The following is a 115,343-nucleotide window of genomic DNA, read 5'->3' as shown; positions in this document are numbered from 1 at the left end:
AGCCAGAAAGATCATCGAGGGACTGGGGCTCCAGATAGAGAACGCCATTGGTTTTGCCAGATGGATCGTAGATGATGAAGCCACCCGGAAAGCCGGACTGGCCCAGTTACAACAGGAAATGGAGCAGCTGGCGAAAATTGGCTGTAAAAGGATCGCGGCGCCGCCCATGGGTGCTAATAACGCCCACACGCCTGTAATAGATCTCAACGTTGTTACTGAAAGATACCTGGCTATCCTGGAGATGGGGGAGAAAACCGGTGTGCTGCCCATCCTCGAAATGTGGGGCGGATCTCCCAACCTGAAAAAAATAAGTCAGGTGTTGTATGTGGTAACGGAAAGTGGTCATAAAAATGCGCGGGTACTGCTCGACTCCTTCCATATCTTCAAAGGCGGTTCCAGCTTCGACAGTACTGCTTTTGTGGGTAAGCCGGCGATTGATATTTTTCATGTAAACGACTACCCGGCAGGCATCTCCCCGGAAAAAATATCAGAACCAGACCGCATTTACCCGGGTGACGGCATTGCACCACTCCGCCAACTGATGCAATGTATCAGAAATCCGGAGAAACCGGTGATCATCTCCCTGGAAGTGTTCAATAACAGCTACTATCAACAGGATGCATTGCTGGTAGCCAAAACAGGACTGGCGAAGATGAAAGCTATCACAGCCGGTTTATAATCAGGAAGATGGATAACGGAAACGGGTATATTCTTATCAAGTGAGAAATGCCCGCGCCGCACAGATCAATAAATACCTATTTTAGCCGCATTTTAATATGTGTTCATGAACGAGGAAAAGGAAAAAAACTCATTCGGGATCTTAAAAAGCTTGAAGAAACTCATCTTTGAAGATGGCCCTGAACCGGAAGCCGTTACCCCTGCGAAACCTGTAGCCGCCGCCCCGGAAGTAAAAGTAGCTGTAGCAGATAGAACGACCCCGCCACCACTTCCTCCGGAAGCCACCGGCAATGCTCCCGTAATGGATGTGAAGCAGATGAAGGTGAAAGTGCTGGAAATGCTGGAGAAGCTGAACGAACCTGGCGTCGATTTTTTCGAGGTCTGGAATGCCGCTGCTGAAATGGGTAACGTAAACGAAGGTACGCTGAAAGCCGCTTTTACGTCGCTGAAGTATGTCGACAAAACCCTCACAAAGGAAAAGCTCAGTACCTCCGGTGAACGCTATGCCACCGAGCTACAGAAAGTGATCGACCGTGAAAGCAGCCAGAAGGAACAGCAGAAACAAACCATCGAACAGAACCTGGTAAAAGAGAAAGCAAATCTTACAGAGGAAATCAGTCAGCTGGAACGCCAGCTGGCACAACTGCAGCAACAACTCGGTGAAAAACAGATCTATCTCAAAGAAATCAATAGCAAATACGAACCGCAACTGCGTGATATCGACAGCAAAATAGCTGTTGGTAAAACGGCAGTAGCAGAAGTCATCTCCGATATCCGGAATGCACTTAATCTGATTGATAGCAACATTATCTAACAACATCATATCCCTATGGTCAATAACAACCAACAAGTCAACATCCCGGCTGAATTGAAGAGTCAACTTCCGATTTTCCAGGTACTGGGCGATCACTTGCCTCAGCAAATGCAGACACCCGAGGCAAAGAAAACCATGTCCAGTATTTTCTTCTGGGCACTCATTCTCGGTGGCGCCTATGCGTTCTTCAAATTCCTGCCCATCATGCTGGAGTATGCGGCTAAAAGCATCCTGCTGGTTATTTTCAGTATCATCCTGATTGTACTGCTGCTGCTGGCGCCGAAAATTATTGCCATGCTGCACCGCCTGGGCACCATCCTGATTTTTAAAGGGGAAAAGGCGATCATCCGCAACAACCCGGTGGAAACACTGCAATTGTTATCCAAAGACGCCAGAGATACCCTCAAAAGAGTAAAAGAGAAAATTGCGAACGTGGATGGTGTACGCATCGATATGATCCAGAGTGGCGAAACATCACAAAAAACAGCGGAAGAGAAATATGGCTACGCCAAACGCTTTACTGTAGATGCTGCCAGCATGGAAGAAAAGAGCAAACAGGAAGCCGCCAATAACAATACAGAAAAAGCCAACAGCTACGCCCGCGATGCGAAAGAAACGCGCACCAAGGCTTTCCTGCTGGGTAAAGAAGGCGAAGCGGAAGAACAGAATGCCAGAAGCTACGTGCAATACGCCAACCAGTTTGCCAAAGTGCTGGAAGTGCTGAAAGACAACGAAAGCGCTGCCCGCATTTATGTGAGTACCCTCGATAGCAGCATCTCCATCATCTCTAAAAAATTAGAGGCCACCCAAAAGATGAAGAATGCTACAGAAGGACTGGCAGAAGTATTTAATATCAAAGATGGCTGGGTATTCCAGGAAGCGATGAATGCCGCTACCGGCGCCATCAGCCAGAATATTGCCTCTATCCGCTCCAACCTCGATTTCCTGGATCAGAACAATAATATCACTGTAGGCGGCGCACCTTCACAGGGTGAACTGGAAGAGTTTATCCGCAAAGTGGATGAACGTAACCTGAAAATGCTGAACGTCAGCAAAATGGCCGATTCCTATTATGAACTGAAACCGGAAGAGAAAGTTGACAAAGGCTTCTCCCTGTTAGATTAATTAAACGAACCCAAATACTAATATCACATATCACATGGAAGAAAAATCAACCTGGGGCCGGCTCCGCTGGCCAGTTAAAGCGTTTATCATTGCTATCCCGATCATCGGTATCGGTTACTGGGCCTTTGAAAGCGGCAAGTTTGATGCCGGTGCTGCTGGCAGCAAACCTAAAACAGAAGATAGCGCCAAAGCATCCGGATGGTCTTCATCAGCACCTAAGTCGGCCAAGGCTCCCAAAGCGGAAGACAGACGCACCTTCAACTATGTACCGGAAAAACCGGTAAATGGCGAAATGAAAGGCGTGGTGGAAGTAGGCGCCTCCGGCTTTAACTCTTTTGTGGTGAACATCGACAAAGACAAACACTGGGAAATAGTGTCCAAAGACTTCGGTAAATCTTTTGTTTACGAAGGCATGGCAACTACTGCTGATATCCGCATGGGGCTGAAAGACTATATCGGCGCTATGTTCGACAAAGGTGTTAAATCTAAGAATGTGCATTTCGTGATTAGTTCCGGTGCCCAGAAAGATCCTAAAACAGCAACCATCACTGCTGAATTAAGAAAGATGGGCTACATCGTAAACCTGGTAACTGCAGAACAGGAAGGTAAACTTGCCCTGAAATGCGTATTGCCTCCAGGTTACTACGATAACTCTTACGTAGTGGACATCGGTTCCGGTAATACCAAGATCTCCTGGATGGAAAACGGTACTATCAAATCGGTAGAAGGTCCCGGCGCCAAATACTATGAGAAGGAAATCAAAGATGAAGTAGTGTACACACAGATCAGGGGACTGGCACAACGTATTCCTGAAGGCAAACGCGATATCTGTTTCATCATTGGCGGCGTGCCTTTTGAGCTGGCCAAAGAAATCCGCGATGGAGAAGAAAGATTCACTGTTCTCAACGATCCTGCGCAATACAAAAGCGATAAGATCAAGATCAAAAGTGGTCTGAATATCTACAAAGCCATCAAAGACGTTACCAACTGCGATACTTTTGTGTTCGACTGGGATGCCAACTTTACCATTGGCTTCCTGTTGTCACTGGGCAAGTAGTTCATGATAAAATAAGAAGGCCCGGCTGATAGCCGGGCCTTCTTATTTTATTTCAGATCTATGGTTACCTTCTCAATTTTACCGCTGAATTTGAAAGGAAGCTTATAGGTCCAGTCAATCGCAGAGCCGCCATCTTTGCCTATATCCAGCCCTTCTACAATCGAGAACTGAACAGGTATCGTTTTTTCCAGCCGTCCTTCTGCTACCTTTTTACCGTTGGCCGTCATTGTTAATGTTCCTCCTTTTCCAAGTCCGCCGCCGTCATATTTAAAGTCAACCACCAGTGTTGTTTTTCCCGCAGGCAGTGGTTCGGGTGCAATGATGTTGATCCGGTCCAGTGCCAGGTAATTGTAAACAAATACCGGTTTGCCTTCCCGTAAATACAAACCATAGCCCCCCTGCATGCCGCCATGGGTAATGATAATGCCGCTATCCCTGGTGTCGGAGAGGTCAATGTAAGCGGTGATCGTCCAGGATTTGCTGAGCATAGGGGGCGCAGCGGCATCGGGAAGACCATTGGTACCATCATAATAAGTCATGGATTTTCGTTTGCCGATCAGTGAGGGTCTGCCCATGAGTTCTGCATTCATCCTGGGATAAGATCCCCGCCAGTCCAGTGGCAATACGTTGTATTTAGCAGCTTCCACCCACCACATATCCTGCATCTGCCGCAATTTTTCGGGGTATTTCTGTGCGAGATCATTCGCCTGTGAAAAATCTTCATCGATGTTATAGAGTTCCCATTTTTGTTTATCCGGATCAAATGCCCCCCGGGTGGCTTCCCAAGGTGGAAAGGAGAGGGCAGAGGCCATCCAGCCGTTGTCATAAAGCCCTCTGTTTACACCAAGTTCAAAATACTGGGTATTATGACGGCCCTTTGCCTGTGCGCTGTCAAAAGTATAGGCGAAACTGATCCCCTCAATCGGTTTTTGTTGGATGCCATTCAGCTCCCTGGGCGCCGTAATGCCGCATATTTCGTAAATGGTAGGTACAATATCGATCACATGTGTAAACTGGCTCCTGAGGCCTCCTTTATCCTTGATGCGTGCGGGCCAGTCGATGATCAGCGGATTGCGTGTGCCTCCAAAATGACTGGCCACCTGTTTAGTCCATTGAAAAGGCGCATCCATGGCCCATGCCCAGGCAGAAGGAAAGTGGTTGTAGTGTTTGGGGCCACCCAGTTCATCCATCACTTTTAAGTTGTCCTGCCATTTTTCCGGGAACCCGTTAAAGAAAAGCATTTCATTGATGGAGCCTTCCAGCCCTCCTTCGGCACTGGAACCATTGTCGCCGGCAATGTAGATGATCACGGTATTGTCGGCATCCGGTAATTGTTTGACGGCATCGATCACCCTTCCCATCTGGTCATCACAAAAAGCACCGTAGGCGGCAAATACTTCCATCATGTGTGCATATAATCTTTTTTGATCGGCATTGAGGGAAGACCAGGCGGGCAAACTCGCCGGACGTGGCGTGAGCTTAGCGGTGGCCGGCACAACGCCTAGTTTTTTCTGGCGTGCGAATGCGTCCTCGCGGTAAGCATCCCAGCCCATATCATACCTACCCTTGAATTTTTTTATCCAATCCTCCGGTGCATGATGTGGCGCATGTGTGGCGCCCGGCGCCACATACAAAAAGATCGGTTTATCGGGCGCTATACTTTTCGTTTTTTGTACCCAGTTGATCGCCTTATCCGCCAGGTCGGTAGTCAGGTAATAGTTGGGGTCTGCAGAAGCAGGCACCAGGTTCCTGTTTTCATATAATACCGGGTTCCAGTGGTTCATATCTCCACCGTTAAATCCATAAAAATAATCGAATCCAAGCCCGTTGGCCCAATGGTCGAAAGGCCCTACATCACTGGTTTCCCAGGTAGGGGTGTTGTGATTTTTGCCTATCCACGCCGTGGCATAACCGTTTTGCCTTAACACTTCTCCTACAGTACCGCAACTCTTTGGAAGTATGCAGGTATACCCTTCGTAGCCGGTTGCCAGTTCGGTAATGCCCGCAAATGCTGCTGAGTGGTGATTCCTGCCGGTGATCAATGCGGCTCTCGTCGGACTGCACAGCGCTGTTGTATGAAAACGGTTATATCGCAAACCTTCTGCGGCGAGGCGGTCCATAGTAGGAGAGGGAACGCCGCCGCCGAATGTACTGAATTGCCCAAAGCCTGCATCATCCAATAAGATGAGTACAATATTTGGTGCCCCCTTTGGCGGTTTTACCGGTTGCGGAAATTGCGCCGGATCAGACTCCAGGTAAGTACGTCCTACATGCCCGTTGTAGTGAAAGTCTGGTCGGGGAAGTACATGCGGCGTACCGTTTTCAGGAGTAGTATTATTTTTTACCTGTGCATCGGCAGACAGGAAAAGGAAGATAGCAAGTGCCGGGTAAAGGCAGGTAACCAGCGTCTTATTCATATTTAAGGATTGTAGTGATCATGATCATCGTAAACGACCGTGGCCGGATACAACAATGAACTTAAAAATGAGATGAGCTAATGTAAATGCCTGGAAACGAGAGGAAATGTAAGGTGGGGTGTGTCAATATTAAAATAAACGTCCTCACTCGAATATACCAACACTCAAAAAGAAGATATTGTTTTTGGATTTTAATTAAATGATTTCCGGTACTCCAACGGAGATACCTTCGTTTTACTCTTAAACAGTTTGTTGAACGATTGGGGATATTCAAAACCCAGCTGATGGGCAATCTCACTCACGGATAAATTTGTGGTGGTAAGGATCTCTTTGGCCTTTTCAATCACTTTATGCTGGATATGCTGCTGCGTACTTTGCCCGGTGATGGTGCGCAGCATATCGCTCAGGTAATTGGGCGACATATGCAGTTGCGCTGCAATGGCCTGTACCGTAGGCAAGCCTTTTTCAGATACTGCACTGCTGTTGAAATAATCCGATAAAATATGCTCCAGCTTTATCAACAGGTCATGCGTAGCCGGTTTCCGGGTAATAAACTGCCGGTGATAAAAACGGTTGGAATAATGAAGCAACAGTTCAATCTGTGTAATAATCACATCTGCACTGAAATGATCAATACTGGAATGATATTCCGTTTCGATATTATACAGGATGTTTTCAATCATTTTTTCTTCCTGTTCCGAGAGATATAACGCCTCATTCAGCTCATAGGAAAAGAAACCATACGTGCTGATCTTACTGGCCAAAGCATGCCCCACCAGGAAATCAGGGTGGAACATCAGGCAGATACCTTCGGGGGGCACCGGGTCGCCCGTGGTATGTGACAGGAGTTGATGGGGGGAGATAAAAGACAGGATGCCTTCATCGAAATCGTAATACTGCTGACCGTACTTTAACTTCCCGCTGAAATTTTTCTTAATAGCAATACAGTAAAAGTTCAGCGTAAAATTTTGCATCGCTTCGTATTCCGTGAGTATATTTTCAAAACGGAATACGCTCACCATTGGATGCTTCGGTTTGGGTAAGCCTAAGTAACGGTGCTGCTCCGAAATGGAATTGATCACATGTGGACTGTTCTTACTCTTCATGACGATATAAAGATAAACAATAAGAGGGGAGTGCCCCTCTTATCGGAATGTTAAAGCGTGGCCATATCAATCACAAACCGGTACCGGACATCTCCTTTTTCCATGCGCTCGTAGGCGGCGTGAATGTTTTTCATATCGATCAGTTCTATATCTGACACAATGTTATGCGTGGCACAGAAATCCAGCATTTCCTGGGTTTCCGGTAAGCCGCCGGCACCGGAGCCAGCCACCACCTTATTGCCAACGGCCAGCGTAAAGGAAGAAACTTCCCAGGGTTTGGCAGGCATGCCTACGTTGATGTAAACGCCATTGGTTTTCAGCAAAGCCAGGTAAGGATTGATATCATGATCGTTTGCTACGGTATCTATAATAAAATCGAAGGACTTATAAGCCGCTGCCATCTGCTGCGCATCTTTCGATACCACAAAATGATGCGCGCCCAGTGTTTTTGCCGCTGCTTCCTTATTCGGTGACGTGCTCAGTACTGTCACTTCCGCACCAAAGGCTACACCGAACTTCACCGCCATATGACCCAGGCCGCCTAATCCAACCACGGCCAGTTTGTGGCCTTTGCGTACACCCCAGCGCCGCAATGGCGAGTAGGTGGTAATCCCGGCGCAAAGCAACGGTGCTACTGCTGCCAGGTCCAGCTTTTCAGAGATGGTATATACAAAATCCTCCTTTACAACAATCGTGTCTGAATAGCCACCATAAGTAGGCTGACCGTCAATGCCTTTGTTATTATACGTTTGTACCGGGCTAACCTGGCAGAACTGCTCCTGTCCGTTGTTGCAGTCTTCACAATGCTGGCAGGAATCTACCATGACGCCCACACCCGCGCGGTCGCCTACTTTGAACTTTTTTACATGACTTCCCACCGCTGTAATATGTCCCACAATTTCATGGCCCGGCACCATCGGGAATATCCCCTCGAACCAATGATTGCGGATCTGGTGCAGATCGGTATGGCATACGCCGCAATAGGCAATGCTGATCTGTACGTCGTGCGGACCAGGGGTCCTGCGTTCAAACTGCCACGGCGCCAGATCGCTCTCGGGGCTTTGCGCTGCATATCCTTTTGTTTGTATCATCGTCTTGTTTTTATGAATACAAAAGTCGGCCACCCATAGTTCGGAAAAGTAGCCCAATCCCGGATTGTTGTATCCGGATAAGGGCTACATAAAAAGAGCTGCCCCCAACGTATGGAGACAGCCCTGTATTGCTGACTGTTCATTATCTGATGAGTACTTCCGCTACCACGGGTAAATGATCCGAAGGATACGGTTCGTTGATCACTTTGCTGGTGGCCGCACGGAAACGTTTGGCATTGGTCCACAGAATATGATCGATCACGCGGTTGGGATGATTCACCGGTATGGTAAAGGCGCAATCGGTGCAGGAAGGCGTAAACCTTTGCAGTAGTATCTGGTAGGAAGCACTTTCCGGCTTGCAGTTCAGATCACCTGCCAGTATAAAAGGCAGCTTATTGCCGGCCGCAATTTTGTTGATCTCTGTGGCTTGTTCATCCCTCACCGCTGCGTTGCTCACATCGAGGTGGGTGCTCGCAAAAATGATGTTCTTACCGCCGCGTAGTGTCACTTTCGCAATAGCTATTACCCGGTCTTCACTACCCGGATTCGCCGTTTCCGGCAAATGGATCGTTTGCATATCGCTTAATGGTAGCCGCGACAAAATAGCCACTCCGTAATCGCCGCCATCATGGTCAATGGCTTTGGCAAAATATACCTGCATACCGGTTTGTGAAGCCAGCATCGCTGCCTGGTCCACACCGCCGGCACGCCCGGTGCGCACGTCTACTTCCTGCAAGGCCACCAGGTCGGGCTTTTGTGCGTTGATCACGCGGGCGATTGCCTCCACTTCTATCTCCCCCGACTTACTTTTCGTAGGGGGATTACAGTGATGAATGTTGTATGTCATGATCCGCAGTGTATCGCGGTTGCCTGCGCTGGCAGTATAAGCACCCGCACACAGCAGCAGTAATGAAATGAATGGTTTTATCATATCAGGTTATTTATTCCCAGCCGGGGTTTTGAGGTCCCAGTGCAGGATTGCGTTGTATTTGTGTCAGTGGAACGGGAAACAGGTAATGCTTGGGATCAACAAACTGCCGGCCGGTCATTACAATGATGTAACCATTGGCATCAGCGGCCATATTGCTTACCTGTGCAGGCACGGCGGCCAGCGATTTCTTCATGCCTTTTACATCGGCTGCCAGGAGGTTACCCTGTTTCCAGCGGATAATGTCGTACCAGCGTTGTCCTTCCCGCGCCAGTTCCACGCGGCGTTCGCGACGGATCTCTGTACGAAGGTCCTGGCCGTTGGCAGTAATATCCGCCAGTGTCATGCGTTTCATGCCCACGCGGTCGCGCAGTTTGTTGATGGTGAGGTCGATATCTGCCTGCGATAATTTACCCTGTTCCATCCTTGCTTCCGCATAGGTAAGCAATACTTCTGCGAGTCGCATAACGTGAATATCGTTCTGGTCCTTGCTTACCTGCGATACGGTACTGACTTCCACATACTTCGTATAGTAGTAACCGGTAATGGTCACGCAACCGAGTTTATCCGATACAAATTTGGGTGCAGTAAAGATGGCCGTATTCGTATTGGCGGGATTACCATCTTTCTTTCCTCCCCAGGCGGCACCGGGAGCCAGGATGGTTTGCTTCATCCGGGGATCCCTGTTTTCAAACAGGTTGGCATAGGTATCTTCCTTGTACAGCGGCGATTTATCAATAGTGAGGCCGTCGCTGCACAGATACGCATCTACCAGTGCTTTGGTGGGATTGTACCGCGATGCCTGATCTGGTACCTGCGACTCCCGGCTGATATTGTGCATACTTACATCTGTAAGGTTGATCCGAGCGGCGATCGTTTCCTTATTCACGCCTGCACTGAGTTTGCCTTTGTAGGTAAACAGGTCGTAGTAGTCCTGTGCGGGTTTGCCGGTGCTGTAAAGAGAATATACGTTGAGATCCATCACGTCCTTTGCCGCTTTTTCCGCCACTTCCCAGCGACTGTCGTATAATGCCATGCGAGCCTTGAAGGCAAGGGCGGTGCCTTTGCTGAAACGTCCCAGCGTGGCGCCGGTCTGACGTTCTTTTTTCATCATTCCTGCGGCTTCTTCCAGCTCCGACAGGATAAAGTCGATGATCTCTTTGCGCTTGTTACGCGGACCATACAGCTCGTCGATATTCAGGGGCTTTGTCACCAGCGGCAGATCACCAAAGTAGGACACGAGGTTCATGTACATATACGCCCGGATGGTTTTTGCTTCTCCTGCCATCTGGTCTTTTATCACCTGTGATACAGTGGTGGCACGCTGGTAGTTGGCCAGGAAAACGTTACACTGGCGGATGCCGCTGTATTGACTCTGCCATTCTGCATTTACTGCCGACAGGTCCGGATCGAAGTTACCGCTGCCAAAAATGCGATAGGTATCTGTTGTAGAGGAGTTGATACTGTTATCACCCATCTGATCCATCGCAATGGTATTGTTATTTTTCACATTGGCATATAGTCCGTTTAAGGCCAGTGTCAGTTGCTCTTCTGTTGTCCAGTAGGTTTCATCGGAGATGGCATCCAGCGGCGTGCGGTCCAGGAATCCTTTGCGGCAGCCGGTAAAGGACACTGCTAAGGACAGGCCTGTATATAGCAATATCTTTTTCATAGTTATCTAAAGTTGATGTTTAAACCAAATACAAATGTTTTTACCTGTGGATAGAAACCACCACTGCTCACGGGTGTTTCCGGGTCATAACCATAGAAGAAATCGGTTTTGGTGAGCAGGTTATCAGCCGAGCAATACAAGCGCAGGCGGTCTATCCGGTATTTTTGTGTCAGGCTTTGCGGAAGGGTATAACCTACCTGGATATTCTTCAGACGCAGGTACGATGCGTTTTCCAGCCAGAAGGTAGATAGCCGTTGATTATAGGAGTAGCCATAGGCCAGTCTTGGATACGTAGCATCCGGGTTATCGGGTGTCCAGCGGTCCAGGTGTATGGGCTGCGGGTTAGAGCCGTCATTGATAAAGGCATGACGCGCGGCATTGGCCATCAGGCCGTCTGCTTTACCAACGCCCTGTAAAAAGAAGCTGAAATCAACGCCTTTCCAGGCAAGGTTTCCGCGCAAACCGTATGTATACCTCGGAATGGCGCTGCCAATAACCTGGCGGTCATCTGCGGCAGTAATTCTTTTATCACCGTTCAGGTCTTTGTAAATGATATCGCCCGGTTGCATCGGGTAGCTGGCGTCATAAGGGAACAGTGGCGTATATTTATTGGTAGCGGCGTCATAGCTATAATCGGATATCTGGGAGATGCGATCCGCCACGAAGCCATAGAATGCATCAATCGGTTGACCTACTGTTCTGATCTGGTCGGCAATCGTAGCAGGGGCATTTCCCAGGCTGATCACTTCATTTTTTACATCTGATAAATTAGCGGTAACGCCGTAGGTAAACTCGTTCACCCTGTCCTGCCAGCCTATCATCAGCTCCCATCCTTTATTGCGAACTTTACCTGCATTCTGATAAGGATAAGTACCGCTCATACCGATTACATCAGGCAATGGTACTCTCAGCAGGATGTCATTGGTGTTATTGATATAATAATCTGCAGTGACATTCAAACGCCTGTTCAGGAACGCCAGATCCAGCCCTATATCCTGTTTGGTCATAGATTCCCAGGTCAGCAGCGGGTTAGGAATGCCTGTTTGCCGGTAACCTACCGTCAATACGTTACCAATGGGCATCGTTCCTACAGAACTGATCGAAGAGAGATAACCGAAATCATCTTTTACTTTATCATTGCCCTGTGTACCATAAGAGGCGCGTACTTTACCAAAATTGATTACATGCTCCAGGGAACGGAAGAAAGATTCTTTGGAGAATACCCATCCTGCCGATCCGGAGAAGAACCAGTTCCAGCGCAGGTCTTTAGCGAACCGGGTGGATCCGTCGTAACGGAAGTCGCCTTCCAGCAAATACTTTTCATCATAACCGTAGTTCAGGCGGCCAAAGAGCGACTGCAACGCATTCTGACTGGCATCTGATCCGTTCAGCTGGTTCAGGGTGCCGAGGTTGATACTGCCGAGATCCTGTGTGGGGAGGTTGGTTCTGCTGGCGCTGAAATTACGCCCGATCGTTTCTTCTGAAGACGCGGCCACCATCGCTTTTACGTAATGCTTTTGAGCAAAGGTTTTTTCGTATTCGGCCATACCGATCACGGTCTGGTATAAATTGGTGTAATCCCGGTTGTCAATTTTGTTGGGATTATTGGTCTGATAAATCAGCGAATTGTCGTCCGGGTTATAGTAGTTAATAGTTTTGGTAAAAATCTGCCGGAAGGAATTACTTTTTACAATACCATACTGGCCTCTCAGGCGGAAGTCCTTGCTGATATTCAGTGTAGCCTGTATATTTCCTGTGATTTCCTGGGAAGAGAAGTCATTGGTCCCGCCATCCGTTACCAACGCTACGGGGTTCAGTGATCCGCCAAGATAGCCCCAGCCACCGGTGGTAAACCGTACCGGCACTAATGGAGAAATCTGGTGAGCAGACTGAATAGGACCGCCGGTACCACTTACATCCGCGCTGGAACCGCTCTGGTTACGGTCTATATAGCCCAGGTTGGCATCCAGTTGAAGGATGTCGAACAAGGTGGTATTTACCCTGAGGCGTACATTGTGTCTTCTGGCGTTATAGTTATCACCGGTAATGAGGCCGCCTTGTTTCAGGAAGCCGTAAGACAGGTAATAGTTGATATTATTGGCGCCTCCGGAGAGATTTAAAGTATGGTTCTGCTGTGGCGCGCTCGTTTTATACATTTCCTTCAACCAGTTCGTATTGGCGTAGTAGTTAGGGTCGCTGCCATTTTTGGCAATATCGATCTGTTCCTGCGTGTAAGTGGGATTATTACCTGCATTTACTTTTGCCTCGTTCAGCAGGGTCATATAATCTACAGAGCCGAGAAAAGTAGGCAGGGCAGTAGGTGTTTGCAGCCCGAAGTAATTGGTATAAGCGAGGGTAGGTTTACCTCCTTTTCCTTTTTTGGTGGTTACCAGGATGACGCCATTGGCGCCGCGTACCCCGTAAATAGAAGAGGAGGCAGCATCTTTTAGTACAGAAATGGTTTCAATATCATCCGGGTTGAGGATGCTCAGGTTTCCACCGGGAATACCATCCACTACTACCAGGGGTGCGGCATCATTAAGCGTACCGATACCACGGATACGGATCGTATTTTCATCTGATCCTCCGGGGATGGCGGTGGCATTGATCACAGTTACACCGGTCATCTGTCCCTGCAGGGCAGATACCACCGACGTAGCCGGCCGGCCCTTAAAATCTTCGCTGGTTACTGTACTCACAGCGCCGGTGAGATTCGCTTTTTTCTGCGTGCCGTAGCCTACTACCACTACCGCATCGAGGCCAACGGTAGAAGGTTTGAGGCGTATGGAATAGTCGGTTTTACGATCTGCCGTGATTATTATTTCTTCATAACCCAGCATCCGGACAGACAGCTTTTCGCCAGCATTCGCAGCAATCCGGAAGATTCCTTTGTCATCGGTGATAGCACCTTTGCCGGTAGCCAGATTCATGATCCGGGCGCCGGGAACAGGGGCGCCTTTTTCATCGGTGACGGTACCGGTTACCTCTACGGCTACACGCACTTCTGCGGGTTTGCTTTTTACGATGATGGTGTTGTTGTTGATGGTGTAGGTGAAAGGTTGCCCTTCGAAACACTTGTTCAGCGCTTCTTCCAGTGTTGCGTTCACCAGTGTGAATGTGACCGGCCTGGCATCTGCCAGCATTTCTGTGTTGAGCAGGAAATTGTAACCGGTCTGTTGTTTGATCTCTTTAAAAACATCTCTCAGAGATGCCTGTTTCTCTGTAAGATTAATCCTTTGTGCATAGGTAACTGCGCTTACCTGCACAGATAGAAAAAGGATAGCGGCAAAGGCGAGTTTGCACACGCGTAGTGCCTTCCATGAAAGTGTACCTGCCTTTTTCAAGGCATAAGCATTGCGCTTCATAAATCAATTTTAGTTTACGAATGTTGGACCTGACCGATATGTGTAGTGGACGAAAGGTTAATTGATGACCCTGATTTTTTCTCCGTTGATTTTAAATTGTACGGTTCCTGTTAATGCCAGCATGTTTAATACTTCTGTCACATTGGTGAAACGGGAGATACTGCCCGCATAAGATAATTTTTTATTGTCACTGCTATATTCGATATCTACATTATACCAACGGGAAATTTTGCGCATAATGGAAGTGAGATCTTCATCGTTAAAAATGAAGTAACCATTTTTCCATGACATCGCCTGCTCTATGTCTGCTTTTACTACTTTGAAACCTTTGCTGCCGCTGAATACGCCCTCCTGGCCGGGTTGCAGCACCACTGCTTCCTGCCGGTCATTTTGCAGTTTTACTTTTCCTTCCAGCAAAGTGGTGTTCACTGTTGCTTCATCCGTATAGGCCATCACGTTAAAATGGGTTCCTAATACCTGTACCTGCATTCCTTTTACTTTTACGATAAAAGGTTGCTGTTTGTTTTGAGCAATTTCAAAATAGGCTTCTCCTTCCAGTTCCACGGTTCTGTCTTTGCCGGTAAACCGGGTCGGGTAACGCAGTCTGCTGGCGGCATTCAGCCAGATTCTACTGCCATCGGGCAGTGTAAGACTATATTGTCCGCCACGGGGAATAGCCAGGGTATTATATAAAGGCGTGGTTTCAGTTGGTGCATTGGTTGCCAGCTGATAACTCAGTTGACCGCTATCGGATTTATTGATAGTGGTATTGCCTTGTGCAGCTAATTGCCCTGTTGCTCTGTCGTTCAATGCGATCTCTGTACCGTCTGCCAGGATCAGCACGGCTTTGTTGCTGGCGGGTTGTATGCCTTGCCGCTGTGTAGTGCCCGGCTTTTTGGCGGCCAACACCGGTGAGTGCCGCAGGCCCCTGTTAAAATAAAAGAAACCGGATACTGCCATCAATAATACGGCTGCCGCTGCCGCTGCTGCCTTCCAGGGGAAGAGGCGTTTTACTTTTTCTTCACGTGCAATACTGGTGTCAATACGCTGCCGGATCCTTTCTTTTAGTATATCATCATCACTGCTGTTGTCGCTAAAACAAAAGTCATCCTCATACTGCTGGAGCCGGGTAAGCTCGTCAGCACTGCATTCCCCGCGAAGGGAGCGCTCATAGAGGTCGAGGTATTCTTCTTTTGTCATAGTGAGCAGTACGTTTATAGCTATAGAGACAAATATTTTATCAAACACACACACTTTTTAAAAAAAAGAGTATTTTGTCAATAACGGAAAACACATACATGTGTTTTCGTGATCATCAACCAGGATCAATTCCTATGTATATTTCATGTTAATTTAACACACGCGTAATTTTATTTTCTCAATTTTTGTGGCATGATCAGGTGGGATGCTAACACGGCAGATGCTGACTTATGGCTTGCAGTCAGAGACGGTGAAAAAACAGCTTACAACCTGTTATTTAACCGCTATTGGGGAAAGATGTATCAAACCGCCAATCACCTGCTGAACGATGGCGCCGCCAGTGAAACCATTGTGCATGATGTATTCCTCACGCTCTGGCTGAAAAGAGAAGAACTGGAGATCGGCCATTTCCGCAATTATATTATCAGCGCTACCAGATACCATGTATATCGTGTGCTGAAAACAAGAAAGGCTTTCCCTTTAGTGGAAGCGGAAGAAGATATGGCTGCTATTCAGAATGCGGCCGAAGCAAAGATCCAGGAACAATCTTTCCGCCAGCAATTACACGCCTCCTTAAACAATCTTCCGAAAAGATGCCAGGAAATATTCCTGCTCAGCCGGGAAGAACAACTCAGCAACCAGGAAATCGCAGAACGGTTAAATATCTCCAAAAGAAGCGTCGAAAACCAGATCACTTTCGCGCTGCAAAAGCTGCGGATCTATTTCAAGCATCTGATGATGCTGGGAATGCTGATCATCCCGATGATGTGAAAACTCATTCCCACTTACCTAAATTTGCCTATCTTTGCGGCGCATTTCCGGTTTTTACCAAAACACGCCGGGAATAGCAGTAACAATGTACAGTCATGTGGATGAGGACACGCTATTTTGTCCTTTTGTGGAATCGGAAGAAGTAAATGCGCTCGCACAAGGGCTTACTTTTTCATTGGAGAAAACACCACATCCGTTGGCGCTTATCGCCGCCACGTCTTTACAACAGCATTTACGGTATCAGCAAAACTGGCAACATAACTTTGGCCTTACCGCCGGGGAAGAAGGACCGGCTATCGGAAAGATGTTTGGCGTACTGGTAGTACGTACCAAAGAAGGGGAACTGGGCTACCTGTCGGCTTTTTCGGGTAAACTGGCCGGGGGCAATCACCATGCGGGGTTTGTGCCGCCCGTATTCGATACGTTGGTGCCCGGCGATTTCCTGAATGTAGGTCTGATAGAAGTAACAGCAATCAACAAAGAGATCAGCTTCCTGGAGTCTGTTGGAGCAGCGGAAAACGCCGCTCAGATCCATCTCCTGAAAACAACAAGAAAAGAACGGTCTGTTGGCTTGCAGCAGAAAATTTTTGAACAATATCATTTTTTGAATGCTGCAGGGGAGTCCAAAAGCCTGATAGCCATTTTTGAAGAAACGCCTGCGGGTAAGCCTGCCGCCGGAGCAGGGGAGTGCGCCGCCCCTAAATTGTTGCAATATGCGTTCCTGCAGGGAATGGAGCCACTGGCGCTGGCGGAATTCTGGTGGGGCTTATCTCCCAAATCGGTCAATTGGAAACATGGCCACTTTTATCCTCCCTGTCGTGAAAAATGTGCACCTATCCTCGCACATATGCTGGCTTCCTGATTTTTGAGAAAGATAAATCCGCAAAGGATAGTAAGAACATGCGCCAAATTTATATCTTTATAGCTTTCTTCAACAAACATGGACATGGACATGAATAAAAAATGTATTATCGCAGGTCTGGTATGCTGTATGGGCCTGGGTTTGGCGAGTACTTCCACAGTAGTGGCGCAGGTGGCTGCCATTAAAACTGACGCTGTTGACGGAGGTGCCCTGATTGGTCGCTGGGATATCAAAGTCAATGAAAATGGCGCAGAAAAGCCATCCTGGCTGGAAGTGGAGCTTTCCGGATTTAGTACGCTGGTAGGCCGCTTTGTTAGTACCGGCGGTAGTGCCAGACCCATCTCGAAAGTACACTTCGACAAAGGAAAATTCAGTTTCTCCATTCCGCCTCAATGGGAGAGGGAAGACCGTGACCTGTCGCTGGAAGGAACCGTTACTGCCAGTGGTATCAGCGGTACTATCCATACCAGCGGCGGCGAATCTTACACTTTTACCGGCGTGAAAGCACCGGATATGAAGAGAACAGCTGCACCGGTATGGGGCAAAGCCATCAAATTATTCAACGGAAAAGACCTTAACGGCTGGAAAGCAGTAGGCGCACAAAACCAGTGGATCGTGAAAGACGGTATCCTTACCAGTCCTCACTCCGGCGCTAACCTGATTTCCGATCAGAAATTCAGTGACTTCAAACTGCACGTGGAGTTCAGATACCAGAAAGGTAGCAACAGTGGTGTGTATTTAAGAGGCCGCTATGAAACACAGATCATCGACAATCCTAAAACAGATCATCCCAACAGTCACCTGTTTGGCGGTATATATGGCTTCCTGGTGCCCAGCGAAATGGCACTGATAGGCCCCGGCGAATGGCAAACTTACGACATCACCCTGGTGGGTCGTATGGTAACCATCGTTGCCAACGGTAAAACCATCATCAGCAACCAGGAGATTCCGGGTATCACCGGCGGCGCGCTGGATAGCAATGAAGGCGAACCCGGACCTATCTATTTCCAGGGCGATCATGGTCCTATCGAATTTAAAAGTGTAGTAATTACGCCTGCAAAGTAAATCACTCCGCAGGAAGGATATAGTTTAAAACGTGGTACTTTTCGAAAGAGAAGTGCCACATTTTTTTTAGATATTTCTGTAGAAAAAGATGTTGTCACTTGCTTCGTGAATGTCACAAAGCACCCCTTTATTGTCTCAATTCACCCCGCTCTTTTATACAGGAGTCAGTAATTTTGACCGCGCTTATTTTACCGGTACAATCGTGGGTTTTACCGGGAAAAGCAGGAGTCTTGCGGGAAAGTTTTTTTGTATAACAATACCCCGGATTATCTTTGCAAAGCCCAAAATCAGGTGAGGAAAAGAGAACCCTCTATCCAATTTTTTATACACGTTTCCAAAACAACACCATGCACACATCCAACAAGGCCGCTATTAGTTTCATCTTCGTTACGTTGCTGATCGACGTAATGGGATTTGGGCTGATCCTTCCAGTGATGGCGGATCTTATTTCACAGTTAAAGCATATCCCGGTTAATGAAGCCGCCACTTATGGTGCGTTACTCTTATCCGTGTTTGCGGTTACACAGTTTTTGTTTGCCCCCGTTATCGGAAATCTCAGTGATAAGTATGGTCGCCGGCCGATCTTACTATTATCATTATTCGGTTTCGGCATCGATTACATCATCCTGGCGCTGGCGCCGGCTTATGGCTGGTTGTTTGTCGGCCGTGTGATTGCCGGTGTCACAGGTGCCAGCTTTACTACTGCCACCGCTTATATCGCGGATGTAAGTACCGATGAAACTTCCCGGGCGAAGAACTTTGGTATGATCGGCGCTGCCTTTGGTCTGGGCTTTGTACTCGGTCCTGCACTCGGCGGATTGCTGGCACACTGGGGCCTTCGCGCGCCATTTTATGCTGCTGCCGCGCTCTGCCTGCTGAATTGTTTATACGGCTATTTCTTCCTGCCGGAGTCGCTCAGTAAAGAAAACCGCCGCCCGTTTGAATGGAAAAGGGCCAATCCGTTCGGATCGCTGAAATTCCTGACGAGCCATCCCGAAATAGGCGGCCTGGCACTCAGTTTTTTCCTGATCTACCTCGGTAGCCAGTCTGTCAACAGTAACTGGAATTTCTTCACCATTTACCGGTTTGGCTGGACAGAAAAAATGGTAGGTATTTCCCTTGCGGTAGTAGGTGTGCTCGTAGGCGCTGTGCAGGCGGGATTAACAAGGGTCATTAATCCAAAGATAGGTAATGAGAAAAGTATTTACCTGGGGTTATCACTGTATACACTGGGATTAATCCTCTTTGCTTTTGCCACACAGGGCTGGATGATGTTTGTTTTCCTGGTACCATACTGCCTTGGTGGTATTTGTGGCCCCTCCCTGCAATCCGTGATCTCCGTTCATGTACCGCGTAATCAGCAGGGCGAACTGCAAGGCGCACTCACCAGCCTGATGAGTCTTACTACTATCATCGGCCCGCTGATGATGAGCGGCACCTTTGCTTATTTTACATCATCTAAAGCACCTTTTCATCTGCCGGGTGCCCATTTCCTGATAGGCGCATTGTGTACACTGCTCAGTATTATCATCGCCTATAAGGTGCTGAGCCGGGAAAAGAAAGAAGCACCGCAATTAGTGGAAGCCCTTCCTGGTACAGAGGTATAGCGAGATAAATGACGCATAGGTCTTATTTTTATCGGAACATCAGGTCAAAAATTTGTATTTTGAAGAAGTGCTGAAAAAATAAGACTTATGCGTATATCCTTACTGGTAGCCTGCTTGTTGCTCTCCCACGGTTTGTTGGCACAAGATAAATTTGAACTGACAGGAAAAGTAGATGCCCTGAAAAATGGAGATAGAATCTACCTGGTATACCAGGTAGAAGATAAACAGATCACAGATTCTGCCAGGGTTGAAAAAGGTCGTTTTATTTTTAAACACCAACTGGCCTATCCTGTATACGCTGCGCTTTATCTCAACAAAAATCCCTACATAAACAAGCTGGCCCCGCATGAAACTGTTGACTACGCCCGGTTATACCTGGAGCCTGCCCACATAAAAGTGTCGGCGTCTGACTCTCTGAAAAATATCCGCATCAGTGGATCTCCCATCAACGATAAATTCCATGAGCTTCAACAGATGCTCAAGCCCAACGATGAGCAATTTACGGCCCTGCGCCTGGAATTTGAGGCATTGCCGGAAGCACAACAGAAGGATAAGGCGGTTTATAACGCTTTTGTAGAAAGAGAAAAGGCGATCCTGCACCAGTCCTTTCTGATACATCTCGACTTTGCAAAGAAAAATCCGGACTCGTACCTCAGTGTGATCAGCCTGGCACATATTGCTGCGCAGCCAGGCATTACTGCTGCAGCCAGGGAAGCATATGACCGGTTGTCGCCCCGCCTGAAAAAAGCACCGCTGGCGCAGGGGATCCTGGTTTCGCTGGAGGCGCAAACCAATACGCAGACCGGTAAGGTCGCGGTTGACTTTAGTCAGCCCTCCGCCAAGGATGGCACTACTATCAGGTTATCAGACTTTAGAGGAAAGTATGTGTTGCTCGATTTCTGGGCCAGCTGGTGTGGCCCCTGCCGCCAGGAAAATCCGAATGTGGTAAAAGCATATCAGCAATATAAAGACAAAGGATTTACGGTACTGGGTGTATCCCTGGATATGCCCGGCCAGAAAGGCGCGTGGCTTAAAGCGATCGAGAGCGACCAGCTGCATTGGCCACAGGTGTCTGATCTGAAAGGATGGGAAAACAGCGCCGCAAAAATATACGGTATCCGGTCTATACCTGCCAATTTTCTCATTGGCCCGGATGGAAAGATACTTGCGCGCGACTTGCGGGAAGAGCACCTGCAGGAAGAACTGGCCAGGATTTTTAGAAAAGAGTAGTAGAAATGATCGCCAAAATAATACTTTTGTTGTCAAATCCTATCTACCTATGAAAACCGGAATTGATGTGAAATTTGTTCAGGAGCGGTATGCAAAAATGTCTGACAATGAATTGGTTTACCTGGTTACGCAGAACGCCAATGGCCTTACTCCTGAAGCATTGGAAGTGGCAAAGAACGAAATAAAAAAACGGGGATTTAACCCCCGTCTATCCAATGCGCTGGATGCCCAGAATAAAACAGATTATACTGTTGAGGAAATTGATAACTATTGCCAGCTGATCAACCGGCTGAATTGCCCTATTTGCGACAGCGCGGAAGATACCCTGAATGCTACGCAGACCATGGAAGTGATGAGTTTTGTGATCCTGACCCAATGGAAAAAGAAGGTGCATGTTGGGTGCCCGGATTGCCTGGACGAGTTAAATAACAACGCACTCGGTAAAAGCATCGCTTTAGGCTGGTGGGGATTCCCCTGGGGGATGATCCGTACCATCGAGGCCATTATCCTGAACATAAAAAATAAACGCAGCAATCACCTGGACACTCCCAACGAATTTCTGAGAAGCTTTGTCGTAACCAATATCGGGCAACTGGAAGCTCACAAAGCTGACCGGAGCCGGTTGCGTCATGTCATCTCAGAAACATTGGAGTAGCCGTTGCGGTTATACCGGCGGCCTATTTCGCCAGGAACTCCAGGATGATGGCGGTGGTAACCTCCGGCATGATGCTTTTTTTGTCGGGGGCGCAAACTTCTCCGATGTACTCACCATGTCCGCCGGGAAGAATGGCCAGCCGTGCATGTGGCAGCAGGTGCGATAAAGCCATGGCATGTGCGGCCAGGATCACTTCCGCATCGCCGTTTATCACCAGCGCAGGCGCCTGGATCCTTCTTATCGCGGTATCCGGGATATCCTTAAACGCTGCCATCCTCGTTGCATCCCGGTGAAACATTGCCTGCAGCCCTTTGGGATCGGGATTTACGGCCAGATAGGCTTCCTGCAGCGGCTTGGGCATTTGCTCCAGTGTGGCGTTGGGGAAGCCTTCAAAGAAGCCCGGCGGCACACCACTACGATTGTAAAGGGCGGCAATCAGCACCAGTTTATCAACTGCCTCCGGATGCCGGATGGCCATCTGCAAAGCGGTAGTACCGCCATTGCTAAAGCCCATGATGGAAGCTTTGCTGATATGCAGTTGCTTCAGCAGCGCGGCCACATCATCTGCATCCTGCTCAAAACTTAATGGGCGGTCAATATCAGCAGTATGTCCATGCGCCTGCAACTCGATTGCAATCACCCGGTGCTTTTTTGCCAGCGCAGGCAGGATACGGCCATAGGTGGATTGGATCGTAGAACCGCCGCCATGGAGAAGTACCAGCGGAGTGCCGCTGCCATGCAATTCATAGTAAAGCTTTAAACCGTTTACAGGCGCATAATGCCCCGTTGCGGGCGACTGTGCATTCATTTGCAGATGTATAAAGGTGAGTACAAAAAGGAGCAGCAAATATTTGTGGCGCATAAAATGTTCGGTTTTATTTTCACAAATGTACGCCCCTGTATCCCTGGGGCAGGGCGGCAAAAACGCCAATTTTAAGGGCTATTGCGTCAATGCAGAAGAATATCTTTCTTCTTTTCTGCCGAAATTTCGTTATTTAACGGCGAAATCAACCAGACTGGTAAACTTTTTATGGAAGACGTGTTATCTAATCAGACAAAAACAATCACTCAACGAAGCCTTCATTTCCGCATTTTAACCAATCTCACCTTCTGGGTGCTGATCGCCATTATCGCCGGTATTTTGCTGGGGAGCCTGGCGCCGGCTACCGGCGTGAAGATGGAGATTATCGGAAAAACCTTTATCGATATCATCAAACTATTTATCGCGCCCATCATCTTCCTGACGATTGTATTAGGTATCAGCGGGATGGACGACCTGAAAAAAGTAGGCCGCATCGGGGTTAAATCACTGCTGTATTTTGAAGTGGTATCTACTGTTTCCCTGGCGCTCGGTGTGCTGATGGCCATATTGATACAACCCGGAAAAATAGATAAAAGCCATCTCCAGATCCAGAATGCTTCCAAATATACTTCCGGTGCTTCCAGTCATTTCGACTGGCTCGCTTTCTTTTTAAATAATCTCACCCTGCAGGTATTGCTGGCAGCTATCATAATCGGGGTATTACTCAATTATTCCCGGCATCGTCAGACGGTGATCCGTGGGTTGAGCAAATTATCGAAGCTGGTGTTTACCGCGCTGAAATATGTGATGTACCTGGCGCCATTGGGCGCTTTCGGCGGAATGGCGTATACCATCGGTAAATTCGGGTTGCATACATTAGTTCCCCTGGCTAAACTGATGGGCACCATGTACCTGACCATGGGGATTTTTGTTTTCCTGGTACTGGGCGGTATCCTGAAATATTATAAACTCAGCATTTTAAAGTTTTTACAATATATCAAGGAAGAACTGCTGCTGGTATTAGGAACCTCTTCTTCAGAATCGGCATTGCCATCGATTATGGTCAAACTGGAGAAAATGGGCTGCAGTAAATCTGTGGTAGGACTGGTGGTTCCTACCGGCTATTCCTTTAACCTGGACGGCACTTCCATTTATTTATCGATGTCGGTTATTTTCATTGCACAACTTTACGACGTACACCTGAGCATTGGTGAAATGCTCAGCATTATCGGTATCCTGATGGTGACTTCCAAAGGTGCTGCCGGTGTTACCGGCAGTGGATTTATCGTACTGGCATCTACGTTAACCGCCGTGCATAAAATACCGGTAGAAGGATTGGCGTTTTTGCTGGGCGTTGATAAATTTATGAGCGAAGCACGCGCTATCACCAATATCATCGGCAATGGCGTAGCTACCATTGTGATTGCAAAAAGTGAAAAGGAGTTTAATCCGGCAGAAGGAACCGCGTTTCATCCTGCGGATGCAGCCTGACAGCAGCTGTTAACAATAGATAACACTTCTGTTGGCACTCTGGCATAGTTTTATCATTTACTGTAAGTGAACCGGAAGCTAACCCGTCTGCAGCTGATTAACTTCCAACCATTCATAATGCACTCAAATCTTACAGTCATGAAAACGTTAAAATACCTGATCATCACCGTCATACTTGTGTCTGGTTTAAGCAGTTGTCTGGTAGTACGCGACAGACCCGGATATTACCGTCCGCATTATCATCATCATTACGGACATGGATATTACAGATAAGCCAACATGGAGTTATATTTTAAAAGCAGGCCCTGAGGGTCTGCTTTTTTTATTTGAAAAACGGGGTGCTGTCAAATTGTTCTGTTTGCGGGAGCCAGGAGCCGGGGATGGCATCTTCTCCTGCGGATAACACCACAATACTTCCCGTAATGGCTGCAATGGTATCTCTGTCTCCCAATCCGCTGACGGCGGTCCATAATGCTTCTTCAAAACTTGTCAGGTGATGTGCCGCACACCATAGCGCAAATGGCACCGTATCGGTGGCCGATAGCTGGGTGCCATTCCCAAGTACGGCAACAATGGTTCGGATATCATAATGGGCGGGTAATGTAGCCGCCTTTTTTATTTTGTATTTCAGGTCGCTTTCAGGCGTATGCGTCACAATAAAATCAAAGAACTCCGCTGTTGTCAGCGTTGAAGATGCGATACAAATGCTAGCCGCCAATGCTACCGCAACTGCGCCGGCTACTGCTTCAGGGTGAACGTGCGTAATCGTTGCTGCGAGCGTGGCTTGTTTAATTACCTTTTTAATATCGTCATGAAAATAGGCGCCTATAGGAGCAGAACGCATCGCCGCTCCATTTCCCAGGGATCCCATTCCGTCAAATACACTGCTGCTTACCTGCCTCCAATGATCCCCTGCGGCAATGGCTTTTAAAATAGTATGCGCTGTTCCCCCATATCCGCGATAGTCATCCAGTAAGTAATTAGCAGCAAACTCACGGGCCAGTTCGTCCTGGTGAATTTCACCGTGGCGTGCCAGTATATTGTACACACCAATGCCCATAACGGTATCATCGGTAAATAACCAGGCGCCTTCCTGCAACGATTTGTGTTGTATCCTGTCAAGAATTACAGTTTCCGCACCGAAGAACGTTTCTCCAAAAGCATCTCCTACTGATAAGCCGAGCAGGGAGGTCTTTGCCAGTTCAAGCGGGTGTTTATTTTTCATATTGAAAGGTAATGGGGATTTTTTTAATTTACTATAGGAAGATGAAATAGGGCTTTCCCCGGGTTATACGAGTACCCTGGCGCATACCCCGAAATCGCTATTGCTCCACATCTCTTCAAAAAAATCCGGCATGACGTAGTAATGCCGTAGTCCGAAAACTCACTTCCTTTTCACGAACCCCTATTTTTGAAAGGATTACGAGCATTTCTTTTCAACCAAAAAATTCCCGTCATGAAACCATTTCTAAAGCTGTTAGCTATCCTTTTGGTATTCGCGCTGAATACCACCGCACAAACCCCTTTCCGTGTTATCGGCTATATGCCTTCCTGGGCTGGCAATGTAAACCAGGTGCAGTATAGCAAGCTTACACACATTAATTACGCCTTCCTGTTACCCACCAGTACCGGCGGTTTACAGGCCATCGACAACCCGGCAAAACTGCAAAGCCTGGTCAGCACCGCACATGCCAATAATGTAAAAGTGCTGATCTCGGTTGGGGGCTGGAACAATGGCGACGATAGCGGCTTTGAAAGCCTGGCTGCCAACGGCACCTACCGGAACAACTTCGTTACCAACATGATCAACTTCGTTAACCAGTACGGACTGGATGGGGTTGACATCGATTGGGAATATCCGGATGCAGGCGCATCCGCCAATAACTACGTTACGCTGATGACGCAGCTCAGTACCGAAATGCATAACCGGGGCAAACTCCTCACCGGCGCGATTGTAGGTACCGGTGGCGCCAGCATCTTAAACAGCGCTTTTGCGCTGGTGGATTTTTATAACCTGATGGCATATGATTACAACAACTTTGACCATTCTACCTACACCTATGCTTCCCAGTCGGTGAGTTACTGGAGGGGCCGGGGACTGCCGGCTTCCAAAACAGTACTCGGCGTGCCCTTTTACGGACGGCCCACCTGGGAATCCTACGCGCAGCTGGTGGCGCGGGGTGCCAATCCGTACGCTGATGTATTTGATAATGTAGGATATAATGGCATCACCACCATCAAACAAAAAACCAACCTGGCCTTTGACCAGGGGAGCGGGGTAATGATCTGGGAGCTCTCCCAGGATGTCACCGGTGCCAACTCCCTGTTGTCTGCCATTCATGATGTGGTAGTTACCCGTACCGGTAACCCCGGCGGCAATGCTCCGATCGGGCAAACTATCTGGCTGCGGGGCAACAATAACCTGTATGTCAGCAGTGAAAACGGTACACAGGCCATGAACTGCAACCGCACCAGCGCGCAGGGATGGGAGCAATTCACTGTAGTAGATGCCGGCGGTGGCAAGATAGCCCTGCGCAGCCAGGGCAAATATGTGTCTTCCGAAAACGGGGCGCAACCCATTACGTGTAACCGTACCAGTGTGCAGGACTGGGAAAAGTTTACCTGGATCACCAATAGTAATGGCACGATCTCTCTCCAGGGAAATAACGGGGGCTATCTCTGCTCCGAAAATGGTACCCAGGCCATGAGTTCCTGGCGAACTACTATCGGCACCTGGGAGTCTTTCAACTACGGCGCCGTAAGCGGACTGGCAGCACTTTCCGCTACTACCGCAGCCGTGGCGGAAACACATATGGCAGTGGCAGAAGAGGCAGCAGCTATCAACGTATATCCTAATCCCGTTCCGGGAGGTGGCACCTTTACGGTTACCCTGCCGCATTATAACCCGAAGGCTCCGGTGAAAGCTTCTCTTATCAGTGCCGGCATGCAACCGGTGATTGTGCAGCAACCCAACGCCAGAACATTTACCATCAGTACCGGTCATGTAGCAGGTGGCGCTTATGTACTGGAAGTACAACACGACAATAAACGTTATGTAAAGAAGATCATCATCCAATAAAAACCTATTTTCTCACCCACAATCAAACATCCATGAATTCCACTTATTTCATGCGCCATGCAGTAGCAGCATGGCTGCTGGGAAGCGTCGTTATTGCTTCCTGTAAGAAAGACCTGACTCCCGCAGATCCGTCACTTGCCATGGCCGGTGCGGCCATCGGCATCAGCGTCATTAACAGTACCTGGTCGGTTAACTGGGACAACTACGCCAACGGCACTACGTATACGGCTACGAATGCCGCCAATGATTTTGGAAATGTTACCGGCTGGAACAATGCACGGGGCTATATCTCCAACGGCAACCTTCGTATCCAGCTCGATCCGAATGCCTTATCGGCCGCCGGTGGGGTAGTAGCCAATATTGATGTAGCTGATGGCGCCGCCTATGAAATGGATTACGATATCCGTTTTCACAGCCAGTTCGACTGGAGCCGTGGCGGTAAAGTAGGCTTCGGTTTTTCTATTGGTGATGGCAACGCCGGTGGCGATCCCGCCTGGGATGGCAACGGTGGTACGCTTCGCCTCATGTGGTACCGCAATGATGCCAACAGGGTATACTTCCAGCCCTACCTGTATTACCGGGATCAGCCGGGGCAGTACGGCGATGACTTCGGACTGAGCTATCCCGCTACCGGTAGTATTCAGAAAGGCACTACCTATCATGTACACCTGTATATTAAAAGTAATACCGGTAGCAATACGAACGGACACGTCCAGATCGTGATCAATGGTACCATACTGCTCGACCGGGATATCCGCTGGACCACGAACGATAGCAAACGACTGATCAAAGGCGTTACTTTCCACACTTTCCGTGGTGGAAGTCAGTCGTACTGGGAATCATCTACAGTAGGGTATATTTATTACGATAACCTCAGTATTCATAAGATCAATTAACAGACTTTTCCTACACTTTTTCAGCCTGGCAAACCGGAGTTTGCCAGGCTTTTTTATGGGCTCCTCAACAAAGTAATTTTGGACTTCTCAACAAATTATTTCCCGCGTATTCTACTCACCTTTGTTATCACAAAACAATAAAGCAATGAGTAAAACAATATTGATCACCGGAACGTCTTCCGGTATAGGAAAGGCTACAGCGCTGCATTTTGCGGCACAAGGATGGAATGTGATCGCCACCATGCGTCAACCGGAAAAAGAACAGGAACTGATCCGTCACAAGAATATACTGGTCACCACCCTGGATGTGCAGCAGCCAGCTACCATTAACGCCGCTATTCAGCAAGGCATTGCTCACTTCGGGCATATCGATGTACTGGTAAATAATGCGGGATATGGTGAATTCGGTATTTTCGAATCTACCGCAAGAGAACAGGTAAGCACCCAGTTTGAGGTAAACGTAATTGGTGTAATGGATACCATCCGAGCCATCCTGCCTCATTTCAGGGAAAGAAAAGCAGGCACTATCCTGAATATCAGTTCAGGCGCCGGCCGCTTTACGTTGCCCCTTATTTCGCTGTATTGTGCCTCCAAATTTGCTTTGGAAGGCTTCTCCGAAGCACTGGCATTTGAACTGGCGGCATTGAATATCACGGTGAAAATTATAGAACCCGGCGGTACTACCACTAACTTTGGAAAGGTAAGCGGTGACCGGTTTATAGCCAACGCGTCTATTCCTGACTACGATCCTTTTGCTGCCGCTGCAGGTAAAATGTTTGACAGCCTGAGCAACATGCAACTCGCTACTGCGGAAGAAGTGGCCGCTGTTATCTACGAAGCTGCCACAGACGGCACAGACACGCTGAGATATGCAGTAGGCAACGAGGACTTCAAACAGCGCCTGGCAAGCCGTCACACCATGCCCGACCAGGAATATATCAATGCCATAAAAAATAGCTACCTTAAATTCCTGTAAGTATTTACCATGGGTATAAAAGTAATCATTACCGGTGCCACCGGCCTGGTAGGAGAAGGAGTACTGCTGGAATGCCTGTCACATCCCGATGTAACGGCAGTACTCAGCGTAAGCCGCAAGCCCTCCGGCCGGCAGCATCCTAAACTCAAGGAATGCATTGTCGCCGATTTCACACAACTGGATGGCGTAGCAGCACAATTTGCCGGCTATGATGCCTGTTTTTATTGTGCAGGCATCAGTTCCAGGGGTATGAAGGAGGCCGACTATCACCACATCACCTACGATCTCACCCTGCATTTTGCACAGCAATTACTGGCGCTGAATCCGGAGCTGACGTTCTGTTTTATCTCCGGCAGTCATACCGACAGCACCGGGAAAGGGAAGATCATGTGGGCCCGTGTAAAAGGACAAACAGAGCTTGCACTCATGAAGCTGCCGTTCAAAAAGGAATACAACTTCCGCCCCGGCTTTATGAAACCCAGCCCCGGACAACAAAATATCAAAGGCTATTATAAAGTGATCAGCTGGATGTTCCCGTTTTTACGTGCGGTGTTTCCCGGTCAGGCTATTACCCTGAAAGAAGTAGGGCAGGCCATGATAAACAGTGTGCTGTATGGATCAGATAAGCAAACACTGGAAGTAAAAGATATCGCATCCCTGGCTAAAGTATCTTCGTAATGGAATCGATGACCACTTCCCCCTGTCATTTTGCGCCGACAGTTTCTACCGAGCAGTTCATCCCGGAGCATATGTTTATTTACCTGAAAGCAGGTAGTATGACGATGTACGATGGGAATAAGGAATATAAAATTCAATCGGGCGACTATTGCCTGGTCAGGAGAAACTACCTGGCTAAATATACCAAACGCCCACCGGAGAACGGTAAGTTCTCCACGGTGGGTGTTTCCCTGGATCAGGCTTTCCTGAGAAGCATCAGCGCGGAATTTCCCCCGGCAGCCAAAAAAGAAACAGCTGTCGGGAATGATGCGTTATTAAAGCTTCCCGCCAATCCTTTGTTCGATGTGTATGTGCAAACACTTGGCCCTTACCTGGAGATGAGAGGGCGGGAATATGATGATATCCTGCTGCTCAAGAAGAAGGAACTGGTGCTCATGCTGCTGAAAACCCATCCGGAATTAAGACCGGTTCTTTTTGATGTAAATGATCCCGGGAAAATAGACCTGGAGGCATTCATGAACAAGCATTATAAATTCAACGTGAGCATGAAAAGGTTCAGTTACCTGACAGGGCGCAGCCTGACTACCTTCAAACGTGATTTTGAAAAGATCTTTCACCAGGCTCCCGGCCGCTGGTTGCTGGAAAGAAGATTGCGGGAAGCGCATTTCATGCTGGAAAAGCGGAAGATGAAACCTTCTGATGTTTACCTGGAACTTGGATTCGAGGACCTGTCGCACTTTTCCTATGCGTTTAAGAAGATGTATGGCATTACACCGAACCAGCTGAAGAAAGAGGGGATATGATACTATCCAAGCACAAACCTATATCCAACCCCCTTGATCGTAAGTATCTGCAGGTTATCATCCTCTTTAAGATGCACCCGTAACCGGGTGATATATACATCGAGGTTACGGCTATTGAAAAAGGAATCGTGGCCCCAGAGCAGATCCAGGATGTTTTTCCGGTCGATGATATCGTGACGGTTTTCGTAGAGGAGCTTGAGTAATTCGCTTTCTTTGTACGATAGTTTTTTTTCTTCCACATCATTGGCCAATACCTGGCGATGACTATAGAATCTGAATTTGCCGATTTTTATATGATTGGCAGCAGTAGCAGGTGTAGGGTCCGATTTACGCAATACGTTTTCAATGCGTACAATCAGTTCTTCCATACTGAAAGGTTTACGGATATAGTCATTGCCGCCCAGGGTAAAGCCTTTCACCAGGTCGTTCGTCTGTGTTTTGGCGGTGAGAAACAGGATGGGAACTTCCTGGTCGAGCGCACGGATTTCGGCCGCTAATTCAAAGCCGTCTTTGTTGGGCAACATAATATCCAGGATACATACGGCCGGATTGGTTTGCTTAAATAAAGATATCACATGCGCACCATCGCTTTCCAGGATCACTTCATATCCCCGCCGCTGCAGGCTCTCCTTCACAATTTTGCCCAGGGACAATTCATCTTCAACGTATAAAATTCTAATACTCATTTCAGCCTGTTTTTATCTTTGTAATCTTTCGCCCATTGTCGTAGTAGATCACCGGCGCTTCTGCAAACGGAAGTTTGATAGAGAAGGTACTGCCTTTACCCAATTCGCTTTCCACTTCAATAATACCCATATGCGATTGCACGATATGTGATACGTAGCTCAGTCCGAGTCCGTAACCTTTGATATTATGCCGGTTACCACTGGGTACCCGGAAGAATTTTTCGAAGATCTTATTTTTATATTCCCGCGCAATACCTATACCGTTATCGGTTACACGTAGTTCAAGATATTGTTTGTGATCAATGATATGAATCAGGATATTGGGATCCTGTGTACTGTATTTTAACGCATTGTCCAGCAGGTTATACAACACGCTGGTCATATGAAGTTTGTCGGCGTTAATGGTGAAGTTATGACCGGTCCTTTTCAGGGTGGTAACTGCGCGTTGTTTTTCAAACTGTAGTTTCATCGAAATCATTACATTCCTGGTAAGGTCTGTAAGGTCAAAGGTTTCTTTGTTTAACGGAATCTCCCGGTTTTCAAACATCGACAACTTCAATACTTTATCTACCAGTAAGGCCAGCCGGCTCATCTCATTGGCAGATATATCCAGGTATTCCAGCGTGGTTTGCAGGTCTTCCAGCGCGTCGAAGCTCCGCAATGCTTCTATGGCTACGCTCACGGTGGCAATCGGCGTTTTCAGCTCATGGGTCATGTTGCTGATAAAATCGTTTTTCAGTTGCGCCAGCCGTTGTTGTTGCTTCAGGTTGCGGTATAGCAATAAAAACGAAAAGATGGTGACCGCCAGGAGGAAGAACGAAATCAGGATCGGCTGACTGATTCGTCTCAGCAGGTACCAGGTATTGTTCTGAAATAAAACCTGGTAGCGGACAGGTTTTGTGAAGCCGATGATCACGGTATTACCGTCCAGGTCTTCCGGGAATGTTTGAAAGTTGGCGTAGTTGTTACTGGTATCTATTGGTAACATATTAACAACAAAAGGCACTTCCATTTTTTCCCTTGCCAATGCCTGCTGGTAGTGGTCTGTTACTTCTTTTACGGTAATGGAATCCCGCAGTGAATCCACGCCTACGAGAAAATCGTATACCCTGCCGGTGGTAGCGGCGGGGCGGGTAATAGCATACGGCACATTCAGGGAGTCCTTTGCATTGAAAGGGGCAGCCTTCAGTGCCACCATCATGGCGGGACCCTGGGCCGGCATACCGGCTATATTTGTGGGCATGGCCGTGGTACGACGGAAAACCGGCGGCTCCTGTGGCATGCTTTCATCCAGCAGCGGGCTGCTGGGTACTGCCATTACACCTGGCAGGGTTCTCATCATGGTGGTGGTATCCCTGATTCTTTCCTGTAATACGTTGGAAATGCCGGTCATGCCTGCCCGGTCAGATATACGGAGACTGATATTGGAATCGAGGTTCAGTTTCACTGCCTGCAACCGGAAAATAGTTTCGCGGAACAGGATATTGGTGCGGGCAGTAAACAGGCGTTGCTCCTCGCGGTAATTATTGGTCAGCCAGTAGGCCTGGAAGGCGGTGATCAGCAGAATGGTCAACGCAATCAGGAAAACGGTAGCCGGTATGGAAAGTTTGTATCGCACCAGGTTGTTTGAATAGTCAATAATAACAATACTATCGCAAATGTATTGTTTCCTCCCTCCCCGGCATGAAAACATTAACCTAAATTAACATTAAATCAAGTCATATTAACCTCCGTTGCGATGGGAAGGAAATAGCTTTATTCCCTCAAAAACGATGCAGTATGAAGAAAATTATTTTAACACTTTCTATGATAACAGGTGTGCTGGCAGCCGGTGCCCAGCAGCAGAAGGGCCGGGTGAGTTATGAGCGTACCGTGCAGATGCAGTTCCAGATGTTTGGATTATCTGCCGATGCCGGCGCTCCGCCACCACCGCCTCCTGCACACAAAGATAAACTGGAAGTGCTGTTCGGCAATGGCCGCTCACTGCGCCGCAATATAGTGGAAGAAGAGGCCATCCCCGACGGATTCGCCGTACAGGGCCGCACGGCCGTTGGCGTAATGATGATGGGGGATGCCGACAATATTACCTATACTGATTTTTCCCGCAACCAGGTGGTAAATCAGCGCGAATTTGGACCCAAAACTTATATCGTTACAGACAGCCTTACAAAGCTTAACTGGAAGTTAACAGGTGAAACAAAGACGATTCTCGGTTATGTCTGCCAGCAGGCGCTATCACAGCGTATCGGCAAACGCATAATGACCAATGTGGAAAATGGACAGCTGAAAAACCAGGAAGTACCCGATACCGCCACCATCACCGCATGGTTTACACCCGCTATTCCCGTACCGGCGGGTCCCGACTACCAGGGACAGCTTCCTGGTCTCATCCTGGCCGTTGATATCAATAACGGCGCTACCGTTTACCAGGCCATCGAAATATCACCGGACGTCAACCTTTCTACGATAAAAGAACCCTCTAAAGGAAAGAAAATAACCGAAGCGGAGTTTACAAAGATGCGCGACAAAATGATGTCGGAAATGCAGCTTAACATGTCTCCTGTCAGAGCCACAAGAATGTAAAACGCTACGAAAAAAGAAACGGCCCCGGAATTTTATCTTCCGGGGCCCTTTTTTGTCCGTTAATGCCGGATCAGTTGCATCATCGGCGCTGCTCCATTACCCATTTTACTCAGGCTATACGTGAAACTCAGCATGAAAAAACGTTGCAGGTTCCGGGTACGGCTATCCTCGATGTAATTCTGGTTGGTACTCCTGTTAATCCCCACATTTTCGTTCAACAGGTCGTTTACACTCAATTTCAGTTCCCCCCGCTGATAGCGCAGAAACTGACGGCTCAGCGAGGCATTCCACACAGGCACTTTCGCATTAAAGCCATCTGCCCGGCGACTGTTAACCATATACATAAAATTAGTATTGAAATAAAAGCTGGCCGGCAACTGCCAGTTGATATCCGTTTCATATTGCTGGGAAAAATAACCACTATTAAGCGATGGCTGCAACGAGTAATTACTTTTATAGTAATTCACACCCGCATTGAAAGACAGGTCCAGCTTAGGGGTAGGGGTGAGGTCGAACCGCACGGAAGGCCCCACAGAAACGGTCTGGATATTATTGACCGCCATATTGATAAACTGTTTCGTACTGCCGTAACCGATATTACTGCTGAAATTAACGGTGCCTTTCAGTGCTTTCAGCGGGAACCCCGCACTAACGCTGCCGGACATATTAAATACGCCGTTTACATTCACAGGTCTGCTGCGCTTTACACCGGAAGAATCTACCATATCACTGCTGACGATCTTATTTTGTGTTTCCTGCAGCGTGAAAAATGCAAACAGGTTCTTATTCTGAAACGGATTCACAGAGATAAAATTCAACTGCATGGCATGCGTCAGTTCCGGTTTCAGCAATGGGTTACCCTCGCGGATGTTCAGCGGATCACTGATATCCGGTACCGGTTGTAACTGCGACATATCCGGTTGATTGGTCATCGCTACATAATTGATACTCAGGTTACGGTAACGGGAAAAATCGTACTGGAAGCGGAGCGACGGCAGCAGGTTATAAAAGTTTTTGCCGATCACGGAATCCTTTTTGCCGGCAATGATTTTTCCTTCCAGTGAAGCAGCCTGCCAGTTGAGGCCCGCCGCCAGGCTGAATTTCTTTTGTTTCGTGCGCAGGCGGAAACCTGCATTGGTATAGCTATAGGTATTCTCGAAGTTGTTGGTCAGCGCCGGGTTCAGCTGATCAAATTGGCCGCTGTGCGGATTATAGTCGTACGTAGTTTTGTCGGATGTGCTTTTCGAGTGACTGTTACCCAGGCTTAATTCCAGCAAGGACCGCTTGCCGAGTGGTTCCGTGTATACCGTCCGGGCATTGTAACTATTGAGGTTACCCGAAATGGTATTCTGCTGATGAATAGAATCATAACCGGGCTGGGAAGGAGGCCGGTTAAAGAAATGATTGACAGAAAGCAGGCTGCCATTGCTTTCGCTGTTATTGAGGCTGTTTTGCAGCGTAAGCGAAAGTGTTCTGCCTTTGCGCCGGAATTTTTTCCGGAACAGCACTTCGTTACTGAAATTCGTACCATGGCCACTGGAGCTATTCTTGCTAAAGCCCTGGTTGGTCAGTTGCTGATCCTGTGAAAGCGTTTCATAGGAACTTTCATTTTTGTTCTGTGTATCCTGGTACCCCAGGGTAGACGTGATTTTTATCGAGAAAAGCGAATCCACCTGGATATCGGCGCCTAGGTTCACACGGTGACTGTTGTTCAGGTTATTGCTGTTGGTATGCTGGTTATAGAAATAGGAAGAATCGGGCAGGAAGTATTGTCGTTTGATATCGCTTTCCTGCTGCGGATTGTAGCGGTTATAAAAATAACTGCTGGTGAATTCGGTTTTCTTTCCGATGAGATTATTGTAATTAACACCTCCCCCCAAAGCGGTCGTAATGCCGTTGCCGCTGTTGCCGCCGGAGAGGGCGCCAGCGGGGTTAGCTGCGCTCAGGGCGAAGCTGGAGTTACCGCTGCCGCCTTGTCCCATTTTGGCCATCTCTCCGCTGAAATTCATCATATCCATGAAGGAAAAACCTTCTGCATTGATATTATTCGCCATACCGAGAACGGAAAGCTGACGGGCGCCTTTAAAGGAGTTCAGGTTAAAACGGCCTTCATAGCGGTCGTCGGTACCTCCGCCGGCCATGGCTTTTCCAAACATACCTTTCTTTTTTTCTGCTTTCAGTTTCAGGTTGATGGTCTTCTCGCTGTTGCCGTCATCAAATCCCGTCAGCTGCGCGGCATTGCTCAGCTTATCATATACCTGCACTTTGTCGATGGCATCTGCAGGCAAATTTTTAGTTGCCATTTTAGGGTCACTGCCAAAGAACTCTTTTCCATCTACCAGCACCCGGTTTACTTTTTGACCTTGTGCCTTTACGGAGCCATCTTTTCCTACCTGTACACCCGGGAGTTTTTTCAATAATTGTTCTACACTGGCATTGGGCGGAGTTCTGAAGGAACCGGCGTTGTATTGCACGGTATCGCCGATAAGCGTTACCGGCGGCGCTTCCCCGGAAATTTCTACCTCATTGAGCATCCGGCTGCGGTCGTGCAGCACAATACCGGGGAGGTTCACCGCAGGCGCAGTAGCGCTGATGGTAATCGGCAGGCGCTGGTTTTGATAATTTACATGCGTGATCAGTAAACGGTATTCCCCGGCGGGAACATTCAGAATTTCAAAATGCCCTCTCTCGTTGGTCATGGTAAAGGACACCAGGGAGGAATCCTTTTTTTGCAGCAAGGTGATGGTGGCAGCTACTACAGGCCGCCCGGCCACGGTGTCTGATATCGTGCCTTTGATAGTGCCATGCTGGGCATGTGCAGCGAAGGAAAAAAGGCACAGGAACAGCCACCCGAAATATTTTTGCATAGTGCGATCTACTTTTGGACCGAAAGTAATGGCCCCCCTTGCAAAAGCAGGTTAACCAGCCTTGCATTAATGTTAATGAAGGTTAATAAATCCGGTTCCCGGTTTCTGCCTATTTTGGTAACTTCGGGCCTGGAAACCGGCGCTGCATAGGGGAGATGCATAAAATACCTGCTTTTGTCCCCATCCGGCACCTTCAATCGTTATAAGGTGGTAAACAATAAAATGATTCAGCTATGAAGGACTTTGTATTAATTTTCAGAAACAGTGAGAACCCGCACGCAAACCCATCTCCGGAAGAATTACAGGAAAGGATGAACTGGATGGGCGGTATTGCTGCCCAGAACAAGCTGGCCGATAAGGGTAACCGCCTCTCTGCCACACAGGCGAAAACCGTGCATCCCAACGATGTAGTAACCGATGGACCTTATACGGAGATCAAGGAATTTATTAGTGGTTACCTCATCGTAAAAGCCGCCAATATTGAGGAAGCCGTGGAACTGGCAAAGGCCAATCCTATCTTCAAAACGGGTGGTAATATTGAAGTCAGGGCCGTACTCACACCCGGCGATAACAGCTAAGGATGAACACGCAATCCAACACGCTTTTACCACATCTGTTCAGATCAGAGTATGCTAAAATGACGGCTGTATTATGCCGTCATTTTGGCCTGCAACATATGGAGATCGCGGAAGACATTGTCAGCGAAACATTTTTAAAAGCCACAGAAGTATGGGGGATCAATGGTACTCCTGAGAACCCCGTCGCCTGGTTGTATACCGTGGCAAAGAACAGGGCGAAGGACTATCTGAAACGGCAACATCTCTTCGATACACGGATCAAAAGTGCGCTGACCACTCCGGAAGGCTACACCGAAACGGAAGTGGATTTCGGGCCGAAAACCATCACCGACAGCCAGCTGGCCATGATCTTTGCCGTATGTAATCCGGCTAATTCCCGGGAGGCACAGATCTGCCTGGCTTTGCAGATCCTTTGTGGTTTCAGCGTAGAGGAAATAGCCAATGCTTTTCTCTCCAAAACAGAAACCATTAAAAAGCGATTGCTCCGCGCCCGTGCCGTACTCCGGGAAGATAATTTCCAGATCCGGGAACTTCATGCTGCCGCCATCTCCTCCCGGCTGGAAGTAGTATTAAAAACCCTGTACCTGCTTTTCAATGAAGGCTACTTTTCCAAAACCAATAATCACCTCATCCGGAAAGATCTCTGCTCAGAAGCCATCCGCTTGACGCTATTGCTCACAGAAAACCCATTGACCAACACCAGGGCTGCCAACGCGCTGCTGGCGCTTATGTGCTTTCAAAGCTCCCGCCTCGATGCCCGCGCTGGCCTGGAAGGCGAAACCATCCTGTTTGAACAACAGGATAAAAACCTGTGGAGCAAAGAACTGATTGAAAAAGGAAATTACTACCTCGTAAACGCCTGCTCTGGTAATGAGTTATCAAAATATCATCTTGAAGCCGGTATTGCCTACTGGCATACTACTCCCACGGATACACGTAAATGGGAACATATCCTGCAACTCTATAACCAGCTGATAGTAATGACCTATTCTCCTGCGACCGCCCTGAACCGCACTTTCGCTTTTGCGAAAGTATATGGCGCGGAAGCTGGTATCAAAGAAGCCCTTGCGCTGCAACTGACGGACAGTGACGACTACTACGCGTTGCTCGGTTATTTATTTACCGGTATTGATCCGGAAAAAGCGATTGGTTATTACGGCCAGGCTATTACCCTCACAAAATCTGCTGCGCAAAAGAAAACCCTGGAAAAAGAAATCGCGCGGCTCCGGGAAAAGAAAAATGGAGCGATATAAAACAATCTTAAAATTATGTAACAATTGAATGCATGATTACGACTAAGTTTGTGGCCGGATGAAAAAGATTTTCGCACTAATATTAGGTATCTTATACATGGGGGCATCTACCGGCGCCACTTTCCATATGCATTACTGCATGGATAAGCTGACGGAAGTGCAACTATGGCATGAGGATTCCAAAAAGTGTGATCAGTGCACTGCCGGCCATTCTGACTCCTGCCGGAAGAAGTGCTGCAAAGACCAGCACAAGACAGTGAAGCTGGAAAAAGACCAGCATGCCACGGAGAACCTGATCTCTTTTATGCAGCAGGCTACTGCGGTCATACCCGTTTCCTGGGCCACGTTTTCACCCGGATATGTAGTATCCCTGGTGGAAGCATTTCCGGTAAGCCATGCGCCACCGCGAAGTAGTAAGGTAGCCCCGCATATTTTACATTGTAGCTTTTTGATCTGATCCCCGCATATCTCCCCGTTACCTCCCGGTAACATCACATTTTCCATTACATACACTGATTGCTGAAACCGGAACCGGGTTCCTGGCCATGCCATGCCGTTTCCTGTCAGCTTCCACCTTAAAATAGCACAGGTGCCGGCGCATCTGTATTCCAAAAGAACAACTATGGTACATCGGATTATTGAATGGTCCTTACACAACCGGTTCATAGTGCTGGTATTGGCCGCCGTATTATTTGCCTGGGGCCTCTTTGCAGTAAAGAAAAACCCTATAGACGCCATTCCCGACCTCTCAGAAAACCAGGTCATCGTATTTACAGAATGGATGGGCCGTGGCCCGCAGCTCATCGAAGACCAGATCACCTATCCGCTGGTCACCAATCTACAGGGATTGCCACGCATTAAATATGTAAGAGGTAGTTCCATGTTTGGTATGAGTTTTATCTATGTCATTTTTAATGATGATGTAGATGTGTACTGGGCGAGGGAAAGAGTACTGGAAAGACTCAGCACTGTGTCCCGGACCCTGCCCGCCGGTGTTACGCCACAACTCGGGCCGGATGGTACCGGCGTAGGACATATCCTGTGGTATACACTGGATGCACCCAATATGGATCTGGGAGAGCAACGTGCGTTGCAGGACTGGTACGTAAAATTTGCCTTACAGAATGTTGAAGGCGTAAGTGAGATAGCATCGTTCGGTGGTTTTCAGAAGCAATACCAGATCACGCTCGATCCGAATAAACTGCTCTATTACCGATTATCCGTAGCCGAAGTGATCAACGCGGTACGTACCAACAATAATGAATCCGGCGGCCGCAAGTTTGAACTCAGCGACATCGGCTATATCATTAAAACATCGGGCTACCTGAAGTCGGTCGCAGAAATAGAAAACATCACGGTCAAAACGCAGAACAGTATCCCCATCCGTATCGCAGATGTAGCCGCTGTGCAGATGACCGGCGAAACGCGCCTCGGTATCTTCGACCAGAACGGTGAAGGAGAAAGGGTAGGAGGCATTGTCGTGATGCGCTACGGTGAAAATGCCGATGCGGTGATCGATAAGGTGAAGGCAAAGATGAAGGAAGTCTCCAAAGGCTTTCCCGATGGCGTAAAATTCGATATTGTCTACGACCGGGGAGCACTGATCAAAGAATCAGTAGATGCCATTAAACATACGCTTTGGGAAGAAATGATCGTGGTATCAGTGGTGGTGATCATCTTCCTGTTTCACTGGCGCAGTGCGCTCAGCATTATTATCCAGATCCCCATTACCCTGTCAGCCAGCTTTATCCTGCTCAATGCATTTGGCGTGTCTTCCAATATTATGTCGCTTACCGGTATTGCACTGGCCATCGGCGTGATTGTAGACAACGGGATCATCATGAGCGAAAATGCCTATAAACACCTGGCAGAAAAGTATGCCGCGTGGGAAGCACAACAAAAAAGCAAGTAACTATGAATTGGTTCAGAAAAATATTTAAGAAACAGGAGCAGTGGATCACCGAAGAAGAACGGCTGAAGGTGATAGAACAGTCCAGTAAACAGGTGTCCCGGGGCGTATTTTTCGCCACCATTATTATCATCACCTCTTTCCTGCCTGTTTTCATGCTCACCGGCCAGGAGGGGAAACTCTTCCACCCGCTTGCCTATACGAAAACGTTTATCATGATCGTGGATGCACTGCTGGTCATCACTTTGGCGCCCGTGCTGATCTCTTTCTTCATGAAAGGAAAGTTCAGACCGGATCACGCCAATCCGGTGAACAGGGTACTGGAACGGGTATACGAACCAGTGATACGCGGCGTATTAAAGTGGCGTAAAACGACGATTGCCATTAATATCATCGCCCTGGTGATTACTATTCCCCTGCTGAGAAGCCTGGGGAGCGAGTTCATGCCGCCACTCGATGAGCAAAGCATTTTGTTTATGCCGGTTACGCTGCCGGATATCTCCAATGCAGAAGCCAAACGCATATTGCAGGTACAGGATAAAATCATCAAATCGTTGCCGGAAGTAGACAAGGTACTGGGAAAGGCCGGTCGCGCCAGTACCGCTACCGATAACTCGCCCATCAGCATGATTGAAACCATTATTATGCTGAAACCGAAATCGCAGTGGCGCAAAGGCATCACGAAGAAAGATATTATCCAGGAACTGGATAATAAACTACAGATTCCTGGTGTGGTGAATGGCTGGACACAACCCATCATCAACCGTATCAATATGCTGGCAACGGGTATTCGTACAGACGTGGGCGTTAAGGTATACGGGCAGCGGCTGGATTCTATTGCCGCCGTATCGGACCGGGTAAAAACAGTACTGGAAGGCACACCCGGTATCCAGGACCTCTATGTGGAGCCGGTAACCGGTGGCAAATACCTGAATATTGCGGTGAGAAGAGGCGACCTGGCCCGGTATGGTATCAGTGTGGATGAAGTGAACCAGACGGTGGAAACTGCCATGGGCGGTGCTCCGATCGGTAATACAGTGGAAGGCCGGCAGCGGTTTTCCATCAGCGTGCGACTGGCACAGGATTATCGCAACAGTGTGGAACGTATCCGCCGCATCCCGCTGATGTCGCCAACTATGGGAGAAGTGCCCTTGTCATCCGTAGCAGATGTGGCCTTTGAAGATGGTCCGCCGATGATTTCCTCGGAAAACGCCATGCTGCGCGGCGCCGTATTATTCAATGTACGCGGCCGCGACCTGGGCAGTACCGTAAAGGAAGCCATTCAGAAAATGAATGCGGCCAAAGGGGTACTGCCCGCAGGCTATTACCTGGAATGGAGTGGTCAATATGAAAACCTGATCCGTGGAGAGCAAACGCTGATGTGGATTGCGCCCATTGTACTCATCATTATTTTCTTCTCCCTGTATTTCGCTTTTCACTCTCTCAGGGAAGCTTTTCTTAGTCTGATTACGGTGCCTTTTGCACTGATAGGTGGCGCCTATATGATTTATTTCTGGGGCGTAAACCTGTCGGTAGCCGTGGCCGTGGGTTTCATCGCCTTGTTTGGTATCGCGGTGGAAACGGGTATTGTGATGGTCATCTATCTCAATGATGCCATGCAACAGCTGGTGAAAGAAAAGGGCGATGCCATTACCAAAGAAGACCTGCGTATTCACGTGATCCATGGCGCCGCCAAGCGGCTGCGTCCCAAACTGATGACTGTCTGTGTATCGCTGTTTGGCCTGGTACCGGTGCTGTGGGCCAATGGAGTAGGTACCGATGTGATGAAGCCGGTGGTGCTGCCGATGATCGGCGGCGTACTCACTTCTTCCACACATATCCTGCTGGTAACACCCCTGATCTTTTTAATGGCGAAGGAATACGAATTGCGTAAGTACGGAAAAATAACGATTCATGAAACACATCATTAAATATATGGTATGGGTGCTGTTACTGGCACCGGTATCACTGTTTGCACAGCAAACGCCGGTATTGCCGCTGGATACGATTCTCCGGCGTATAGACCGGAACAACCTGCTGCTGCAATCTTACGGACTAAAAGCAGAAAGTTATCAATACAGCGCTGATGCGGCCACCGCCTGGATGGCACCGATGGTAGGCGTGGGTACTTTCATGACGCCTTATCCCGGGCAGAAAGTAATGGACAGCCGCGACAAAGGCAGCCTGATGTTGCAGCTGGAACAGGATATTCCCAATCCAGCCAAACTCAACGCCAAAAAGCGCTATATCGCTTCGCAGGGAAATGTGGAACAGGCCGGCAGGGATATTACGCTCAACGACTTTAAAGCACAGGCCCGGCGGTTGTATTACACCTGGCTGGTAGCCCAGCAGCGGATAGGGGTGTTACGGGAGAATGAAAAGATCATGTTGACCATGAAAAAGATTGAAGAAGTAAGGTTTCCTTACAATCAATCCCAGTTGAGTGGTGTGTTTAAAGCTACCGCTAAAATAGAGGCGAATGAGAACATGATCCGTATGCAGGAAGGTACGATCGCCAAATCCCGCTCCTGGCTCAATAGCATGATGAACCTTCCCGGTAACGAAACATTTACGATCGATACCGCTTTTCAACCCGTGTTTACACCTGCAGCTACTTACGATACTGCCTCACTGGCCCTGGCGCGTAAGGATATATTTAAAATGGACGAAACTATCCGCTCCATGCAACTGGATATTGAAAGTATGCAACGTGAAAAGAAGCCGGATTTCCGCGTGCGGTTCGATCATATGTATCCGCTGGGAGGTATGATGCCACAGGCTTTCAGCGCCATGGGCATGATCAGTATTCCGATAGCTCCCTGGTCGTCGAAGATGTATAAATCGGGTATAAAATCGATGCAGTACAACGTGCAGGCCATGGAAAAGGAAAGATCAGCCATGCTGCAGGAAACGCAGGGTATGCTGTATGGGATGCAGTATGAAATACAATCTATGCAGAAGAGGATTGCAGCGATGGAAGAAAAGATCATCCCGGCACTACGACAAACACTCGATGCCAATTTCCTGAACTACCAGGAAAATAAACTGGCATTGTCCAATGTGATCGATTCCTGGGAAGCGCTCACGATGATGCAGTCGGACGTACTGGATGAAAAATTGAAACTCTACGAAATGATAGCAGACTATGAAAAACAATTATATCGTTAGTGCGCTGGCCATCGCTTTGCTGGTATGGACCGGCTGCACCAGCAGTGTACCAAAAACGGCGAAAGCCGGTCACCGGGAATGGGCGGCGGACAGCAGCATTTTGCCGCTAACCAGGCCGGTGAATGAGCAGGTGATGGCTACTATCCCTGCTATTACAGCAGATAGCGGTACACGTATCTACGCTTCGGAAGTACGGGGCATTATGACTTACGACACGCGCAACCAGACCAGCATTGCCAGCAGGGTAGGCGGCCGGATAGAACAACTGCGGATAAAATATAATTACCAGCCGGTAAAGAAAGGACAGCTGATCATGGAGGTATATTCCCCTGATCTGGCGGCGGCACAACGGGAACTGCTATACGTAGCGCAAAACAGTCCCGCGCTATTGCCCCAGGCGAAGCAGCGCCTGCAATTGCTGGGCATGCAGCCGGCGCAGATAACACAGGTACTTGCCACCGGGAATATCCTGTATCGCGTACCGGTGTATAGTAACAGTGACGGCTATATTTCTGAAACAGCTGCGGCACTCCCTGCCGCTCCTGCGGCCACAGCATCAGCGGTTCCTGCAGGTGATGGCATGGGGAGCATGGGAGGCGCAGCACCAGCATCCGCTCCCACCGCATCCGCCCCGGCGGCTTCACCGGTGTTACTACGGGAAGGGCAGTACGTAGCTGCAGGACAACCGCTGTTTATCATTTACCAGGATCAGCACCTGGTGGCGGAGTTTTCTTTTCCACCACAGCTGGCGGCCCGCATAAAAAGCGGACAGTCCCTGTTGTTTTACCCGGACAATGATTCTAAGGCCATGCAAACCGGTCGTATCGGGCTGGTAGTGCCGGTTTTTCGAAACGGTGAAAATTTCACGCTGGCAAGAGTATACCTCGATAGACAGCATTTCAGGATAGGCCAGTTGCTCACCGCCAGTATGCCCGTGATGTACACAGATGGATGGTGGCTGCCAAAGAAAGCCGTTGGCCGGCTTGGTAATACCACCGTGGTATTCAGAAAAGAAAAAAACGGCTATGTGCCGGAAGTGGTACAAACGGGCGTGGAAGCAGAAGATAAGATCCAGGTGATGACGCCCATTGGCGGCTGGCAGGTGGCTTCCAATGCCGCTTACCTGGTAGACAGTGAAAGCTTTATTAAAACCAACAACTCATGGAAAGGAAACGATTTATAAGCACCATAGCGGCCGTTACTTTACTGCCTTCACTGTTTCTGGCGGCATGCAAAGATGCCGCGAAGAAAGACAGTGCCGCCGCAGAAAAACAGACGTACACCTGTCCCATGCATCCACAGGTGATCCAGGAAAAGCCGGGTACCTGCCCGGTTTGCGGCATGGACCTGGTCCCCTTTGATAAAAACAATAAAGAATTGTCGCTCACGCTGGGAGAAAGCCAGATAGCACTGGGAAATATTACCACCCTGGTGGTAGGCCAGGGCGCCTTATCCAGCTTTAAGCAGCTGAATGGGCGACTGGTAACAGATCCTGAAAAAACAACGGTTATTTCCAGCCGGGTACAAGGGCGTATCGAAGCGCTGTACGTAAAAGAAACCGGTGTAAAGATCAATAAGGGGCAGCCATTGTATAAGATCTATTCCGAGCAGCTGGCGGCGTTGCAACAGGAGTACCTGCTTACTGCTGCGCAGGCCCGGCAGTTTCCCGATGATGCCCGCTTTCAGCAGATAGAAAAAGCTGCGCGCCAGAAGCTGGTCCTGTATGATCAGTCGGATGCACAGATAAAGCAATTGCTGCAATCGCAGCGGGTGAGCCCCTATGTCACCTATCCGGCTACAGAAAGCGGGGTAGTAGCAGAATTGTCTGTTACAGAAGGACAGTACGTTTCGGAAGGAGGCGCCGTCATGCGGCTTGAAGGTTATCACCAGTTATGGGTAGAAGCAGATGTGTATCCTGCGGAGGCGCAGACAGTGGCCGTAGGTCAAAAGGTGAAAGTAGTGGTGGCCGGATGGGAAAATGATCCGCAGACCATGACGGTTCAGTTTATTAACCCGGCATTCCAGAGCGGTAGTCAGCTGATGCAGTTGCGCGGCACGGTGCCGAATCCGGATAACCGCTGGCAGCCCGGCTTGCAGGCGAATGTACTATTGCCCGTAAAAAGTACCGGCAACGTGCTGAGTTTACCGGTAGATGCGGTAATCCGCGATGGTAAAGGCGCTCACGTATGGCTGGACACAGGCGCCGGGAAATTTGAACCACGCAGGGTCACCACCGGTATCGAAAACTTTGATGCCGTAGAAATTACCAAAGGCCTGGAAGATGGTGATAAAGTAGTGGTGACCGGCGCATACTTACTGTACTCCGAATACATGCTGAAAAAGGGCGCCGATCCAATGGCCGCTATGGGTAAATAAGGTTTTCATCTCACTAAAAAATAAATACTATGACAATTTTAATGAAGGCCATGATGCCGGTACTGATAGCAGGGTTAATGGCTGCCTGTAACAGCGGTGATACGACAAAAACAGCAGTGGTAAAAGACAGTGTGACTGCTGCTCCTGCGCCCGTAGCTGCCGCTGTACGACTGAAGGATGATAAACTGAACGCCATCTATCCGCACTACGTAAAGCTGACGGCGGCACTGATCAACGGTGATGTGGCCGCAGCAAGAATAGCGGGCAATGCCATCGCCACCGGCGCTGGGGAAATAGCAGGCAGTAATGCCGTGGCTGCAGCAGCTGCAAAAATTACGGCATCTGCGGACCTGGAAGCGCAAAGAAATATTTACGCCGGGCTGAGTAACGACCTGATTGCACTGGTTAAGAAGACGGGTATGGACAGTGGCGCCTTGTACGTTGCTTTCTGTCCTATGGCGATGAACGATAAAGGCGCTTCCTGGTTAAGCGCTGAAAATGAAATAAGGAATCCTTATTTCGGTGAACAGATGCTGACCTGTGGCAGCGTAAAAGAAACTATTCAATAATAATAAAATACAATTACCATGAAAACAATGATGCTGGGCGCGCTGGCTATCGCCGCCGTTATCTTTACCGCCTGCAACCAACCGGAAAAAAAAGCACCTGAAACAACCACTAACGTTGCCGCAAGTACGGAGCCGGCCGCAACACCGCAAACAAGTAACGCCGCTCCGCAGAAAGTGAGCGCCATCAAAGCGGTGGTAGACAATTACCTCGCTATTAAAAACGGGCTGGCCGATGAGCAACCGTCGGCGGTAGCCAATGCGGGAACGGCTATGGCGGCAGCATTGGAAGTACTCGATCATTCGTCGTTTACACCGGCACAGGAAAAAATCTTCAAAGAAAATGAAGACGACCTGAAAGAACATGCCACACATATCAGCAAAAGTGCTGCCCATATTGATCATCAGCGGGAACATTTTGTACAGATGAGCGACGACGTATATGCGTTGGTGAAAGCCTTTGGTGGCGGTCAGACGTTATACTATGATCATTGCCCCATGTACAATGAAAACAAAGGTGCTTCCTGGCTGAGTGAAATAAAGGACATCAAAAATCCATATATGGGTGCTAAAATGTCCGGCTGTGGAAGCGTTAAGGAAGTCATTCAATAATAGCACATGCGGTGGATCAGAACAGGTAGCCTTTTTATTGGCGCAGCGTTGATCATCATGCAGTTTTTCCGGCCGGAGAAAAATAGCAGCCGGCAACAGGTTACGGGGAGTATTGCCACAGTGTCTGCGACGCCGGAGAACGTACAGGCTATACTCCGAAATGCCTGCTATGACTGCCACAGCAACAATACCCATTATCCCTGGTATGCCAGCATACAACCGGCAGGGTGGTGGCTGGCACAACATGTACGCGAGGGTAAAGAAGCACTGAATTTCGATGAATACGCCAGCTATTCGGCGAAACGCCAGGTGAATAAATTGAAACGATTGAGAACGCAGCTGGAAGAGGGAAAGATGCCTTTACCGGCTTACACCTGGCTGCATCCTGCAGCAAGATTAACACCTGCTGAGAAAGATACCGTATTGAAATGGGTGGATGCCCTGTTGCGCAACAAGGAATAAGGAGAGCAGGAGACCTTGGTCTCCTGCTTATTCATCCCCGTCTTCCAGGAAAAAGATCTGCTCTACCGTGGTGTTGAAGATGCGCGCCATCTTCAGTGCCAGGATGGTGGAAGGGGTAAATTTACCAAGTTCAATAGCATTGATGGTTTGCCTGGAAACTTTCGCTTTTTCCGCAAGGTCTGCCTGCGTCATATTTTGTTTGGCCCGCTCTACTTTAATCGTATTCTTCATATCGGATTATCGGCTGTAGCTGCCGGTGAAGAGCAGTCTGCTGTAAAAGATAAGAATGCTCAGACAAAGCACCAGGATGATAAAAGCACGGGGCGTTTCCAACTGGAAGTCCAGCAGACCTTTGCTATGCAGCCAGGTGCTGCCCACCTCAATAATATAACCCACGGCAAAACTGATCATCAGCGCATGGGCTCGTAGCTGCTGTGCTCTCTCGTCTTCTGTCTTCTCCCGGGAAAAAAAGAACAGGAACAACCCTGTAATCAATACCAGTTCTGATCCGGGCTGCGCATGATGCAGCCAGAAAATAGGGATGCCGGTGAGTAATAATGCCAGTGCAGTATATTTTGTAGCAGTAAACATAGAACCTTGTTTTCTTTCTCAAAAGTAAAGTATACTTTACATAAAGACAAGTATATTTTTCATTTAGATAAAATAATAGTTTGAATTCAAACTATTATAATAACTTAGTATAGTCAATGACTACTACAAAAAACATAGCAGAACTGGCGCGTGAACTGGGCAGGGCCACAGGTGAAATGAGAATGTACCTGCGGCAGTACCTGGACATGCAGATCCGCCTGGAGGAAGTAGATATTACTTTCGAATTACTGGAAATACTTGCTTACCTGTACCGGAAAGACGGCGTGAATCAGCAGGAGCTGGCAGACATAACAGCGAAAGATAAATCCAGCATGACCTACCTGATCGATAGTCTTGTGAAAAGAGAGATGGTTACCCGGAAAGAAGATCCCCAGGACAGGAGAAGTAAACTGATTTATTTAACGGTGAAGGGTAAACGCCTGGAAAAGAAATTGGGTCCATGGATCGTGGAGATTTATGAGAAGGCAACGGAAGGCCTCACCACGGCGGAAGTACAGCAGGCTTTACTGATAGTGCAGAAAATGAATGATAATTTAAGAAAATAGTTATGAAGACTTTACTCGTACCGGTCGATTTAAACGCCACCACCCTGAATACCGTCCGCTTCGCGGCCGCCTGGGCTTCACATTATGATTACCAACGTATCATCCTGCTGAAAACATTTTACGATAACATCTTCAGCAATATCGTAATGTCCGCCGAGTATGGCGCCGTGAACCAGGACTTCATGCAAAGTCACCGGGAAGAAGCAATGACGCAATTGCAGTTGCTGGCACAAACCATCGGATCAGCCATCAAAGTGGAAATTGCTATTAGTGAAGCACCGTTGTTGAGGGCCGTGATGGAAGTTATATCGGAAGAAACACCTGAAATGGTGCTGCTGGGCAGCAATCCGGGCGACAGCGACGGCCTCGTGTACCGCAACATTATTCCTATTGCGAAAGTCAGTCCGGTGAGAGTAATGGTAGTTCCCGCAGGATATGTATACCAGCCGGTCAGTAAAGCATTGGTGCCGGTCGATTTCCAGGCCATGCACGAACTCGACAAACTCAATAAGCTGAAAGCGTCTCCCCGTTGGGCAGATACCCGCCTCCTGGTGCTTAATGTAGACCCGGAAGAACATTACAAGCATCCCGATGAAGAGTTCAGGGAAGTAGAGTCAGATCTGCATGAGTACCTGAAAAACTTTCAGCACGAAGTATTTTACCGCAATGATAAAGATACGATCAGCAGCATCATCGATTTTGCCGCTACGAATGACATAAAGCTGATCATCGCCCTGCCGGGAAAACATAGTTTCCTGTATACGCTGACGCATAAGAGTATTTCCGAAGCGATTTACAGGGCGGCAACAGTGCCGGTGGTTATTTTGAAGTAGTGATCACCACCCGATATAAAACGAAAGATTCCCCACTTCATGATGCTTTAAACCATTGATCACCGGCGTCAATGTTCTTTGTGAAAACGAGAACCCCAGGTTCCGGTAGGTGGCGCCCAGCCCATAATCTACTCCCACGAGGATTTTACGGTTCGAGTAGGTGGGTTGTCCCGCTTTTGTGGGGGCTGGCAGATCGTCCGGCATGGGAACGCCTTTCACCAAGGCATTGGTGAACATGAATTCCGCATTTGGCCGGAGTGTGAAATATAGCTGCCAGGGGCGTCGGGTTTGTTTCGAAGTCGTGTACTGGGAAATGAAACCATTGAAATAGGGACTCATTCTGCCGATGCGGATCAGTGAATAAGCAGATAGTCCATTTAGCATGGTGCCGGCATATACTTGTCCGCCTGCCATAATTTCCGCCCATTTTTTGATACCCAGCAATTGTTTTTCTCCCGTAAGATTAAGATTGAGCAGCAGCTTATTCCCCAACTGGTTTCCCCAGCCCCGTGGCTTCGTAAAACCCAGCAGGTGATGCGCAAAGCTTTGTGTTTCCTTTGCCAGTGCCCAGGGGCCCATTACCCCGGCGAATATTTCTGTTTGTAAGTTAAGTTTCCGGAGAGGGTTGGAAGAATGAAGGGTATGCGTAATAAACAATCCACCGGAATAAGAAAAATCACCGGGTACCGGTTTACTTCTCCGGAGATCTTCGGGTGTAAACATGACCTGCATAAATCCCCACCCATAAGTATTGATGCTTTCCTTTCCTGCTCCGGGCATCCAGCGATCCGGGAAGCCGCGTGGAGGATGGGAACGGGTATAAAACAGATCAAACCGCGTACCATTGGTATAAGCCTGATCCGTTCCATTGCCATTCAGGTTTATGAAGTCGTTGTCTTCATAAAACCGGAACAACCGGGTATTTTCATTGGAAGCTGTCTGTGCTCTCAGACTGTTCCAGCTAGTGCATAATAAGCCACAGTAAATGATTACTGCTAAAATCGTCTTTTTCATCTGGTGCCCGACGTCTTTGCAAAAGATCGTCTATGAAGTTAACGAAGTTGAGCAATCTATCCACATGATTATATTAAAAAGGCGGTCTAAGGACCGCCTTTTTAATATAATCAATTTATCATGCCGGCTATTCTGCCTTGAGGCTTTCTACCGGATTGGCCAACGCCGCTTTCACGGATTGAAAACTTACCGTGAGCAGGGCAATCAGTAAGGCGATGCCGCCAGCCAGCACAAATATCCACCAGGAAAGCGGCGTGCTGTAGGCAAATCCCTGCAACCATTTATGCATGCCGTACCAGGCAATGGGAGAGGCGAGCAGGGCGGCAATGAAAACATACCGGAGAAAATCTTTGCTGAGCAGGGCGGTGATGTTGCCTACGCTGGCGCCCATTACTTTGCGGATACCAATTTCTTTGGTACGTTGCCGCGCGGTGAATGCAGCCAGTCCGAATAAACCAAGACAGGAAATGACTATCGCGATGGTCATGCCGGTATTCATCAGCTGCTCCATCTGCCTTTCCCGCTCGTAAAACTTGCGGATGGTTTCGTCAAAGAAATTGTACTCAAATTTTTCATCCGGGTAGATGCCTGCATACGCTTTGCCAATGTCTGCAATGGTTTGTTGTAACTGCGCACCGGTATGACCCTGTAGCGATAATTTCACATTCACAAAGCGACAGATATCTTTAGACGTCAGTATGAATACCGGTTTGATCTGGTCCCGGAGCGACACGGCATGAAAATCGGCCAGCACGCCTGCAATCGGAATGTTTTTCCGGTAAGGTCCATCGCTCATACCCGGCTCTACAAATTTACCGATCGCCTCATGCGGCGTTTTGAAACCCAGGGCCTTTGCGCAGGATTCATTGATCAGTACTTCCTTGATGGTATCGGAGGCATAGAGATTTCTGCCGGCCAGCAACTTCAGCTGGTATAATTTTATATAATTGGTATCACCAAATTCCAGGTGGCAGTCTGCCGCCATTTCACCGGCGCCCCCTCTGTATTTCAGGAAAGTACCCCAGTGGTTGTTGTCGGAAGGAGGGCCCTGGCTTAAGCTCACCATTTCTACCTGCGGGAACGACTGTATCTTCTCTGCCAGCAATGCAGGCTGACTATTAGGATAAGCCCTGTTGGTGTTGAACGTGAGAATGGCATCTTTCCGGAAACCAAGATCTTTGTGCAGCATGTACCGGATCTGGTTGTTGATCACCAGGGAGCCAATAATAAATACCAGTGAGATGGTAAACTGGAAAACGACCAGGCCTATACGAAGATAGCCCCGTTGATTTCCTTTAAAGCCGGTAGCGCCTTTCAGACTGCTGGCAGGTTGAAAGGAAGATAAAACCTTCGCCGGATATAAGCCCGATAGTAAAGTGGTAAATAGTGTAAGCAGCAACAGGAACAACAAAGTAGGCCAGCTAAATAAATGCATGGAAACCCCATTGGGCATAAAGGCGCTGAAGGCGCTCAGCAGCGGCTTTACAGCAAGCAGGGAAAGCAGTACGGCACTGGCGGTCAGTATAAATGTTTCTGTAAGGAAATAAAGCACCAGGCTCCGTTTGTTGCTGCCTAATACTTTACGGATGCCCACTTCTTTCGCTCTTGCAGTCGATTGTGCCGTAGAGAGATTGATAAAGTTGATCGCAGCAATCACCAGGATAAAACCAGCAATAGCCATCAGGCCATACATGGTAGGCAGATGCGCTTTGCGGCTGTAATTGTCGGTGTAATCGCTGTTGAAATGGAAATCAGATAAGGGCTGCAACCGGAAGGTTTTGCTTTCTCCTTCACCAATTTTCACGCGCTCATTGGCCAGCTGTGCCAGCTGCCGGTTGATCTTTGCCGTATCGCTGCCCGCACTTAACCGCACAAATGCCTGGGTACCGCCAAACATACCCCATTGATCAAACCCGAATTCACCTTTGAAAGGACTGTTCTTCGCAGTGGCAAAGGAGATAAAATCGGTGAATATGAAATCTGTATTCTGTGGCAAATCTTTCACAATACCTGATACACTCACAGGAATAGAATCATTGTAGGTCACTATTTTCCCGATATAGTTTTCGGCAGGTTGCTCACCGAAATATTTAGCGGCGGTACTGGCGGTGAGCACTACCTTAAAAGGTTCTTCCAGCGCAGTAGCCGGCTGACCGGCCAGCCATTTATATTCAAATACTTTAAAGTACTCCGGATAGGTAATAATGACTGTCGGTTTTTCAGCGTTCTCAAATTTTCTTGTAACACCGTTATCACCAACAATCTTTATCTTCGGATAGATGGTATGAATGGCTGCCAGTGTTTCAAAGCCGGTAACGCCTTTAGCCAGCACTTCGGGCGCAGGATCCGGTACTGTAGGCGTTTTATGGATACCATGTATCGGCGATCCCAGTTCGGATACCACCCGGTAAATATTTTCTTTGCCGGGGTGGAAGTTATCATAGGTGAGCTCAAACTGTACACTGAGATATATTACGAGGCAGGCGCTGATACCGAGCGCAAGACCAATCACATTAATGGAGGCGTATACCTTGTTGCGGAGCAGATTTCTCCAGGCTATTTTTAAGTAGTTGCTGAGCATAACCGGAATGATTAGAATGACTACCGTCGAGGTATGAAAAATATGCCAATCATAATGCGACCTGATATTGACGGCGTTATGTTTTTGGTGGCAGTTTAATTTGTCCGCTTGCGGTAATCCGGTGTTCAATATCGAACATTCATAAAATACATTGTCGGGAACATTTTAAACAATTCTACGTTAATCATTGCATTATGACAACCGTTCCACTCCGGAGTGCGGAAGGCAAATGGGTAATGGTAACTACCATCCTTGCTTCTGCCATGGCTTTTATTGATGGTACTGCATTGAATGTGGTATTGCCTTCTTTACAGAAAAACCTGCATGCGTCTGCAGCGGACCTGTTCTGGGTACTCAATGCATATATGCTGATGCTGGCTTCCCTGATACTGATTGGCGGTACACTGGGCGATCGCCTGGGCCGCAAAAAAATATTTATGACCGGCATCTTTATTTTTATCCTCGGCTCTGCACTATGCGGGTTTGCCGGTAATGCTACCTGGCTGATCATTTTTCGGATGATACAAGGGGTAGGGGGCGCACTGATGATTCCCGGCAGTCTTTCCCTGATCACCTCTTCCATCAACGAAAATGAAAGAGGAAAAGCGATCGGCACCTGGTCGTCGGTAACGACACTGGTCACCATGGGCGGCCCCGTACTGGGCGGCGCCCTGGCAGACGCCGGGTTGTGGCGCTATATCTTTTTTATCAATGTTCCTATTGGCGTGGTGGCACTGATACTGCTGGCGCTAAAAGTGCGTGAAACCAGCGATACAGAAGGGGATAAACGCATTGACTACCCTGGCGCATTGTTGATTGCCGCCGGACTGGCAGCACTCACTTTTGGGTTTCTCCGCATGCCTTCGCTGGGTTTCCGTCACTGGCAGGTATGGGGCAGCGTGGTAGGCGGCGTTGTGCTGTTGCTGGTATTTATAAGCGTAGAACAAAAGAGTCCTCATCCGATGTTACCGGTAAAACTGTTCCGCAACTTAACTTTCAGCGGGACCAACCTGCTGACTTTCTTTCTGTATGCCGGTCTTGGTGCAGGCATGTTGTTCCTGTCGCTGAACATGGTGCAGATGCAGGGCTACAGCCAGTTTCAATCTGGCCTCACCTTTTTGCCTTTTACCGTATTGATGATCAGTATCGCAAGAGGCGCAGGAAGTCTGGCCGATAAATATGGGCCCCGTTTATTCCTGGTCGTGGGTCCCTGCGTGGCGGGAGTGGGTTTATTCCTGTTGTCACTGGTGAAGGAGACGCGCGGAGCAGGCGACTACTGGACCACTTTTTTTCCGGGCATCGTCGGACTTGGACTGGGCATGTCTATTACGGTGGCGCCGTTAACCGCTACGGTCATGGGATCGGTGAGCGATCATTTGTCGGGCACTGCCTCCGGTGTCAATAATGCCATTACCCGTATTGCGGGTGTTTTCGCCAACGCGATTTTTGGTGCATTGGCAGTATTATTTTTTGCAGGTGCGGTGCAGCGGGAAATAGCCGCACTACCGCTCACGCCTATACAAAAAGAAACGGTGGTGGCGCAAACAGTCAACCTGGGAGATGCCGTTGTTCCGGCAGATATAGCGCCGGCGCAACAGGCCGTAATCCGCAAAGTATACCGGGATGGGTTTATCACCGCCTATGGCAACATCCTGCGTTTGTGTGCAGGACTGGGATTTATAGGAGGATTGATGGCTTTTTTGCTGATCCGGAATCCCCCTCGTCCGGCCTAGTGTCCGAATACAATCCGGTGTACCGACCAGCGCCAGGTTTTTAGTACCGCGTCATTATTCAGTTTACACAGATCTTTCAGTACCGTAATAGATTCAATCCCAAAAAATACACTCAGCGCTTGTACCATGTGCTGAAATGTAGCTGTATCCAGCGTTTCCTTTAACGGTTTAAGTGCCTCCTCTATCAGTACAATACGTCGGCCTGCACGGGAATAGCCGCTTTTCGGATGAATGGATTCCCCGATCACAGAGCTGAGGAATAAGCGGAATTCCGTTTCATTTTTTGTAAACAGTTTGAAATGATAATCGATCAGCCGGTTGATTCTTGCCGGCAGGTCTGTGTCGGAGATATCCGCAAACAGATCGTCGCTTGTTTTCGCTTTCAGTTGCAAGGCTGCTTCTCTCTTCAACGCATCGGTGCCGGTAAAATACCGGTAGGCAGTGGCTTTTGAAATACCTGCTTCCTTTGCCACACTTTCTACGCTGATGTCGCTTCCCTGCAATAAAAGGGTGTTGGCCATGGCTACCAGTCGCTCGCGTGTTTTTAGTTTCTGTTCAATCCTGCCGTTGTCTAATGATAATTTGCCCATGCCTGGATTTTTATTTTCTGGATAAAGGTAGTATTTTCGTGAGACAAAAGTATCATAATGAGAAAGAATATAAAAGTAAGAGGTATTCAACTGGTGTATGAAGACGCAGGAGCGGGCGCTGTGCTGGTGTTTATTCACGGGCAGCCTTTTAACCGCAGTATGTGGTCGCAGCAGGTGGCGGCATTTGAGAAGAGCCATCGCCTGATTATACCGGATCTGCGGGGATACGGCGAAACGGAACAGCCTTCCGGCATCACTTTGCTGGATGAACTGGCGCTGGATATCATTCATCTGCTGGAAGCGTTGGAGATAAAGAAGGCCGTATTCATCGGCTTATCTATGGGCGGACAAATCCTGTTTGAACTGTATCGGCTGGCGCCGCATTTATTTGAAGGGATGGTATTGGCAGATACAGATGCGGCGGCAGAAACTGCGCAGAGTTATGTGCAGCGATTGCAGTTGTCGCGCGCCCTGATCGAAAAAGGAATGAAAGCTTATACGGATGAAACGCTGCCGCGTTTTTTAGCAAAAGATACACTGGCAGAGCAGCCGGCAGTAGTCGCGCACCTGCGGGAAATGATGGAAACCACGCCGCCTTTGGGCGCCTCGTTGGTACAGAGAGGCCGGGCGGAAAGAAGGGATCATACCGCGATGCTATCTCACATTGCCTGCCCCGTACTGATAATAGTAGGAGAGGAAGATGAATTTACCCCGGTGCAGGTGGCCAAAGGTATGCAGCAGCAGATAAAAGATGCACAACTGGTCGTGATTAAAGCTGCTTCGCATATGCCGAATATGGAACAACCTGAGCTATTCAACACAACGCTCACTGCTTTTATACAATAAGTCCCTCTTTTATCTTTTCTTCTTACAAAATATAAGTTTTTAATTTTTTTTATTATCTTTAAGCAAGATATCCAACTCCACGGATACTTCACTGCGGCGCTACTGCTGCATCCTGCCTTTATTCATTCCATGAAGCTTATTGATTGAATAACTAGTTTAATAACCAACACCTGATTGCTATGAAAAAAAAGGGATTTTTAATCGACATGGATGGCGTAATCTACAAAGGCAGTGAACCCATTCCCGGCGCGGTAGAATTTATTAATGGCCTGAGGGAGAAAGGCCTGCCTTTTCTGTTTTTGACGAACAATAGCCAAAGAACCAGCAGGGATGTGTGTTATAAGCTGAATAAGATGGGCTTCAAGGTAAATGATACAGACATCTTTACCTGCGCAATGGCAACTGCCAGGTACCTGGCTTCTAAAAAAGAAAATGGTACGGCTTATGTAATCTGTGAAGGGGGCCTGCTGACGGAGCTTTACAACGCCGGTTACTCTATCGTGGATGATCAACCCGATTATGTCATTATAGGAGAAGGAAGAACCATCATGCTGGAATCGGTGGACAAGGCGCTCAACATGGTCATGAAAGGCGCCAAACTCATTGCTACCAACCTGGATCCCAACTGCCCTATGGGAGATGGAAAATACAGGGCCGGCTGCGGCGCATTAGTGGCGATGCTGGAATGTGCTAGTGGTATCAAGGCTTTCAGCGTTGGTAAACCCAGTCCGGTGATGATGCGTATGGCCAGAAAAGCACTGCAACTGACTACCGACGAAACGGTGATGATCGGCGATACCATGGGTACAGATATACTGGGCGCAGGTTCTATGGGTTTCACCACGGTACTCACTTTATCTGGTGTGACACATGAAAGTGACCTGGCGCATTTTGGTTACTCTCCCGACTTCATCATTAAATCAGTAAAAGACTTGCTGAACGAAGACTTATTTGTGAAGGTGATCGGTGAAACGGCACTGGCAGAAGCACACTATTAAAATAATTTTACCGGGAGATATATACCGGGTACATACTTTCCGTTTCCGGAATCCACTACAGGCACACACTTGTGCGCCTGTAGTGATCCTGACCTTATGCAAAGCTATGCTTGTAGACAGCGGCAAATTCATCCGCAAATGTCCGGAAAGAGATTTGTCCGCCAGCCGCTGCTGCATGTTTGCGGTAGTTGTCGAATAAAGTTCCTTCCCGTAAAGCGATGCCTATTTCTATGACATATACCCTCGCCATTTCTTCGGTAAATCCCCCCTGCATCATGCCCTGCAATAATTCTTCGTCCGAAAATCCTACCCAGGCCAGCTCCTGTTGATCAATGGCTTTGCCAAGTATGGTGGCAATTTCCCCACCGGTTTTTTCATCGCTGGCAATATAGCGTATATGCTTGCCCGTGAAGGCTGCATCTTCCAGTGTGTTGGCAGCAGTAGTGGCAATGTCTGCCGGATGACTCAATACCATCGGTACCTGCGCATCAAAGTTGTTACCGATGATGTGCTGGTGTCTGATCATCGGTATACTGCCGAAGAAGTTGGTATAGAACATGCCCGGCCGCAAATGTAGTACATGCGTATCCGTTAGTTCGTTCAACCGCGATTCTACATAATGATTGGCGCCCGCCGGTCCGGGGCCATCCGGTAAATGCGCCCCGATGCTGCTCAGGTTCACCACCCGCTTTACACCCGCCTGTTTAATCGCCTGCACATAACCATCTCCCACGTTTTTCATATATTGTTTGATATCTGCCGCCTGGAAATTGGGCGGGATCATCAGATACACGGCATCCGCCTGCGCAAAAGCCCGGAGCAGAAAGGCAGGGTCTTCCACATCCCCGATAGCAGGGATGGCATGCAGTGCCTCAATAGCAGCAGCCTTCTCCGCACTGCGACTGATAACGGTAACGGTATGGCCATGGGCAATTAATTGCTGCGCGAGCGGCCGGCTGATATTTCCTAAGGATCCTGTAAGCGTAATTTTCATAATTTGTGTGTTTTAAATTGCTTTCACAAAAGTAGATTTGTACTTACTTTTGTACAAGTACTTACCCTGAAGTGTGTATCATGACCAAAATAAAAGAAACCTCTACTATACAGGCCAATAAGCAATCTGCATTCAATGAATGTCCCGTTACCTATGTAATGGAAAAGATAGGCGGCTACTGGAAACCAATTATTCTCTTTCATTTACTGTCGGGCAGCAAGCGGTACAGCGATCTGAGAAAAGCTATTCCGGCTATTACGGAAAAGATGTTGATCCAACACTTAAAACAACTGGAAGCAGATGGCCTGGTGATGCGTGTAGCCAGGCCCGTTATTCCGCCGCATGTAACGTATCACCTCACCAAAGCCGGACTGGCACTGAAACCAGTACTGTATGCCATGGCGGTATGGGCAGTATCAGACAGCAAGGAAAATTCAAAAGTATTTGCCCGGAACCTGAAAAGTTTTCCCGGGTTTAAATAATCGCTCATATGGCAAAAGGAAGTACGTCGCTCCGCAAGGCGCTCAAAGAAATGCAGCAGGACACACCGGATCTGAAGCTGGCACTGGAACTACTCGAAAAAGCAGCAAAACAGGGAAACGGGGAAGCCCTGTATGCCATTGGCAGCTGGTATCTGCATGGCAACCTGGTAAAACAGGACCTGTCTATGGCAGTACAGTTTTTACTGGAAGCCGCTGAAAGCAACTATCCCGACGCCTGGTTCGACCTTGCCATCTGCTATGAAAAAGGAGCTGGTATAAAACGCAACTTCAAAGAGGCTTTTGCCTGTTATTTAAATGCCGCGATCGCAGGGGATAAACAGGCGATCTATGAAGTAGGAAGATGTTATTATCATGGCATTGGTATTGCAAAAAATATTACCGTAGCCAGTATATGGCTGAAACAGGCCAAAGCACAAGGGGTGACGGAGTGATACCGGGATATATTATATGCCGTCATCATTAAAGTAGATTTATTATATTCAGGAACTATACCATGAATTAAGGGGATCAAAAAAGTTGTAGCATTATGAAATTATCGTTTAATTATTTATTGGTGGGCTTTATTAGTTGCGCTTTTTGGGGATGCCAGCCAGGAAAAACGTCTTCCGATGGTGATAAAGTATACACTGCGGCCAATGATCTTGTCAATAATAATCACAAGGAAGACAATCCACATAATTTAACATCTGCTGATTGCGATAAAATATACACTGCGGCCAATGATCATGTAAACAGGTACCACATGGAAAAAAATGCACATGATTTAGATACTGCCGGGGTTCTTCTTGATGGTCATCTGAATGATTGCAGGGATTACAGGGTACGGATGGTCAATTTACGGATAAGTGTCTTTGTCCTTGCTAAAGATGCGGATCGTGGTTATAGATTTATTGACTCGTTAAATGCGGGGGAATTCGGCAAGACCTATCTGAAGCAAAATTACCTGAGCTTTTTCAAAGCCATTGCTGCGATAAAGATGGGGGATCGTCAGAAAAGAGATTCGTCCTTTCAGGAAATGGTGAATAATATATGGCAGTATATCGGAACTCATTTATCTGATCAAATGGCTTTGTCAGAAATGTTTGCCATGAAAGCGATGATCGTGGATCCTGAGAAAGTAGCGGATGAAGTTATTTCGTTGAAGGAAAGAATGCCGCCTGGCAATAGCGATTTTTTAGATATGCTGAGTAATTCAGTACGAAGTATGAAGTATGATGTTGATTTGGATGAGTGGAAATAGTCAGGAATAAATGATGCGGCCGGCTATTAATTAAAAAAGGATCACGCCTGTTTACAACAGGCATGATCCTTTTTTAATGTGGCAGTGAGTGTACTTTTACTACGGCATCATGTTCCTTACTCCGCAGGATAATACTGCTTCAGCCACCTCACCATCTTCACCATCGCATCCATCGCGGCCATGCCGCCTACGCCGTGTTTCTCATGGGGATACAATTCCAGTTGTGTAGGCACACCCAGCGCCAACAGCTTGTCGTGCAGCTTCACTGCCTGACTTACATGCACCAGCGGATCTTCACCACCATGAAATAATATTGTAGGTACGCCGGTTGCTTTGGTTAACCGGTAATACGGACTGGCATCTGCGGCTATTTTAGCAGCAGGATCAGGTTCTCCCAGCAGACGTGTTACTTTGTCATCCGCATCTTTATTTTCCTGTCTTACTTTTTTGTCGGTAAAATCAGTAGGTCCCCAGAGGTCTACTACTGTTTTGATCTGCTTCAGACTATCCATTGCATAGGCATACTGCATAGCAAGATACCCGCCGGCGCTGCCACCCATGAGGGCAAACTGACTGCCATCGAACTGGAGCTTTTTTGCTTTGGAAGAGATAAAGGCCAGCACCTTGCGCACATCTTCCAGCTGTGCGGGGTAGCGGTCTTTTCCATCACGGATCAGGCGGTAGTTCATCGATACCACGCCGTAGTGCAGTTTGCCTACCAGTTCATCGATCAGTTCTTTGGGCAGTTCTTTTTTATCGCCGCCGGTCCAGCCGCCGCCATGCATGTATACAATGATCTTCGTTTGTCCGTTATGGTTATCCGGCATGTACGCGTCAAGCGTATTGTCATCGCCGGCATTACCGTAAGATACATTGCGCAGGGTGCGGTAGGAGGATACAGGGATAGCCAGAGGTGCCGCTACCGCTACTCCGGCAGGAAGGCCATTACGCAGCTTGCTGCTGTCGAGATAACGGATCAGTGCTTCCGGATGATCGGTCTGCACGCCCTGAACACCCTTGTTCATCGCTGCCTGCCAGTCGCCCGGACCTTCCGTCGGCGTCTGTACATCCAGCCATACGGCCGTGTTGTATTTCTTTGTCACCGCCAGCATCGCCGGATCGCTGATATTATCTAGCACGGCTACACGTACATTCTTCAGGAAGAACTCCAGTTGTTCCGGGTTGGTCACTTCTTCCGGTAAACTTGTCATCAGTGGCATATCCGGTGCTGTTTTCCTCCAGGCTTTGTATTGCTCTTTTTCGTTGAGGTATACCACTACCTGTTTCTCCATGCCGGCGGCTTTCAGTTGTTTCCAGGTTTCGGGAACATCAGCGGCTTTGAAGTCGAGGTAGATATTCAGTTTCCCTTTACAGGCCTGTAATGCTTCTGCAAAGGTGGGTACGCGATAAGTTTTTCCATCGCTGCTTTTTACTTTCAGCTTTTTGATATCCGCAAGGGTGAGGTCTGATACATTGCCTTTGCCATCTGTCATTTTATCTACCGTGGCGTTGTGCATCAGCACCAGTTGTCCGTCCTTTGTAGTGCGGAGATCCAGTTCTGCATAATCAGCTCCGCAGCGGATGGTGGCTTCTATAGCGGCTACCGTATTTTCAGGTACGCTTACATGATTGCCACGATGCGCCACTACTACGAAAGAATGACGTGCAGCCGGTAACGTTTGTGCGAAGGTACTGGCAGCACAGCCAACTGTAATAGCGATTAATAGTGTTGATTTCATCTTCATCAGAGAATAGCTTTTGTATCGGTCACGAATACACGCGTGCTCACCGTATAGGTGCCACCGGTAATGTTCTGGTATTTAAGATCTACATAAAAGGCGCGGTATCCACTCTGTGGCAGGGGAGTGGTCACTTTCACTTTCGAATGATGTGCCTGTCCCAGGCTCTCGGAGGCCCACTTGTCGTTCCTGAAATCAAGGTCGGAAGAGTTGGCCGTCCACAGCACTACATCTACCAGGCGGTCGGAAGAGGCTTTGGCGGTAACGCTTACCTTGCCACCACGGGTGCGGGTAGTCCAGCTGCATTCAGGATACGCCTGTTTGCGCATGGTCATACCGAAGAAAGCACTGAGTCCCTGGAAGGCCTGTACTTTATCACCCAAACTATGACCGGCATTCGGTACGTAGTTGATAAGGTTTTTACCCGGAATGCTGTCTATATAGTTTTTGATATTATCTACGACCCAGTATTCATCGTTGGTACCCATGAAGATCATTTTTGGGATCGACAGGTTACTTCTGTAAGAATAAGGATCTATCATTGTATTGATGGCATTGCCTTCCGGGGTATGCGCGGTTTGCGGGATACCCAGCTTTACATAATCTTCTATCTGGATACTGTATTCTTTCCAGGTTTTGATCTGGTAATCGAGACTTACCGGCATGTTCAGTACATCTATCACCATAGGTGCAATGGCTACCACGCGGGCGTCGTTGGCGCCGGTGAGCCAGGTGGTCCAGCCACGTTTGGATGCGCCGGATACCACGAAGCCATTTACTTTCCGGTTCAGTTGTTTACCCGCAAATTCCTGGATAACATCCATCGCTCTTACCGCGCTTTTCACCATAGGAAATAACAGCGGCCAGTTGTAGTCGCCGTCTTTTTTGAACTGGTGAAGGGTATACGAAATAAGCGCATCTTCCGTAAGCTTACCAAACAATGGCTGGTTGGGCGTTTGACGGAGTACGGCTGTAATAGCATTATTGGTGGCCGCTACTTTTCCCATCTGCTGATACAGTTCATCTTCCGGACCATTCCAGTTGGGCATGCCCTCTTTTACGGAGCCACCGGTGATAAACAACAGCGCACCTTCGTATTTTATTTCATCGGGTACAAAAATGGTCAGCTGATGCCGCCAGGTGTACTCCCGCCACTGCTGCGACGTAAGCAATACGTTATAGGCTTTACCGTTAGTCACGTTGAAGGAGTCTTTCAGTTCCCATTTAAACGAGGTGTCTCCGTTGTTCAGGTAGCTTTTCATCGCCGTTTCCGGTGTTACGGCTTGCTGGGCAAAAAGGGTCATCTGGCATAGCAGGAGAACAAATACCGCTTTGGCAGCGTTGAAAAAGAGTGGCTTCATATCTGGAAATAATTGTTTTACGGGTAATGAAATATAAGAAATTACTTTGGCAGATGACTACCAGGGTTTGCCGGTACCCTGGAGCACCCAGGGTTTCGACCAGGGACTGTTATTCGCACCATTCGCCCCAAAGGAAGAATAGGTGGTCACTTCCAGTCGTCCGGCAGCCGCTTCTTCGTTGGCTTTATTCAGGTTGCGTTCTTCCAGCATATAATACAACCGTACCGGTACCACGGGGCCTTTGGCATAAGGACCAGCTTTCAATACGGGATAGCCGGTTCTTTTGTAATCTGCCCATGCTTCTGTGGCGGCAGTCCAGCTGGCAATCCATTTCTGCACAATGATCTGTTCCTGGGTGTTGTTGAACTTTACCGCTGGTTGCGCGAGGTAAGCGGCGGTGCTGCCGGATACGCCCCATACATTAAACGACGCCTGGATACCTGCCTTATAATTGGTTTCTGCATCACCGGCGGCCCAGCCTTTTACGGCTGCGGCTTCTGCCAGGATAAAGCGTACCTCTGCTGCAGAAATGATCCTTGATTTTAACAAAGGCCCTTTTGGTTGTTTGTAGATATCGTTCAGCCATGATACATGCGGGTTGCGTGAAGCCTGGCTGGCATCAGGACTAAGATTATATACCGCCGGACCGGAAATAGCCGGGGGCAGCCCCACATAATTCTGGTCCTGGTTAATATCGTTTACCGTCAGTCCTTTGGCTGCCAGTACATCCGGTGAAATGTAACGTACTTTCCTTTGTTCACCGTTAACAACAGTGTCTACGGGTTTATATACGGTGCCGGTGCCTGCTGGCTTGGTATCATCTACCAGTAAAAAACACTGTACTTTATTGGCCCATACGCCCAGCCGGGGATCGCGCAGGTTCTGTAACGCCTTTACAAAGGTGCTGCACATTTTTAAACGGCGGTAGTTGCTGCTGTCGCTGTCGTAGGCCACGTTGGCTGGCCAGGAGTCTGCATTACTGTTGCCGGGAAAAGACATGGTCGCATCCTCTGATCCATCCACATTCATGATCAGCGGATACTGCGCCGGATCGGCTACCATTTTCTCGATGCCGGCCTTGGCAATCTGCGGTAACTTCTCTGATAAACGCATGTAATAGCGCAGTGCGAGGGAATTGGCCATTTTACGCCATTTTACGGGGTCGCCCTGGTAATACACATCTGCGGCATCAATCGGGTTGGAATAGGCGCTCTTGGGCTTGGAAAGCAGCGTATTGGCCTTTTCCAGGTCGGCGAGGATACCGGTATAAATGGTTTGTTGCGCATCAAACACCGGAAGCGTGGACGCAGGTGTACCATCCTGTCCCTGCAGCGCATGGGTATAAGGAGCATCTCCCCACAGGTCGGTGATCAGACCGAACAGGAGCGACTTCATCACCAATGCCACACCCTGGTGCAATTCACTGTTCAGCGCTACACCACGGTTGTACACCAGCTGGTTGTTGCGCAGCACATCATAGTACTCGGACCAGCTGTTGGAGCCTGCCCAGTCGTATTCGTTGTGCGCAGTGGTCCAGCCATCTTTCTGGGTATGCTGCATTACACCGGCCATGTCCTGGTAGCCGAGGTTTACCATTTGCATTCCGGCGGTTGTCAATACGGTGGATAATACCAGGTTGGGATTGATGGTGGCAGGATTGGCGCCGTTGGGGTTGTCGTTCATTTTGATCAGGTCCTTTTTACAGGCGCTGACAGATAAACAAAGAAACCCGATACTGAGTATAATAGATTTACGGACTGTTTTCATGTGTCAGAATTAAAAGGTAACATTCAGTTTTGCACCCATCGGAATCGCCCAGGGTGTCACATTATATCTTTCTATGCCCTGCTTGAACTGCATACCGGAGCCCTGAACATTTGTAGAAGGCTGATAGGCATTTTCAGGATCGATACCGATCTTCGCGGCGGTCCAAAGGATGATGTTCCGGCTGTACACCGAGAAACTGGCACGCTGCAACTTCGCAGAACGGATCATCCGCTGCGGGAAATCATAGGTCAGCGATACTTCTCTCAGTTTCAGGTAAGATGCCGGAAACAGGAAGGCCCGGGTAAATGACCAGGCTGTAGCGCCGGCATACGGAATGGTAAGCGTACCATCATTCCCCAGGTTTTCAAGATAGCCGGTAGGGTTACCCGCGTTGTCATATCCCTTGGCTCTTACACCAGGAATAAATACGCCGCCATAAGGCAGTACATAAGGACCATAGGTAAACGGAAAACTGTTGTATTCCGGTGTAGGACCACCCACCAGTGGGAAATTATTGCCGTTTGGAATGACCAGCTGATCCTGGTGACTTACCAGGTAATCCCGCAGTTCCTGTCCTTTCATGGTACCAGGATTGGTCAGTTTATCGAGGAATAACTGGGAGTTGCCATGCTCTTCTCCATAACGGTAAGTCTGCGAAACAAAGTCGCCACCGTTCCGCCAGTCGAAGGTCATATTCAGCGTAAAGTTTTTATAGGAGATAGATGTCTGGAATCCCATGATGAAGTCGGGATTGAAATTACCTATCTTATTTTTTGTATTGATCGCATCAATAGTCTGCCATTTACCGGTGTTGTCCAATAACGGGTAGCCATAGTAGGGAGATGATTTATCTGTTACGGCTACCAGCTGTGCATCATAAATATCGCCGATGTCTTCTCCTACATACGTCCATGCGCCACCTTTACCTTCTTCCCACAGGGTGTAGTAAGGCATATCATCCGGCAGTGAGAGAATGCGTGTTCTGTTGCGGGTGAAGTTCATATTCACATCCCATCTCCAGTTGCGCGTTTGTATGGGCGTACCACCCAGCGATAATTCAATGCCCCTGCTTCTCAGCAGGCCGGCATTGATACTGCGGGAGGAATAACCGGAAGATGGCGGCGTTTTAGGGCTGAAAATCTGGTTCTTGTTTTCTACAATGTAGTAGGTACCTGCAAAGTGCAACCTGTTTTTAAAGAGATTGATATCCAGGCCGCCTTCATAAGACGTGGCAATTTCCGGTTTCAGGAACGGATTCAGTAAAGTCCCGGAAGTGGTGAGCCGTGGCACATTACCCCAGGCGCCTACGCTGCCTAAGGTAGCGGCCAGCTGGTAAGGCGAAGCATCGTTACCCACCTGTGCGGCGCCGGCTCTTAATTTAATGAGATTGATATTATCGGAAGTAATATGCGCCATTTCATTGAGAAGTAAACTCAGTGAAGCCGCAGGGTAGAAGTAAGAGGCAGCATCAGGAAGGGTGCTGGACCAATCGTTACGGCCGGTCAGATCCAGGTAAGCCATGCCCTTGTAACCCACATTCAACATACCATATACGCTGTTCACGCCTTTTTTAAAGGTGCTGCTGTAATAGTTGAGGTTAGCGGGAGAGATGTTCTGAATGGTGTACACACCGGGCGTATTCAGCCCCGTACCATCTTTGGTAGACGTGGTCACATTGCCACCGGTCTGGTAACGCATGTTGCCACCGGCAGAAACGGAGAAGTCGAAATGATGCACCGTTTTCTTGTAGGTAGCCAGTACATCCATGTTGCGCTCGTAGTTGTTGAGCTGGATGATACCATAAGCGCCGCCGGGATTGTTCAGATAGCTGTTGGCTATCTTTGTTTCTCTTTTCTCTCCGTAGGTATCCAACGCATATCTTACCATCAGGCTGAGAGAGGGTAATATTTTCCAGTCGGCCCGCACGTTACCAAACATACGGTCTCTCACAAAACCGTTCTTCACTTCATACGCCAGGAAATAAGGATTGTTGAACACGCCGTTGTATTGGGTGCGTTGCTGCAAGCCTTCCTGGCCGGGCATCCAGTAGTCTTTCAGGTCGCGCACATCAATGTGCGGAGAAATGCTGTATACGGCCTGGAGCGGATTAGCGCCACGATCGCCGGCTGCACGGTTATTGGAATTATTGCGGCTGAAATCGATGTTGGTGCTGATGCTGAACTTTGAGTTTACCTGTAAACTGGAATTCAGGTTCAGCGTGTTTTTATACAGATCGGTATTTGGAATGATGCCTTTGTTGGTCATGTTGGCATAGGAAATACGATAGGCGATCTTGTCGTTGTTATTGGCCACAGAAGCGCCGGCAGTGGTAGTGATACCGGTGTTCACAAAGTTCTTCACGTTGTTCTTATGTGATACCAGCGGCATCGGGATCTTCTTACCATCTTTATCCAATGGACTGTTCCACTGTACTTCTTCATAGCCCATGTCGAGTTCGGCGCCAAAGGTACCATCTACATTTTCCTGGATGATAGAACCAAAGGGATTGGTGAGCAGGTTACCGCTGCGGGAAAAAGGAATACCGGAAAGTTGTCCGGAGCCAAACTTCGTTTGCCAGTTCAGGTATTTATAGGGAATGTCGAATACGGAATTCACATATGCATCTACCGTTACCTTATTTACTTTTTTACCTGTTTTGGTAACGATCAGTACTACGCCGTTGCCTGCGCGGGAACCATATAACGCTGCTGCACTCGGGCCTTTCAGGATAGTGACGCTTTCGATGTTGTCTGGGTTGATATCGGAGATGGCGTTACCATAATCCACCATGTTGCCCGAACCAATCTGACTGATATTATTAACGGTATTGGCTACGGGTACACCGTCTACCACAAAAAGCGGCTGGTTATCACTGCTGAGGGAGGTAGCGCCGCGGATAACCATGCTCACAGAAGAACCGGTAGTACCGGTGGAGTTGATGGTGACACCTGCGATTTTTCCGGACATGGAGTTAAGTAAGTTTTCCTGTGTTACACGGTTAAACTCTTTACCACTCAGTTCTTCCACAGAATACCCCAGTGCTTTCTTTTCTCTTTTAATGCCCAACGCGGTTACCAGCACCTGTCCTAACTCTTCCACTTTTTTTTTCAGGACCACGGAGAGCGAAAGTTTGCTGGAGTCGTTGATGGTATAACCACGGAGCGTATCTGTGGTGTATCCCATCTGGGAAAGTACAAAATGATAAGGGCCGCCGGCTGGTAATTTAGCGAATGTAAAGATGCCTTTCTCGTTGGTCACGGTGGTGGCCAGTACTTTGTTGTCTGCATCCTCCATTTTTACCATTACGCCGGGAAGGGTTTCATTGTTTTCATTTTTGATCATTCCGATAGCGGCAGGGCGGGAATTCTGCGCCTGCGTTTTTTCGGGGTTTAACTGCCACAGCAGCAGCAACAGCCAGATCATTGCTGTAGGGCGGCATATGCGCGATTGTCTGGTTTTTACACACATAATAATTTCATTTTTTTAGGCAAAAGGAAGTTCGTGCAGCCTTGTGCAGGTTGCGACAGTGGTCATTAGGTAAATATGTTCAGGGATTATTGTACTATGTAGCTAACATTGTCTTTCTGATTAATAGTAAGATTGTTTAACGTACCAATTGTTGTCAGAAAATCTTTTAATGTTTCTTTGTTGCTATCGAAAACGCCCGTGAAGTTCATACCCGTCAGGGTACTTGCTGTGTATTGGATTTTTACCTGGTACTTTTCAGACATCTGCCTGAATATGCTTTCCAGTGGTTCATTGTTAAAGGTCAGTACTTCGTGTATAGGTGTCTGTTTGTCGTTGTGCTTTTTAACCGGCTGATTGATCACCACAGATAATTGTCGCTGATCATAACGCAGGTCCTGTCCGGGCAGCAGGTAAATATCTTTTACCGGTGTGGCGCCCGTGGGCTGTTCCGGTCTTACCATTACTTTACCGCTGATCAGTTGTACCTGTGTGATGCCTTTATTGGCCCAGGCGGTTATTTTGAATACGGTGCCGAGAGCGGTGGTGCCCACGTTGCCGGCATAAACGGTAAAAGGTTTTTCAGGGCTGCCGCTCACGCGGAATAAAGCCTGGCCTTTTAGGTAAATATCGCGGTGCTGACCGGTAAACGGATCCTGGTAACGGATTTCACTTTCCGGTGCGAGTTCCACTTTACTGCCATCGCTTAAGGTCAGCGGCATGGTGTGCCGGCTGTGGTTGAAGACCGTACGCAATGCTGTGGCAGCGCTTTTATTTACGGGTACTGTTGTAACGGCGGCTATATTTTTTACGGCCGGTTCCCGGAGCGTCGTCCACAGCAATCCGCCGGATACCAGCAGTAATGCGGCGGCAGCCCATGAATAATAACGGCGGTTTATTCTTCTTTTTTGAAAAGTACGGCTTTCAATCACCGACAGCATTTTACCGGAAATGTCTTCCGGTAAAGATTGCGCGGGATGGAAAGCATGCCAGCTTTCTTCCGTCAGGTAGGGCAGTAAAGCCTCGGGATGCTGCGCAATATATGCCTGTACTGCCTGCTTTTCCTGTTCATTGCATTCACCCCGGAGAAACTTTTCAATAAGTGTTGCTGAATGCTTCATAGTATGTATTCGTTTGAAAACAGTAAATCCCTCACTGCGTAACAATTAGTTAATAAATCGTCAGTAGAAGGAGCAGTAGCAGGGAATTTTTTAATTGACGGATAGCCCGTACAATATGATTTTCTACTGTTTTAGGGGAGATGGATAACTGCCGGGCAATTTCTTTGTGTGGCAATCCTTCAAAGCGACTGAGTTTAAAAACATTTTTCCGGATGGGTGATAATTGTTCGATACTGTTATACACCCGCTTCAATTCTTCTTTTACCGTAATGTCGGTTTCCACGTGCCAGTCGGACGTGTCCTGCACCAGCTGCTGCGTATGCCTGTTCCGCACCTGTTGCTTCCGCAGCAGGTCGGTCATAACGCTTTTGCCTATACGGAAAATCTGTGTGGAGATATTAAAGTCCGTAGATAATTTTTCGCGTCTTTCCCAAAGGAGGATAAATGAAAGTTGCACAGTCTCTTCCGCAATGTAAACGGAGTGCGTACATTTCAGAACGTAGAAATATAGTTTCGTATGGTATTGTTGGTATACCATTTTAAAACTTTCGATATTTCCGTTGATTATATCCTGTACAATACTTTCCATAATTGCCAGCAAATATCTGATCAGCCTAAACAAGATACAAGGAATTACCGATTATATTATTGTTATTTTCAACAATAGTCCCGTCGGTTATTTCTTCAGTTTTAAAATTAAAGGAACCGTTGCTACACCGGGAATATTCACCGTTAACGAAAGATCCAGGTTAGTCGCATTGATGTTTTCAATCCAGTGCGGATCGTTGTCGCCTTTAGCGGAACTGAGCTTCAGTACGGCATCATGGACGTCCAGGTCCCAGTTGCCGCTTTTACCGGTTACCGGCAGGATCAGATCTGTACATCCTTCAATGGTAAAGCCGCCGGCCTCATTAAAGGTATAGGTGTTTTTTGCAGTACAGGTAAATCCTGCACCGGCAGCACCGAGCAGGGGAGCCAGGGTAATGATGCTGGTGCCGGCAGGAATGTTCTGCTTGTTGAGTTTAACGGCTACTGCAAGCACGATGTCCTGTTGCTTCCAGGTACCCTTTACTAAATCGTACTTAGGCGATTTTTCGGGCGTTGCAGCGCTGTCCTTTTTACAGCCTCCCGTAAAGAGACAGGATACAAACAGCAGCAGAAATAGACAGGCGGGGATAAAAAAGCGCATGTGTGTTGGTATTTGGTGATGGAAAATGTGTCGTTCCTTCTAAGTATTCGTTTCGGAATGCCTTTTCCCTCACTGCTTAACAATTGGTTAATATACCACCTCTGCTTAGTGTAATACCTACACTTTGTCCCTGAATTTTTTGGGTGATACCCCCATGATCAGTTTAAACGACCGGGAAAAAGTATAAGGATCCGGGTAGCCCATTTCCCCTGCAATTTCTTTTACCGTGAGATGGGTATCTTTCAGCAGCTGGCTTGCCTTCTGCATACGCAGCGACGTAAACAGCTGGATGGGGGAGTACCGCGTTTTTTCTTTGAACAATGCAGACAGATAAGACGCAGAAATACGGGTTTCCCTGGAAAGATCGGCCAGCGTAAGGGGGTGATCCAGCTTTTGTTTCATCACCTGGATGCATTGCTCTATAATATTGTCGGCCCCCTTTTTCATATAATTGAATACTGTAAGACGGAAGGTGCCCAGGAAACTATAGAAACGGAAATTCGCATACAGCAGGTTCTCAATATTATTCATCAGGTCCAGGTGATGCAGGATATCATCGAACTGTGCGTTACGTCCTACCAGTGGCGGCGTGGTATGTGGTTTTAAGTGGGTGCCAACGTAACGGTATACCTCGTCGGCCAGTTTGCCCGAAAACTGTACGGCATACAGCTGCCAGGGATCAGCCGTATCCGGCCCCGCATGAAAGGCCGTGCCTTTCGGAAGCAACAGGTATTGATTGGTGCCCACCGGTATTTTCTTTTTTCCGGTTTGCCACCATCCGCTTCCCTGTGCTACATATATTAAGGTGTATACCGGTGCGCCTTTTGGTTCACTGATTTCCCGGGCGGCACTTGCAGGATAACGGCCAATAGCCGTAATGAAAAGATTGCTTCCAAGCGGATGCTTTTCCAGCTTGCGTTTCAGGTGATCAGGAAGGTTCCAGGCGGAGGGTGTGTTGGCGGCCAGTTGATTCATTGCAATAGTAATTTAAGCTATTCTTTTCATAACATCCAACATTGTTTGATCCATAAAAAAAGACAATCTTCGCATAACAACTGTAATTTTTTTTATCCACGTAGTGAACTAAGTTTTATCAACCAACAGGATGATCGTTATGCACCAACTGCCAATAATAGACCTGGCTGTCATCGCCATATACCTGCTTTGTATGATCGGAGTAGGCGTATGGTTCTCCCGGAAAAACAGGAATGCGGCACAATTCACCACCGCGTCAGGAACGATACCAGGATGGGCTTTGGGGCTTTCTTTGTATGCCACGTTTTTAAGCAGCAATACTTTTCTCGGCGTACCGGGAAAATCATTCGGCAGCAACTGGAATGCATTTGTATTCAGCTTGTCGATGCCGCTGGCAGCATTTATTGCGGCCAGGTATTTTGTGCCTTTTTATCGCCGCAGCGGCGAAGTAAGCGCTTACACGCACCTGGAGCATCGCTTCGGTCCATGGGCCAGAACTTATGCCATGGTGTGTTTTATTCTGATGCAGCTCGCAAGAATGGGCTCTATCTTTTTCGGAGTGGCGTTGGCGTTACAGGCCCTTACCGGGCTGGAAATGCGCACTATCATGGCTGTTACAGGTGTATGCATTATTATATATACCGTTCTCGGCGGCATGGAAGCCGTGATCTGGACAGAAGTATTGCAGGGAATTGTAAAAACAGCCGGCGCTATAGTAATTCTCTGGCTGGTGATTACGGGTATGAATGATGGAGTGAAAGACATCTTCCGCATCGGAATGGCCGATGGGAAATTCTCGCTGGGAAGCCTCAGCATAGCGGATTTCAGCACGTCTACTTTCTGGGTGGTGTTTCTGTACGGCTTTTTTATTAACCTGAATAATTTCGGAATGGACCAGAACTATGTGCAGCGTTATCACACCGCCCGGTCGGAAAAAGAAGCCTCCCGCAGTATCTGGCTTTGCGTATACTGGTATGTGCCCGTAAGTATGGTGTTCTTTTTTATCGGCACCGCGTTGTATGCATATGTACAACAACATCCGGAAGCGCTGCTGGCATTGAAACAACAGGTAGCGGCAGAGCGGCAGGTGCCCTTGTCTTCCCTGCAACCGGCAGATTATGGCGATAAAGTATTGCCCTGGTTCATGGTCAATAAAGTGCCGAAAGGCCTCATGGGATTGATTGTGGCGGCGATCCTGTCGGCCGCCATGAGCACTGTCAGTAGCGGGATGAACAGTACGGCGACTGTTTTTCTGAAAGATATTTACCAGCGCTATATCCATCCGGATATCACCCCGAAGCGGGAGATGCGCGTGTTGTATATCGCTACTACCGTCACAGGTATGCTGGCCATTGGCTTTGGTATTTCCATGATCGGTGTGAAAAGTATTTTGGATATGTGGTGGGAACTATCGGGCATTTTCGCCGGAGGTATGCTGGGCTTGTTTTTGCTGGGCATTATCTCTAAAACAAAAAATACGGCAGCGGTCACGGCTACTATTATCGGTATTGTAGTGATCCTCTGGATGTCGTTATCGAAATATTTACCCGCCACGTGGGCACCGGTGCGTAGTCCTTTACACGCGCACATGATCATCGTGGTAGGCACTTTATCAATATTCCTGGCGGGTATGCTCCTTACACGGGTAAAACGCCTTAAAACTGATTATTAAAAACCCGTTTGTTATGCAAAAGAAATTTGTACCGGTGATGATCACCCCCTTTAATCTGAAAGCGCAGATTGATCACGATATGGTGGAACACCTGGTAGATTTTTATCTGGAGGCAGGCGTAAAAGGCTTCTTCGCCAATTGCCTGTCGTCTGAAATGTACAGTATCAGTGAAGATGAACGCCTGGAGCTGACCCGGCACGTAGTCCGCTATGTCAACGGACGGGTACCCGTTGTGGCTACCGGCTCCTTCGGTCTTACGATCAGCGACAAAGCCCTGTTCACACAAAAGATCTATGATACCGGGGTGGATTCCGTGATCATGATCACCGGACACTTTGCCAATGTAGATGAGCCGGATACCGTTCTCCTGCAAAGGTTCGAAGAACTATTTTCCCTTACGGGAGATATCCCGCTGGGATTGTACGAATGCCCCGCACCGTATAAACGTGTTATTACACCGGAGATCCTGCAAACATTGCTGGCTACCAACCGCCTCATCTATCATAAGGATACTTCCTGTAAAGTAGAAGAGGTGCGGGCTAAACTGGCGGTGACCGCAGGAAGCCGCCTGGAATTCTTTGACGCACATACGCCCAACGGGGTAGCTTCTATGCAGATGGGCGCCGCCGGCATGTCTTCTATCTCCGGGAACTTCTACCCGGAAATACTGGTATGGCTCTGCAACAATGTAAACGATGAAAGCATGCAGGAAGAGGTACGCTGGATCCAGTCGGAATTGCAACGGGTAGATCCCCTGATCCATATTGCCTACCCGATGAGCGCAAAGTATTTCCTGCAGCTCAGGGGCATCCCGGTACGGACCATCAGCCGCGCCCATGCACTGGAACTCACGCCGGAACAGAAACAGACGTTACAGCAGATTTACCGTGATTTCAAAGGCTGGTGCGAACGGTTACGGATCAACGAAGTGGCATCCGCGTCTTTGTCATCACATTAATTCGTTGTTATTTTTGATAGGAAATTATGACGGCATCCGGCCTTTGTGTAGCTTAGTGAAAGATCCTTAGCCTAATTCACATAATAGATGTCAACCAGCCTTAGTAATTCTCAGCAAGACGAAAAGTTCCTGTGGATCCGGCTCTGTGAAGGAGACCGGGAAGCCTTCGGGGAAATATACCGGCGCTACTTTCCGTTGCTCTTCCGGTACTGTATCCGGTTTACAACGGATCGTAGCCTTGTAAAAGATATGTTGCAGGATTTCTTTTCCGGTTTATTCCTGCAACGCGCCGGTCTTGCTGTACCTGTCAACCTGAAAAGTTACCTGCTGGTGGCTGCCCGCCGGAAACTGTTCCGCTACCTGGACAAGTCGGCCCACGGGCCGTCCAGCCTGGAAGACGGCGCCGCCACACTCTTTGCGCTGGAGCTTTCCCCGGAAAGTATGCTCATCCACCGCCAGCATAAAGAACACACCGCCCGGCTCCTCCAACAGAAGCTGAACGCCCTCACCCTCCGGCAAAAAGAAGCGGTATACCTGCGTTTTTATGAAAATCTTTCTTACGAGGAAATTGCAGACATCATGGTCCTCAAAGAAGTAAAGTATGCCCGTACCCTCATCTACAGGGCCATTGCCGAGCTGAAAGAACTGCTGGCACACGATGAAGCCGCCCTGATGTTCCGTTAAAAAAATAGTTTAAAAAAATATCCGTTTCCCTGAGGGTATTTTTTCGATTCCTGTCTCTTCTTATAGTACAAGGTACTTTTTTATGAACTATAGTGAATTTGATGCAGCAGACTTTGCTGCAGATCCATCTTTCCGTGCATGGGTACTGGATGAAACAGACGCCGCTTTCTGGGAAAGCTGGGCGCCGGTACATCCGGAAAAGGCCCTGGTATTGCAGCAGGCGAGGGCACTTGTACTGGCACTACGGTTTCGCACCAACGAAGTGAGCATGGAAGAAATGGATGCCGTGAAAGATCAGATAGATCAATTACTGGACGAACCCGTTATTAAAAAAAATAACGTGGTATCGCGCAACATATGGCGCTATGCCATGGGCGTCGCTGCGGCCGGACTGCTGCTGTTTGCCGGTCTGCGGTATGTACAATCAAATGAATCCGTCGAAAATATTTATGTGCAAACCGGCTTCAGGGAAACCAAAACGGTGTATCTGCCCGATGGGTCTGTGGTGCAGCTGAACGCCAACTCTTCTCTCTCTTATCCCGGCAAATGGACGAAGGAAAAGGTGAGGGCGGTTACCCTCAACGGGGAAGCCTATTTTAAAGTATCTAAATCACCCGCCGGCTTACATCCAAAATTCCGGGTGCTGATGCCGGATGTAACCATTGAAGTAAAAGGAACGGCCTTTAATGTATACAACCGCCATGCGGAAGTAAAAGTGCTGCTGGAAGAAGGAAAGATTGTAGTGAACGATAACCTGGCTATGAAACCGGGCGATATAATGAGCTTTGCGCACGGCGAACATCACCGCCTGCAGGCCGATCCTGCCCAGCTCACCGCCTGGAAAGAACATCGGCTGATGTTTACAGATACTCCGCTGCAACAGGTAGCACAGCAACTGGAAGACATCTACGGTTATAAAATTCAGTTCCGGAATAAAAGAATGGAAAGCCTGTTATTTACCGGCTCAGGCTCCGCCGCTGATCCCTCGATGCTGTTGAAAGCGATGGCCACCGTGCATCAGCTGAAAATGAAACAAAACAATTCAGTCATCATTTTTGAATAAGGTTTTTAAAATTTACAGTTATGCAAAAGAGCTTTACGAAGCTTTGTGCTCCATGGAGAGCGATGCTGCTGTTGTTGCTGCTGCTCACCACCGAAACAAGCGCACAGCAATTAATGGTAAGAAGCGGAAATACTCCAGGGGAAACAACTACCATTCCACTACGGCAAATGCTGAACGACCTGGAAGCCAGGTTGAATGTCAGCTTTAATTACTCACCCACACAGGTGGCTGGTAAATTTGTCGCCGGAAAACAGGCCCGTCTCACCGACAGCAACCTGGAATCACAACTCGGTAAAATCCTGACTCCTCTGGGATTACAAGCCGTTAAACTCAGCGCACACGATTATGCGATCCGTACCTTTACACCGGAAACCAACACCACACAGGCCGCAGAGGTTACTGTGAAAGGAACCGTGACCGATGAAAAAGGAGCCGCACTCCCTGGCGTCAGCGTAAATGAAAAAGGAACCAGTAATGGTACTGCCACAAACGCAGACGGACAGTTCTCTATTAAAGTTGCCGGCGCCAATGCAGTATTGGTATTCCGCTCCGTAGGGTACCAGTCGAAAGAAGCCGTAGCCGGCAATGGTAACCTGCAGATCCAGCTGGTGGCCAGTGTCCGTAGCCTCGATGACGTAGTAGTAACTGCCCTCGGTATCAAACGCCAGGAGAAAGCACTGGGCTATTCCATTGCTACACTCAAAGGCGACCAGGTAAGTACCGTAAAAGAAGTAAATATTGCCAACGCCTTATCCGGTAAAGTGGCAGGTGTGAATGTACGTAGCACCAGCTCCGATCCCGGTGGTACGGCTTTAGTGACCATACGCGGGCAAAGTAGCTTTCAGGGATACAATCAGCCGCTATACGTGGTGGATGGTATTCCTATTGCTGCGCCGATCCGTGATCCGAAACAAACGGTAGGACAAGTCGTAGTAGACTATGGTAGCACCATCTCGGATATTAACCCGGATGATATTGCCAGCATCTCTGTACTGAAGGGTGCAAGTGCGTCTGCCTTGTATGGCTCCCGCGCCATCAACGGTGTGATCCTGATCACTACTAAATCCGGTTCCGGACCCACAAAAGGTCTTGGTATTTCCGTAAATTCCAGCGCCATGTTCGATCAGCCCTGGTTGTTTCCGAAGTTCCAGAATGAATTTGGCTCCGGCGACCGGGAAGGATCTGATGAAACAATTTCTGACGCCAGCTGGGGTCCCAGACTGGATATAGGTACCAAACACGTACAATGGAACAGCCCACTGGATGCCAATGGACAACCCATTCCAACAGACTGGGTATCTTATCCTAACCGGCATAAGGATTTCTTCCGTACCGGATCTACCTTTACCAATAATATAGCCGTTACCGGTAATAACAAGGATGGGAACTTCCGTCTCTCCTTTACGAACCTTAAAAACGAAGGTATCATCCCTAATACCGACCTGAAAAGGAATACCCTGAACCTGTCGGCCGGATATAACCTGAATCCGAATATCAAGGTGAGTACCAATATCGGCTATACGAAAAACAGCAGCGGCAACCGTCCTACGTTTAACCGGGGAAGTGTCAGCAACATCGTATACACCACCACACCTAACGTAGATATCAAACAACTGCGTAATTACTGGATGCCGGGTAAAGAAGGGATTCAGCAATTTTCACATGTACCCGGATCTACGGACAATCCTTACCTGGTGGCCTATGAATTCACCAATGGATTTGATCGCGATCGTATGACAGGTAACGTGGAACTGAATATCCAGATCACAAAGGATCTCTCCCTCATGGGACGTACCGGGATGGATCTGTATTCCGAAACACGCGAGAGCAAACGTCCTTTTAGCGCAGTGAAAAATAAAACAGGCGCCTACGCCTTTGAAACAGAGTTTTTCCGCGAGCAAAACACCGATTTCCTCTTAAACTATAAGAAAAATGTAAACAAGGATTTCTTCGTATCTGTATCCGCCGGTGCCAACCGGATGAACCAGACCGGAAAGAATTCTTCCCAGAAATCGGAGGCATTGGTAATACCAGGGCTTTACGCCATTTCCAATGCGAAAGCCGGTACCGTCGTAAATAATACAAGCCGGTACAGTAAACGGATCAACAGTGTGTATGGCATGGGCCAGGTAAGCTTCCGCAATTATGCATTCCTGGATCTCACTGCACGCAACGACTGGTCCAGCACGCTGCCCTCTGATAATAATTCCTACTTCTATCCGTCCGCTTCGTTGAGCCTCATCGTTTCGGATATGCTGGGCATTAAATCAGGTGCACTGTCTTTTGCCAAACTCCGGGTCAACTGGGCCCAGGTAGGTGGAGACGCCAGCCCATACTCACTGTATAATACCTTCGGATTCGGACCGGATTGGTCGGATGTAAAGCAAGCGACTATCAGCGACATATTGAAAAACAACCACTTGAAACCACTCATCGCCACCTCACATGAATTGGGAGCTGATGTTCGTTTCCTGAATGGACGGATCGGTATTGATTTTACCTATTATAATACTATCAACCGCAACCAGATCCTGAACGTTCCGGTTACCAAAGCAAGTGGTTATTCTATGATGATCACCAATGCCGGTAAAATCCAGAACAGAGGTATTGAAGTCAGCTTGAATGCTACACCAGTGGCAGGACCATTCCGTTGGGATATGCAGGTAAACTACACCCGCAACCGCAACAAAGTGCTGGAACTGTTACCAGGACTGACCAACTACCAGGTAGGTGGCGCCGAAGGCATCCGCTTTTCACTGAGGGAAGGCGCAGAAATGGGAGATATGTATGCACAAACCTGGGAAACAGTACCTGACGGCGAGTTTAAAGGATTGCCTTTGCTGAGCCAGGAAGGCGGTTATCAGCAGAAAAATGACTATGTAAAGATTGGTAACTATAATCCCAACTTTATGATAGGATTCAGTAATACATTTACCTATAAAGGTTTTGCACTGAATGTGCTGATCGACTGGCGCCAGGGTGGCAACTTCTTCTCTTACGTAGCCAAGAACCTGTTGAGCGACGGACGCACACAAACAACGATTCCTGGTCGTGATCCTAAAACAGGTGGTCTTGCCTGGACAGACGACGCCGGTAACAAGCGTACCGATGGTATGATCCTGTTTGGCTACATTGATGATGGCAACGGAAAATACAAACTGAATGATCACGTAACAGATCCGGAGAATTACTATGGTGAATATTACTGGGACTATGCAGGCCGCTCTACCTTTGATGCCAGCTATGTAAAACTTCGGGAAGCATCGCTGACCTATACGTTTCCTAAGAAAACATTGGGCAAGCTGCCACTGGGTAACCTGAGCATCTCCCTGATTGCACGCAATCTCTTCACCTGGACGGCAGCGGAAGCAGGATATGATCCGGAAACGGCCATGACCCTCTCCAATGGTAGCTTCTCTCCGGGAGTAGCCAGTTGGGGATTGCCTTACACCCGTTCTTATGGCGCTAAAGTAGGTTTCAATTTCTAAACCATTAACTGTATGGCTATGCAACGCATACCTTTAAAATATTGTATACTGCTGTTCGGTATTCTCTTTGCATCCTGTGAGAAAGGACTGGAAGATATTAACGTCAATCCGAACGAGACAGAAGTCATCAACCCGGAATTCCTCTTGTCGTCCGTACTCATTAACACCGCGTATGGCTATCAGAAGGAAGCCTATTTTGATAAACCCGCATCCGCTGGCCGCTACATTACCATGGTGCGTAATGAAGGCAATGATAAATTCGACTGGGGCCCGCAGAGCTGGGATGATTACTATTCCTGGTTATCTGCCAACCGCGAAATGATGGATCTGGCTGTTAAACTGAACACACCGCAATATGTGGCAGTAGGCAAAATCCTGGAATCATTCACCTTCGGATATACTACCGATCTTTTTGGCGATATTCCTTATAGTGAAGCCTTGCTGCTGAAAAAGCAGACGCTCACGCATCCGAAATATGATCCGCAGCAATCGGTGTATACGGCTTTATTACAAACCCTGAAAGACGCCAATAACGACTTATCTACCCTCACCGCGAAGGTAGATGCGAAAGCAGATGTGATGTACGCAGGAGACCCCTTAAAATGGCGAAAATTTGCGAATTCACTGCGACTGAGAATGCTGCTCCGTATTTCCAAAAATTACACGCCTGCGTTTACAGAAATGCAGGAGATCCTGAACGATAAAGTGAAGTATCCGATTTTTGAAGGCAATGCAGATAATGCGGAAATCGTTTATCAAGGCGCCGTATCTGCCAACAGCTGGCCAGGTAGCCCACAGGGCAGCTCTGTAGATGAATTTGACAAACGCAAACCCAGCAAGGAAATTGTAGATGCATTACTGCAACGTAACGATCCCCGCTTACAGGTATGGGTGGCGCCGGTGGATTCCCTCAACGGTTGGAAAACAGATCCGAATGCGTATGTAGGGGTACCTAACGCCATTCCAGCTCCGTATGATTACAACGGGGGTAAAACTCATATCTCCCGTTTATCTAAGCTGTTCAGCAGCAGTAGCGCACCTATGCTGAAAGCCAGCATGCTCACCTATGCAGAAGTATGTTTCATCCTCGCAGAAAGCGTGCAGGCCGGCAAAGTAACCGTAGCCGGTAAAACTGCAGAAAGCCTTTACTACGATGGTATCCTCGCCAATATGAAATTCTATGGCGTAGATAAAACGGCTACAGATGCACATTACTTCGATCAGCCTTTGGTGAAATACAACGGTACCCTTGAACAGTTGATCGGTCAGAAATGGATTGCCGGTTTCCTGAAAGGGGCGGAGGCCTGGTTTGATAGCCGCCGTACCGGCTTCCCCAAATTTGTACTCGGACCCATGTCCTCTACATCGGTATTGCCTAAACGCTATATCTATCCAACCCGCGAAAGAGATACCAATGAAGATCAATACCAGAAAGCACTCACCGTTTTTGGAGCAGATAAACAAACCACACTGATGTGGTACCTGAAGTAAAAGCTATGAAGAGATTATTGATAAGCGGGTGGCTACTGGCCACCTGCTTCTTAACCCAGGGCGTAAAGGCACAGCAATTACGGCCCGACAGGATTGTCCTGAATGTAACAGCCGATCCTTCCCGCACGGCAGCCATCACCTGGAGAACCACACAAACAGTGACCACCAGCTATGCCGAACTGGCGCCGGCTACCGCCGATCCCCGTTTCACGGAGAAGGCTAAACGCTATACCGCTATCACCACCGAACCCTTTGCAGATTCCTTACCCGTAAGGTATCATCACTTCGTGTTTGACAGCCTGCAACCCAATACCAACTATGCTTACCGCGTAGGGCAGGGCGATCAGTGGAGCGAGTGGTTTCCACTCCGCACCGCCGGATTGCCAGGCGAACCCTTCTCCTTCATTTACCTCGGAGATGCTCAGTTGAATATCCTTTCCCTATGGTCAAGGGCCATCCGGAAGGCCTGGTCGATGGCCCCGGATGCGCGCCTGATCATTCACGCGGGCGACCTCGTGAACAGGGGAAATAACAATAACGAATGGCAGCAATGGTTTGAAGCAGGTGGCTTCATCCATAGCACCATTCCCGGTATGATGTCGATCGGCAATCATGAATACTATGAAAATGCTGCCGGACAAGACGTACCATCCGCCTTCTGGCGACCACAGTTTACCCTGCCGGAAAATGGTCCGGCCGGACTGGAGGAAACATGCTACTATACCGATGTGCAGGGCATGCGCTTCATTTCCCTGAATTCGCAGGAAGTGGAAATATCAGATACCCTGCTGGCAAGACAACAAGCCTGGCTGGAACAACTGCTGAAAAATAATCCAAACCGGTGGACAGCCATCACTTTCCACCACCCGGTACTGTCTACCAAAAAGAGCCGCAACAACGAAAGACTGCGCGAACATTTCAAACCTTTATTCGATAAATACAAAGTAGACCTGGTGCTGCAGGGACACGACCACACCTATGCCCGTGGTCGCGACGGGAACAAGGGGCCCGTGTATGTAGTATCTGTCAGCGGACCTAAAATGTCGGCCATAGATACACAGCCATGGATGACCCGCACCGGTTCCTATACGCAGCTGTTCCAGGTAGTGGATGTGAAACCAAAGGTCATCTCTTACCGCTCTTACACCGTGACAGGGGAGCTGTTTGACGCTTTCGATCTGGAGAAACAGGCCAACGGCGAAAACCTGCTGAAAAATAAAATGAAGTAAGATACCGTCCGGCTATTCCTTTTTTTCTTATCAACCAGTTTATGAAATAATGATACGATTCCTGATTATATTGTTATGTCTTCCTGTATTTTGTGTGGCCCAGGTATGGCGGCAGGTGACGATTGTTGCAAAGGGCCAACCCGCTGCTGCGCAGGTATTACAGGAAGAAGTGAAACGCCGCACGGGCCTCACCTGGCCCATCCGGGAGCAGTTGCCCGACAATGGCGCCGTGATACTTTTTGCTACGGTAAAAGGCGCCCCGGAATCCTATCATATCCGTCATACTTCCGATAAGAAAAGAGAAATCATCCGTATAGAAGGCGATGGCCCACGTGCCTTGCTCTACGGCGCCGGCTACCTGCTCCGTACCATGGAGTACAGCCAGCAGGAGGTAACGCTACCGGCTACACTGGAAGTGGATGCTATACCGGAAAAGGCTATACGTGGTCACCAGATCGGTTACCGTAACCTCGCCAATTCCTACGACGGATGGTCACCAGAACAATACGAACAATATATCCGCGAGCTCGCCATCTTTGGGGCCAACAGTATAGAAGCTATTCCATTTATGCCGCCGTCGCCACATTTTACGGTATCATCCAATGAGATGACCCGGCGGATCAGCGGCTTCTGTAAAAAATATGATCTCGATTTTTCAGTATGGACGCCCGCTACCTTCGACCTGAAGGATGCTGTAAAAACACAGCATTTTAAACAACAGTTCGACACCCTTTTCCGGGAATCTGTGAGACTCAACGCCGTGTTTTTTCCCGGTGGCGATCCGGGCGATAATGCCCCGCAACTGGTGCTGCCTTTCCTGGAACAATTAGCTGTTCCCCTGAAAAAATATCACCCCGCAGCCCGTATCTGGCTGTCGTTACAAGGCTATGATTCCACGCAATGCGCTTTCGTATATTCCTATATCAGTCAACACAAACCGGCGTGGCTGGGAGGTATCGTAGTAGGGCCTTCCAGTCCTACGCTGGAAGACACCCGTGCTGCACTGCCTGCCCAATACAAGATCCGGCACTATCCCGATATTACCCATACGGTACGTTGCGATTACCCCGTGGTATGGTGGGATCCTGCCTTTGCGTTTACCCTTGGCCGTGAGCCGGTAAACCCGCAGCCGGTCTATTACTCCAACATCTATCGCTTTGTGGCGCCGCTAATGGATGGCTTCATCAGCTACTCCGACGGCGCACACGATGATGCCAATAAAATGCTCTGGAGTATGCTGGGCTGGAACAGCCAGGCAGATGTGAGAGAAATGATGACCCAGTATGCCAATTTCTTTTTCTCCTCGTCCTCCCGCCGCGAAATTGCCGACGGCATCCTGGCCCTGGAAAAGAACTGGGAAGGCCCCATTGCAGAAAATGGCGGCATAACGGCTACGCTTACACTATGGCAGCAACAGGAAGTCTTACACAAAGAACTGGCAGGCAACTGGCGCTGGCAGATGTGCCTGTTGAGAGCCTACTATGATGCGTATACCCGTGAACGTGCTATCCGTGAATATGCGCTGGAGGCAGCCGTGAACAAAACTTTAGGCGAAAGCGGCGATGTCATGTCCCGCGCGGAAGCCATCCTGCAGCAGGCAGATGTGAAAGTGCAGCCGCAATGGCGCGACCGTATTATCTCCCTCTGTGAGGAGCTGTTTAAATCTGTATCTCTTCAAACAAGCGTGGCAAAATATAAGGCCGCCGGCCCGGAACGTGGCGCCGTACTGGATTTCCTGGATCGCCCTTTAAATAACCGCTGGTTCCTGGAAGATAAATTCCGTTATATCCGCACCTTGCCGGAAGCAGAACAACGGAAAGCACTGGATACTTTAGCAGGATGGGAACATCCCGGTCCCGGCAGTTACTACGATGATATCGGCAATGTATCGAAATCACCGCATGTACTCCGCAAGGAAGATCTGCATACCGATCCGCTCATGCGCCGCAGCGATACACCGGGCTTCGACTGGTGGGAAAGTGGCTACAGCCGCAAACGGCTTTCCTGGATGGTAAGCCTGCGCTGGCCTTCCGCCATGCGCTACGATCATCTCGATACCACAGCGCGTTACGTAGTAAGGGTAACAGGCTACGGCGAAAGCCTGCTACGCGCCAATGGCATATCGCTTAAACCATCTCTCTATAACAAGGGAGTAGGGGAGATAAAAGAATTCCCGGTACCTCCGGAACTCAGCAAAAGCGGCACCCTGCTGCTCACCTGGGACGACATCGATGAAGAACACCTGAACTGGCGACAACATTCAAGGGTCACCGAAGTGTGGCTGATCAAATTATAAAATTATTGGGATGAAGAAACTTGTTTATCTGGCCGCAGGCCTGTTGCTGTCGTGCGCCGCCTATGCCACGACCGACCAGCCTTTCGCACAGGCGATGTCTGTGAAATACAATGTTCCGAAAGGGCTGCAAATGATCAAAGTCATCACCGACTATAACGACAATGTGCAGGTACTTACCACACAAGGCTTTTACCGCCTCAGCGGCAACGACCTGGTGCGGGACCTGCGCTTCCGGCCGCTCGCACAGAAAATTCCGGTGGACGTAACCACCCAGGAAGGAGCAGGACATCTTTATTACCTGTACGCCGATAAGTGCCTGACCAACGGATACGCCGGTATCCCTTATATCAATCTCCCGCAGGGAAAATATAATCGTGTAGCGGTAGACGTGAGTGGCCGTATGCTGCTGTCTGGCCCCAACGTATTGGCAATCGCCAGCAACGGTAAACTACAGGAACTGCCTGCGCTGCCGGAAGGAGTACAGCGTATGGAAGCGAATGGCGGTAATTTCTTTATCTTGACCAGTAAAGCCGTATATATACTGAAAGGCGATCGCTTTGTTGTATTACACCCCGTACAAGGCGCTACAGCCATGGCTTTTACCGGTAACGATATTGTACTCGGTACCAGTAATGGCTACTACAGCATTAACCGTAACTCAGGTGATTCCAGTTTATCCCTGCAAACACGTGTACCCGTTCCCGTGATCAGTGATTTGCTGATGTCGGACGGACTGCTGTGGGCAGGTACCCCCCAGGGCGCTTTCCTGCGCACCGGGGCAGACAGCTATCGCTATTTCGCCTCCAAACGCTGGCTGGACCAGGATGCAGTAAAAAGCATGGCTGCCACCAGTAACGGCGACGTATATGTGCTGACGGCCACCGGTCTCAATAAAATTGCCTTTACCAAACAAACCCTCGCAGAAAAAACAGCTTACTTCGAGCGCAAGATCCGCGAACGGCATATCCGCTACGGCTTCATTGCCAATCTCCATCTCAATCCCCACGGTGACATCAACTCCGCTGAAATGGCAGATACCGACAATGATGGCCTCTGGAGCAGCTTTTACCTGGGCAGCCAGGCTTTCAAATACGCCGTTACACACGATCCTACCGCTAAACGCTACGCCTGGGAGGCTTTTGAGGCTTTTGAAAGAATCCTGTCTATCAATCAGCTGAAAGGATTTCCCTCCAGAACCTTCGAAAGAAAAGGCTACAAAAATTCTGATCCTGAAAGATGGCGCGATTCCCCCGATCCGGAATGGGAATGGAAAGGCCATACCAGCAGTGATGAATATGTGGCTTATATCTGGATCACCGCTGTGCTGAATGAAATGGTGGCAGAAACACCGGAAGAAAAACAACGGGTGGCTGCTTTTATCGATAAGATCATGACCCATATCATCGATCATAAATACACCATGGTGGATATCGATAACAAACCCACGCTCTGGGCCCGCTGGAATCCGGAATATATCAACTGGTACCCGACTACCATCGGCGACAGGCGACTGGGCAGCACCACCATTGTAGCGGGATTGCAACTGGCCTATCAGCTCACCGGTAAAGAAAAATATAAAACGGAAGGTTATAAACTGCTTAACAAGTACGGCTATCTGAAAAATATCCAGATCGATTACCGCAATATCAAAGCCACTCCCGGTTACCTGCATGAAGGAATCGATATGGGAATGGGCGACTGGAACCACTCCGATGATGAAATGGCTTTTCTTACCTACTGGGTATTGTATAAATACGCATTCACCGATGAACTGAAACAACAGTACAAAGGCGCTATCCGCAACCACTGGGAAGTAGAGAAGCCGGAGAAAAATGCCGTATGGAACCTGATCACGATGGCAACAGCCGGTGACTATGATCCGGAGGCTACCACCTGGTGGCTGCAGTCGTTCCCGATGGACCTGGTCAACTGGAAAATAACAAACTCTCACCGCAAGGATATTACGCTGCTTCCGGCTAATTTTCGGCACCAGTATACGGCCGTACTCCTGCCGCTGGATGAGCAGCCGGTACATCGTCATAACGCCAACGCCTTTACGCTGGATGGCGGTCATGACGGCGATTCGGAACTGGCCGGAGATGAGTACCTGTTACCCTACTGGATGGCCCGTTACCTGAAAGTACTGGAATAAAACACAAAACAGAAAGGCATGAGAAGCATACAACAATGGCTGGTAGCAGGCTTGCTGTTACTATCCGCCGTAAACACTGCGGCACAAACACCCGCGTCGAAACCCAAAATTGTAGTGGGCATGATGGTAGACCAGATGCGCTGGGATTACCTGTACCGCTACAGCGCCCGGTATGGAAATGGTGGTTTTAAACGCCTGCTGCGGGAAGGGTTTAAATGTGAACAGACTTATATCAACTACGCACCTACGGTAACTGCCTGCGGTCATACCTCCGTGTATACCGGCAGCAGCCCCGCCGTGCATGGAATAGTGGACAACGATTGGTACAGCCGCGAACTGCAACGCGGGGTATATTGCACAGAAGACAGTACGGAAACTACCGTAGGTGCGGAGGGGAAAGCAGGGAATATGTCGCCCCGTAATCTCCTCGTATCTACCGTTACGGATGAATTGCGGCTGGCCACCAATTTCAGGAGCAAGGTAGTAGGCGTTGCGCTGAAAGACAGGGCTTCCATTCTGCCTGCCGGTCACACCGCCAACGCCGCCTTCTGGTACGATGGCAAATCCGGCAATTTTATTTCCAGTACCTACTACATGAAAGCATTGCCCGATTGGGCGCAGCGTTTCAACGCACAGCAGCTCCCCGTGAAGTATCTGGCTAAAGGCTGGGAAACACTTTACCCGCTGAATAGCTACGTACAAAGCGATGCCGACAACAAAGACTATGAGAAATCATTCGGTCATGAAAAAGCGCCGGTGTTTCCGCATACCTTCACCGGCCGTGAATCCAACGGAATCCGTACTACCCCTTATGGTAATACGCTTACCTTCGCCTTCGCGAAAGCAGCCATAGAAGGCTATAGCCTGGGTGCCGGTACGGAAACAGATTTCCTGGCCGTGAGCTTTTCTTCACCGGATGCCGTTGGCCACCAGTTTGGTCCCAACTCCATCGAAGAAGAGGATCTGTACCTGCGGCTCGACAAAGACCTCGAAGAATTTTTCACTTACCTCGATAAAAGATTCGGTAAAGGCAACTACCTCTATTTTATCACCGCAGATCACGGTGTATCCCAATCGCCCGGCTTCCTGGAAGAACACAAACTTCCTACAGGATTACTGGATGCCGATGCATTGGTGAAAGATATCAATACCGCCATTGCAGCACAGTTTGGCATAGCCAAAGGCGTTGTGGCGGTATCGGCTTACCAGCTGTATCTCGACCACGACGCATTTGCCGACCGTAAAATTCCCCTGCAACCGGTAATAGAACTGGTGATCCGAAAATTGAAAGCCACACCCGGTATAGCCGACGCCGTTAGTTTACCGGAATTGGGTACCGCCGCTTTGCATGAGCCGCTGCGCACCATGCTCATCAACGGTTACAACAAGCAACGCGGTGGTGATGTGATCCTGCTCATGCAGGCCGGCTGGAAAGATGGCGGCCGCAGTGGCGCCACCCATGGCCTCTGGTATCCCTATGATGCACATATTCCACTGGTATGGATGGGATGGGGCATCAAACCCGGTAAAACCTATCGCACTACCGGCATGACGGATATTGCACCTACCGTGGCGGCCCTGCTGAATATTCAGGTGCCCAGCGGAAATATAGGTCAGGTGGTGTGGGAACTGTTTAAGTAAAAGTTGCTGATCAGGATGTATAGACCGCACGCATCGGAAGATGCGGCGGTTTTTTTTATGCCCGGGAAACCCTATCTTTCGTTAGCTAAAAACAATTCAGCCATTGAGAAATCCTACGAGGCGCAACAGGAATATCGGAACTGCAAAGCAGGGCGCCGGGCAGCACAACCGGCTGACTATCCCATCAGCCGGAACCGGTTCCAAACACTTTTACGAACGATTGGAACCTTACGAAAAAACGGAAAAGATCATTCACGGTCATACTTTTATTTTCATTACCGAAAAGCATCATCCTTCTTCTCCACACGCCTGTACCGTAAATGACATAGCGCGGATACTCAGTTATCTTCCTCCGGCTGATTATGGGGATCTGAAATTTATTGTATTACGTCAGCCTAAAAGAAAAGAGGAAATTATTTCCCACGTATGGGGCCGGCTCATTTATTCCTATGAATTTGAAAATGAATATTATCCTGCTGTCATACTGGAGACAGCCAATTACAGGAAGCCTTTTAAATGGAAACGCAATCTTGATCCGGACGACCAGCAGGAACTGGCCAGGCTCAGGGAAGACGGGCATGTTTTTGTGGAAGACAAGAGAAGCTTTACTACTATGCTGGAAAGTGCCGCTGTCAGGAATACACAATTATACCGTACACTGCTGCACGAATTAGGTCATTACGTACATTATCTTACCCTGGTGCAGCCATTTGCGGAGGATGCACATGAAGAGGCCGGCGACAAGCGTGAAGACAACTATTTTCGTCTCCCCAAAGACACGAAGGAAAAATTTGCGCATCAGTATGCGGATCAATGGCGGGCGAAATTATTACTCGCCCAACTTATTCCGTTTGAACGAATGGAGTAATCCATCCGGGAACTACTCCATTCCTCCATTATAAAATTACTTCTCCCAGATACACCGGTAGTTAAACCGCCTGTTCGGCGCCGCATCCCCATCTATACACAATGAAACAGGATCTTTCAGATCCGCTGCATTATCGCTCCACTTAAAATCAAATGTAAATTTAGATCCGTTCAATCCGAGCAGCTTCCTCGGAATACTCAGCTCCAGCTGCCTGCCGGCATAACGGAAAGGGATATCCGCTACAGCCACCCAGTTCTGTGAAGCATCGAAACGCATCAGTGTAGTGGTATGTTCATTCTTTACCTGTTTGTTTACCAGGTAGTCATAGCCATACCAGCCGGTAGCGGGGTTGTTGTCCGCATCGATCAGCAGCAGCATCCAGTTATGATCAGTCGCCGGAGTGAGATTATCAGCCGTTTCCGCATAAAAGCTGATCTGTCTGGCATCTACCATTACTTTGCTGGTAATGATATCGTTACGGCCGGAATTATTCACGTAGTGCGTGTTACCGTAACCGTTATAGTCACGGTGAAACACATCACCTTTGGTATCCCGGTATTCTACGCTGACGGACGACCAGTCGGAAAAATTGCCGTCCGTTTTTATTTTCGACAGGCCTTTGAGGGTGGGAATGGGGCGTATACCTTTGTAACGGCGGATATTCTGCGCCATCTGCATATAGTAATTGTCGGTATACCCGCCTTTCATAGGCTGTATGGCGCGGTTAAATTCTGCGTTGTACTGGTCCACGAAAAAGTAGGGGCTGTTCCGGCGCATAAACGTGGTGGTGTGACCTCCTTCGGGTTGATATTTACCGGCGGTCCACTCGTTCCAGTCGTTGATGTAAAGGAACTGCGGATCACTTTTCAGTGCTTCATTCCATCTGTCCTGGAAATAGATACCATAGGCTTCCGGATTGGCCACTGTCTTTTTCAGCCAGGGTACATAGGCGGAGTCGGCCATGTCGTGTGCATTCAGCGCCGGTTGCCCTTTTTCCCGGGTCCATGATTTTCCTACCAGGCTGGAAGGATGCTGGGCGGGTGTTACGGCGGCTTCTTCTTTTTTACCCTGGTGCAGGGAAACAAGACTATCCGGGTGCATGGCTTTCACCTGTTTGTTATCCATATCATACCCGAAGCTCCAGTTGTCTTCCGTACCTATAAATCGTTTACCTGCCCATTCGTGGTAGCCCCACCACATGGTACGCAGCGTAAAGAACTGTTTTACCGCCTTCGTGTAGTCGTGGTAGTTTTCCAGCGTGTATTCGGGATCGTTATAGTGCGGATGGTTTACATCTGTTTTTGCGGTTGGATCATAATGGGAATTAGGTTGTTTGGCGTCTTTCCCGTTGGCATCAAACCTGGGGTTGCCATTGTAGAGTAGCAGCGGCTTTCCGTCCCAGTAAAACCAGAGATCCGGGAAGCGGTTTTGGGCATAGATCTTTTCGTAGAGATCCTGTACCACGGTGATCACGCTGCCGTTAAACGCCCAGAAACAGAATTTTGGTACTTTATTGCCTTCTGCTTTCATTTTCTGCATGGTGGTGAAAAGTACTTCCCATTCGTCCCAGTACCGCACGGCATTGGTAACATCCATCACGAGTACATCCACGCCTGCGTCGGCGAGCATGGACATATCTTTGCGGATCACATATTCATCTTTGCTGAGGAAATAGCCCATTTCAGGTTCGCCCCAGTGATAGGAGCCTTCGGTCCAGGCGGGATGTTTGGCGTCCAGCCGGGCTTCCGGATGGGCGCTGAGTACTTTGCTCACATCGCCCTGGTAATTCTTACCGGCGTTGGCGTTGTTGTCGCTGTGCCAGGTAATATAAAACATACCCACCACGCGCCGCTGGTCTTTTTTCACAGGGCCTGCCTGTGAAAAATCAGGCATGGTGCGTCCCAGCGCATCAGATGCCACCCAGGTGTCTGCATAAATATCGCGGTAATAAGTATCGTCTGTTGTGGTATCTTTTATGGGAGTGGCCGATCGTCGTTCAACAGCGGTGGTGGTGAAGCCAATGCCGGTGATGAACAGGGCAAGGATGACCAGTTGTAGTGGAATTGTTTTTGTGTGCATTGCGTTAAGATTTATACAACAATGAAAGTGCGGCCCGATGCAGTTGTACACCAGCATCCGGAATAGGGTAACAAAATATAATCGAAGCAGGAGGACTGCAACCTGTACTGTCCTGCGGAAGGTTTACATGAGAAGTTTATTGAAACGGGATTTACAGCCAGATCACCGTCCCAAGTAATTGCCAGCGCAGCGATTTATAAACACCGGGTCTTTGCAGTGATTTGTTTTTCGGGAGATAGAGATGGTATTGTTGCTTTTTCAGATCGCCCACATACATAAACGGGGTATAGGATGGCTGCATACTGTTGGTGCCCACCAGTAAAAATGTGCTGTCAGACAGCCATACCGCTTCTTCCAGGAACTGATCAGGGCCCACCTGCATAATACGCGAAAGCGTTTTCTTACGGTAGTCCCCCAGCAGCAGCACCTGGTGTACATCCACGCCTGCCTGGATCACCTTTTTGCCTTTAACGGTGACGCGCTCCAGCGAAATCTGATAGCTGTAAAAATCCAGGTACTTTTTCTTATCGGCAGTATAGCTGATCAGCTTCCCGTAGAGATCTTCAAAATGCTTATCTGGCTGTAAGTCGTTGGCATCCTGGTACGATTCCATCTTATCGGTTTGGGCATACCGGAAATCTGATAGCTGAAAATGAGGGAATTTCGAAGCCCAGTCTTTCAGGTATTTATTTTGCTGAAACAAGGAGGCGTAAGTGTTTACGGGTTCCTGTGCCACAGCGGAAATACAGATAAGGCAGCAGAGCAGAAATAACAATGGATGTTTCAGGCGCATATAGCAAAATGATTGTAGCTGCTAAAATAGGAAAAAGTTGGATGATGTTTCATCACTAACCTGCCAGCGTGGCTTTTAACGCCTTTCTGTTATCCGCTTTTCCCGGCGTCATAGCAGTCAGACTGTCGAGGAAACTAACGCTCAGCTGATCCCCTTCAAATACGCACTGGATCTGGTCGCCATGCAGGGTTTCCACAAAGCGCAGGTTCAGCTGCAACGTTTTGTCGTTGATCCAGGTAGCTGTACCGGCCACTTTCGTAGGCTGATGATTCAGGCCTGCTTCCGGAAACTGATAGCTTTGCCGCTCTTTGTTCAATACCCATTTTTCCCAGCCCAGACGCAGCACAGTGTTACCTGATGCGGTTTGCGTGGTCCAGGTACAGCCCGCCGGCGAGAAATCAAATTGCATGGTGGTCGCATTGAAATCATTTTTATCCAGGGTCCATTTTTTACCCTGATAAGCAGTTGTATCTGGCTTTGTGATATTACCTTTTACTACGGGCAGGGCTAAACTTTTTAACGCTGTTTTCAGCGCGGCGGCGGAAGCAGGATCGTCAGCAAGTACCCCGTCCTGTAATGCCGGGAGCAGGTGTTCCCATACGATGTTCAGCGATTGCTGCATGTCGGCGGTCTGGCTGGTAATCGCCAGTACGGCATCCTTATCGGGCATCACAATGCAATACTGACCATAGGCGCCGTCGCCCCGGAATGCCCCATGACGGCACTGCCAGAACTGGTAGCCATATCCCTGTGCCCAGTCGCCATTGCCTTCCTGCGAGGAAGTCTGATAACCGGTGGCATCTTTTACCCAGCTTTCTGTGAGCAGTGCTTTTCCTTTCCATTGTCCTTTCTGGAGATATAACTGCCCAAGCTTCGCGATGTCTTCGGTTTTTACACGGAGCCCATAGCCTGCGGTATTCAATTGCTGCGGGGAAGTTTCCCAGTCATACCCGGTAATATCCAGCGGTTGAAATAAACGGGGCGCCAGGTACTGTTCCAGTGTTTGTCCGGTAACTGCATGTAAAATAGCACCCAGCATATAAGTAGCGCCGGTGTTGTATAGAAAATGGGTGCCGGGTTCAAACTCCACGGGTTGTGCCAGGAACGTCTGCACCCAGGAGGTATCCGACTTCCACATCGGAGGAAGCGTGTCTGCCGCGTTGCCGGTATTCATGGTGAGCAGGTGTTTGACGGTCATTTTCTGCAGATGAGCGGAGGGGTTGGCGGGTACATCTTTCGGAAAAAAAGAAATCACAGGCTGCTGTATATCCAGTTTACCTTCTTTTACCAGCATTCCGATAGCGGTGCTGGTAAAGCTTTTTGAGAGAGAATACAGGGAGTGGGTAAATTCAGCCGCGTACGGATTCCACCAGCCTTCTGCCACAATATGCCCGTGTCTTAACAGCATGAAACTATGCCAGCTGGCGCCGGAATTATTCGCTGCCGCTATAAATGCCAGTATTCCTTTGGAGGAAACTCCCTGCGATTCAGGTTGCGCATGTGGAAAGAAGGAGAGAGGACCCGGCTGCCAAAGCCGGCCTACAGGGCCTAAGATGGGTAAGAAACCGATACCTGCCAATCCGGCGCCGGCAGTTCTGATAAAATGTCTTCTGGATTGCATAGTGCTCATGGGAGTTAAGGAGTGACGTGGAAAAGTAATTTCAGAGAGATAAATATAATATCTTTCAGGTAAGGATGCGGGAAAACGCAACACTATTAATCTTTGTTTGTATGATCTATCCATTTATCAGGCAGGCCATGTTCAGTACAGGATGCTTGCTGGCGCTGGCCCAACCTGTGTTTGCACAGCATAGCAGCGCGGAATCCATTACCGCTAAACTGGAAACTATTCAAAAGAAAGGTGCGCTCACCGGGTTTGCCGTTGCAGTGGTTACAGCCGACAGTGTGCTCTATCAACATGCCTTTGGTTTTTCAGATGTGGCTGCAAAGCAGCTATATACGGTAAATACGCTGCAACCCATTGCCTCCGTCAGCAAAACAGTTGTGGGCGTAGCAATAGCAAAAGCTATTGAGCTGGGATTGTTTACTTTGGAAACGCCCATCAATGATATCCTGCCTTTTCCCGTTATCAATCCAAATGATCCCACCGGTATCATCCGGGTGAAACACCTGGTAAGTCATACTTCCGGGATTACAGACCGGCCGGATGCGGTTAAGCGTGGTTACGTGCTCTGTGAGGACGCATCCGGTGAAAATACGATGCGCGCCCAGTTATTGAAAGCCGGTTATGGCAATGAAGATAAAGACATCACACTGCCCGTTTATCTCACGGAATATTTACAAACTACCGGTAAACTGTACAGTAAAAAGAATTTTCTGAAAACAAAACCGGGCGCCACTTATGAGTACAGTAACGTAGGAACTGCACTGGCAGCGTGGTTGATTACACTGAAATCGGGTATGGCATTCCCGGATTTTACCAAGCAATATATTTTTAATCCGCTGAAAATGGCGCATACTTCCTGGCGAACCAGTTGCACCGCACCGGCAGACATGGCGCAGCTATACAATGAAGCAGGTAACGTGTATCCCCGCTACCGGTCGGCATCTTATCCGGATGGCGGCCTGGTTACTTCCTGCACGGAACTATCTGTTTACCTGCAGGAAATGATAAAAGGATATGCAGGGAAAGATGGCTTATTGCAAAAAGCATCCTATGAGTTGTTGTATCAGCCGATGTTCCCGCCAGGCAATGCACCCAAAGGACTGGATGAAAAAGAACCCAATACCGGTATCCTGTGGGTGCATCGCATGAACGGTGTAATAGGCCATACCGGCTCCGATGCCGGCGTGGGCGCATTTATGTTCTTCAAACCGGAGAAACAACTGGGATTGATCCTCGTTACTAATTCAGATATCGAAAATATGCAGCACGGCGGCACCAGGCAGCTGGCGGATTTTGTAGCCGTCTGGAAGGAGATCGGCGACTATGGAAAACAGGTGCTTCCCTAAGCTGCGGGCGTGGCCGTTTGCACGATCGTATCTGTGGTCCGACGTGGACGCGTCAGCAGCTGCAATGCCACAAACACCACTACTTCACCCACCAGGATCAGGAGATAATGCAGGGAACCGGTTTCATACTTCCCGGATACCCAGAAAAATAGCAGCGCCGATAAAGCGCATACCAGGCCGGTAGATGCCAGGATCCATTTGGCAAATACCATTTGCTGATAAGCCCGGTGCACTTCCACAGAAGAACATACCGGGTCGGGGTGTATCTTGCGGAGCAGGTAGGTATTCTCCATCGCATCAAAAAACCAGGCAATGAGTTGCAGCCACGCCAGGCATTCAAAGAAAATTTCTCCCGCAAAATTCATTTTAGCAGCTACCTGTATACACATCAGGAAGATGCTGCCATAAGCCGCCGGCATAAAAAGAAAATCGACCCACAGCTGGCCCCTGAGCGCCGATAGTGTGCGTTGTTGCTGTGGCGCCGGCAACGCATACATACAACGGATCAGGTGAGGGATTTCTTTGCGGGAAGCCGGGAACTGTAAATCCAGGATACTGAATTTACGCACCACAATATCAAGTATATAAAATTCCCGCGCCTGCCGGAACATAATAAAAGAAGTCAGTAATACCAGCGCCATGGAAATGCAAAGCCAGCTCCAGGCATTTGAAATAATAGGTTCCATGGTTATTTTTTTAATTGGATTTGCATAGCGGTACGATCGTTTTTATAAGCATCCCAGTCAAACGCATTCAGAAATGCTACTGCTGCTTTTACGCCCTGTACAAACATGTCTATCTTATCTTCATCCGAAAGGAAAAAGTTCAGCCAGTTGTATTTGTCGTCCGACATATCCACTTTTCCTACACCCCGCTGATATACCTCGTTTTTCAGCAGGAAATCCTTGTCGTAATAGTTCCGGATGGTATTGAACATACGGCCGAAATACCCTGTGAGCGACCAGCTGAAGGCATTGTCTTCCTTATCCGCAGGCTTGCTGTCGTCCAGGTCAATGCCAAAAGATGGTAGTCTTGGTACCGTTACATTGGCGTTGTAAAAAATGCTGATCGGAAAATTGGAAAGAATACCCCCATCCACAAAACGCGCGGTGGCCGGTGGGTGCGACATGCCGAAATATTGCTTCCACGCCGCCTGTATACGCGGATCGTCCGTAGGAATATCATTGATCATGTAAGACTCAAAAAAGATAGGGATAGACATGGAGGCCCGGATAAAACCGGCCGGAGGCAGCGTGTCAATATCCGTGCGGAAAAGCGTACACATGGCCGGGAACTGGATTTTGTTCTGGGTTACGAGTTCAGAGGCAATAAAAGTTACATCGCCTTTCAGATCGGCCAGCCCGCTTTCGTTGGGTACCCGCAATTGCAACGGCGGGCAATCCGCTGCTTTTTCATTCAGCTCACTCACGGTGGCTACATTGTTTTGCAGTAAAAGCCCCTTTATCCAGTCGTAAAACACATCCCCGGGATTGATACCATAGCCTGAGTTTTTTAGCCGCTTAAAGAGGTCTATAAAGTAGGCAACGCCGATGCCCAGTATGAGCGACAGGAAGCCGGTCAGGATAAAACAGAGCCCTGTCCATACATACAGCGCGGGGTACTGGCTGCTTAATCCTACCAGTATCACATCTCCGGCTACCAGCAGTGCAAAGGCGGCCAGCACGCCCAGTAACTTATTCCTGGCTTTAGCGAGGTAGTCTTTCTGGGTAATAAAGTTTTTAATAATAGAGCGCGCGGCAGGGTGACCATCTACCAGCGAAAAGAAATCCAGGTCACAGATCGCCTGTAATACTTCGGACGACTTTTTATCCTGCTTATTTTTGATAACGGTGATCAGGGCAGTATTGATAGCACCTGCGCTGGTGCCGGCCAGCCGGAGGAACCGGATACCCATTTCTTCCAGCACATAGGTATAACCCACGAGGGCAATACCGAATACGCCACCGCCTTTCTGTACCAGGTTCACATACTGATGCCCATCGGCATCCAGTACATCGGATACCACCAGGGGCTTCCCACCCGGAAGGGCAGGATCAAAACGCTTTTTGAGATTGTCGAGTTCGCTGACAACCGCACTGTGCTGGATAAAGTCGGCTACGGCCAGTTTGCCGGTAGTTTTCGAGGGCATAATAGTAACGTTAAGGGGTTGGCGACTAAATTAATCATTTTTTTTACCCTCCGTTTATTTTGTTATCCCCCGTAAATAAAAAGTAGCAGACACCTTTTTAACCCCTATCTAATAGGAGGCGCTTATAGGGCGTTTACAGGGGAGGGGGATAGGGCTTATCAGGGGCTGAACACTACCCGGCGGTTGCATAATCCTGACCGATCTATTATATTGGGGAATTATTATTGTCCACGTTATACAATCCACGCGTTATGTACCGGTCTTTCCTGCTGTTTATACTGACTTTCACCTGCCTCATTCCTGCAAAAGCGCAGGACATGGCAGACAAAGCCAATCACTTTATCCGCCTGCTGAGCAAAGCCCAACAGGCACAGACCCTGTTTCCCTTTGACACGGGTGAGCGCTATCATTTTGCCTATGTACCCCGCGATGACCGTAAAGGCATTTCCGTAAATGAACTAAATCCCGCACAGCGGCAGGCACTCATGGCCCTGCTGGGCACCGCTTTAAGTGAAGGCGCCGTAAAGAAAGTGAATGATATCATGCAGCTGGACCTGGTGCTGAAAGAACTCGAACACCGGCCTGAAAACGACCATTACCGCGATCCCGGTAAATATTTCCTGACCATTTTCGGGGTACCTGCTGCAAATACTATCTGGGGTTGGCGCTTTGAAGGCCATCATGTGGCTTTTAATTTTTCGGCAGATAAAAAAGAACTGGTAGCCGGTACGCCGGCATTCCTGGGGGCGAATCCGGCAATTGTGCTGGAAGGTCCTCAGAAAGACAAAGAAGTGATGAAAGAAGAAACGAAACTGGCGTTCGACCTGCTGCATGCCCTATCTCCCGGAGAACTCCAAAAAACAGTGGTGACCACCAAAGCACCGGCAGAAATTATTACGGGCGACCGCCGCAATGCCCTGATCGAACACCCGGAAGGTATCCGCTACCCCGAACTGAGCGCTGCTCACCAGCAAATGCTGCTGGGACTGATCAGCGTATATGTACATCGCTTCACCAAACTGTTTGCAGATAAAATGCTGAAAGACATTCAGCAGGATGGATTGGACAATTTATGGTTCACCTGGGCCGGAAGTACGGAGCATGAACTGGGTAAGCCTTGCTACTACCGCATCCAGGGACCGGGCATCATTATCGAATATGATAATACACAGAATAATGCCAATCATATTCACACCGTTGTACGGGATCTGAAGAATGATTTTGGGGGAGATATGCTGCTGGAACACTACCGTGCCGCACATACGAAATAAAAAGCCTTCCTGTTTTTACTTAAACAAATACCGGCGTAAGAGCGTTTAATGAGCATTCGATAAAACCTTAAAATGAATGTCTCATGGATGGAATTACTTCAAAATTTGACAAAGTATTGAAAGCTTCAGGTGAATATGGCAAGGTAAATCATGAACCAGACTCAAGCAAAGAACAACAGCGCAATACCCCGCAAAAGTCGATGCCCTTTTCAGATCAGATCGGGAATTATCAGCGCAACAAAGGCATCCCCAACAGCGCATATGAAAACAGCCAGATCTATATTGTAGGCAGCGGTATTGCCGGTATGGCAGCAGCCTATTACTTTATACGCGACGGACATGTACCCGCAAAAAATATCACTTTCCTCGAACAACTGCATATCGACGGTGGTTCCCTGGACGGATCCGGCAATGCCAAAGATGGTTACATTATCCGTGGTGGCCGCGAAATGGACATGACCTACGAAAACCTCTGGGATATATTCCAGGATATTCCGGCATTGGAAATGCCACCCCCATACAGTGTACTCGATGAATACCGGTTAATCAACGATAACGATTCCAATTACTCCAAAGCAAGGCTGATCCATAACAAAGGTGCCATCCAGGATTTCAGCAAATTCGGACTGGCCAAAAAAGACCAGCTGGCGATTATCAAACTGTTGCTGAAAAAGAAAGAAGACCTCGATGATTTAACCATCGAGGACTATTTCAGCGAAGGTTTTTTAAGCAGCAATTTCTGGACGTTCTGGCGTACCATGTTTGCATTCGAAAACTGGCATAGTTTGCTCGAATTAAAACTATACATGCATCGCTTCCTGCATGCGATCGATGGGTTGAATGATCTTTCTTCCCTTGTGTTTCCAAAATACAATCAGTACGACACCTTCATAACGCCGCTGGGTAAATTCCTCAAGGAGAAAGGCGTCAATATCCAGTTTAAGACACTGATCAGCGACCTCGATGTTCATATCGACACAGAAGGAAAAGTAGTAAAGGGAATTATCACCGAACATGAAGGAAAGAAAACCACCATTCCCATTGGAAAAGATGATTACGTGATTGTGACCACCGGCTCCATGACGGAAGATACTTTCTACGGCGATAACAAAAAAGCACCGGTTATAGGCATTGATAATACCACAAGTGGCCAGAGCGCCGGCTGGAAATTATGGAAGAACCTGGCCGCGAAATCGGAAGTTTTCGGAAAGCCGGAAAAGTTTTGCAGCAATATTGAGAAATCAGCTTGGGAGTCGGTTACGCTTACCTGCCGGCCCTCTGCACTGGTGGAGAAACTGAAAACCTACTCCGTAAATGATCCCTATTCCGGGAAAACAGTTACCGGTGGCATCATTACCATTACGGATTCCGACTGGCTGATGAGTTTTACGTGCAACAGGCAGCCGCATTTCCCCGGCCAGCCGGACGATGTGCTGGTGCTATGGGTGTACGCGCTATTTATGGATAAGGAAGGCAACCATATCAAAAAAGTAATGCCGGCATGTACGGGAGATGAAATCCTGGCAGAGTTGTGTTATCACCTGGGTATTATTGAACAACTGGATAATGTGATTGCCAATACCATTGTGCATACCGCATTCATGCCCTATATCACCTCCATGTTTATGCCCAGGGCCAAAGGCGACCGCCCGAGGGTGGTACCGGCAGGATGCAAAAATTTAGGCCTGGTTGGCCAGTTCGTAGAAACAAATAACGACGTGGTGTTTACCATGGAGAGTTCTGTGAGAACCGCCCGTATTGCGGTGTATGAATTGTTGAACCTCAATAAACAGGTACCGGATATCAACCCGTTGCAATACGATATCCGTCATCTGCTGAAAGCAGCAAAAACACTGAACGACCAAAAGCCGTTTCTCGGTGAAGGGCTGCTGCGGCGTGTTTTAAAAGGTACCTATTTCGAGCATGTATTACCCGCCGGGGAAGATGAAAAAGAAGAGAAGGAATCATTTATTACCGAACAGATACAGAAGTTCAACGACTGGATCAAAGGTATCAGAGGATAGTAAATAAGATATAATTAAATGCCCCCAAAAGCACAAGACTTTTGGGGGCATTTTTATTTGATTACCTGCTTTGTTCTTTTTCTTTGATGGCTTCCAGTTCGGCGGCCATGGTTTTTACTTTTTCCGGGTACTGTGCTGCTACATTCTGTTGCTCATGTGCATCTGCGGTGAGATTATACAGTTGTGGCGCAGTGTCGTTACCCAGTTCAATATTTACATCCCGTGCTACCTTTGCGCCTTTGGAGGGAGCAATGTATTTCCAGTCGCCCGAAATAATTGCCAGCGTACCTGCATGTGTAACCAGGTAAGGACGATTTTGTTTCGATTTACCCAGCAGCTGTTGCAACATATCAAAGCTATCCGGTGCTTCATCCGGCTTTACAGTTTGTCCGGTTAAATGCGCCAGTGAGGCAAAGAGATCCAGTTGTCCGATCAGTACATCGGAGTTACGGTTGCCTTTCATACCGGCAGGCCATTTTACGATAAAAGGCACGCGGGCGCCGGCTTCAAAAGCGCTGTACTTGCCGCCCCGGAAAGGACCGGCGGGATGATGATCTCCGACCAGTTCAACAGCCTGGTCCAGGTAGCCGTCGTTCAATACGGGGCCATTGTCGCTGGAGAAAATGATCATGGTGTTTTTAGTCAGCCCAAGACTATCCAATGCTTTTACCAGTTGTCCTACGGTCCAGTCGAGCTGCAGAATGGCATCGCCTCTCAGTCCCATGCCGCTTTTCCCCCTGAACTGGCTGTGCGGATAACGCGGTACATGAATATCGCCGCTGGCGAAGTAAAGGAAGAACGGTTGTTGTTTGCTGCGGCTCATAAAGTCGATCGCCTTGCGGGTGATGGTACCTGCAATATCGGCGTCTTTCCAGCGGGCGCTGTGGCCGCCGCTCATCCAGCCGATGCGGCTGATACTGTCTACGATCGTCTGGTTATGTCCCTGCTGCGGATCTGTATGCATACGCAGCTGCTCAGGGTTTTCCAGGCCGGTAGGATCGTTGCCTATTTTATGCTGATAATTTACTTCGATGGGATCTTTCGGATCTGCATTCACCACCTGGCGATCTTCCACAAAAACACATGGTACACGGTCCAGCGTAGCAGGCATGATAAACGAATAGGTAAAGCCGGTTTCCAGGGGGCCGGGACTGATCGGCTTGTTCCAGTCGATCGTTGTGCCACGGGCGCCAAGGCCCAGGTGCCATTTCCCGATAACGGCAGTCTGGTAGCCGGCATCTTTCAGCATACCGGGCAGGGTGCGGTGATCGGTGGGAAGAATCAGCGAGGCATCGCCGGGAGCAATGCCCGTATTTTTTTGCCGCCACGGATATTTTCCGGTAAGGATACCGAAACGGGAAGGGGTACACGTAGCAGAGGTGGCGTAAGCATTACTGAATTTAACACCCTGCTGCGCCAGGCGGTCGATGTTGGGTGTCTGGATTCTTTTCATACCATAACAGCTCACATCGCCATATCCCAGGTCATCTGCATAAATAATAACGATGTTGGGTTTTTGCTGGGCAGCTGCCGGGAGCGCGAGTAAACCGCACAACAAACCGGCACTGATTTTCTGAATAATGGAATTTTTTGTCATCAGGATAATTGTTCACTTTTTTACTCCCATCGGTGGAGGTTACCGGCAAAGATGCGGATAAATATAGTTGTTCTGCCGCAAAAATTACATGGCCGGTAACGCGTTTGCTCGCATTTCTGGCCGCTATGTACTATCATTGTTTCCTGTTTCCATCGATTGCAATTCTTAAGAATTATGAAAAAGTACAAGTATCTGTTTCCGTTTTTAATCGCGCTCCTATCAATAACCGCCACGGCACAATTGAAGCTGCCGGCCATCATCGGCGATAACATGGTCCTGCAACAGGGACAGAAAGACCCGGTATGGGGCTGGGCAGATCCCGGTGAGAAGATAAGTGTAGCGTTCAGGGATCAGCGTTATGAAGCCACCGCCGGTGCTGACGGCAAATGGATGATACATTTGCGGGCATCCGCTGCGGGTGGTCCTTTCAGCATGGTCATCACCGCCAACAGCCAGACGATCCGGCTTTCCAATATCTGGATAGGAGAGGTATGGCTGGCTTCCGGGCAGTCGAACATGGAATTTGGCATTCAGACAGACAGCTGCGGTAAAGCCGCCATCGAAACGGCCACGGATTCCCTGATCCATTTTTTTGTGGTGCCAATGACCTTTTCATTGCATCCCGAAAAAGATATAACGGCGCCGGCCAATTCGCAGAATGGCAAATGGGTGGTGTGTTCACCGGAGTTACTGGCTACACCCGGTTTTGCCTGGCATGGCTTCTCCGCAGTAGGTTATTATTTTGCCCGCGAACTGAGAAAGAGCACCAACGCACCAGTGGGCATGATCGGTTCCTATAAAGGCGGTACACCCGCCCAGGCATGGATGAGCACAGCAGGCCTGTCGGCGCAGCCAGCTTTCTCCAGGTACCTGGACATGCATCAACAATACCTGGATCATTATGAAGATGCCAAAAGAGACTACCCGGCTAAGAAAGGCGCTTTCCAGGAAGCGCTGAAGAAATGGGATAAAGCATCCGGTGAGCCCCGGCCAAAGGAGCCACTGGCACCTGAAGGCGGTTTTAATGCGCCCACCAACCTGTATAACGCGATGATTGCACCGCTGGTTCCCTATGGCATCAGGGGAGTGATCTGGTACCAGGGCGAAAGCAACGGCGACCGCCTCGAAGAAGCCGTCACCTACCGCCAATTATTTCCCGCACTGATCGCCAACTGGCGACACCACTGGCAGCAGGGCAATTTTCCTTTCCTGTTTGTACAGCTGGCCAATTTCAGAACGCCTGCACAGTTGCCGTCGGAAGGCATCTGGCCCTGGGTCAGAGAAGCACAACTGAAAACACTCGACATACCGCGTACAGGCATGGCCGTTATCACCGATGTTGGTAATGCAAAAGATATACATCCTACAGATAAACTGGATGTAGGTCTCCGGTTGTCGCTCGTAGCACGGGCCACCGTGTACGGTGAAAAGATCGTATATACGGGTCCGTTATACAGATCCATGAAGGTAAGTGGTAGCCAAGTGATCCTGCGTTTTACGGGTGTGGGTACCGGGCTGGCAGCCGGAAAAAACGCCGACACGGCTGCACTCCGGGGCTTTGGTGTAGCCGGCAGCGATGGCCGCTTTGAATGGGCCAATGCGAGGATATCCGGCAATGAAGTGATTGTAGAAAGCAGTAAAGTACCCCACCCGGTAGCGGTGCGGTACAACTGGGCAGATAATCCGCCGGGCAACCTCTATAACAAAGAAGGATTACCCGCCTCTTCTTTCCGTACGGATAATTATCCTGCTTCGGTGCAGCCATAAGGAAAAATATGACACCAAAGGAGGCGACTCCTTTGGTGTCATACCGCTTACTGCGTCCGCAGGTTATTTACCGGGTTAGCACCCGCCGCCCGCATCACCTGCATACTCACCGTGGTTAACGCCATCAGCAAGGTACCCAGTCCCGTGGCTATAAACACCCAGGCGCTTAAATCTGTACGGTAGGCAAAGCCCTGTAACCACTGGTGCATGGCGATCCAGGCCAATGGCGCGGCGATCGTAAATGCGATCATCACCAGCCGTAAGAAATCTTTCGAAAACAACCCCACGATATGTGCCATACCGGCCCCCAGTATTTTCCGGATACCAATTTCTTTGATGCGCTGATGCGTGGCAATATGTGCCAGTCCGAATAAACCGGAGCAGCAAATCAGTACCGACAACAGCGTGGCCCATCCGATGATACGCTGCCAGCGTTGTTCCTGCACATATTCCCGGGCATTCAGATCGTTGAGGAAGCTATAGGTAAAAGCGGATTCCGGCATCACTTTTTTATACGCGGCGGCCAACGCGGCCAGTCCCTGTTTTTCCCGGTTGGGTGCGAGTTTTACCCATACGCCACCACCAAACCATTTACTGTTGATCATCACCATGGGGGCAATCTTTTCCCGCAGTGAACCGGCATGAAAATCTTTTACTACTCCCGTGATGGTGCGTAGTTCCTTATCGAAATATTCGTCGGTACGTATGGGCGTACCAATGGGATGCGATAACCCCGCCGCTCTTACAAATGCTTCATTCACGATCGCACCGTTGGACCAGTCCTCACCAAAATTCTCTCCGCTGATCAACGTAATTCCCATCGCAGGCAGATAATGCTGGTCGACCACCTGGTGCAGGGCCGGAACCCTTTGTGCGCCCAGCTTTACGTCAGATAATCCGCTCCGGGCGCCCCCAAAGGAAAGCTGCAACACACCCGGTTCATGACGCAGTTCATTTTTCAGTAACTGTGCTACCTGCTGCACATCCCGGTCGCCATTGATATGTGTTACTACCACCTGTTCCGGATGATAACCCAGGTCTTTCGTTTGTATATAAGCCATCTGCCGGTAAAAGAAAACGGTGATCAGCAGGAAAAATACCGCGAGGGAAAACTGGGTTACAATCAGCGCCCTGCCCAGCGGGTTGCGGGCCGATAAAGCTGCTTTGCCCGAAAAGGCCCGCATGGCGCTGAACCTGGCCAGCACATAAGCCGGGTAAATACCGGTAAGCAATACGATGCCTGCAAGCAAACCGGCACAACTGAGCAGCACCAGAGGGTCCAGCATGGCGCGGAACGGAACGGCGGCGCCGGACAAATCATTAAATACCGGCAGCGCAAGGAATGACAGCAGCAGGGCCAGTATCATCGCCAGGGTACACAGCAGTCCGGATTCCACCAGGAATTGCAGCACGATCTGTATACTGCTGCTCCCGTTGATTTTGCGGACACCCACTTCCTTGATTCGCTTTAATGATCCGGCCAGTGTTATATTGATAAAGTTGATGCCGGCCATCAGTAGTATAAACAAGGCAATGCCAAGGAAAATGTAGGAGAAAGCCGGGTGACTGCCATTGATAACACCACCTTCGCGGCTGCCGCCGGGAGCATATAAAGGATGCAAATGGATACCGGTTATAGGTTGCAATCCGAAAGCCAGCTTTGGTTGGTCTTTTCCGCCGGCATAACGGGTCTGCACCCGGTTTAATTGCGCCGTTACCTTATCGGCGCCGGCATCTGCACGGGTTACCACAAATGTACTGAGGTACATATTGTTCCAGTCGTTGTCTTCAAACGACAACTGCAGGAACCGGAACGGCAGCAATACGTCAAACTGGATGGAAGACTGCAACGGCGGATCTTTTACCACACCGGTAATCACCAGCGGTTTGCCCAGTCGCCGGGCAGAAGGATCTGCATCCATACGGAGCAGCTGTCCCACTACGTCTGTCCGGTTAAAATATTTCAGGGCAGTCCGCTCTGTAATAACTGCTGATCCTGCATCCCGTAGTGCGGTGGCGGCATCTCCTTTCACCAACGGAAAGGAAAACATTTGGAGGAAGCTTTCATCCACGAAAAGCAGTTGCTGCTTCAGCACTTTATCGCCCGCCAGCATGTCCCCGTAGATGTCGCCACCCATCACCCGGCTGTACGCCGTTATTTCCGGCACCTGTTCCTTGAAAACAGGTCCCTGCAACTGCCCGGTGTTGCCCGTCAGCTGCCCGTTCCCGCCCGGTGGGGTAACGGTGGTAGTGATCCGGTAAAGATGCGGATTTTGCTTGTGGAAGGCATCGAAGCTATGTTCATTTTTCAGGTATAGCACCGCCAGTAAAACGGTAGTAATGCCAATGGCAAGACCAGACACATGGATGGCGCCATACAGCTTGTTTTTCCAGTGATGGCGAAGGGCGATCTTAGTATAGTTGCTGAACATATCCTGTTTTTAACCGCGATTTATTACCGCTTAACAGAAAGATAATGTTTTCCCTTTACCTGCCGTTGCCGCTCATCATGTATTGACAGCCGCCATTATGAAGTCGGCCCTGGCTGCCACCGTGCTTTCCGGTAAATAGATCAGCTTATAATCCAGCCGCCGGTATATGCTTATCATGCACTCGCAGGTAGCCACTGCTTCCGCGAAAGATTGTTTGCGTTCGGTGTCCTGCTCATAAATGGCCTGCCAGGGCGGCGCCAGGAATACCTTTTTATTGAACCGCCAGCTACGGGCAATGCGTAGCATGTCTTCGGGAACCGGTAGTCCGCATAGTTCCAGGTAGCCGATGGTATCTGCAATGCCCCGGTCAAAAAATACCGGGGCGGTTTGCTCCCTGTTTGCCTGGTAGTCGGCTACCGATTGCTCAAACATCAGCTGTGCAAAAGCGGCCCGGTCGTCCCACGGAAGGGCATGGCCCCCGGCAGCTACCTGCTGCCGGATAATGTGCCGTCCCGTTTCCGGAACAGTAATATGTCCGCGCTCACGGAGTGCCGCTATAACAGCGGTTTTGCCCATGCCCGGGCCACCCGTGAGAATAAAGAATTGATCGTTTATCTCCATGGATTAAAAAAATAAATAATAAGGAAAAAGAGAGGGGGGAGGGGGCGTGTTCCGTTAAAAAAATATCCTTTTCAAGAGTGGTTATCAATTATATTTACAGCAAATATGCTGCAGGGAGTCAAACCATTTCTATACCGGACCGCCGAAAATTTCTGGAACAACATCGTGAATGTTGGGGTCCACCCTGCTATGCCATACATAGAATCCAGACGTACGAAGTTATTAAATTTGCTCGCACTGCCCTGTATTCCGTTCATGTTTTTTTTCAGCCTGCTTAATTATAGCCAGGAGCGGTATTTATTAGCAGTCCTGAATGTTATAACGGCTACCTCCTGCATACTCGTACTCATTTTTCATAAATACCGCAAATACCTCAGCGCCCGCCTGGCCCTGCTCTGTATCAGTGTTTTAGTGTACACCTTCACCGGTGTTTATTTTCATAACGGGGCGGAGTATTTTTTACTGAGCATCCTGTTTGTAGTCATCCTGATTTACGATAATAAATGGGTCGTGGGTTCTGTCAGTGTACTGATCATCACCGCTTTTATGCTGATCGTATTTATGCCGCAGTCGTGGTACCTGGCGCCGCCGGTGCCCCCCGAACGGGTATGGATCAACGTAGCTACTTCCCTGATATTCCTGGTGGTGTCCCTCAGCTTCTTTAAACATATCCAATCCGATTACCAGAAAGAAATTGAGCAACAGCGGCAAACGCTGGTGTCTATGAACAAGGACAAGGAAAAGCTGTTTTCTATTGTAGCCCATGATATCCGCAGCCCGCTGGCTACGCTGGAAGGCTTACTGGATATGTTCCAGCGGGGACAATACCCCCGCGAGGACATGGAAGAAGCGGCCGCCATACTGTACAAGAAAGTATCCCAGCTGGGCGCTACGCTCGATAACGTATTACGCTGGAGCACCCGTAGTATGAAAGGCATCCAGACCCGGCCGGATGATTTCCTGCTGGCTCCCGTAGTCACGGAAGTACTGCATTTTTTTGACCTGATCATACAACAGAAACAAATCACTATTTCCTTACAGATCCCTGTGTCTACCACGTTGTATGCTGACCGGGACCAGGTGTCGGTGATCCTTCGCAACCTGTTCAGCAACGCCCTCAAATTCAGCTATCCAGGCGGCACGGTAGAAATGACAGCGGTGATCACGGACGACGAAGTACTGATCATTGTAACCGATCATGGCATGGGCATGTCGCCCCAGCAGATGCGCGGCCTTTTTACTTCCCAGCAGCATCCCGGCTATGGCACCGGCGGTGAACGCGGTACCGGCCTCGGACTGTTGCTCTGCCAGGAATTTGCCTTGCAGAATGGCGGTATGATCGAAGTGGACAGTATCCCCGAAAACGGCACCAGCTTTACCGTACATTTTAAGAAAGGAGAATACACCGCCGGCGATAACGCCGCCTTCAATTAATACCGCCCCGTTTTTTGCTTTATATTTGCCTTCTAAACAAGGCATTATGCATATCCTGGTGATTGAAGACGAACAAAGGGTGGCGGAGATGATCAGAAAAGGATTGGAAGAACAGGGCTTCCGGATCACATTGGCTTACGATGGAGAGATGGGAAAAAAACTGGCCCTGAACAGCACCTTCGATCTTATTATCATGGACATTATCCTGCCAAAGATCAACGGACTGGATCTTTGCAAACAAATCAGGAGCGTATTGCCCGATTGTCCTATTATTATGCTCACCGCCCTCGGTACCACCGACGATAAAGTGGAAGGCTTTGATGCCGGCGCCAACGATTACCTCGTAAAACCATTCGATTTCCGGGAACTGCATGCCCGCATCCGGGCACTCACCAAACGTAACCAGGGTAGTCAGCATACCTACAGCCAGGGCTTCCTGCTGCGCTTCGCAGATATGGAAATGAACCTGCAAACGAAAATAGTAAAGCGGGAAGATGTGGTGATAGACCTTACCCCAAAAGAATTCCGGCTGCTGGAATACATGATGAAAAACCCGGAACGCGTGCTGTCCAGAACAGAGATCGCTGAAAAAGTATGGGATACATTCGACTCCGGCACCAATTTTATCGATGTATATATTAACTACCTCAGAAAAAAGATAGACAAAAATTTTCCGACAAAACTGATCCATACCCGTTCCGGTATGGGCTTTATATTTAAGGCAGAGTGAAAATAAGAACCCGGCTCATATTACTGTTTATGGTACTCTTCGGGGTATTACTGCTCGCGTTTGCCGTATTCATCTATCTTTCTTCTGCCAGTAATCAGAAAGAAGAATACTATGACCACCTGAAAAAGGAAGCGATCACCAAAGCCAATATGCTCCTGGACGCAAAGGTGCCTCCAAATGTATTACAACTCATCTACAAGAACGCAGACAACGCACTCTTTGAAGAAGAAGTAGCCATCTATGATACCGCCTTCCAGCTGCAATACCATGATGCCGTGGATATTGATAAAGTAAAGGAAAGCCGGGAGATGATCAACCGCATTATCCGTGAACAGGAAATCAGGTTTGAACAGGGTTCTTTACAGGTGGTGGGTTTTCTTTATGAACACCAGGGCCGTCACTATGTGATCACCGCTGCGGCGTCCGACAGGTACGGGCTGCAACGCCTGGAAGGATTGAAATACAGCCTTATTTTTTCTTATATCGGCATCATCGGTCTTACCCTGGTGGCCGGCTACTTTTTCGTAGGCCGCGCCCTGAAACCTGTAGAAGAAATGGTGGATAAAGTAGAAGAAATTACCGCTACCAACCTGGATCTGCGCGTGCCGGTGCAGAATGAAAAAGACGAGATCGGGGAACTGGCCACCACCTTTAATAAAATGCTGGACCGGCTGGAAAATTCTTTCGACGCACAGAAATATTTTGTCAGCAATATCTCCCATGAACTCCGCACCCCTTTATCTACTATTGTAGGAGAACTGCAGATCGCGCTCACGAAAGACCGTACCATTCCCGAATACAAAGAAGTGATAGCACTCGCGCTCAATGATGCCAAACGCATGGTGCGCCTGTCGAACGGCCTGCTCGACCTGGCAAAGGCCAGCTACGACCAAACGGAAATAGGCCGGAAGGAACTACGGATCGACGAACTGCTCATGGATGCCCGCGATGCCGTGATCAAATCTACCGAAGGTTACCAGGTAGATATCCAGTTTGAACGGGAAATAGAAGACGATGATTTTATTTCGATGAACGGGAATGAATACCTGCTGAAAGTAGCATTCATCAATCTGATGGAAAATGCCTGCAAATTCTCTGCAGACCATCACTGTACCGTATCTATCAACTACCGGGAAAGTCACCTGGTGCTGCGTTTCACCGACAAAGGCATTGGTATTGCCCCGGATGATCTGCCCAATATCTTTGCCGCCTTTTACCGTGGCGCCAATAAAGACTTTACCGCCGGCAATGGTATCGGTCTTTCGCTGACCCAACGCATCCTGTGGATGCACCAAAGCACCATTGCCGTTACTTCCCGCCTGCAGGAAGGCAGCACCTTCACCGTAGAAATGCCACACGTATAGCGCTCTAATAAATTTCTAATAAAATTCTGTTCCGCTTCTAACGGCCCTTTGCACAGGGCCGGCTTACCTTTGCTGCGCATTAAAAAACAAATGACTATGGACGCTGGTCCGGAACGGTACTTTATTTTTTCATCTCCTGCCTGATTACACAGCCCTGCTGTTGCGTCGGCAGGTAAACTACAGCGCTGTGTTATACTTAACAAATGCCGTCAACAAACATCCGAATTTCGTGCGCAACTACGCCTTCAGAAGGAAATCAGGTATGCCTGAAATCACCGGCATGATGCCCGGTGGTCCACAGACGCCGCCCGCCACTTTATTACAACAGGTATCGGGCGCAGACCAGGCGGAATACCTGCACCTGCTCGATGCACACGTGGAAGGCCTCACCACCGCCCAGGCCCGCAGAAGGATTGTATTGTCCGGCCTGAATGAAGTACATCATGAAAAAGCGCCCTCCTGGTACAAACAGCTGGCCGCCGCTTTTATCAATCCCTTTATCCTCATCCTGCTGGCCATCGCCGCCATCTCTTTCCTGACAGACGTATGGATGGCCGCACCGGGAGAAGCAGAATATAAAACCGTCATCATGGTGGGTATCATGGTAATGGTGAGTTCCGGACTGCGCTTTTTCCAGGAATACCGCAGCAACCGCGCCGCAGAGAAACTGAAAAGCATGGTGAAAACTACGGCAACGGTACTACGTAAACCCGGTGGTAAAGCAGAAACCGATATCCGGGAACTGGTGCCCGGAGACATCATCTTTTTATCTGCCGGAGATATGATCCCGGGCGATTGCCGCATGATGCAGTCGAAAGACCTGTTCGTAAGCCAGGCCATGCTCACCGGCGAATCTTTACCCGTAGAGAAAAACGTATTCCCGGTACCAGACGCACATCTCCGGTCTGTACTTGAGCTGGAAAATATCTGCTTCATGGGTACCAATGTAGTCAGCGGCACCGCCATGGCCATTGTAGTAAACACCGGCAACCAGACTTATTTCGGTTCCCTCAGCAAAGCCATTACCGGCAAACGCGCGGAAACCGCTTTCGATAAAGGCGTTAACAAAGTAACTTACCTGCTCATCCGCTTTATGCTGGTAATGGTTCCACTTATCTTCCTGATCAACGGCTTCGTAAAAGGAAACTGGTGGGATGCCTTACTATTTGCTATTGCTGTAGCAGTAGGACTTACCCCCGAAATGCTGCCCATGATCGTAACGGCCAACCTGGCGAAAGGCGCCGTGAATATGAGCAAAAGAAAGGTGATCATCAAACGCCTCAATGCCATTCAGAATATCGGCGCCATGGACATACTCTGTACCGATAAAACCGGCACCCTTACCCTCGACAAAATTGTGCTGGAAAGACACCTCAACATCAAAGGAGAAGAGGATGAAGAAGTACTGAAATGGGCCTACCTGAACAGCTTTCATCAAACCGGGCTGAAAAACCTGCTCGACGCTGCCGTACTGGATCACGTGGAATTGCACGACTACCTGAAAGTGGAAGAACACTACGGTAAAGTAGATGAAATTCCTTTCGATTTTCAACGCCGCCGCATGTCGGTGATCCTGAAACAACGCAACGGCAAACAACTGCTGATCTGCAAAGGAGCCGTGGAAGAAATGCTGAATAACTGCACCCATGCTTTTGATCCGGGGATCAATAAACAACTGCACCTGGAATCAGACCAGGTGATTCCGATCAATGAAGAAGTAAGACAAAATATCCTGAAAATATCCGGTAAGCTGAATGAAGAAGGACTGCGGGTGTTGCTGGTAGCCATCCGTGAATTCGATGACCGTGCGCTCACCTACACCGTAGCGGATGAAAGCAATATGATCCTCACGGGCTTTATCGGCTTCCTCGACCCCGCTAAACCTTCCGCCCGCACCGCTATTGATGCCTTACAGCAACTCGGCGTGCAGGTGAAAGTGCTGACCGGCGACAATGAAATTGTGACCCGCAAAGTATGCCGCGATGTAGGTATTCCCTTTACCGATGTATTACTGGGTAGCGAGATAGAACACATGGACGATGAGCTGCTCCAGGAAAGGATGGAAGAAGTGGCTATTCTCGCTAAACTCAGTCCTGTACAGAAATCCAGGATCGTAAAACTCCTACAGGCAAAAGGCCATACCGTTGGCTTTATGGGAGACGGTATCAATGATGCCGCTGCACTCCGCGATGCCGATGTAGGCATCAGTGTAGATACCGCCGTCGACATCGCCAAAGAAAGTGCGGATATTATTTTACTGGAGAAGGATTTAATGGTATTGCGTAAAGGCGTCATTTATGGCAGACGTACCTTTGGTAACATCATCAAATACATCAAGATGACGGCCAGCAGCAACTTCGGCAATATGTTCAGCATGATCGGCGCCAGCGCCCTGTTGCCTTTCCTTCCCATGCTGCCGGTGCAGATCCTGGTGCAGAACCTGCTGTACGACATCTCCCAGGTAGCGATTCCCTGGGATAAAATGGACCAGGATTTTATTGATAAACCCAAGAAGTGGGATGCATCAGATATCTCCCGGTTTATGCTGTTCATCGGTCCGGTGAGTTCCATTTTTGACTATGCCACTTTTATCCTCATGTTCTATGTATTCAAAGCGGCTACACCGGAACACCAGGGCTTATTCCAGACCGGCTGGTTTGTAGAGGGACTGTTGTCACAAACGCTGATCGTGCACATGATCCGCACCCGTAAAATACCTTTTATCCAAAGCTGGGCAACGGCCCCGGTGGTGGCACTCACCAGCGTGATCATGTTGATTGGTATGGCCATACCGTTTACACCCTTTGCCGCTTCGCTGAAAATGCAACCACTTCCGTTGTCATATTTCCCCTGGCTGATAGCTATCCTGACAGGATACTGTTTGCTCACGCAGTTCATCAAAAGCTGGTATATCAAAAGATTTAATCAGTGGTTATGAGTCGTTCAAAAAGAGGATGGATCATCGCCATTATTGTGGTCCTGTTGCTGATAGCGATAGACTGCTGGATCAGCAGCTACCAGGCAGGAAAGTAACAGGACCTGCTGCGTTACTATATCATTTTTCAATCTGCAAAACATCATGAGAACAAGATTAATTGCTGTAGGCATGCTGACGGCGGCTGCCTGTCATTCTGTAAAGGAAGATCCCGCTACCACTGCTGTTCCGCAGGGAGATACCATCACCCTGCCCGCCGGCTCTCCGTTAAAAGAAAAGATCAGGATCGATCCCGTACTCAGTGCCCCCTATAGCCGGGAAGTGAGCACCGCAGGCACCGTGAAAGCCATTCCTACACAGTATGCGGAGATTGCACCGCCTTTCCAGGGAAGAGTGACCAGAAGTTACCTGCACCTGGGGATGAAAACACCCGCAGATGCGCCTTTATTTGAAATCAGCTCACCGGATTTTTTTGCAGCGCAGAAAGTTTTCTTCCAGGAAAAAACACAGCTGCAACAGGCAGAAAGAACCTGGAAAAGACAACAAGACCTGATGGCCAATGGCGTAGGCACACAGAAAGATCTCGAAGAAGCACAGACCGCCTACGACGTGGAAAAGAAAGAGTATGAAAACGCCGTAATGGGCATCCGCATTTTTAAAGCAAACCCTGATCAGTTATCTCTCGGACAACCACTGATCGTACGCGCACCGGTAGCCGGTGAGGTGATCGAAAATAAAGTAGTACTGGGCCAGTTTATCAAGGACGATGCCGCCAGCGTAGCCACTATCGCAGACTTATCCGCCGTATGGATTTCCGGCCAGGTAAAGGAAAAGGATATCCGCTTTATTCATACCGGCGATGAATGCAGCATCGATGTAGTAGCCCTGCCGGGTGTATCCCTGAAAGGTAAAGTATACCATGTGAATGCAGTAGTTGAGGAAGATACCCGCAGCGTACCCGTATTGATTGCGGTAGACAATAAAGACCGCGCCCTGAAACCAGGGATGTATGTGACGGTGAAGTTTATGGATCAGGCAGTACCTGCATTGCTGATCCCGGCTACAGCGTTGTTACAGGCCAACGAAACGCCCTATGTATTTATCAGTACCACCGATGGGAAATTTATCAAACGCCCCATCACCACCAATGGCAGCAATAACCATCAACAGGTAGTGGTAACGGCTGGTCTGCAGGCCGGCGACCGCATTGTAACACAGGGAGGCTTCTACCTCCTGGATGCTAAATAAGATTCATCAACGACATTTTATGAAGAAATTAATATTTACCGCTATCGAAAAGCGCTGGCTTTTTGCTGCCCTGTTCCTGCTCCTGGCGCTGTTTGGCTACTACTCCTGGAAACAGCTGTCTGTAGAAGCCTATCCGGATATTGCCGATGTAACTTCCCAGGTAGTAACACAGGTACCCGGTCTGGCTGCAGAAGAAGTAGAACAGCAGATCACCATCCCGGTAGAACGCGCACTCAATGGTATGCCCGGTATGCACGTAATGCGCAGCAAAAGCACGTTCGGATTATCGGTGATCACCATCGTATTTGAAGATGGGATGGAAGATTACTGGGCACGCCAACGCATCACCGAAAGACTCAACGACGTAGAACTGCCCTATAGCGCCAAGCCCGGACTGGACCCGCTTACATCGCCCATAGGAGAAATATACCGCTATATCATTGAAAGCAATAACCATGATCTGAAAACCATTACCGACCTGCAAAACTGGACCATCATCCCCCGCATCAAACAGGTACCGGGCGTGGCAGATGTCACCAATTTCGGCGGTATCACCGCACAATACCAGATAGAAATTGATCCGCAACTCCTGGAGCAATACCACGTATCCCTGGCAGATGTGCAGGCCGCTATCAGTAACAACAACGCCAACGCCGGCGGGAGTGTACTCAATATCGGCGATCTGGGTTATGTAGTACGCGGTATCGGTCTTGTGAAAACACTGGAAAGCCTCGGCGATGTAGTGGTGAAGTCAGTAAACGGCGTACCCGTATTACTGAAAGATCTCGGCCATCTGAAACTGGGTAACCTCGAACGCAAAGGCATCCTGGGATATACCGACCGTAAGGTG

Annotated in this window: 92 protein-coding genes (2 of these 92 cut by a window edge); 58 read left to right on the top strand and 34 right to left on the bottom strand. The window is 48.8% G+C overall.

Features of this window, described 5'->3' with window-relative positions; all coding sequences use genetic code 11:
* From BMW79_RS22350 to BMW79_RS22335, 4 genes are all read left to right on the top strand, one after another.
* Window positions 1–679, top strand: the 3' portion of a protein-coding gene (locus BMW79_RS22350; protein ID WP_089904088.1) for a sugar phosphate isomerase/epimerase family protein. Its footprint begins 263 nt before the window's first position; 679 of the gene's 942 nt are visible here — the last part of the coding sequence; its start codon lies beyond the left edge, outside the window; its stop codon occupies window positions 677–679.
* A 105-nt stretch (window positions 680–784) separates the two neighbouring features.
* Complete coding sequence (locus BMW79_RS22345; protein WP_089898258.1) at window positions 785–1,492, top strand: hypothetical protein; 708 nt, start codon at window positions 785–787, stop codon at window positions 1,490–1,492.
* Between the two features lie 15 nt (window positions 1,493–1,507).
* Window positions 1,508–2,617 carry a hypothetical protein gene (locus BMW79_RS22340; RefSeq protein WP_089898256.1) on the top strand — a complete coding sequence of 370 codons (1,110 nt, stop codon included), beginning with the start codon at window positions 1,508–1,510 and terminating at the stop codon, window positions 2,615–2,617.
* A 34-nt stretch (window positions 2,618–2,651) separates the two neighbouring features.
* Complete coding sequence (locus BMW79_RS22335) at window positions 2,652–3,674, top strand: hypothetical protein (RefSeq protein WP_089898254.1); 1,023 nt, start codon at window positions 2,652–2,654, stop codon at window positions 3,672–3,674.
* Between the two features lie 47 nt (window positions 3,675–3,721).
* On the opposite strand, the gene BMW79_RS22330 is transcribed toward BMW79_RS22335, so the two are convergent.
* The 7 genes from BMW79_RS22330 to BMW79_RS22300 all read right to left on the bottom strand — a co-directional run bounded on the left by BMW79_RS22330 (window position 3,722) and on the right by BMW79_RS22300 (window position 15,453).
* Window positions 3,722–6,091 carry an arylsulfatase gene (locus BMW79_RS22330; RefSeq protein ID WP_089898253.1) on the bottom strand — a complete coding sequence of 790 codons (2,370 nt, stop codon included), beginning with the start codon at window positions 6,089–6,091 and terminating at the stop codon, window positions 3,722–3,724.
* Window positions 6,092–6,282: 191 nt separating this feature from the next.
* A complete protein-coding gene (locus tag BMW79_RS22325) occupies window positions 6,283–7,197 on the bottom strand; it encodes a helix-turn-helix domain-containing protein (RefSeq protein WP_089898250.1) in 915 nt (304 codons plus the stop codon).
* A 50-nt stretch (window positions 7,198–7,247) separates the two neighbouring features.
* A complete protein-coding gene (locus BMW79_RS22320) occupies window positions 7,248–8,288 on the bottom strand; it encodes an NAD(P)-dependent alcohol dehydrogenase (RefSeq protein WP_089898248.1) in 1,041 nt (346 codons plus the stop codon).
* A gap of 142 nt (window positions 8,289–8,430) precedes the next feature.
* Window positions 8,431–9,219, bottom strand: coding sequence for an endonuclease/exonuclease/phosphatase family protein (locus tag BMW79_RS22315; protein ID WP_218150410.1), 789 nt, complete (start codon window positions 9,217–9,219; stop codon window positions 8,431–8,433).
* 10 nt (window positions 9,220–9,229) lie between these two features.
* Window positions 9,230–10,888, bottom strand: a complete 1,659-nt coding sequence (locus tag BMW79_RS22310) for a RagB/SusD family nutrient uptake outer membrane protein (RefSeq protein WP_089898247.1) — start codon at window positions 10,886–10,888, stop codon at window positions 9,230–9,232.
* Window positions 10,889–10,890: 2 nt separating this feature from the next.
* The gene (locus BMW79_RS22305; RefSeq protein WP_089898246.1) at window positions 10,891–14,253 is read right to left on the bottom strand and encodes a TonB-dependent receptor; all 3,363 of its coding nucleotides are present in this window, start codon (window positions 14,251–14,253) and stop codon (window positions 10,891–10,893) included.
* 57 nt (window positions 14,254–14,310) lie between these two features.
* Window positions 14,311–15,453, bottom strand: a complete 1,143-nt coding sequence (locus BMW79_RS22300) for a FecR family protein (RefSeq protein WP_089898245.1) — start codon at window positions 15,451–15,453, stop codon at window positions 14,311–14,313.
* 192 nt (window positions 15,454–15,645) lie between these two features.
* On the opposite strand from BMW79_RS22300, the gene BMW79_RS22295 reads away from it, so the two are divergent.
* The 6 genes from BMW79_RS22295 to BMW79_RS22270 all read left to right on the top strand — a co-directional run bounded on the left by BMW79_RS22295 (window position 15,646) and on the right by BMW79_RS22270 (window position 21,643).
* On the top strand, window positions 15,646–16,224 hold the full coding sequence (locus BMW79_RS22295) for an RNA polymerase sigma factor (protein WP_089898243.1): 579 nt from the start codon (window positions 15,646–15,648) through the stop codon (window positions 16,222–16,224).
* Window positions 16,225–16,309: 85 nt separating this feature from the next.
* The gene (locus tag BMW79_RS22290) at window positions 16,310–17,086 is read left to right on the top strand and encodes a pseudouridylate synthase (protein ID WP_089898242.1); all 777 of its coding nucleotides are present in this window, start codon (window positions 16,310–16,312) and stop codon (window positions 17,084–17,086) included.
* An 84-nt stretch (window positions 17,087–17,170) separates the two neighbouring features.
* Window positions 17,171–18,151: a 3-keto-disaccharide hydrolase gene (locus BMW79_RS22285; protein WP_245752631.1), complete on the top strand. Its 981-nt coding sequence runs from the start codon at window positions 17,171–17,173 to the stop codon at window positions 18,149–18,151.
* A gap of 347 nt (window positions 18,152–18,498) precedes the next feature.
* Complete coding sequence (locus BMW79_RS22280; protein WP_089898241.1) at window positions 18,499–19,758, top strand: TCR/Tet family MFS transporter; 1,260 nt, start codon at window positions 18,499–18,501, stop codon at window positions 19,756–19,758.
* Window positions 19,759–19,845: 87 nt separating this feature from the next.
* Complete coding sequence (locus BMW79_RS22275; RefSeq protein ID WP_089898240.1) at window positions 19,846–20,988, top strand: TlpA disulfide reductase family protein; 1,143 nt, start codon at window positions 19,846–19,848, stop codon at window positions 20,986–20,988.
* A gap of 49 nt (window positions 20,989–21,037) precedes the next feature.
* Complete coding sequence (locus BMW79_RS22270) at window positions 21,038–21,643, top strand: hypothetical protein (protein ID WP_089898238.1); 606 nt, start codon at window positions 21,038–21,040, stop codon at window positions 21,641–21,643.
* A 22-nt stretch (window positions 21,644–21,665) separates the two neighbouring features.
* On the opposite strand, the gene BMW79_RS22265 is transcribed toward BMW79_RS22270, so the two are convergent.
* Window positions 21,666–22,505, bottom strand: a complete 840-nt coding sequence (locus tag BMW79_RS22265; RefSeq protein WP_089898237.1) for an alpha/beta fold hydrolase — start codon at window positions 22,503–22,505, stop codon at window positions 21,666–21,668.
* 168 nt (window positions 22,506–22,673) lie between these two features.
* Here BMW79_RS22265 and BMW79_RS22260 point away from each other — a divergent pair, with 168 nt between their 5' ends.
* Entirely contained in the window at window positions 22,674–23,936 is a 1,263-nt protein-coding gene (locus tag BMW79_RS22260) for a cation:dicarboxylate symporter family transporter (protein ID WP_089904078.1), read from the top strand.
* A gap of 138 nt (window positions 23,937–24,074) precedes the next feature.
* Window positions 24,075–24,209, top strand: a complete 135-nt coding sequence (locus BMW79_RS34340; RefSeq protein WP_262487489.1) for a hypothetical protein — start codon at window positions 24,075–24,077, stop codon at window positions 24,207–24,209.
* A 49-nt stretch (window positions 24,210–24,258) separates the two neighbouring features.
* Here BMW79_RS34340 and BMW79_RS22255 read toward each other — a convergent pair whose 3' ends face one another.
* Window positions 24,259–25,161, bottom strand: a complete 903-nt coding sequence (locus BMW79_RS22255) for an ADP-ribosylglycohydrolase family protein (RefSeq protein ID WP_089898235.1) — start codon at window positions 25,159–25,161, stop codon at window positions 24,259–24,261.
* 231 nt (window positions 25,162–25,392) lie between these two features.
* On the opposite strand from BMW79_RS22255, the gene BMW79_RS22250 reads away from it, so the two are divergent.
* From BMW79_RS22250 to BMW79_RS22230, 5 genes are all read left to right on the top strand, one after another.
* Window positions 25,393–27,015, top strand: coding sequence for a glycosyl hydrolase family 18 protein (locus tag BMW79_RS22250; RefSeq protein WP_089898230.1), 1,623 nt, complete (start codon window positions 25,393–25,395; stop codon window positions 27,013–27,015).
* A gap of 32 nt (window positions 27,016–27,047) precedes the next feature.
* Entirely contained in the window at window positions 27,048–27,911 is an 864-nt protein-coding gene (locus tag BMW79_RS22245) for a polysaccharide lyase (protein WP_089898226.1), read from the top strand.
* 145 nt (window positions 27,912–28,056) lie between these two features.
* Window positions 28,057–28,887 carry an SDR family oxidoreductase gene (locus BMW79_RS22240; protein ID WP_089898223.1) on the top strand — a complete coding sequence of 277 codons (831 nt, stop codon included), beginning with the start codon at window positions 28,057–28,059 and terminating at the stop codon, window positions 28,885–28,887.
* Window positions 28,888–28,896: 9 nt separating this feature from the next.
* Window positions 28,897–29,565, top strand: a complete 669-nt coding sequence (locus BMW79_RS22235) for an NAD-dependent epimerase/dehydratase family protein (protein ID WP_089898221.1) — start codon at window positions 28,897–28,899, stop codon at window positions 29,563–29,565.
* Complete coding sequence (locus BMW79_RS22230; protein WP_089898219.1) at window positions 29,565–30,368, top strand: helix-turn-helix domain-containing protein; 804 nt, start codon at window positions 29,565–29,567, stop codon at window positions 30,366–30,368. Before BMW79_RS22235 ends, BMW79_RS22230 begins: the two co-directional genes overlap by 1 nt.
* Before the next feature lie 2 nt (window positions 30,369–30,370).
* On the opposite strand, the gene BMW79_RS22225 is transcribed toward BMW79_RS22230, so the two are convergent.
* A complete protein-coding gene (locus tag BMW79_RS22225; RefSeq protein WP_089898215.1) occupies window positions 30,371–31,054 on the bottom strand; it encodes a response regulator transcription factor in 684 nt (227 codons plus the stop codon).
* A 1-nt stretch (window position 31,055) separates the two neighbouring features.
* Window positions 31,056–32,672 carry a sensor histidine kinase gene (locus tag BMW79_RS22220; RefSeq protein ID WP_177192288.1) on the bottom strand — a complete coding sequence of 539 codons (1,617 nt, stop codon included), beginning with the start codon at window positions 32,670–32,672 and terminating at the stop codon, window positions 31,056–31,058.
* Between the two features lie 161 nt (window positions 32,673–32,833).
* Here BMW79_RS22220 and BMW79_RS22215 point away from each other — a divergent pair, with 161 nt between their 5' ends.
* A complete protein-coding gene (locus BMW79_RS22215) occupies window positions 32,834–33,637 on the top strand; it encodes a GLPGLI family protein (RefSeq protein WP_143059252.1) in 804 nt (267 codons plus the stop codon).
* A gap of 59 nt (window positions 33,638–33,696) precedes the next feature.
* On the opposite strand, the gene BMW79_RS22210 is transcribed toward BMW79_RS22215, so the two are convergent.
* A complete protein-coding gene (locus BMW79_RS22210) occupies window positions 33,697–36,504 on the bottom strand; it encodes an outer membrane beta-barrel protein (RefSeq protein WP_089898207.1) in 2,808 nt (935 codons plus the stop codon).
* 233 nt (window positions 36,505–36,737) lie between these two features.
* Between BMW79_RS22210 and BMW79_RS22205 the strand changes: the two genes are divergently transcribed.
* The 11 genes from BMW79_RS22205 to BMW79_RS22155 all read left to right on the top strand — a co-directional run bounded on the left by BMW79_RS22205 (window position 36,738) and on the right by BMW79_RS22155 (window position 47,428).
* Window positions 36,738–37,082, top strand: a complete 345-nt coding sequence (locus BMW79_RS22205) for a YciI family protein (RefSeq protein WP_089898205.1) — start codon at window positions 36,738–36,740, stop codon at window positions 37,080–37,082.
* Between the two features lie 2 nt (window positions 37,083–37,084).
* Complete coding sequence (locus BMW79_RS22200) at window positions 37,085–38,335, top strand: RNA polymerase sigma factor (protein WP_218150409.1); 1,251 nt, start codon at window positions 37,085–37,087, stop codon at window positions 38,333–38,335.
* A gap of 58 nt (window positions 38,336–38,393) precedes the next feature.
* Window positions 38,394–38,792 carry an HYC_CC_PP family protein gene (locus tag BMW79_RS22195; protein ID WP_143059251.1) on the top strand — a complete coding sequence of 133 codons (399 nt, stop codon included), beginning with the start codon at window positions 38,394–38,396 and terminating at the stop codon, window positions 38,790–38,792.
* 165 nt (window positions 38,793–38,957) lie between these two features.
* On the top strand, window positions 38,958–40,247 hold the full coding sequence (locus BMW79_RS22190) for an efflux RND transporter permease subunit (RefSeq protein WP_089904069.1): 1,290 nt from the start codon (window positions 38,958–38,960) through the stop codon (window positions 40,245–40,247).
* Window positions 40,248–40,249: 2 nt separating this feature from the next.
* Window positions 40,250–42,175, top strand: a complete 1,926-nt coding sequence (locus BMW79_RS22185; RefSeq protein ID WP_089898201.1) for an efflux RND transporter permease subunit — start codon at window positions 40,250–40,252, stop codon at window positions 42,173–42,175.
* Window positions 42,159–43,412 (top strand): TolC family protein, encoded by a 1,254-nt coding sequence (locus tag BMW79_RS22180; RefSeq protein ID WP_089898200.1) that lies wholly within the window; start codon window positions 42,159–42,161, stop codon window positions 43,410–43,412. The genes BMW79_RS22185 and BMW79_RS22180 overlap by 17 nt, the downstream gene beginning before the upstream one ends.
* On the top strand, window positions 43,390–44,595 hold the full coding sequence (locus BMW79_RS22175) for an efflux RND transporter periplasmic adaptor subunit (RefSeq protein ID WP_089898199.1): 1,206 nt from the start codon (window positions 43,390–43,392) through the stop codon (window positions 44,593–44,595). Before BMW79_RS22180 ends, BMW79_RS22175 begins: the two co-directional genes overlap by 23 nt.
* A complete protein-coding gene (locus BMW79_RS22170; protein ID WP_089898198.1) occupies window positions 44,574–45,788 on the top strand; it encodes an efflux RND transporter periplasmic adaptor subunit in 1,215 nt (404 codons plus the stop codon). The genes BMW79_RS22175 and BMW79_RS22170 overlap by 22 nt, the downstream gene beginning before the upstream one ends.
* Window positions 45,789–45,817: 29 nt before the next feature.
* Entirely contained in the window at window positions 45,818–46,357 is a 540-nt protein-coding gene (locus tag BMW79_RS22165; RefSeq protein WP_089898197.1) for a DUF3347 domain-containing protein, read from the top strand.
* A gap of 18 nt (window positions 46,358–46,375) precedes the next feature.
* Window positions 46,376–46,966: a DUF3347 domain-containing protein gene (locus BMW79_RS22160; protein ID WP_089898196.1), complete on the top strand. Its 591-nt coding sequence runs from the start codon at window positions 46,376–46,378 to the stop codon at window positions 46,964–46,966.
* 6 nt (window positions 46,967–46,972) lie between these two features.
* Window positions 46,973–47,428: a heme-binding domain-containing protein gene (locus tag BMW79_RS22155; RefSeq protein WP_089898194.1), complete on the top strand. Its 456-nt coding sequence runs from the start codon at window positions 46,973–46,975 to the stop codon at window positions 47,426–47,428.
* A gap of 27 nt (window positions 47,429–47,455) precedes the next feature.
* On the opposite strand, the gene BMW79_RS22150 is transcribed toward BMW79_RS22155, so the two are convergent.
* Both BMW79_RS22150 and BMW79_RS22145 read right to left on the bottom strand, forming a co-directional pair.
* Window positions 47,456–47,659, bottom strand: a complete 204-nt coding sequence (locus BMW79_RS22150; RefSeq protein WP_089898192.1) for a helix-turn-helix transcriptional regulator — start codon at window positions 47,657–47,659, stop codon at window positions 47,456–47,458.
* Between the two features lie 6 nt (window positions 47,660–47,665).
* Window positions 47,666–48,019: a hypothetical protein gene (locus BMW79_RS22145; protein WP_089898191.1), complete on the bottom strand. Its 354-nt coding sequence runs from the start codon at window positions 48,017–48,019 to the stop codon at window positions 47,666–47,668.
* A gap of 116 nt (window positions 48,020–48,135) precedes the next feature.
* On the opposite strand from BMW79_RS22145, the gene BMW79_RS22140 reads away from it, so the two are divergent.
* Window positions 48,136–48,585 (top strand): MarR family winged helix-turn-helix transcriptional regulator, encoded by a 450-nt coding sequence (locus BMW79_RS22140; protein ID WP_089898189.1) that lies wholly within the window; start codon window positions 48,136–48,138, stop codon window positions 48,583–48,585.
* Between the two features lie 2 nt (window positions 48,586–48,587).
* On the top strand, window positions 48,588–49,418 hold the full coding sequence (locus BMW79_RS22135; protein WP_089898187.1) for a universal stress protein: 831 nt from the start codon (window positions 48,588–48,590) through the stop codon (window positions 49,416–49,418).
* Between the two features lie 3 nt (window positions 49,419–49,421).
* On the opposite strand, the gene BMW79_RS22130 is transcribed toward BMW79_RS22135, so the two are convergent.
* Both BMW79_RS22130 and BMW79_RS22125 read right to left on the bottom strand, forming a co-directional pair.
* Window positions 49,422–50,432 (bottom strand): lipid A-modifier LpxR family protein, encoded by a 1,011-nt coding sequence (locus BMW79_RS22130; RefSeq protein ID WP_089898185.1) that lies wholly within the window; start codon window positions 50,430–50,432, stop codon window positions 49,422–49,424.
* A 127-nt stretch (window positions 50,433–50,559) separates the two neighbouring features.
* A complete protein-coding gene (locus BMW79_RS22125; protein ID WP_089898182.1) occupies window positions 50,560–53,013 on the bottom strand; it encodes an ABC transporter permease in 2,454 nt (817 codons plus the stop codon).
* Between the two features lie 194 nt (window positions 53,014–53,207).
* Between BMW79_RS22125 and BMW79_RS22120 the strand changes: the two genes are divergently transcribed.
* Window positions 53,208–54,746 (top strand): MFS transporter, encoded by a 1,539-nt coding sequence (locus BMW79_RS22120; protein ID WP_089898180.1) that lies wholly within the window; start codon window positions 53,208–53,210, stop codon window positions 54,744–54,746.
* Here the strand turns inward: BMW79_RS22120 and BMW79_RS22115 are convergent.
* A complete protein-coding gene (locus BMW79_RS22115; RefSeq protein WP_177192287.1) occupies window positions 54,743–55,336 on the bottom strand; it encodes a TetR/AcrR family transcriptional regulator in 594 nt (197 codons plus the stop codon). The genes BMW79_RS22120 and BMW79_RS22115 overlap by 4 nt on opposite strands.
* A gap of 57 nt (window positions 55,337–55,393) precedes the next feature.
* Here BMW79_RS22115 and BMW79_RS22110 point away from each other — a divergent pair, with 57 nt between their 5' ends.
* Together BMW79_RS22110 and BMW79_RS22105 are read left to right on the top strand one after the other, a co-directional pair.
* Window positions 55,394–56,182 carry an alpha/beta fold hydrolase gene (locus BMW79_RS22110; RefSeq protein ID WP_089898176.1) on the top strand — a complete coding sequence of 263 codons (789 nt, stop codon included), beginning with the start codon at window positions 55,394–55,396 and terminating at the stop codon, window positions 56,180–56,182.
* A gap of 179 nt (window positions 56,183–56,361) precedes the next feature.
* Complete coding sequence (locus BMW79_RS22105; protein ID WP_089898174.1) at window positions 56,362–57,180, top strand: HAD-IIA family hydrolase; 819 nt, start codon at window positions 56,362–56,364, stop codon at window positions 57,178–57,180.
* 94 nt (window positions 57,181–57,274) lie between these two features.
* Here the strand turns inward: BMW79_RS22105 and BMW79_RS22100 are convergent, their stop codons facing one another.
* Entirely contained in the window at window positions 57,275–58,174 is a 900-nt protein-coding gene (locus tag BMW79_RS22100; RefSeq protein WP_089898172.1) for an NAD(P)H-binding protein, read from the bottom strand.
* A gap of 80 nt (window positions 58,175–58,254) precedes the next feature.
* Here BMW79_RS22100 and BMW79_RS22095 point away from each other — a divergent pair, with 80 nt between their 5' ends.
* The 3 genes from BMW79_RS22095 (at window position 58,255) to BMW79_RS22085 (ending at window position 59,917) form a co-directional block, all read left to right on the top strand.
* A complete protein-coding gene (locus BMW79_RS22095; protein ID WP_089898170.1) occupies window positions 58,255–58,656 on the top strand; it encodes a winged helix-turn-helix transcriptional regulator in 402 nt (133 codons plus the stop codon).
* Window positions 58,657–58,664: 8 nt separating this feature from the next.
* Window positions 58,665–59,108 carry a tetratricopeptide repeat protein gene (locus tag BMW79_RS22090; protein WP_089898168.1) on the top strand — a complete coding sequence of 148 codons (444 nt, stop codon included), beginning with the start codon at window positions 58,665–58,667 and terminating at the stop codon, window positions 59,106–59,108.
* A 95-nt stretch (window positions 59,109–59,203) separates the two neighbouring features.
* The gene (locus BMW79_RS22085) at window positions 59,204–59,917 is read left to right on the top strand and encodes a hypothetical protein (protein ID WP_089898166.1); all 714 of its coding nucleotides are present in this window, start codon (window positions 59,204–59,206) and stop codon (window positions 59,915–59,917) included.
* 116 nt (window positions 59,918–60,033) lie between these two features.
* Here the strand turns inward: BMW79_RS22085 and BMW79_RS22080 are convergent, their stop codons facing one another.
* The 8 genes from BMW79_RS22080 to BMW79_RS22045 form a co-directional block, all read right to left on the bottom strand.
* Entirely contained in the window at window positions 60,034–61,662 is a 1,629-nt protein-coding gene (locus BMW79_RS22080; RefSeq protein ID WP_089898164.1) for a glycerophosphodiester phosphodiesterase family protein, read from the bottom strand.
* Window positions 61,662–63,017, bottom strand: a complete 1,356-nt coding sequence (locus BMW79_RS22075; protein ID WP_089898162.1) for a PhoPQ-activated pathogenicity-related family protein — start codon at window positions 63,015–63,017, stop codon at window positions 61,662–61,664. The genes BMW79_RS22080 and BMW79_RS22075 overlap by 1 nt, the downstream gene beginning before the upstream one ends.
* Window positions 63,018–63,074: 57 nt before the next feature.
* Window positions 63,075–64,784, bottom strand: a complete 1,710-nt coding sequence (locus BMW79_RS22070; RefSeq protein ID WP_089898160.1) for a SusD/RagB family nutrient-binding outer membrane lipoprotein — start codon at window positions 64,782–64,784, stop codon at window positions 63,075–63,077.
* A 9-nt stretch (window positions 64,785–64,793) separates the two neighbouring features.
* Window positions 64,794–68,252: a SusC/RagA family TonB-linked outer membrane protein gene (locus BMW79_RS22065; protein ID WP_089898158.1), complete on the bottom strand. Its 3,459-nt coding sequence runs from the start codon at window positions 68,250–68,252 to the stop codon at window positions 64,794–64,796.
* Between the two features lie 86 nt (window positions 68,253–68,338).
* Window positions 68,339–69,370: a FecR family protein gene (locus BMW79_RS22060; RefSeq protein WP_089898156.1), complete on the bottom strand. Its 1,032-nt coding sequence runs from the start codon at window positions 69,368–69,370 to the stop codon at window positions 68,339–68,341.
* 49 nt (window positions 69,371–69,419) lie between these two features.
* Window positions 69,420–69,959 carry a sigma-70 family RNA polymerase sigma factor gene (locus BMW79_RS22055; RefSeq protein WP_143059249.1) on the bottom strand — a complete coding sequence of 180 codons (540 nt, stop codon included), beginning with the start codon at window positions 69,957–69,959 and terminating at the stop codon, window positions 69,420–69,422.
* Window positions 69,960–70,046: 87 nt separating this feature from the next.
* The gene (locus BMW79_RS22050) at window positions 70,047–70,559 is read right to left on the bottom strand and encodes a hypothetical protein (protein WP_089898151.1); all 513 of its coding nucleotides are present in this window, start codon (window positions 70,557–70,559) and stop codon (window positions 70,047–70,049) included.
* 117 nt (window positions 70,560–70,676) lie between these two features.
* Window positions 70,677–71,534: an AraC family transcriptional regulator gene (locus BMW79_RS22045; RefSeq protein WP_089898149.1), complete on the bottom strand. Its 858-nt coding sequence runs from the start codon at window positions 71,532–71,534 to the stop codon at window positions 70,677–70,679.
* Between the two features lie 130 nt (window positions 71,535–71,664).
* Between BMW79_RS22045 and BMW79_RS22040 the strand changes: the two genes are divergently transcribed.
* The 11 genes from BMW79_RS22040 to BMW79_RS21990 all read left to right on the top strand — a co-directional run bounded on the left by BMW79_RS22040 (window position 71,665) and on the right by BMW79_RS21990 (window position 89,076).
* Complete coding sequence (locus BMW79_RS22040; protein ID WP_245752629.1) at window positions 71,665–73,206, top strand: sodium:solute symporter; 1,542 nt, start codon at window positions 71,665–71,667, stop codon at window positions 73,204–73,206.
* A gap of 13 nt (window positions 73,207–73,219) precedes the next feature.
* On the top strand, window positions 73,220–74,164 hold the full coding sequence (locus BMW79_RS22035) for a dihydrodipicolinate synthase family protein (protein WP_089898147.1): 945 nt from the start codon (window positions 73,220–73,222) through the stop codon (window positions 74,162–74,164).
* Window positions 74,165–74,251: 87 nt separating this feature from the next.
* On the top strand, window positions 74,252–74,848 hold the full coding sequence (locus tag BMW79_RS22030) for an RNA polymerase sigma factor (protein ID WP_089898145.1): 597 nt from the start codon (window positions 74,252–74,254) through the stop codon (window positions 74,846–74,848).
* A gap of 82 nt (window positions 74,849–74,930) precedes the next feature.
* Window positions 74,931–75,911 (top strand): FecR family protein, encoded by a 981-nt coding sequence (locus BMW79_RS22025; RefSeq protein ID WP_089898143.1) that lies wholly within the window; start codon window positions 74,931–74,933, stop codon window positions 75,909–75,911.
* Between the two features lie 20 nt (window positions 75,912–75,931).
* Window positions 75,932–79,399: a SusC/RagA family TonB-linked outer membrane protein gene (locus BMW79_RS22020; protein ID WP_089898141.1), complete on the top strand. Its 3,468-nt coding sequence runs from the start codon at window positions 75,932–75,934 to the stop codon at window positions 79,397–79,399.
* An 18-nt stretch (window positions 79,400–79,417) separates the two neighbouring features.
* Entirely contained in the window at window positions 79,418–80,890 is a 1,473-nt protein-coding gene (locus BMW79_RS22015; protein WP_089904062.1) for a SusD/RagB family nutrient-binding outer membrane lipoprotein, read from the top strand.
* Between the two features lie 5 nt (window positions 80,891–80,895).
* Window positions 80,896–82,119: a purple acid phosphatase family protein gene (locus tag BMW79_RS22010; RefSeq protein WP_143059248.1), complete on the top strand. Its 1,224-nt coding sequence runs from the start codon at window positions 80,896–80,898 to the stop codon at window positions 82,117–82,119.
* A gap of 49 nt (window positions 82,120–82,168) precedes the next feature.
* On the top strand, window positions 82,169–84,415 hold the full coding sequence (locus tag BMW79_RS22005; RefSeq protein WP_089898136.1) for a beta-N-acetylhexosaminidase family protein: 2,247 nt from the start codon (window positions 82,169–82,171) through the stop codon (window positions 84,413–84,415).
* A 10-nt stretch (window positions 84,416–84,425) separates the two neighbouring features.
* Entirely contained in the window at window positions 84,426–86,567 is a 2,142-nt protein-coding gene (locus BMW79_RS22000) for a hypothetical protein (protein WP_089898133.1), read from the top strand.
* Window positions 86,568–86,585: 18 nt separating this feature from the next.
* Window positions 86,586–88,208, top strand: a complete 1,623-nt coding sequence (gene pafA / locus BMW79_RS21995) for an alkaline phosphatase PafA (RefSeq protein ID WP_089898131.1) — start codon at window positions 86,586–86,588, stop codon at window positions 88,206–88,208.
* Between the two features lie 103 nt (window positions 88,209–88,311).
* The gene (locus tag BMW79_RS21990; protein WP_089898129.1) at window positions 88,312–89,076 is read left to right on the top strand and encodes a hypothetical protein; all 765 of its coding nucleotides are present in this window, start codon (window positions 88,312–88,314) and stop codon (window positions 89,074–89,076) included.
* 36 nt (window positions 89,077–89,112) lie between these two features.
* Here the strand turns inward: BMW79_RS21990 and BMW79_RS21985 are convergent, their stop codons facing one another.
* The 3 genes from BMW79_RS21985 to BMW79_RS21975 form a co-directional block, all read right to left on the bottom strand.
* A complete protein-coding gene (locus BMW79_RS21985; protein ID WP_218150408.1) occupies window positions 89,113–91,155 on the bottom strand; it encodes a glycoside hydrolase family 71/99 protein in 2,043 nt (680 codons plus the stop codon).
* A 151-nt stretch (window positions 91,156–91,306) separates the two neighbouring features.
* Window positions 91,307–91,948 (bottom strand): hypothetical protein, encoded by a 642-nt coding sequence (locus BMW79_RS21980; protein WP_089898127.1) that lies wholly within the window; start codon window positions 91,946–91,948, stop codon window positions 91,307–91,309.
* 55 nt (window positions 91,949–92,003) lie between these two features.
* On the bottom strand, window positions 92,004–93,569 hold the full coding sequence (locus BMW79_RS21975; RefSeq protein ID WP_218150407.1) for a serine hydrolase domain-containing protein: 1,566 nt from the start codon (window positions 93,567–93,569) through the stop codon (window positions 92,004–92,006).
* Between the two features lie 110 nt (window positions 93,570–93,679).
* Between BMW79_RS21975 and BMW79_RS21970 the strand changes: the two genes are divergently transcribed.
* Window positions 93,680–94,921, top strand: a complete 1,242-nt coding sequence (locus BMW79_RS21970; RefSeq protein WP_177192286.1) for a serine hydrolase domain-containing protein — start codon at window positions 93,680–93,682, stop codon at window positions 94,919–94,921.
* Here BMW79_RS21970 and BMW79_RS21965 read toward each other — a convergent pair.
* Both BMW79_RS21965 and BMW79_RS21960 read right to left on the bottom strand, forming a co-directional pair.
* Window positions 94,918–95,607 carry a hypothetical protein gene (locus BMW79_RS21965; RefSeq protein WP_089898122.1) on the bottom strand — a complete coding sequence of 230 codons (690 nt, stop codon included), beginning with the start codon at window positions 95,605–95,607 and terminating at the stop codon, window positions 94,918–94,920. The genes BMW79_RS21970 and BMW79_RS21965 overlap by 4 nt on opposite strands.
* Before the next feature lie 2 nt (window positions 95,608–95,609).
* On the bottom strand, window positions 95,610–97,070 hold the full coding sequence (locus BMW79_RS21960; RefSeq protein WP_089898120.1) for a patatin-like phospholipase family protein: 1,461 nt from the start codon (window positions 97,068–97,070) through the stop codon (window positions 95,610–95,612).
* A gap of 251 nt (window positions 97,071–97,321) precedes the next feature.
* On the opposite strand from BMW79_RS21960, the gene BMW79_RS21955 reads away from it, so the two are divergent.
* Both BMW79_RS21955 and BMW79_RS21950 read left to right on the top strand, forming a co-directional pair.
* Window positions 97,322–98,341, top strand: a complete 1,020-nt coding sequence (locus BMW79_RS21955) for a DUF3500 domain-containing protein (RefSeq protein WP_089898117.1) — start codon at window positions 97,322–97,324, stop codon at window positions 98,339–98,341.
* An 83-nt stretch (window positions 98,342–98,424) separates the two neighbouring features.
* Window positions 98,425–100,365 carry an oleate hydratase gene (locus tag BMW79_RS21950; RefSeq protein WP_089898115.1) on the top strand — a complete coding sequence of 647 codons (1,941 nt, stop codon included), beginning with the start codon at window positions 98,425–98,427 and terminating at the stop codon, window positions 100,363–100,365.
* Between the two features lie 61 nt (window positions 100,366–100,426).
* Here BMW79_RS21950 and BMW79_RS21945 read toward each other — a convergent pair whose 3' ends face one another.
* Complete coding sequence (locus BMW79_RS21945; RefSeq protein WP_089898113.1) at window positions 100,427–101,962, bottom strand: sulfatase family protein; 1,536 nt, start codon at window positions 101,960–101,962, stop codon at window positions 100,427–100,429.
* A gap of 174 nt (window positions 101,963–102,136) precedes the next feature.
* Between BMW79_RS21945 and BMW79_RS21940 the strand changes: the two genes are divergently transcribed.
* Complete coding sequence (locus BMW79_RS21940) at window positions 102,137–103,729, top strand: sialate O-acetylesterase (protein ID WP_089898112.1); 1,593 nt, start codon at window positions 102,137–102,139, stop codon at window positions 103,727–103,729.
* 47 nt (window positions 103,730–103,776) lie between these two features.
* Here the strand turns inward: BMW79_RS21940 and BMW79_RS21935 are convergent, their stop codons facing one another.
* Window positions 103,777–106,161 (bottom strand): ABC transporter permease, encoded by a 2,385-nt coding sequence (locus tag BMW79_RS21935; protein ID WP_089898110.1) that lies wholly within the window; start codon window positions 106,159–106,161, stop codon window positions 103,777–103,779.
* A 75-nt stretch (window positions 106,162–106,236) separates the two neighbouring features.
* Window positions 106,237–106,782 carry an AAA family ATPase gene (locus BMW79_RS21930; RefSeq protein WP_089898108.1) on the bottom strand — a complete coding sequence of 182 codons (546 nt, stop codon included), beginning with the start codon at window positions 106,780–106,782 and terminating at the stop codon, window positions 106,237–106,239.
* 255 nt (window positions 106,783–107,037) lie between these two features.
* Between BMW79_RS21930 and BMW79_RS21925 the strand changes: the two genes are divergently transcribed.
* From BMW79_RS21925 to BMW79_RS21900, 6 genes are all read left to right on the top strand, one after another.
* Window positions 107,038–108,216, top strand: coding sequence for a sensor histidine kinase (locus BMW79_RS21925; protein WP_177192285.1), 1,179 nt, complete (start codon window positions 107,038–107,040; stop codon window positions 108,214–108,216).
* A 46-nt stretch (window positions 108,217–108,262) separates the two neighbouring features.
* Complete coding sequence (locus BMW79_RS21920; protein WP_089898104.1) at window positions 108,263–108,946, top strand: response regulator transcription factor; 684 nt, start codon at window positions 108,263–108,265, stop codon at window positions 108,944–108,946.
* A complete protein-coding gene (locus BMW79_RS21915) occupies window positions 108,943–110,310 on the top strand; it encodes a HAMP domain-containing sensor histidine kinase (protein WP_089898102.1) in 1,368 nt (455 codons plus the stop codon). The genes BMW79_RS21920 and BMW79_RS21915 overlap by 4 nt, the downstream gene beginning before the upstream one ends.
* A 187-nt stretch (window positions 110,311–110,497) precedes the next feature.
* The gene (gene mgtA, locus BMW79_RS21910) at window positions 110,498–113,248 is read left to right on the top strand and encodes a magnesium-translocating P-type ATPase (RefSeq protein ID WP_218150406.1); all 2,751 of its coding nucleotides are present in this window, start codon (window positions 110,498–110,500) and stop codon (window positions 113,246–113,248) included.
* A gap of 141 nt (window positions 113,249–113,389) precedes the next feature.
* Entirely contained in the window at window positions 113,390–114,493 is a 1,104-nt protein-coding gene (locus tag BMW79_RS21905; RefSeq protein WP_089898100.1) for an efflux RND transporter periplasmic adaptor subunit, read from the top strand.
* 19 nt (window positions 114,494–114,512) lie between these two features.
* Window positions 114,513–115,343, top strand: the start of a protein-coding gene (locus tag BMW79_RS21900; RefSeq protein WP_089898099.1) for an efflux RND transporter permease subunit. Its footprint extends 2,253 nt past the window's final position; 831 of the gene's 3,084 nt are visible here — the first part of the coding sequence; the start codon lies at window positions 114,513–114,515; its stop codon lies off the right edge, out of view.

The organism is Chitinophaga arvensicola (assembly GCF_900110835.1).
GTDB classification, from domain to species: Bacteria; Bacteroidota; Bacteroidia; order Chitinophagales; family Chitinophagaceae; genus Chitinophaga; species Chitinophaga arvensicola.
The sequence above is the reverse complement of the archived record's forward strand: the minus strand, read 5'-3'. Positions and strand labels throughout refer to the sequence as shown.

Excerpts from the sequence above, each read along its gene's own strand:
- BMW79_RS22250 (WP_089898230.1), top strand. The coding sequence starts at position 25,393 with ATGAAACCATTTCTAAAGCTGTTAGCTATCCTTTTGGTATTCGCGCTG.
- BMW79_RS22275 (WP_089898240.1), top strand. The coding sequence starts at position 19,846 with ATGCGTATATCCTTACTGGTAGCCTGCTTGTTGCTCTCCCACGGTTTG.
- BMW79_RS22160 (WP_089898196.1), top strand. The coding sequence starts at position 46,376 with ATGAAAACAATGATGCTGGGCGCGCTGGCTATCGCCGCCGTTATCTTT.
- BMW79_RS22315 (WP_218150410.1), bottom strand. The coding sequence starts at position 9,219 with ATGATAAAACCATTCATTTCATTACTGCTGCTGTGTGCGGGTGCTTAT.
- BMW79_RS22080 (WP_089898164.1), bottom strand. The coding sequence starts at position 61,662 with ATGAAGATGAAATCAACACTATTAATCGCTATTACAGTTGGCTGTGCT.
- BMW79_RS22285 (WP_245752631.1), top strand. The coding sequence starts at position 17,171 with ATGGACATGAATAAAAAATGTATTATCGCAGGTCTGGTATGCTGTATG.
- pafA (WP_089898131.1), top strand. The coding sequence starts at position 86,586 with ATGAGAAGCATACAACAATGGCTGGTAGCAGGCTTGCTGTTACTATCC.
- BMW79_RS22320 (WP_089898248.1), bottom strand. The coding sequence starts at position 8,288 with ATGATACAAACAAAAGGATATGCAGCGCAAAGCCCCGAGAGCGATCTG.
- BMW79_RS34340 (WP_262487489.1), top strand. The coding sequence starts at position 24,075 with ATGAAAACGTTAAAATACCTGATCATCACCGTCATACTTGTGTCTGGT.
- BMW79_RS22015 (WP_089904062.1), top strand. The coding sequence starts at position 79,418 with ATGCAACGCATACCTTTAAAATATTGTATACTGCTGTTCGGTATTCTC.
- BMW79_RS22060 (WP_089898156.1), bottom strand. The coding sequence starts at position 69,370 with ATGAAGCATTCAGCAACACTTATTGAAAAGTTTCTCCGGGGTGAATGC.
- BMW79_RS22150 (WP_089898192.1), bottom strand. The coding sequence starts at position 47,659 with ATGAAGAATACGATTAAAGTAGAGCGGGCCAAACAAAATATGACGCAG.
- BMW79_RS22045 (WP_089898149.1), bottom strand. The coding sequence starts at position 71,534 with ATGAATCAACTGGCCGCCAACACACCCTCCGCCTGGAACCTTCCTGAT.
- BMW79_RS22335 (WP_089898254.1), top strand. The coding sequence starts at position 2,652 with ATGGAAGAAAAATCAACCTGGGGCCGGCTCCGCTGGCCAGTTAAAGCG.
- BMW79_RS22130 (WP_089898185.1), bottom strand. The coding sequence starts at position 50,432 with ATGAAAAAGACGATTTTAGCAGTAATCATTTACTGTGGCTTATTATGC.
- BMW79_RS21945 (WP_089898113.1), bottom strand. The coding sequence starts at position 101,962 with ATGACAAAAAATTCCATTATTCAGAAAATCAGTGCCGGTTTGTTGTGC.
- BMW79_RS22295 (WP_089898243.1), top strand. The coding sequence starts at position 15,646 with ATGATCAGGTGGGATGCTAACACGGCAGATGCTGACTTATGGCTTGCA.
- BMW79_RS22000 (WP_089898133.1), top strand. The coding sequence starts at position 84,426 with ATGAAGAAACTTGTTTATCTGGCCGCAGGCCTGTTGCTGTCGTGCGCC.
- BMW79_RS22310 (WP_089898247.1), bottom strand. The coding sequence starts at position 10,888 with ATGAAAAAGATATTGCTATATACAGGCCTGTCCTTAGCAGTGTCCTTT.
- BMW79_RS22205 (WP_089898205.1), top strand. The coding sequence starts at position 36,738 with ATGAAGGACTTTGTATTAATTTTCAGAAACAGTGAGAACCCGCACGCA.
- BMW79_RS22330 (WP_089898253.1), bottom strand. The coding sequence starts at position 6,091 with ATGAATAAGACGCTGGTTACCTGCCTTTACCCGGCACTTGCTATCTTC.
- BMW79_RS22340 (WP_089898256.1), top strand. The coding sequence starts at position 1,508 with ATGGTCAATAACAACCAACAAGTCAACATCCCGGCTGAATTGAAGAGT.
- BMW79_RS22190 (WP_089904069.1), top strand. The coding sequence starts at position 38,958 with ATGGTACATCGGATTATTGAATGGTCCTTACACAACCGGTTCATAGTG.
- BMW79_RS22095 (WP_089898170.1), top strand. The coding sequence starts at position 58,255 with ATGACCAAAATAAAAGAAACCTCTACTATACAGGCCAATAAGCAATCT.
- BMW79_RS22135 (WP_089898187.1), top strand. The coding sequence starts at position 48,588 with ATGAAGACTTTACTCGTACCGGTCGATTTAAACGCCACCACCCTGAAT.
- BMW79_RS22055 (WP_143059249.1), bottom strand. The coding sequence starts at position 69,959 with ATGGAAAGTATTGTACAGGATATAATCAACGGAAATATCGAAAGTTTT.
- BMW79_RS21950 (WP_089898115.1), top strand. The coding sequence starts at position 98,425 with ATGGATGGAATTACTTCAAAATTTGACAAAGTATTGAAAGCTTCAGGT.
- BMW79_RS22025 (WP_089898143.1), top strand. The coding sequence starts at position 74,931 with ATGAACTATAGTGAATTTGATGCAGCAGACTTTGCTGCAGATCCATCT.
- BMW79_RS21930 (WP_089898108.1), bottom strand. The coding sequence starts at position 106,782 with ATGGAGATAAACGATCAATTCTTTATTCTCACGGGTGGCCCGGGCATG.
- BMW79_RS22200 (WP_218150409.1), top strand. The coding sequence starts at position 37,085 with ATGAACACGCAATCCAACACGCTTTTACCACATCTGTTCAGATCAGAG.
- BMW79_RS22235 (WP_089898221.1), top strand. The coding sequence starts at position 28,897 with ATGGGTATAAAAGTAATCATTACCGGTGCCACCGGCCTGGTAGGAGAA.
- BMW79_RS22070 (WP_089898160.1), bottom strand. The coding sequence starts at position 64,784 with ATGAAAACAGTCCGTAAATCTATTATACTCAGTATCGGGTTTCTTTGT.
- BMW79_RS21965 (WP_089898122.1), bottom strand. The coding sequence starts at position 95,607 with ATGGAACCTATTATTTCAAATGCCTGGAGCTGGCTTTGCATTTCCATG.
- BMW79_RS22230 (WP_089898219.1), top strand. The coding sequence starts at position 29,565 with ATGGAATCGATGACCACTTCCCCCTGTCATTTTGCGCCGACAGTTTCT.
- BMW79_RS22210 (WP_089898207.1), bottom strand. The coding sequence starts at position 36,504 with ATGCAAAAATATTTCGGGTGGCTGTTCCTGTGCCTTTTTTCCTTCGCT.
- BMW79_RS22265 (WP_089898237.1), bottom strand. The coding sequence starts at position 22,505 with ATGCGCCACAAATATTTGCTGCTCCTTTTTGTACTCACCTTTATACAT.
- BMW79_RS21960 (WP_089898120.1), bottom strand. The coding sequence starts at position 97,070 with ATGCCCTCGAAAACTACCGGCAAACTGGCCGTAGCCGACTTTATCCAG.
- BMW79_RS22185 (WP_089898201.1), top strand. The coding sequence starts at position 40,250 with ATGAATTGGTTCAGAAAAATATTTAAGAAACAGGAGCAGTGGATCACC.
- BMW79_RS22020 (WP_089898141.1), top strand. The coding sequence starts at position 75,932 with ATGCAAAAGAGCTTTACGAAGCTTTGTGCTCCATGGAGAGCGATGCTG.
- BMW79_RS22085 (WP_089898166.1), top strand. The coding sequence starts at position 59,204 with ATGAAATTATCGTTTAATTATTTATTGGTGGGCTTTATTAGTTGCGCT.
- BMW79_RS22075 (WP_089898162.1), bottom strand. The coding sequence starts at position 63,017 with ATGAAGCCACTCTTTTTCAACGCTGCCAAAGCGGTATTTGTTCTCCTG.
- BMW79_RS22170 (WP_089898198.1), top strand. The coding sequence starts at position 44,574 with ATGGAAAGGAAACGATTTATAAGCACCATAGCGGCCGTTACTTTACTG.
- BMW79_RS22280 (WP_089898241.1), top strand. The coding sequence starts at position 18,499 with ATGCACACATCCAACAAGGCCGCTATTAGTTTCATCTTCGTTACGTTG.
- BMW79_RS22180 (WP_089898200.1), top strand. The coding sequence starts at position 42,159 with ATGAAACACATCATTAAATATATGGTATGGGTGCTGTTACTGGCACCG.
- BMW79_RS22110 (WP_089898176.1), top strand. The coding sequence starts at position 55,394 with ATGAGAAAGAATATAAAAGTAAGAGGTATTCAACTGGTGTATGAAGAC.
- BMW79_RS22115 (WP_177192287.1), bottom strand. The coding sequence starts at position 55,336 with ATGGGCAAATTATCATTAGACAACGGCAGGATTGAACAGAAACTAAAA.
- BMW79_RS22050 (WP_089898151.1), bottom strand. The coding sequence starts at position 70,559 with ATGCGCTTTTTTATCCCCGCCTGTCTATTTCTGCTGCTGTTTGTATCC.
- BMW79_RS22065 (WP_089898158.1), bottom strand. The coding sequence starts at position 68,252 with ATGTGTGTAAAAACCAGACAATCGCGCATATGCCGCCCTACAGCAATG.
- BMW79_RS22255 (WP_089898235.1), bottom strand. The coding sequence starts at position 25,161 with ATGAAAAATAAACACCCGCTTGAACTGGCAAAGACCTCCCTGCTCGGC.
- BMW79_RS22145 (WP_089898191.1), bottom strand. The coding sequence starts at position 48,019 with ATGTTTACTGCTACAAAATATACTGCACTGGCATTATTACTCACCGGC.
- BMW79_RS22010 (WP_143059248.1), top strand. The coding sequence starts at position 80,896 with ATGAAGAGATTATTGATAAGCGGGTGGCTACTGGCCACCTGCTTCTTA.
- BMW79_RS21940 (WP_089898112.1), top strand. The coding sequence starts at position 102,137 with ATGAAAAAGTACAAGTATCTGTTTCCGTTTTTAATCGCGCTCCTATCA.
- BMW79_RS22120 (WP_089898180.1), top strand. The coding sequence starts at position 53,208 with ATGACAACCGTTCCACTCCGGAGTGCGGAAGGCAAATGGGTAATGGTA.
- BMW79_RS22225 (WP_089898215.1), bottom strand. The coding sequence starts at position 31,054 with ATGAGTATTAGAATTTTATACGTTGAAGATGAATTGTCCCTGGGCAAA.
- BMW79_RS21970 (WP_177192286.1), top strand. The coding sequence starts at position 93,680 with ATGATCTATCCATTTATCAGGCAGGCCATGTTCAGTACAGGATGCTTG.
- BMW79_RS21935 (WP_089898110.1), bottom strand. The coding sequence starts at position 106,161 with ATGTTCAGCAACTATACTAAGATCGCCCTTCGCCATCACTGGAAAAAC.
- BMW79_RS22040 (WP_245752629.1), top strand. The coding sequence starts at position 71,665 with ATGATCGTTATGCACCAACTGCCAATAATAGACCTGGCTGTCATCGCC.
- BMW79_RS21980 (WP_089898127.1), bottom strand. The coding sequence starts at position 91,948 with ATGCGCCTGAAACATCCATTGTTATTTCTGCTCTGCTGCCTTATCTGT.
- BMW79_RS22030 (WP_089898145.1), top strand. The coding sequence starts at position 74,252 with ATGTCAACCAGCCTTAGTAATTCTCAGCAAGACGAAAAGTTCCTGTGG.
- BMW79_RS22290 (WP_089898242.1), top strand. The coding sequence starts at position 16,310 with ATGTACAGTCATGTGGATGAGGACACGCTATTTTGTCCTTTTGTGGAA.
- BMW79_RS22245 (WP_089898226.1), top strand. The coding sequence starts at position 27,048 with ATGAATTCCACTTATTTCATGCGCCATGCAGTAGCAGCATGGCTGCTG.
- BMW79_RS22305 (WP_089898246.1), bottom strand. The coding sequence starts at position 14,253 with ATGAAGCGCAATGCTTATGCCTTGAAAAAGGCAGGTACACTTTCATGG.
- BMW79_RS22175 (WP_089898199.1), top strand. The coding sequence starts at position 43,390 with ATGAAAAACAATTATATCGTTAGTGCGCTGGCCATCGCTTTGCTGGTA.
- BMW79_RS21985 (WP_218150408.1), bottom strand. The coding sequence starts at position 91,155 with ATGCACACAAAAACAATTCCACTACAACTGGTCATCCTTGCCCTGTTC.
- BMW79_RS22165 (WP_089898197.1), top strand. The coding sequence starts at position 45,818 with ATGACAATTTTAATGAAGGCCATGATGCCGGTACTGATAGCAGGGTTA.
- BMW79_RS22125 (WP_089898182.1), bottom strand. The coding sequence starts at position 53,013 with ATGCTCAGCAACTACTTAAAAATAGCCTGGAGAAATCTGCTCCGCAAC.
- BMW79_RS21905 (WP_089898100.1), top strand. The coding sequence starts at position 113,390 with ATGAGAACAAGATTAATTGCTGTAGGCATGCTGACGGCGGCTGCCTGT.
- BMW79_RS22300 (WP_089898245.1), bottom strand. The coding sequence starts at position 15,453 with ATGACAAAAGAAGAATACCTCGACCTCTATGAGCGCTCCCTTCGCGGG.
- BMW79_RS22215 (WP_143059252.1), top strand. The coding sequence starts at position 32,834 with ATGAAGAAAATTATTTTAACACTTTCTATGATAACAGGTGTGCTGGCA.
- BMW79_RS22260 (WP_089904078.1), top strand. The coding sequence starts at position 22,674 with ATGGAAGACGTGTTATCTAATCAGACAAAAACAATCACTCAACGAAGC.
- BMW79_RS22100 (WP_089898172.1), bottom strand. The coding sequence starts at position 58,174 with ATGAAAATTACGCTTACAGGATCCTTAGGAAATATCAGCCGGCCGCTC.
- BMW79_RS22270 (WP_089898238.1), top strand. The coding sequence starts at position 21,038 with ATGAAAACCGGAATTGATGTGAAATTTGTTCAGGAGCGGTATGCAAAA.
- BMW79_RS22195 (WP_143059251.1), top strand. The coding sequence starts at position 38,394 with ATGAAAAAGATTTTCGCACTAATATTAGGTATCTTATACATGGGGGCA.
- BMW79_RS22325 (WP_089898250.1), bottom strand. The coding sequence starts at position 7,197 with ATGAAGAGTAAGAACAGTCCACATGTGATCAATTCCATTTCGGAGCAG.
- BMW79_RS22035 (WP_089898147.1), top strand. The coding sequence starts at position 73,220 with ATGCAAAAGAAATTTGTACCGGTGATGATCACCCCCTTTAATCTGAAA.
- BMW79_RS21975 (WP_218150407.1), bottom strand. The coding sequence starts at position 93,569 with ATGCAATCCAGAAGACATTTTATCAGAACTGCCGGCGCCGGATTGGCA.
- BMW79_RS21925 (WP_177192285.1), top strand. The coding sequence starts at position 107,038 with ATGTTTTTTTTCAGCCTGCTTAATTATAGCCAGGAGCGGTATTTATTA.
- BMW79_RS21955 (WP_089898117.1), top strand. The coding sequence starts at position 97,322 with ATGTACCGGTCTTTCCTGCTGTTTATACTGACTTTCACCTGCCTCATT.
- BMW79_RS21920 (WP_089898104.1), top strand. The coding sequence starts at position 108,263 with ATGCATATCCTGGTGATTGAAGACGAACAAAGGGTGGCGGAGATGATC.
- BMW79_RS22105 (WP_089898174.1), top strand. The coding sequence starts at position 56,362 with ATGAAAAAAAAGGGATTTTTAATCGACATGGATGGCGTAATCTACAAA.
- BMW79_RS22155 (WP_089898194.1), top strand. The coding sequence starts at position 46,973 with ATGCGGTGGATCAGAACAGGTAGCCTTTTTATTGGCGCAGCGTTGATC.
- BMW79_RS22140 (WP_089898189.1), top strand. The coding sequence starts at position 48,136 with ATGACTACTACAAAAAACATAGCAGAACTGGCGCGTGAACTGGGCAGG.
- BMW79_RS22240 (WP_089898223.1), top strand. The coding sequence starts at position 28,057 with ATGAGTAAAACAATATTGATCACCGGAACGTCTTCCGGTATAGGAAAG.
- BMW79_RS22090 (WP_089898168.1), top strand. The coding sequence starts at position 58,665 with ATGGCAAAAGGAAGTACGTCGCTCCGCAAGGCGCTCAAAGAAATGCAG.
- BMW79_RS22345 (WP_089898258.1), top strand. The coding sequence starts at position 785 with ATGAACGAGGAAAAGGAAAAAAACTCATTCGGGATCTTAAAAAGCTTG.
- BMW79_RS22005 (WP_089898136.1), top strand. The coding sequence starts at position 82,169 with ATGATACGATTCCTGATTATATTGTTATGTCTTCCTGTATTTTGTGTG.